Annotated in this window: 113 protein-coding genes (2 of these 113 running past the window's edge); 59 read left to right on the top strand and 54 right to left on the bottom strand. The window is 64.3% G+C overall.

From position 1 onward, the window contains the following. The 8 genes from V0U35_RS04820 to V0U35_RS04785 form a co-directional block, all read left to right on the top strand. A protein-coding gene (locus tag V0U35_RS04820) for a M16 family metallopeptidase (protein ID WP_330195524.1) crosses the window boundary here: on the top strand, window positions 1–333 show its end. The gene continues 1,101 nt to the left of window position 1, outside the view; the window shows 333 of its 1,434 coding nt (coding positions 1,102–1,434); its start codon lies beyond the left edge, outside the window; its stop codon occupies window positions 331–333. Then, window positions 333–1,736, top strand: coding sequence for a M16 family metallopeptidase (locus V0U35_RS04815; RefSeq protein ID WP_330195523.1), 1,404 nt, complete (start codon window positions 333–335; stop codon window positions 1,734–1,736). The genes V0U35_RS04820 and V0U35_RS04815 overlap by 1 nt, the downstream gene beginning before the upstream one ends. Before the next feature lie 379 nt (window positions 1,737–2,115). Further along, the gene (locus V0U35_RS04810; RefSeq protein ID WP_330195522.1) at window positions 2,116–2,556 is read left to right on the top strand and encodes a MarR family winged helix-turn-helix transcriptional regulator; all 441 of its coding nucleotides are present in this window, start codon (window positions 2,116–2,118) and stop codon (window positions 2,554–2,556) included. Beyond that, on the top strand, window positions 2,553–3,326 hold the full coding sequence (locus V0U35_RS04805) for an enoyl-CoA hydratase (protein ID WP_330195521.1): 774 nt from the start codon (window positions 2,553–2,555) through the stop codon (window positions 3,324–3,326). The genes V0U35_RS04810 and V0U35_RS04805 overlap by 4 nt, the downstream gene beginning before the upstream one ends. Window positions 3,327–3,338: 12 nt before the next feature. Next, complete coding sequence (locus tag V0U35_RS04800) at window positions 3,339–4,253, top strand: aminotransferase class IV (RefSeq protein WP_330195520.1); 915 nt, start codon at window positions 3,339–3,341, stop codon at window positions 4,251–4,253. After that, window positions 4,250–4,978, top strand: a complete 729-nt coding sequence (locus tag V0U35_RS04795) for a sulfotransferase-like domain-containing protein (RefSeq protein ID WP_330195519.1) — start codon at window positions 4,250–4,252, stop codon at window positions 4,976–4,978. The genes V0U35_RS04800 and V0U35_RS04795 overlap by 4 nt, the downstream gene beginning before the upstream one ends. Window positions 4,979–5,061: 83 nt before the next feature. Then, window positions 5,062–5,346: a GNAT family N-acetyltransferase gene (locus V0U35_RS04790; protein ID WP_330195518.1), complete on the top strand. Its 285-nt coding sequence runs from the start codon at window positions 5,062–5,064 to the stop codon at window positions 5,344–5,346. Window positions 5,347–5,628: 282 nt separating this feature from the next. Further along, on the top strand, window positions 5,629–6,996 hold the full coding sequence (locus tag V0U35_RS04785; RefSeq protein ID WP_330195517.1) for a serine hydrolase domain-containing protein: 1,368 nt from the start codon (window positions 5,629–5,631) through the stop codon (window positions 6,994–6,996). On the opposite strand, the gene V0U35_RS04780 is transcribed toward V0U35_RS04785, so the two are convergent. After that, on the bottom strand, window positions 6,993–7,256 hold the full coding sequence (locus V0U35_RS04780) for a hypothetical protein (protein ID WP_330195516.1): 264 nt from the start codon (window positions 7,254–7,256) through the stop codon (window positions 6,993–6,995). The two genes, V0U35_RS04785 and V0U35_RS04780, sit on opposite strands and share 4 nt — an antisense overlap. Window positions 7,257–7,397: 141 nt before the next feature. Between V0U35_RS04780 and V0U35_RS04775 the strand changes: the two genes are divergently transcribed. Next, entirely contained in the window at window positions 7,398–8,897 is a 1,500-nt protein-coding gene (locus V0U35_RS04775; protein WP_330195515.1) for a UbiD family decarboxylase, read from the top strand. Here the strand turns inward: V0U35_RS04775 and V0U35_RS04770 are convergent. After that, on the bottom strand, window positions 8,894–9,421 hold the full coding sequence (locus V0U35_RS04770; RefSeq protein ID WP_330195514.1) for a hypothetical protein: 528 nt from the start codon (window positions 9,419–9,421) through the stop codon (window positions 8,894–8,896). The two genes, V0U35_RS04775 and V0U35_RS04770, sit on opposite strands and share 4 nt — an antisense overlap. A gap of 38 nt (window positions 9,422–9,459) precedes the next feature. Here V0U35_RS04770 and V0U35_RS04765 point away from each other — a divergent pair, with 38 nt between their 5' ends. From V0U35_RS04765 to V0U35_RS04710, 12 genes are all read left to right on the top strand, one after another. Further along, complete coding sequence (locus V0U35_RS04765; protein ID WP_330195513.1) at window positions 9,460–9,963, top strand: hypothetical protein; 504 nt, start codon at window positions 9,460–9,462, stop codon at window positions 9,961–9,963. Between the two features lie 228 nt (window positions 9,964–10,191). Continuing rightward, window positions 10,192–10,485: a hypothetical protein gene (locus V0U35_RS04760; protein ID WP_330195512.1), complete on the top strand. Its 294-nt coding sequence runs from the start codon at window positions 10,192–10,194 to the stop codon at window positions 10,483–10,485. A 102-nt stretch (window positions 10,486–10,587) separates the two neighbouring features. Then, a complete protein-coding gene (locus tag V0U35_RS04755) occupies window positions 10,588–11,025 on the top strand; it encodes an FKBP-type peptidyl-prolyl cis-trans isomerase (protein ID WP_330195511.1) in 438 nt (145 codons plus the stop codon). 114 nt (window positions 11,026–11,139) lie between these two features. Next, on the top strand, window positions 11,140–11,358 hold the full coding sequence (locus V0U35_RS04750; protein WP_330195510.1) for a hypothetical protein: 219 nt from the start codon (window positions 11,140–11,142) through the stop codon (window positions 11,356–11,358). 73 nt (window positions 11,359–11,431) lie between these two features. Next, window positions 11,432–11,818, top strand: a complete 387-nt coding sequence (locus tag V0U35_RS04745; protein ID WP_330195509.1) for a hypothetical protein — start codon at window positions 11,432–11,434, stop codon at window positions 11,816–11,818. Further along, window positions 11,808–12,476, top strand: coding sequence for a DsbA family oxidoreductase (locus V0U35_RS04740; protein WP_330195508.1), 669 nt, complete (start codon window positions 11,808–11,810; stop codon window positions 12,474–12,476). Before V0U35_RS04745 ends, V0U35_RS04740 begins: the two co-directional genes overlap by 11 nt. Window positions 12,477–12,548: 72 nt before the next feature. Next, window positions 12,549–13,040, top strand: coding sequence for a hypothetical protein (locus V0U35_RS04735; protein WP_330195507.1), 492 nt, complete (start codon window positions 12,549–12,551; stop codon window positions 13,038–13,040). Between the two features lie 12 nt (window positions 13,041–13,052). Further along, complete coding sequence (locus tag V0U35_RS04730) at window positions 13,053–13,448, top strand: MAPEG family protein (RefSeq protein WP_330195506.1); 396 nt, start codon at window positions 13,053–13,055, stop codon at window positions 13,446–13,448. A 43-nt stretch (window positions 13,449–13,491) separates the two neighbouring features. After that, window positions 13,492–14,853, top strand: a complete 1,362-nt coding sequence (locus V0U35_RS04725) for a TldD/PmbA family protein (protein WP_330195505.1) — start codon at window positions 13,492–13,494, stop codon at window positions 14,851–14,853. Beyond that, complete coding sequence (locus tag V0U35_RS04720) at window positions 14,840–15,607, top strand: inositol monophosphatase family protein (protein ID WP_330195504.1); 768 nt, start codon at window positions 14,840–14,842, stop codon at window positions 15,605–15,607. Before V0U35_RS04725 ends, V0U35_RS04720 begins: the two co-directional genes overlap by 14 nt. Window positions 15,608–15,644: 37 nt before the next feature. Further along, window positions 15,645–15,902: a DUF4170 domain-containing protein gene (locus tag V0U35_RS04715; RefSeq protein WP_330195503.1), complete on the top strand. Its 258-nt coding sequence runs from the start codon at window positions 15,645–15,647 to the stop codon at window positions 15,900–15,902. A 27-nt stretch (window positions 15,903–15,929) separates the two neighbouring features. After that, window positions 15,930–17,675, top strand: a complete 1,746-nt coding sequence (locus V0U35_RS04710) for an ABC transporter ATP-binding protein (protein ID WP_330195502.1) — start codon at window positions 15,930–15,932, stop codon at window positions 17,673–17,675. Between the two features lie 3 nt (window positions 17,676–17,678). Here V0U35_RS04710 and V0U35_RS04705 read toward each other — a convergent pair whose 3' ends face one another. After that, window positions 17,679–18,344 (bottom strand): protein tyrosine phosphatase family protein, encoded by a 666-nt coding sequence (locus tag V0U35_RS04705; protein WP_330195501.1) that lies wholly within the window; start codon window positions 18,342–18,344, stop codon window positions 17,679–17,681. Window positions 18,345–18,448: 104 nt separating this feature from the next. Here V0U35_RS04705 and V0U35_RS04700 point away from each other — a divergent pair, with 104 nt between their 5' ends. From V0U35_RS04700 to V0U35_RS04685, 4 genes are read left to right on the top strand one after another with little or no spacing between them, the layout of a single operon-like run. Next, window positions 18,449–19,192 (top strand): lysophospholipid acyltransferase family protein, encoded by a 744-nt coding sequence (locus V0U35_RS04700; RefSeq protein ID WP_330195500.1) that lies wholly within the window; start codon window positions 18,449–18,451, stop codon window positions 19,190–19,192. After that, window positions 19,189–20,469 (top strand): 3-deoxy-D-manno-octulosonic acid transferase, encoded by a 1,281-nt coding sequence (locus V0U35_RS04695; protein WP_330195499.1) that lies wholly within the window; start codon window positions 19,189–19,191, stop codon window positions 20,467–20,469. Before V0U35_RS04700 ends, V0U35_RS04695 begins: the two co-directional genes overlap by 4 nt. Continuing rightward, window positions 20,466–21,494, top strand: a complete 1,029-nt coding sequence (gene lpxK / locus V0U35_RS04690) for a tetraacyldisaccharide 4'-kinase (protein ID WP_330195498.1) — start codon at window positions 20,466–20,468, stop codon at window positions 21,492–21,494. Before V0U35_RS04695 ends, lpxK begins: the two co-directional genes overlap by 4 nt. Next, on the top strand, window positions 21,491–22,432 hold the full coding sequence (locus V0U35_RS04685) for a lysophospholipid acyltransferase family protein (protein ID WP_330195497.1): 942 nt from the start codon (window positions 21,491–21,493) through the stop codon (window positions 22,430–22,432). Before lpxK ends, V0U35_RS04685 begins: the two co-directional genes overlap by 4 nt. On the opposite strand, the gene V0U35_RS04680 is transcribed toward V0U35_RS04685, so the two are convergent. The 3 genes from V0U35_RS04680 to xseA are packed head-to-tail and all read right to left on the bottom strand — an operon-like array spanning window position 22,381 to window position 24,953. Then, window positions 22,381–23,265, bottom strand: coding sequence for a M23 family metallopeptidase (locus tag V0U35_RS04680; RefSeq protein WP_330195496.1), 885 nt, complete (start codon window positions 23,263–23,265; stop codon window positions 22,381–22,383). The genes V0U35_RS04685 and V0U35_RS04680 overlap by 52 nt on opposite strands. Continuing rightward, window positions 23,262–23,489: a DUF2093 domain-containing protein gene (locus V0U35_RS04675; protein ID WP_330195495.1), complete on the bottom strand. Its 228-nt coding sequence runs from the start codon at window positions 23,487–23,489 to the stop codon at window positions 23,262–23,264. The genes V0U35_RS04680 and V0U35_RS04675 overlap by 4 nt, the downstream gene beginning before the upstream one ends. Before the next feature lie 39 nt (window positions 23,490–23,528). Next, the gene (gene xseA, locus V0U35_RS04670) at window positions 23,529–24,953 is read right to left on the bottom strand and encodes an exodeoxyribonuclease VII large subunit (protein WP_330195494.1); all 1,425 of its coding nucleotides are present in this window, start codon (window positions 24,951–24,953) and stop codon (window positions 23,529–23,531) included. A gap of 116 nt (window positions 24,954–25,069) precedes the next feature. Between xseA and purD the strand changes: the two genes are divergently transcribed. From purD to V0U35_RS04655, 3 genes are read left to right on the top strand one after another with little or no spacing between them, the layout of a single operon-like run. Next, complete coding sequence (purD, locus tag V0U35_RS04665; RefSeq protein ID WP_330195493.1) at window positions 25,070–26,341, top strand: phosphoribosylamine--glycine ligase; 1,272 nt, start codon at window positions 25,070–25,072, stop codon at window positions 26,339–26,341. Between the two features lie 47 nt (window positions 26,342–26,388). Continuing rightward, the gene (locus tag V0U35_RS04660; protein WP_330195492.1) at window positions 26,389–27,681 is read left to right on the top strand and encodes a metal-dependent hydrolase family protein; all 1,293 of its coding nucleotides are present in this window, start codon (window positions 26,389–26,391) and stop codon (window positions 27,679–27,681) included. Beyond that, a complete protein-coding gene (locus V0U35_RS04655; RefSeq protein WP_330195491.1) occupies window positions 27,678–28,742 on the top strand; it encodes a phosphotransferase in 1,065 nt (354 codons plus the stop codon). Before V0U35_RS04660 ends, V0U35_RS04655 begins: the two co-directional genes overlap by 4 nt. Here the strand turns inward: V0U35_RS04655 and V0U35_RS04650 are convergent. Both V0U35_RS04650 and V0U35_RS04645 read right to left on the bottom strand, forming a co-directional pair. Beyond that, window positions 28,739–29,146, bottom strand: coding sequence for a hypothetical protein (locus V0U35_RS04650; RefSeq protein WP_330195490.1), 408 nt, complete (start codon window positions 29,144–29,146; stop codon window positions 28,739–28,741). The two genes, V0U35_RS04655 and V0U35_RS04650, sit on opposite strands and share 4 nt — an antisense overlap. Window positions 29,147–29,171: 25 nt before the next feature. Beyond that, window positions 29,172–30,389, bottom strand: a complete 1,218-nt coding sequence (locus tag V0U35_RS04645) for an acyl-CoA dehydrogenase family protein (RefSeq protein WP_330195489.1) — start codon at window positions 30,387–30,389, stop codon at window positions 29,172–29,174. Window positions 30,390–30,455: 66 nt separating this feature from the next. Between V0U35_RS04645 and V0U35_RS04640 the strand changes: the two genes are divergently transcribed. Both V0U35_RS04640 and V0U35_RS04635 read left to right on the top strand, forming a co-directional pair. Further along, window positions 30,456–31,187, top strand: coding sequence for a TSUP family transporter (locus V0U35_RS04640; RefSeq protein ID WP_330195488.1), 732 nt, complete (start codon window positions 30,456–30,458; stop codon window positions 31,185–31,187). Window positions 31,188–31,204: 17 nt separating this feature from the next. After that, the gene (locus V0U35_RS04635; RefSeq protein WP_330195487.1) at window positions 31,205–31,804 is read left to right on the top strand and encodes a GNAT family N-acetyltransferase; all 600 of its coding nucleotides are present in this window, start codon (window positions 31,205–31,207) and stop codon (window positions 31,802–31,804) included. A 17-nt stretch (window positions 31,805–31,821) separates the two neighbouring features. Here V0U35_RS04635 and V0U35_RS04630 read toward each other — a convergent pair whose 3' ends face one another. Next, the gene (locus V0U35_RS04630) at window positions 31,822–32,277 is read right to left on the bottom strand and encodes a nucleoside deaminase (protein ID WP_330195486.1); all 456 of its coding nucleotides are present in this window, start codon (window positions 32,275–32,277) and stop codon (window positions 31,822–31,824) included. A gap of 65 nt (window positions 32,278–32,342) precedes the next feature. On the opposite strand from V0U35_RS04630, the gene V0U35_RS04625 reads away from it, so the two are divergent. Then, window positions 32,343–33,086 carry a pseudouridine synthase gene (locus tag V0U35_RS04625; protein ID WP_330195485.1) on the top strand — a complete coding sequence of 248 codons (744 nt, stop codon included), beginning with the start codon at window positions 32,343–32,345 and terminating at the stop codon, window positions 33,084–33,086. After that, entirely contained in the window at window positions 33,083–33,643 is a 561-nt protein-coding gene (gene rsmD / locus V0U35_RS04620) for a 16S rRNA (guanine(966)-N(2))-methyltransferase RsmD (protein WP_330195484.1), read from the top strand. The genes V0U35_RS04625 and rsmD overlap by 4 nt, the downstream gene beginning before the upstream one ends. Here the strand turns inward: rsmD and V0U35_RS04615 are convergent, their stop codons facing one another. From V0U35_RS04615 to V0U35_RS04565, 11 genes are all read right to left on the bottom strand, one after another. Next, window positions 33,644–34,492 carry a nitrate- and nitrite sensing domain-containing protein gene (locus tag V0U35_RS04615; RefSeq protein WP_330195483.1) on the bottom strand — a complete coding sequence of 283 codons (849 nt, stop codon included), beginning with the start codon at window positions 34,490–34,492 and terminating at the stop codon, window positions 33,644–33,646. Window positions 34,493–34,622: 130 nt separating this feature from the next. After that, window positions 34,623–36,461, bottom strand: a complete 1,839-nt coding sequence (gene mutL / locus V0U35_RS04610; RefSeq protein WP_373696371.1) for a DNA mismatch repair endonuclease MutL — start codon at window positions 36,459–36,461, stop codon at window positions 34,623–34,625. A 31-nt stretch (window positions 36,462–36,492) separates the two neighbouring features. After that, the gene (locus V0U35_RS04605) at window positions 36,493–36,780 is read right to left on the bottom strand and encodes a TMEM165/GDT1 family protein (protein WP_330195481.1); all 288 of its coding nucleotides are present in this window, start codon (window positions 36,778–36,780) and stop codon (window positions 36,493–36,495) included. An 89-nt stretch (window positions 36,781–36,869) separates the two neighbouring features. After that, complete coding sequence (locus tag V0U35_RS04600; protein WP_330195480.1) at window positions 36,870–37,427, bottom strand: DUF3035 domain-containing protein; 558 nt, start codon at window positions 37,425–37,427, stop codon at window positions 36,870–36,872. A 70-nt stretch (window positions 37,428–37,497) separates the two neighbouring features. After that, window positions 37,498–38,001 (bottom strand): signal peptidase II, encoded by a 504-nt coding sequence (gene lspA, locus V0U35_RS04595; RefSeq protein WP_330195479.1) that lies wholly within the window; start codon window positions 37,999–38,001, stop codon window positions 37,498–37,500. Window positions 38,002–38,005: 4 nt separating this feature from the next. Continuing rightward, window positions 38,006–40,966: an isoleucine--tRNA ligase gene (ileS, locus tag V0U35_RS04590; RefSeq protein WP_330195478.1), complete on the bottom strand. Its 2,961-nt coding sequence runs from the start codon at window positions 40,964–40,966 to the stop codon at window positions 38,006–38,008. Window positions 40,967–41,125: 159 nt separating this feature from the next. After that, window positions 41,126–42,070, bottom strand: coding sequence for a bifunctional riboflavin kinase/FAD synthetase (locus tag V0U35_RS04585; protein WP_330195477.1), 945 nt, complete (start codon window positions 42,068–42,070; stop codon window positions 41,126–41,128). Window positions 42,071–42,080: 10 nt separating this feature from the next. Beyond that, a complete protein-coding gene (locus V0U35_RS04580; RefSeq protein WP_330195476.1) occupies window positions 42,081–42,524 on the bottom strand; it encodes a MaoC family dehydratase in 444 nt (147 codons plus the stop codon). Window positions 42,525–42,588: 64 nt separating this feature from the next. Then, a complete protein-coding gene (locus V0U35_RS04575; RefSeq protein WP_330195475.1) occupies window positions 42,589–43,443 on the bottom strand; it encodes a TIGR01459 family HAD-type hydrolase in 855 nt (284 codons plus the stop codon). Between the two features lie 49 nt (window positions 43,444–43,492). Continuing rightward, window positions 43,493–44,701, bottom strand: a complete 1,209-nt coding sequence (locus V0U35_RS04570) for an EAL domain-containing protein (RefSeq protein WP_330195474.1) — start codon at window positions 44,699–44,701, stop codon at window positions 43,493–43,495. Window positions 44,702–44,857: 156 nt separating this feature from the next. Then, window positions 44,858–45,526 (bottom strand): YiaD family glycine zipper/OmpA-like lipoprotein, encoded by a 669-nt coding sequence (locus V0U35_RS04565; protein ID WP_330195473.1) that lies wholly within the window; start codon window positions 45,524–45,526, stop codon window positions 44,858–44,860. A 231-nt stretch (window positions 45,527–45,757) separates the two neighbouring features. Here V0U35_RS04565 and groES point away from each other — a divergent pair, with 231 nt between their 5' ends. After that, window positions 45,758–46,048 carry a co-chaperone GroES gene (gene groES, locus V0U35_RS04560; protein ID WP_330195472.1) on the top strand — a complete coding sequence of 97 codons (291 nt, stop codon included), beginning with the start codon at window positions 45,758–45,760 and terminating at the stop codon, window positions 46,046–46,048. A 62-nt stretch (window positions 46,049–46,110) separates the two neighbouring features. Then, on the top strand, window positions 46,111–47,760 hold the full coding sequence (groL, locus tag V0U35_RS04555; RefSeq protein WP_330195471.1) for a chaperonin GroEL: 1,650 nt from the start codon (window positions 46,111–46,113) through the stop codon (window positions 47,758–47,760). Between the two features lie 78 nt (window positions 47,761–47,838). Here the strand turns inward: groL and V0U35_RS04550 are convergent, their stop codons facing one another. Together V0U35_RS04550 and V0U35_RS04545 are read right to left on the bottom strand one after the other, a co-directional pair. After that, window positions 47,839–48,486 (bottom strand): hypothetical protein, encoded by a 648-nt coding sequence (locus V0U35_RS04550; RefSeq protein ID WP_330195470.1) that lies wholly within the window; start codon window positions 48,484–48,486, stop codon window positions 47,839–47,841. 123 nt (window positions 48,487–48,609) lie between these two features. Beyond that, window positions 48,610–49,704, bottom strand: a complete 1,095-nt coding sequence (locus tag V0U35_RS04545) for a glycoside hydrolase family 3 N-terminal domain-containing protein (protein WP_330195469.1) — start codon at window positions 49,702–49,704, stop codon at window positions 48,610–48,612. A 321-nt stretch (window positions 49,705–50,025) separates the two neighbouring features. Here V0U35_RS04545 and V0U35_RS04540 point away from each other — a divergent pair, with 321 nt between their 5' ends. Both V0U35_RS04540 and V0U35_RS04535 read left to right on the top strand, forming a co-directional pair. Then, complete coding sequence (locus tag V0U35_RS04540) at window positions 50,026–51,084, top strand: hypothetical protein (RefSeq protein ID WP_330195468.1); 1,059 nt, start codon at window positions 50,026–50,028, stop codon at window positions 51,082–51,084. Window positions 51,085–51,188: 104 nt separating this feature from the next. Then, window positions 51,189–51,335, top strand: coding sequence for a hypothetical protein (locus V0U35_RS04535; protein WP_330195467.1), 147 nt, complete (start codon window positions 51,189–51,191; stop codon window positions 51,333–51,335). A gap of 174 nt (window positions 51,336–51,509) precedes the next feature. On the opposite strand, the gene hisS is transcribed toward V0U35_RS04535, so the two are convergent. Together hisS and pgi are read right to left on the bottom strand one after the other, a co-directional pair. Then, a complete protein-coding gene (hisS, locus tag V0U35_RS04530; protein ID WP_330195466.1) occupies window positions 51,510–52,991 on the bottom strand; it encodes a histidine--tRNA ligase in 1,482 nt (493 codons plus the stop codon). Window positions 52,992–53,024: 33 nt separating this feature from the next. After that, window positions 53,025–54,635, bottom strand: coding sequence for a glucose-6-phosphate isomerase (pgi, locus tag V0U35_RS04525; RefSeq protein WP_330195465.1), 1,611 nt, complete (start codon window positions 54,633–54,635; stop codon window positions 53,025–53,027). Between the two features lie 121 nt (window positions 54,636–54,756). On the opposite strand from pgi, the gene V0U35_RS04520 reads away from it, so the two are divergent. Then, window positions 54,757–55,227 (top strand): hypothetical protein, encoded by a 471-nt coding sequence (locus V0U35_RS04520; RefSeq protein ID WP_330195464.1) that lies wholly within the window; start codon window positions 54,757–54,759, stop codon window positions 55,225–55,227. Here V0U35_RS04520 and V0U35_RS04515 read toward each other — a convergent pair. Both V0U35_RS04515 and V0U35_RS04510 read right to left on the bottom strand, forming a co-directional pair. After that, window positions 55,224–57,320 carry a protein-disulfide reductase DsbD family protein gene (locus V0U35_RS04515; RefSeq protein ID WP_330195463.1) on the bottom strand — a complete coding sequence of 699 codons (2,097 nt, stop codon included), beginning with the start codon at window positions 57,318–57,320 and terminating at the stop codon, window positions 55,224–55,226. The two genes, V0U35_RS04520 and V0U35_RS04515, sit on opposite strands and share 4 nt — an antisense overlap. Window positions 57,321–57,479: 159 nt before the next feature. Beyond that, complete coding sequence (locus V0U35_RS04510) at window positions 57,480–58,289, bottom strand: SapC family protein (RefSeq protein ID WP_330195462.1); 810 nt, start codon at window positions 58,287–58,289, stop codon at window positions 57,480–57,482. Between the two features lie 233 nt (window positions 58,290–58,522). On the opposite strand from V0U35_RS04510, the gene V0U35_RS04505 reads away from it, so the two are divergent. Further along, complete coding sequence (locus V0U35_RS04505) at window positions 58,523–58,954, top strand: transcriptional repressor (RefSeq protein WP_330195461.1); 432 nt, start codon at window positions 58,523–58,525, stop codon at window positions 58,952–58,954. A 58-nt stretch (window positions 58,955–59,012) separates the two neighbouring features. Then, complete coding sequence (locus tag V0U35_RS04500) at window positions 59,013–59,930, top strand: thioesterase family protein (RefSeq protein ID WP_330195460.1); 918 nt, start codon at window positions 59,013–59,015, stop codon at window positions 59,928–59,930. Here V0U35_RS04500 and V0U35_RS04495 read toward each other — a convergent pair. Further along, on the bottom strand, window positions 59,927–60,868 hold the full coding sequence (locus tag V0U35_RS04495) for a tetratricopeptide repeat protein (protein WP_330195459.1): 942 nt from the start codon (window positions 60,866–60,868) through the stop codon (window positions 59,927–59,929). The two genes, V0U35_RS04500 and V0U35_RS04495, sit on opposite strands and share 4 nt — an antisense overlap. Window positions 60,869–60,904: 36 nt before the next feature. Then, complete coding sequence (locus V0U35_RS04490) at window positions 60,905–61,750, bottom strand: hypothetical protein (protein WP_330195458.1); 846 nt, start codon at window positions 61,748–61,750, stop codon at window positions 60,905–60,907. Window positions 61,751–61,797: 47 nt separating this feature from the next. Between V0U35_RS04490 and V0U35_RS04485 the strand changes: the two genes are divergently transcribed. The 3 genes from V0U35_RS04485 (at window position 61,798) to V0U35_RS04475 (ending at window position 64,826) form a co-directional block, all read left to right on the top strand. Then, the gene (locus tag V0U35_RS04485; protein ID WP_330195457.1) at window positions 61,798–62,406 is read left to right on the top strand and encodes a hypothetical protein; all 609 of its coding nucleotides are present in this window, start codon (window positions 61,798–61,800) and stop codon (window positions 62,404–62,406) included. Between the two features lie 90 nt (window positions 62,407–62,496). Continuing rightward, window positions 62,497–63,645 (top strand): DNA cytosine methyltransferase, encoded by a 1,149-nt coding sequence (locus V0U35_RS04480; RefSeq protein WP_330195456.1) that lies wholly within the window; start codon window positions 62,497–62,499, stop codon window positions 63,643–63,645. Then, a complete protein-coding gene (locus V0U35_RS04475; RefSeq protein WP_330195455.1) occupies window positions 63,642–64,826 on the top strand; it encodes an FAD-dependent oxidoreductase in 1,185 nt (394 codons plus the stop codon). The genes V0U35_RS04480 and V0U35_RS04475 overlap by 4 nt, the downstream gene beginning before the upstream one ends. Before the next feature lie 8 nt (window positions 64,827–64,834). On the opposite strand, the gene V0U35_RS04470 is transcribed toward V0U35_RS04475, so the two are convergent. Continuing rightward, complete coding sequence (locus V0U35_RS04470) at window positions 64,835–65,725, bottom strand: LysR family transcriptional regulator (RefSeq protein WP_330195454.1); 891 nt, start codon at window positions 65,723–65,725, stop codon at window positions 64,835–64,837. Between the two features lie 27 nt (window positions 65,726–65,752). Between V0U35_RS04470 and V0U35_RS04465 the strand changes: the two genes are divergently transcribed. Then, window positions 65,753–66,625: a DODA-type extradiol aromatic ring-opening family dioxygenase gene (locus tag V0U35_RS04465; RefSeq protein ID WP_330195453.1), complete on the top strand. Its 873-nt coding sequence runs from the start codon at window positions 65,753–65,755 to the stop codon at window positions 66,623–66,625. On the opposite strand, the gene V0U35_RS04460 is transcribed toward V0U35_RS04465, so the two are convergent. The 5 genes from V0U35_RS04460 to V0U35_RS04440 form a co-directional block, all read right to left on the bottom strand. Beyond that, window positions 66,622–68,124, bottom strand: coding sequence for an amidohydrolase family protein (locus tag V0U35_RS04460; protein ID WP_330195452.1), 1,503 nt, complete (start codon window positions 68,122–68,124; stop codon window positions 66,622–66,624). The two genes, V0U35_RS04465 and V0U35_RS04460, sit on opposite strands and share 4 nt — an antisense overlap. Window positions 68,125–68,215: 91 nt before the next feature. Beyond that, the gene (locus tag V0U35_RS04455) at window positions 68,216–69,790 is read right to left on the bottom strand and encodes a hypothetical protein (protein WP_330195451.1); all 1,575 of its coding nucleotides are present in this window, start codon (window positions 69,788–69,790) and stop codon (window positions 68,216–68,218) included. 129 nt (window positions 69,791–69,919) lie between these two features. Further along, the gene (locus V0U35_RS04450; RefSeq protein WP_330195450.1) at window positions 69,920–70,963 is read right to left on the bottom strand and encodes an ankyrin repeat domain-containing protein; all 1,044 of its coding nucleotides are present in this window, start codon (window positions 70,961–70,963) and stop codon (window positions 69,920–69,922) included. Between the two features lie 78 nt (window positions 70,964–71,041). Further along, a complete protein-coding gene (locus V0U35_RS04445; protein WP_330195449.1) occupies window positions 71,042–71,494 on the bottom strand; it encodes a hypothetical protein in 453 nt (150 codons plus the stop codon). A gap of 579 nt (window positions 71,495–72,073) precedes the next feature. After that, entirely contained in the window at window positions 72,074–74,266 is a 2,193-nt protein-coding gene (locus V0U35_RS04440) for a 3-hydroxyacyl-CoA dehydrogenase NAD-binding domain-containing protein (RefSeq protein ID WP_330195448.1), read from the bottom strand. Between the two features lie 32 nt (window positions 74,267–74,298). Between V0U35_RS04440 and V0U35_RS04435 the strand changes: the two genes are divergently transcribed. After that, window positions 74,299–74,586: a hypothetical protein gene (locus V0U35_RS04435; RefSeq protein ID WP_330195447.1), complete on the top strand. Its 288-nt coding sequence runs from the start codon at window positions 74,299–74,301 to the stop codon at window positions 74,584–74,586. A 1-nt stretch (window position 74,587) separates the two neighbouring features. Here V0U35_RS04435 and V0U35_RS04430 read toward each other — a convergent pair whose 3' ends face one another. From V0U35_RS04430 to V0U35_RS04410, 5 genes are all read right to left on the bottom strand, one after another. Further along, window positions 74,588–74,830: a hypothetical protein gene (locus tag V0U35_RS04430; RefSeq protein WP_330195446.1), complete on the bottom strand. Its 243-nt coding sequence runs from the start codon at window positions 74,828–74,830 to the stop codon at window positions 74,588–74,590. A 126-nt stretch (window positions 74,831–74,956) separates the two neighbouring features. Beyond that, window positions 74,957–76,165 carry an acetyl-CoA C-acetyltransferase gene (locus V0U35_RS04425; RefSeq protein WP_330195445.1) on the bottom strand — a complete coding sequence of 403 codons (1,209 nt, stop codon included), beginning with the start codon at window positions 76,163–76,165 and terminating at the stop codon, window positions 74,957–74,959. 102 nt (window positions 76,166–76,267) lie between these two features. Then, the gene (locus V0U35_RS04420; protein ID WP_330195444.1) at window positions 76,268–77,434 is read right to left on the bottom strand and encodes an acyl-CoA dehydrogenase family protein; all 1,167 of its coding nucleotides are present in this window, start codon (window positions 77,432–77,434) and stop codon (window positions 76,268–76,270) included. Continuing rightward, window positions 77,434–79,209 (bottom strand): acyl-CoA dehydrogenase C-terminal domain-containing protein, encoded by a 1,776-nt coding sequence (locus V0U35_RS04415; RefSeq protein WP_330195443.1) that lies wholly within the window; start codon window positions 79,207–79,209, stop codon window positions 77,434–77,436. The genes V0U35_RS04420 and V0U35_RS04415 overlap by 1 nt, the downstream gene beginning before the upstream one ends. A gap of 33 nt (window positions 79,210–79,242) precedes the next feature. After that, entirely contained in the window at window positions 79,243–79,731 is a 489-nt protein-coding gene (locus V0U35_RS04410; protein ID WP_330195442.1) for a MerR family transcriptional regulator, read from the bottom strand. 180 nt (window positions 79,732–79,911) lie between these two features. On the opposite strand from V0U35_RS04410, the gene V0U35_RS04405 reads away from it, so the two are divergent. The 4 genes from V0U35_RS04405 to V0U35_RS04390 all read left to right on the top strand — a co-directional run bounded on the left by V0U35_RS04405 (window position 79,912) and on the right by V0U35_RS04390 (window position 86,917). After that, entirely contained in the window at window positions 79,912–81,768 is a 1,857-nt protein-coding gene (locus V0U35_RS04405) for a hypothetical protein (RefSeq protein WP_330195441.1), read from the top strand. Between the two features lie 221 nt (window positions 81,769–81,989). Next, window positions 81,990–85,187, top strand: coding sequence for a peptidoglycan-binding protein (locus V0U35_RS04400; protein WP_330195440.1), 3,198 nt, complete (start codon window positions 81,990–81,992; stop codon window positions 85,185–85,187). Window positions 85,188–85,199: 12 nt separating this feature from the next. After that, window positions 85,200–86,132, top strand: a complete 933-nt coding sequence (locus V0U35_RS04395; protein WP_330195439.1) for a sulfite exporter TauE/SafE family protein — start codon at window positions 85,200–85,202, stop codon at window positions 86,130–86,132. Then, on the top strand, window positions 86,129–86,917 hold the full coding sequence (locus V0U35_RS04390) for a TIGR02186 family protein (RefSeq protein ID WP_330195438.1): 789 nt from the start codon (window positions 86,129–86,131) through the stop codon (window positions 86,915–86,917). Before V0U35_RS04395 ends, V0U35_RS04390 begins: the two co-directional genes overlap by 4 nt. A gap of 6 nt (window positions 86,918–86,923) precedes the next feature. Here V0U35_RS04390 and V0U35_RS04385 read toward each other — a convergent pair whose 3' ends face one another. From V0U35_RS04385 to V0U35_RS04365, 5 genes are all read right to left on the bottom strand, one after another. Continuing rightward, the gene (locus tag V0U35_RS04385; protein WP_330195437.1) at window positions 86,924–87,361 is read right to left on the bottom strand and encodes a response regulator; all 438 of its coding nucleotides are present in this window, start codon (window positions 87,359–87,361) and stop codon (window positions 86,924–86,926) included. A gap of 109 nt (window positions 87,362–87,470) precedes the next feature. Further along, complete coding sequence (locus V0U35_RS04380) at window positions 87,471–89,765, bottom strand: PAS domain-containing protein (protein WP_330195436.1); 2,295 nt, start codon at window positions 89,763–89,765, stop codon at window positions 87,471–87,473. Continuing rightward, window positions 89,758–89,988: a response regulator gene (locus V0U35_RS04375; RefSeq protein WP_330195435.1), complete on the bottom strand. Its 231-nt coding sequence runs from the start codon at window positions 89,986–89,988 to the stop codon at window positions 89,758–89,760. The genes V0U35_RS04380 and V0U35_RS04375 overlap by 8 nt, the downstream gene beginning before the upstream one ends. 42 nt (window positions 89,989–90,030) lie before the next feature. Next, window positions 90,031–90,723: a ligase-associated DNA damage response endonuclease PdeM gene (gene pdeM / locus V0U35_RS04370; RefSeq protein ID WP_330195572.1), complete on the bottom strand. Its 693-nt coding sequence runs from the start codon at window positions 90,721–90,723 to the stop codon at window positions 90,031–90,033. Window positions 90,724–90,728: 5 nt separating this feature from the next. Then, window positions 90,729–93,188, bottom strand: coding sequence for a ligase-associated DNA damage response DEXH box helicase (locus V0U35_RS04365; RefSeq protein WP_330195571.1), 2,460 nt, complete (start codon window positions 93,186–93,188; stop codon window positions 90,729–90,731). A gap of 156 nt (window positions 93,189–93,344) precedes the next feature. Between V0U35_RS04365 and V0U35_RS04360 the strand changes: the two genes are divergently transcribed. The 7 genes from V0U35_RS04360 (at window position 93,345) to V0U35_RS04330 (ending at window position 98,347) form a co-directional block, all read left to right on the top strand. Beyond that, a complete protein-coding gene (locus V0U35_RS04360) occupies window positions 93,345–94,295 on the top strand; it encodes a hypothetical protein (RefSeq protein WP_330195434.1) in 951 nt (316 codons plus the stop codon). Between the two features lie 208 nt (window positions 94,296–94,503). Next, window positions 94,504–95,172, top strand: coding sequence for a hypothetical protein (locus V0U35_RS04355; protein WP_330195433.1), 669 nt, complete (start codon window positions 94,504–94,506; stop codon window positions 95,170–95,172). Window positions 95,173–95,255: 83 nt separating this feature from the next. Continuing rightward, complete coding sequence (locus V0U35_RS04350) at window positions 95,256–96,080, top strand: mechanosensitive ion channel family protein (protein WP_330195432.1); 825 nt, start codon at window positions 95,256–95,258, stop codon at window positions 96,078–96,080. Window positions 96,081–96,131: 51 nt separating this feature from the next. Next, a complete protein-coding gene (locus V0U35_RS04345) occupies window positions 96,132–96,467 on the top strand; it encodes a DUF6460 domain-containing protein (protein WP_330195431.1) in 336 nt (111 codons plus the stop codon). Window positions 96,468–96,552: 85 nt separating this feature from the next. Continuing rightward, window positions 96,553–97,368, top strand: a complete 816-nt coding sequence (locus V0U35_RS04340; protein ID WP_330195430.1) for a response regulator — start codon at window positions 96,553–96,555, stop codon at window positions 97,366–97,368. An 86-nt stretch (window positions 97,369–97,454) separates the two neighbouring features. Beyond that, the gene (locus V0U35_RS04335) at window positions 97,455–97,943 is read left to right on the top strand and encodes a PaaI family thioesterase (protein WP_330195429.1); all 489 of its coding nucleotides are present in this window, start codon (window positions 97,455–97,457) and stop codon (window positions 97,941–97,943) included. Then, window positions 97,940–98,347, top strand: coding sequence for a PaaI family thioesterase (locus tag V0U35_RS04330; protein ID WP_330195428.1), 408 nt, complete (start codon window positions 97,940–97,942; stop codon window positions 98,345–98,347). Before V0U35_RS04335 ends, V0U35_RS04330 begins: the two co-directional genes overlap by 4 nt. A 15-nt stretch (window positions 98,348–98,362) precedes the next feature. On the opposite strand, the gene V0U35_RS04325 is transcribed toward V0U35_RS04330, so the two are convergent. After that, window positions 98,363–99,715, bottom strand: a complete 1,353-nt coding sequence (locus V0U35_RS04325; RefSeq protein ID WP_330195427.1) for an MBL fold metallo-hydrolase — start codon at window positions 99,713–99,715, stop codon at window positions 98,363–98,365. Between the two features lie 104 nt (window positions 99,716–99,819). On the opposite strand from V0U35_RS04325, the gene V0U35_RS04320 reads away from it, so the two are divergent. Next, window positions 99,820–100,218, top strand: a complete 399-nt coding sequence (locus tag V0U35_RS04320; RefSeq protein WP_330195426.1) for a thiol-disulfide oxidoreductase DCC family protein — start codon at window positions 99,820–99,822, stop codon at window positions 100,216–100,218. Here the strand turns inward: V0U35_RS04320 and V0U35_RS04315 are convergent. Both V0U35_RS04315 and ahr read right to left on the bottom strand, forming a co-directional pair. Continuing rightward, window positions 100,211–101,122, bottom strand: coding sequence for a histone deacetylase family protein (locus tag V0U35_RS04315; RefSeq protein WP_330195425.1), 912 nt, complete (start codon window positions 101,120–101,122; stop codon window positions 100,211–100,213). The genes V0U35_RS04320 and V0U35_RS04315 overlap by 8 nt on opposite strands. Window positions 101,123–101,129: 7 nt before the next feature. Further along, the gene (ahr, locus tag V0U35_RS04310) at window positions 101,130–102,146 is read right to left on the bottom strand and encodes an NADPH-dependent aldehyde reductase Ahr (RefSeq protein ID WP_330195424.1); all 1,017 of its coding nucleotides are present in this window, start codon (window positions 102,144–102,146) and stop codon (window positions 101,130–101,132) included. 95 nt (window positions 102,147–102,241) lie between these two features. On the opposite strand from ahr, the gene V0U35_RS04305 reads away from it, so the two are divergent. After that, a complete protein-coding gene (locus tag V0U35_RS04305; protein WP_330195423.1) occupies window positions 102,242–103,567 on the top strand; it encodes an MATE family efflux transporter in 1,326 nt (441 codons plus the stop codon). A gap of 195 nt (window positions 103,568–103,762) precedes the next feature. On the opposite strand, the gene V0U35_RS04300 is transcribed toward V0U35_RS04305, so the two are convergent. Further along, entirely contained in the window at window positions 103,763–104,800 is a 1,038-nt protein-coding gene (locus tag V0U35_RS04300) for a quinone-dependent dihydroorotate dehydrogenase (protein WP_330195422.1), read from the bottom strand. Beyond that, complete coding sequence (locus V0U35_RS04295; RefSeq protein ID WP_330195421.1) at window positions 104,797–105,195, bottom strand: DUF952 domain-containing protein; 399 nt, start codon at window positions 105,193–105,195, stop codon at window positions 104,797–104,799. Before V0U35_RS04295 ends, V0U35_RS04300 begins: the two co-directional genes overlap by 4 nt. An 85-nt stretch (window positions 105,196–105,280) precedes the next feature. Here V0U35_RS04295 and V0U35_RS04290 point away from each other — a divergent pair, with 85 nt between their 5' ends. Continuing rightward, the gene (locus tag V0U35_RS04290; RefSeq protein WP_330195420.1) at window positions 105,281–105,907 is read left to right on the top strand and encodes a S24 family peptidase; all 627 of its coding nucleotides are present in this window, start codon (window positions 105,281–105,283) and stop codon (window positions 105,905–105,907) included. A 155-nt stretch (window positions 105,908–106,062) separates the two neighbouring features. Then, entirely contained in the window at window positions 106,063–106,419 is a 357-nt protein-coding gene (locus tag V0U35_RS04285) for a PRC-barrel domain-containing protein (protein WP_330195419.1), read from the top strand. 19 nt (window positions 106,420–106,438) lie between these two features. Here V0U35_RS04285 and V0U35_RS04280 read toward each other — a convergent pair whose 3' ends face one another. The 5 genes from V0U35_RS04280 to V0U35_RS04260 all read right to left on the bottom strand — a co-directional run. Continuing rightward, complete coding sequence (locus V0U35_RS04280) at window positions 106,439–106,654, bottom strand: helix-turn-helix transcriptional regulator (RefSeq protein WP_330195418.1); 216 nt, start codon at window positions 106,652–106,654, stop codon at window positions 106,439–106,441. Window positions 106,655–106,659: 5 nt separating this feature from the next. Then, on the bottom strand, window positions 106,660–107,094 hold the full coding sequence (locus tag V0U35_RS04275; protein WP_330195417.1) for a hypothetical protein: 435 nt from the start codon (window positions 107,092–107,094) through the stop codon (window positions 106,660–106,662). Between the two features lie 104 nt (window positions 107,095–107,198). Beyond that, a complete protein-coding gene (locus V0U35_RS04270) occupies window positions 107,199–108,788 on the bottom strand; it encodes a lysine--tRNA ligase (protein WP_330195416.1) in 1,590 nt (529 codons plus the stop codon). A gap of 97 nt (window positions 108,789–108,885) precedes the next feature. Beyond that, window positions 108,886–109,425: a YgjV family protein gene (locus tag V0U35_RS04265; RefSeq protein WP_330195415.1), complete on the bottom strand. Its 540-nt coding sequence runs from the start codon at window positions 109,423–109,425 to the stop codon at window positions 108,886–108,888. Next, window positions 109,425–110,450 carry the 3' portion of a hypothetical protein gene (locus V0U35_RS04260; RefSeq protein ID WP_330195414.1) on the bottom strand. 351 nt of this gene lie beyond the right edge of the window, so 1,026 of the gene's 1,377 nt are visible here — the last part of the coding sequence; its start codon lies beyond the right edge, outside the window; it ends in the stop codon at window positions 109,425–109,427. Before V0U35_RS04260 ends, V0U35_RS04265 begins: the two co-directional genes overlap by 1 nt.

Raw genomic sequence — 110,450 nt, 5'->3', positions numbered from 1 at the left:
GACACCATCATGGCCACGGTCGACGAGGTCATCGAACAACTGCGGACCGAAGAGATCACCCAGGAGCAGCTCGACCGGTCGATCACTAAGCTGCGCTCGCAATTCTACGGCATCGTCGATTCCGGCACGCGCTTTGGCCTGATCGACCTTCTGGCGTCCTTCGCCCTGTTCGACGACGACCCGAGCCGGATCAACCGGATCGAGGCGGGCTTTGACCAGGTCACGCCTGAACTGGTCCTGGCCACGGCCCAGGAATACCTGCGTCCGACCAATCGCTCGGTCCTGGTTGTGCGACCTGTTGAAGACGATGCGGACGAGACGGAGACGGAATGATGAAAACGCTATTTTTCACCATGGCCGCCTCGGCGGCCCTTCTCGCCTCACCCGCCGTGCTGGCGCAATCACCCCAGCCGGCCATCGGCGAGCCCGAACCCTTCGAACTGCCCGACACGCAGAGCTTCCGGCTCGATAACGGGATCGACGTGACCTTTATCCCCTTCGGCCTCGCGCCGAAGGCGAACATCCAGGTGCACGTTCGCGCCGGTAATCTCGACGATGGCGACATGACCTGGCTGGCCGATCTGACCGGGGCGATGATCGAGGAAGGCTCCGCGGGGCGCCCGTCCGACGAGATCGCGCTGGAAGCGGCCTCGATGGGCGGTGACCTCAATGTCGGTGTCGGTCTTCATACCACGACATTCTCGACCAACGTCCTGGCCGAATTCGGTCCGCAGGCCGTCGGACTTCTCGCCGACATGATCCGGCGTCCGGATTTCCCGGAATCCGAACTCGAACGCGTGCGCAGAAACCTGATTCGCAACGTCTCGGTCTCCCGGTCCCAGCCGGGGCCCGTCGCCAACGAGGCCTATGCGGAGCTGCTTTACGGAACTGACCACCCTTACGGCCACACCTTGCCGACCACGGAAGAGCTGGAAAGCTACACGCTGGATGACATCCGGCGTTTCTACGACGCCAATTACTCGGCTCAGCGAACCCGGATCTATGTCGCGGGCCGTTTCGACCAGGCCGCGATGGAATCCGCGATCCGTGACGCTTTCGGTGACTGGCCGGAAGGCGCAGCCGACGAAGCAGTCGCCGTTGCGCCCAACCCGGGGCCGGTGATGCAGCTCATCGACCGGCCCGGCGCACCGCAATCGACCCTGCGGGTCGGTTTCGACGCCGTGGGTCCCGACCACGCCGATTACCCGGCTCTTGTGGTGATGAATGCCATTCTGGGCGGATCCTTTACCTCGCGGCTGACGTCAAATCTGCGCGAAGAACACGGCTATACCTACTCGCCGGGCTCGGGCATCACGACCCGGCCGGGAGCCGGTGGCTACTGGACCTTCAACGCGGACGTTACGACCAGCGTTACCGGAGCGGCCCTGGCCGAAACCTTCGGCGAAATCGCCCGGCTGCAGATCGAGCCAATCGGCGCGGAAGAAGGCGACGGCATGCGGACATGGTTGTCGGGCCTGTTCATCCTGCAGAACGCTTCGACGGGCGGGCTCATCGGACAGGTCGCCTATCGCGACCTCTATGGCCTGCCGGATGACTATCTCGACACCTATGTGACCAACATTCTCAGCGTCACGAATGAGGATATCACCCGGGTCGCCAACACCTATCTCGATACCGACGAAGTCATTCTCGTCATCGTGGGCGATCTCGAACAGATCGAGGACCAGGTCACGGCCCTGCCTCAACTTGAGGACGTGCCAATGGCGGGCGAATAAGCATAGCGCGTTCAGTTTCCTCCCCCGTTCACGGGGGAGGAAAGTCCTTCAGCCGCACTTTCCGCGTCATTCCCCGGCATGTCCGGGGAATCCCAAATAGCCATGATGCCCCACCCCGGCCCTCCCCCACAGGGGGGAGGGAGTGCCGACGCTAACACCTCCCCGGGAGGGAGAGGATTCCTGTACTTTCCCCTCCCCTTGAGGGGAGGGTCAGGGTGGGGTGGGAAAACGGGCTCCATCAGAACAGGGATGCCCCGCATAAAGTGGGGCATGACGCAGAAGAAACAGGCGTTCGGCCATAGTCCTTCTGCAGAAGGAAAAGTGAATGTCGCCCGGCTTTTTCTTTCGGGCATGAAGGAAATGTCGTAGGGATTCGGCCATGGCCAAGGCACGCGCCGTCGACCGGCGGCTTTTCCTTCTGACCGAAATCGCCGCGCGGCGTCTGAACCGCGCCGCTGATCTGCGCCTGAAATCCGAGGCCGGCATCAGCGCGGCGCAGGCCGCCGTCCTGTTTCTGCTGTTGCGCCGCGGCGAGCGCCGGATGGGCGCGATCAGCGAGGTTCTTTCCTTGAATCCGCCCGCCGTGACCGGTCTCGTCGACCGCATGGTCAAGGCCGGTCTCGTCGGGAAGAAGACCGACCCCGGCGACCGGCGCGGCGCGGTCGTCGCGCTGACGGCGAAAGGCCGGAAAGCCGGTCTGGCCGCCGATACAATCCTGAAAGACATGAATGCAGCACTGGAGGAGAAACTCGGCGAGGACGCCGCCGATTCCCTCCATGATGCGCTGACCCTGATCGCCACAACGGATATCGAGACATGACCGAGCATGTGACCGTCGCTGACGAAGGCGGCATCCGCACCATCCGCTTCAACCGGCCGGACAAGAAGAATGCGCTGACGCGCGCCATGTACACCGCCGCGGCCGAGGCACTCGAGAGCGGTGACACGGACAACGCCGTCCGCATCTATATCCTCGGCGGTCAGGACGGCGTCTTTACCGCTGGCAACGACCTGATGGATTTCATGGAGGCCCCGCCGCATATCGGCGCGGCCGAGACTCCGCCGGTCGAACGCTTCATGCGGGCACTGCTGACGGCGAAAAAGCCCGTCATCGCGGAAGTCGATGGCGTCGCGGTCGGTATTGGCACGACCCTCCTGATGCATTGCGACCTCGCCTATGCGTCAGACCGCGCGATCTTCCAGACGCCATTTGTCGATCTGGCCCTGGCCCCGGAATATGCCTCCAGCCTGTTCTTCCCGGCCCGGCTGGGACGATCGCCCGCATCCGAACTCCTGCTGCTCGGCGACAGCTGGGGTGCCGCAAGGGCCAAGGAAACCGGCCTAATTTCCGATGTCTTCAGCGCCAACGACCTGCCGGGCGAAGTCCGCAAGCGCGCGGAAAGCCTGGCGGCGAAATCCCCCGGCGCGCTGCGCCAGGCCAAGGCCCTGATGACGGCCGAACCCGAAACGGTCAGTGACCGGATCGTGCGCGAGGGCGGCATTTTCGCAGACATGCTGCAATCGCCCGAATTTGCCGAGGCCGCGACCGCCTTCATGGAAAGGCGCAAGCCCGACTTCTCGAAATTCTAGGGACCGCCAAAAATGGGCAAGGGCGCACATTCCTACACTGACGATCCGCGCAATGCGGACGTGAAGGTCTGGATCAACGGGACGCTTAAACCCCGCGCCGAGGCGACGGTCTCTGTACTCGATTCCGGCTTTGTCCTCGGCGACGGCGTCTGGGAAGGCTTGCGCGTTCATGACGGCCATATCGCCTTTCTCGACCGGCATCTGGACCGGCTCTACGACGGCGCAAAGACGCTCGATTTCGATATCGGTCTGAGCAAAGCGGAACTGACTGAAGCGCTCCGCGATACGCTTGCGGCCAATGACATGCTCGCCGGTGAAGGCGTTCATATCCGCCTGATGGTCACGCGCGGGTTGAAGGCCACGCCCTACCAGGATCCGCGCGTGACGATTGGCCCGGCGACAATCGTCATCCTGCCAGAGTGGAAGACGCCTGACCCGGACGTCGCCAAACGGGGCGTGACCCTGTTCACCGCCCATGTCCGGCGCGGCTATTCCGATGTGCAGGACCCCAAGCTCAACTCCCATTCCAAACTCAATTGCATCATGGCCTGCATCCAGGCCACCAAGGCCGGGGCCGACGAGGCCCTGATGCTCGACCCGCACGGCTTCGTGGCGACCTGCAACTCCACCCATTTCTTCATCGTGCGGAAGGGCGAGGTGTGGACCTCGACCGGGGATTATTGCCTCGGCGGTGTCACGCGGGGCGTGGTGATCGAGCTGTGCGAAGCCAGCGGCATCCCGATCCGCCAGAAGAATTTTTCGCTCCACGATGTCTATGGCGCGGACGAGGCCTTCATCACCGGCACCTTCGCCGGACTCGTCCCCGTACGCAGCGTCGATGGCCGGACCATCCGTGACGACCGCGGGCCGATGGTGGAGCGTCTGCAGGGCCTCTATCGCGATCGGGTGAAGGCGAGTACGGCGTGACCATTCGCCTGTGCTTCTGGTCCGGACCCCGGAATATCTCCACGGCCATGATGCGGGCCTGGGAGAACCGGGCCGACTGCGCGGTCTGGGACGAGCCCTTCTACGGCCCCTATCTCGTCGAGACCGGGCTCGACCATCCGGGCCGCGAGACGATCGTGGACGCCGTACCCACGGATGCCGGGGAGATTGCCGCGCGTTGCGCCGGCGATGCGCCGGACGGCTCACCCCTCTTCTTCCAGAAGCATATGTGCCAGCACATGCTGCCCGGCGTGCCGCTCGACTGGATGGCGGAGTGCCGGCACGCCTTCCTGATCCGGGATCCGGCCCATGTCGCGGCGAGTTTTGCGGCCACGGCGGGCAATGCGACCGAGGCCGATCTTGGCACCGCGCGCCAGCTGGAGCTCTACGAAACGGCCCGCGCGCTGACCGGTCAGGACTGGCCGGTCGTGGACGGCCATGACGTTCTCGCCAATCCCGAGGGGATTTTGCGCGCGCTCTGCGCGGCGCTGGATGTGGCGTTCGACACAGGCATGCTGAGCTGGCCGGCCGGACGGCGCGAGAGCGACGGTGTCTGGGCTCCCTGGTGGTATGAACGGGTCGAAGCCTCGACCGGGTTTGCACCGCCGCGGGACAGTCCCCATTTCCTGCCCGAGACGCTCGAGCCGGTCGTCGCCGCCTGCCGTCCCGCCTATGAAGCCCTGAAGTCCCGGGCCCTGACCGCGTGACAGCAAATGCAGCGGGCCTTGCAACCCGATCAGGCGTCGCCCGTTTCCAACCTGACCGCTTTCCCAAAACCGGAGACCCCAGCATGGCCCATGATATTCACCGCCAGGACGACGGCACACGCGGCCGCTTCTTCATCATCCTGCCCGACCATGCCGAGGCGGCCCTAGTCTATTCGAAACGGGAGGGAGTCTGGAGCGCGGATTCCACGCGGGTCCCCGAAGCCTATGGCGGGCGGGGCATCGCCGGGGAACTGGTCGAGGCACTGGTCGCTGCGGCCCGCAAGGAAAAGGTGAAAATCCGCCCCGCCTGCTCCTATGTCGCGCACTGGTTCGAGAAGCATCCCGACCACGCTGATCTGCTGGCGTGACGTCCTGAGCACTGCATACTTTACAGGCTGACGGGCAGTATTTCACCAAGGCTAAGCCGACGCTTCCCACCCCACCCTGACCCTCCCCTCAAGGGGAGGGAATGAGGACGGCGCCTCTCCCTCCCCCACCGGGGGAGGGTCGGGGTGGGGGGCATTGCATGGTTATCGGGCCTCGCATCGCTCTGGTTCGGTCCTTGGATCAAGTCCAAGGACCGAATGTAGAATCCCCCCGCTTGACCTCTCCCCTCGCCGCGCGACACTGACCGCGAAGGGGAGACGAACATGCAACGCGCACTCATCTGGGTTGGCGGCGGGCTCGCCGCGCTGATCGTTGCCGGCGTAGCGGCGCTCAACCTGTCAGCCCTGGGACAGATCTACATTCCGGCCGGAACGGGCATCGTCGCCAAACAGACCTGTTCACTGACCTGGGTCTCGGGCCTCGATCCCGACCGGGCCCGCGCGATGTATCTCGACCCGCTGCTGGGCGATGCCGGCACGGTCATGTCGGCCGATATCGATGAGGAAGCCCGCACCGTCCGCGCCAGCGCGCTCGGCCTGTGGGGCGCGACCGCGGTGTGGCGCGACGGGCTGGGCTGTACGCTGGTTCATCGTCCTGCCCTCTTCGATGCGGACCTGACCGTCCCATGGGAAGACGAGCCGGACTATTTCGATCTCGATATGTCCCACCGCGACGCCAATTTCGACACGGAGACCCTCTCGGCGGCCGTTGACGCGGCCTTCGGGGGCGAGGACGACCCGCGCAACACGATGGCCGTGGCCGTTTTCCATCAGGGGCGTCTGGTCGCGGAACGCTATGGCAATGGCGCGGACCGCACCACGCGCCTGCATGGCTGGTCGATGACCAAGTCGGCGATGGCGACACTGGCCGGCGTTCTGACGCAGCAGGGCCGGCTGGATATCACCGAGGCCGGCCAGGTCGCCGGTCTGGCCGAGCGAACAGATGACGCGGATGCGCAGGCCACGACCATCGAGGACCTGTTGCGCATGACCGGCGGGCGGGCCGTGGCCGAGCTCAATAACGGCTTCGATCCCAATTCCGACATGCTGATGACCGAGCCCGACATGGTCGCGTTTTCCGCGACCCGCGAGCGCCTGCACCCGCCCGGCGCGCACTGGCAGTACATGTCCGGTGACACGATCCTGGCGACCGCGACCATGCAGCGCCTGATGGGCGATACGCTGGAAGAACAGACGCGGGCCATCCGCGATGAGCTGTTCGAGCCGCTCGGTATCCGTACGGCCATTCTGGAGCCGGACAATTCGGGCACGTTTCAGGGCTCGTCCTATCTCTACATGACCGCTCATGACTGGGCGCGCCTGCTGATGCCCTACACGACCGGCGGCATTGTGAACGGCGAACAATTCATCCCCGAGAACTGGGCGGAGATCGTTTCGACACCGACCGAAGGTTCGGGCGGCATCTATGGCATGGGCTTCTGGATTCCCAATGCCCGCACGCCGGAAGTCCGCCTGCCGGACGATGCCTTCAACGCGCAGGGCTTTCAGGGCCAGTACGGCTTCGTCATCCCGTCCGAGGACCTCGTCATCATCCGCATGGGCGCGACTAATGGCGTCCAGACCCGCGCGCAGGAACTGGCTGCCTCGGTTGTCGCGGCAAGGCGAGGCTAACCGCGCCGGGACGCGTCGGTCTCTTCCAGTATGCGGTCGAACGGGTGCGGGATTATCCGCTCGGCTTTCTTCAGCCAGCGGTCAAACCGGGCATGTTTTGACCGCCAGGTCCGGATCCATTCCCGCGCGGCATCGGAGTTTGCGATGATCAGGGACAGGCCCACCGCGATCATCACCAGCCCGACCGGGACCGGCGTCCAGAACAGCGGTATTCCGCCCAGAATCAGCAGGCCGCCCAGGATCTGATAGACAATCGACATTGCCTTTCTAACGGGTGAGGCGGCGTCCGGTTCGGCTCGGTCCACAGTTCAGGCCCATTCGTCACACCGGCACCGGCTGGACTTCCCCCCGCAAAGCCGCACATTGGCTCCCGACGCACACGCACGAACGGGCAGTACTTCATGGCCTATACCTCCTTGCGCGATTTCCTGGCCGAGCTCGAAGCTGACGGCGACCTGAAACGGATCACCGAGCCGGTCTCAACCGAGCTGGAGATGACCGAGATTCACCGCCGCGTTCTGGCCGCGGGCGGCCCGGCCCTGCTCTTCGAGAATGTCGTCAACGAGAAAGGCGAGCGCGCGGAAATGCCCGTGCTGGTCAATCTTTTCGGCACGGTGGAGCGTGTGGCGCGCGGGGTGACGCTCGGTGGCGCGGCGCGGCGCACGGCCAAGGAATTACGCGCGGTCGGCGACCTTCTCGCCTTCCTGCGCCAGCCCGAGCCGCCCAAGGGGTTGAAGGACGCCGTCGCCCTGCTGCCGGTGGCCAAACAGGTCCTCTCCATGCGCCCCGGCCATGTCAAGAAAGCGCCCTGTCAGGACGTGGTCCTGACCGGTGACGACATCGATCTCGACCGCCTGCCGATCCAGACCTGCTGGCCGGGCGAGCCGGCTCCGCTCATCACCTGGCCGCTCGTCGTCACGAAAGGCCCGGGCGGCGACAAGCGCGACGACTACAATCTCGGCATCTACCGGATGCAGAAACTCTCGAAGACGCGCACGCTGATGCGCTGGCTGAAGCATCGCGGCGGCGCCCAGCACTATCAGCGCTGGAAGGACAAGAAACCCGAGCCCCTGCCCGCCGCCGCCGTTCTGGGGGCCGATCCGGGCACCATCCTCGCCGCCGTCACCCCGGTCCCCGACACGCTGTCGGAATACCAGTTCGCGGGGCTGCTGCGGGGCAAGAAGGTCGACCTCGTCGACTGCAAGACGGTCCCCTTGCGCGTGCCGGCCGAGGCCGAAATCGTCATCGAGGGCCATGTCCTTCTCGACGAGGACGGGCCGGAAGGCCCCTATGGCGATCACACCGGCTATTACAATTCGGTCGAGCGCTTCCCCGTCTTCGAGATCAGCGCCATCACGATGCGCAAAGACCCGATTTATCTCTCGACCTATACCGGTCGCCCGCCCGATGAGCCGAGCGTGCTCGGCGAGGCCTTGAACGAGGTCTTCATCCCCCTCTTCCAGCAGCAATTTCCCGAAGTCGTCGATTTCTGGCTGCCGCCGGAAGGGTGCAGCTATCGCATCGCCGTCGTGTCGATGAAGAAGGCCTATGCCGGTCACGCCAAGCGCGTGATGATGGGCGTGTGGTCCTATCTGCGCCAGTTCACCTACACCAAGTGGGTGATCGTGGTGGACGACGATATCGACGCGCGCGACTGGAAAGACGTGATGTGGGCGGTCTCGACCCGCATGGATCCGGCGCGCGACATCACCGTGATCGAGAACACGCCCATCGACTATCTCGATTTCGCCTCGCCGGTTTCCGGCGTCGGCTCGAAAATCGGTCTCGACGCGACCAACAAACTGCCCGGCGAAACGGACCGCGAATGGGGCGACAAGCTCGACATGGACGACGCGACGAAGAAGCGGGTCGATGAGATGTGGGGACGGTTGGGGCTTTAGGTTTTAAATAGTATTTCTTCGCTTGTACCTATTTCACTCGTGTTAACGATCACCGACCAGCTTTCATAAGCGACCGACGGACCGGGCAAATCTCTTTGAAGAAGCCGACCAGAAAGTAAGAAATTACCTCGATCCCCAGTGATTTTGATAGGTAATGCCTTCAAAAACCCCCGATTGCCGGCCATGTATATTGCAGAATCAGAAATATTTTTTTGGGATTTGTTCACAAAAACTAATGAATTTATGTCCACGCGAATCTTCGCTTTCGGAAATACAATGACTTCTTCGGATCCCCAACCATCATCTAGCTCATTGGCATGAACCCAATAGGGACGCGGGTTCCTATCGCCATCACGGAATTTTCCGATGATGATTCCTATGGGAACATTGTTGTTCCCTCCGCTTGCGTTCGCTCTAAAAGCCAAACAGCGACCGCCAATGTGCGGATTCTCAAGTATTCCTATCTCCCCCACTTCCATTCGGAATAAGTTTGTAGGAAAACCAGCATTAATTACATCGACCAAAACTGAGCTCCGCTCCGACAGAAATGCTATATTTTATCATGTACTCCGCAATCAGAAAGAATGCCGAACGATACCTCACATCGGGCGATGATGATAAGGCTATGTCCGAGGATGCGCAATTTTGGTTTCGGCGCATTTTCACAAATTTGCTTATCGGAAATGCGGCGGCCCTTGTGTCGCTGGGAGCATTCCTAACTTCTTCCGATTCGCCGATGGCCGAAGTAGCAAGCCTTGTATTTCCTGCTTTTGTCGCTTTTTCAGTTGGTCTGGTCTTTTCCGGTTTGACCCCGTTCACCCTCTGGGGGCGGATATTATTTCAAAAGCCCCGAGAACGAACGGCATTAGATGTAAGCGATTTAAAGGAAATGAAGGATTCTGAAAAACTACCCCAATCACTAGGCTACAGCCATCCAATATTTTGGTCTGCCATCCATTTAATTGTTCGCTACATCGGTTTTGGGATGGCTGTTATATCAGCAATTTCTTTTTGCATCGGACTTTTTTTAGTCCTGTTCGGAATTTCCGGGTTGCAAACCAACTAGTAATTTCAATAGTTCAGAGATATTCAAATCGACCCCGCACTGCTTGCACAATACACAACCTGATCGAAAGGGTGTCGTACGGGCTGGAATTATCTCTGGTTTGAAATCGTCTCGGATACAGACCCTTATTTCGACCGGGAGTAGGTCCCGGCACGGTGGCCGGGACCGCAAGATTAGTTTGTGTTCCCTGGCCACAAAGCCGCCATGCCGGGCGGCAAGTGTGCGCCCATGCTGATCGTTCTTCTCGCCGTCCTCCTGCAGGACGCTCCGCCCAAGCCGGTGCCGCCGCTCTGTGCGCCAGACGCGGTGGAGCAGAGTGAATGCCTGCGTCCGCTGGACGATCCCGTGGAAACAACCAAGCCCGGCGCGCCCGGATACGGTTTCCAGAACTATCCGCGCGACGAGGCGATCAGGGATGCGGTGAACGCCCAGCGTGAGGCGGAGGAGCGAGAGGCTGGTGATCTGGACATTGGCCCCTCACCCCAATCCCCTCCCCCGAGGGGAGAGGGTGGACCCATTTGACTTTCGCCCGTCAGATTGCGACCCATGCGGCTCACAGGCGGATATCTCCGCCGCACCGCGCGAGCCCGCGCCCGATCTGTTCACTCCCATCAGGACTGTTTCATGCAAACCGCAAAGAAGGGCGACACCGTCCTTGTCAATTATATCGTCCGCACCTCTGACGGCACCATTGTCGGCAAGACCGAAGAGAATGCGCCCATTTCCCTCACCATTGGCAAGGCCGAGATTTTTCCCGAAGTGGAAGCCGCGCTCGACGGCATGGAAGTCGGCAACGAAACCCAGGCGCTGGTGAGCTCCGAGAATGCGTTCGGGCCCCGGCGCGACGAGATGATCATCGAGATTCCCCGCGCCAAGCTGCCCCCGGAAATGACGCCGCAGCCGGGCATGGCCCTGGGGGCCCAGCAACCGGACGGCTCGACCGTACAGCTGACCATCACCGCGGTCGGCGAAGACAGCGTCACGGCCGATGGCAATCACCCGCTGGCGGGGCAGGATCTGCAGTTCGCCCTCGAACTCGTCGAGATCAAATCTGCGGCCTGAGGCCGGTACCCGGCGTTTATCGGGGGAACGGGGCAGGATTGGTAATTCACGCCCCCTTAACCCCATCCCCGGCTTTCGCTCGCGCACAATGGGCCGGGCGGGCAAACTGACCTGATGAACGCGCTTTATCCCACGGCCCTTGCCGGCATGGTTGCGGCCCAGAACCGGGTCATCGGCGCGGCGCGCGCGGTCGCCAATCCCGGCGTTGATGCTGCCGACATGGCGCGGTCCGCCGTGGAGATGAAGTCGGCCAAGGCCGCGCACGCCGCCGCCGCGTCTGTCGCGCGGACCGCTGCAGACATGGAAGACCGCCTGCTCGACATTCTTGTCTGAGCCCGGTGATTGACCGGCACGGGCGCGAACCGGCAAGCTGGTGCCAGGACCAGACGCCCCGGGAGCGCCGCCAATGATTGCCAGTCTTCTTGCCCTTGCGGCCCTCCAGACATCCGCCCTGCCCACTGATACCGACACGTTGCGGGGCTTCATGGCCCATTCCTGCCGCATCCAGCAGGCGGCCAACCAGGGCGGCAATTCGGTCGAATACAGCGAGTTCTGCGCCTGTCTCGCTGGCGAGATCGAGGAAAATACCGGCGACGATCTGTTCCGGGCGATGGCTTTGGGCAGTCAGGGTGCCTTGCAGGACAATGCGCTCATCGAGGACTGGAACGCGGCCCGCGAGGAATCGGAAGCCATTTTCGGCACGCTCGAACCTGAAGAACAGGTGTCCGCCGGCGTCGTGATCCAGGCCGGTCTGGGTGTGTGCCTGCCGCTGATGCCCGCCCATGTCCAGTAAGGCGGGTCCGGTCCAGGTCGATTTCGTCTCGGACTTCGTCTGTCCGTGGTGCTGGCTGGGTCATCGCAACTGGCTGGCTGCCCAGAAACAAGTGCCGGAGATCAAGGCGGTTACTGTCTGGCGGCCCTATGAGCTCGACCCCGCCCTGCCGCGCGAGGGCAAGCCCTACAAGGCCTATATGAAAGCGAAATTCGACGGCTCGAACCGCGAGGTCTGGCAGAAAATGCGCGACCATCTCGAAGCCGCCGCACCGGGGGCCGGGATTGAATTCCGCTTTGACGAGATCGAACACCGGCCGTCCACGCTCGACGCCCATCGCCTGATGCGCTGGGCGCGGGGGCAGGATGCGGCCGTTGCCGACCGCGTGGCCGATGCCCTCTTTGAAGCCTATTTTTCGAAACTCGAGAATATCGGCGACCCGGGCGTACTGGCCCGGATCGGCACCGAAGCCGGGCTGGACGAAGCGGTGCTGACCGACCTCCTGCCCGGTGACCGGGATGCGGCCGCAGTTCGCGACGAGGCGAATTTCTTCCGCCGGCTGGGCGTGACGGGCGTGCCGACCTTCGTCTTCAACGGTCAGCTGGCCCTGCCCGGCGCAGCAGCCCCGGAGACACTGGCCGAAGCCCTCAAAGAGGCCGCCGCCCTTCCTGCCCGATAGATTGGGCGTTCCCTCCCTTCGCCGCACGCGCTAGTGTTTCCGGCTCAACACACGTGACCGGGGAGGAACACGATGAAACTGACACACCTGACGGCCCTGACGGCCGCGCTGGCACTGGCAGCCTGCAGCGGTGGCAACGACACCACTGATCCTGAAACGCCCGAAGCCATCAATGGCGAGGTCGAGTTCTCCGACGGCACGTCGGACGAAAGCGGCGGCGAAGGCGGGAATGGCGACGAAGCCATGACCAATGAGGACTATGCCGCCGCACGCGACCGGATTCTCGGCCGCGATACGATGGAAGAAGGCCGCGAGGACCCCGAATTCACCGCCGCCTGCCTGTCGGCCTCGAACATGAATGAAGACATGTGCCGCTGCATCAGCCGCCACTCCACGGCCAATCTGACCGACCGCAGCCGCGACTTCCTCCTGGCGACGCTGACCGAGAACACCCAGGAAGCCGCGCGCCTCCGCGGTGAAATGACGATGCAGGAAGCCTCTCAGGCAGGCATGTTCATGGTCAATTCGGCCACGACCTGCGCGGCCGAAGGCCACAATCAGTAGGATCGCCCCACAATGAGCGCGCTTGACGCTGCCGGTCTCTATACTGGCCTGAACCTGCTGATCCTGGTCATCCTCGGCTTTCACGTCAGCATGGGGCGGCGCAAGAATGCCGTCTCGATGGGGGATGGCGGCAATCCCGGTATGAATGCCCGGGTACGGGCTCACGGCAATGCGGCGGAATGGATCCCCGGCGCGCTTGTTGGCCTGGTCGTGCTGGCCCTGATGGGAGCGTCAGCCTTCCTTATCCACACTTTTGGCCTGCTCTTCACACTGGCGCGGGCCGCCCATGCCTATGCGATGTGCACGGGCGGGCGGCCCGGACCGGGCCGCTTCATGGGTTCGCTCATCACCTATGCCAGCTATCTGGTCATGGGTGTGGCGCTTATCTATTTCGCCGTCACCGTGTGAGGCAGCGTTGCGCAGGGCCAGGGCGGGCGTTACCAAACCCGCCATGAGCTCTGATACGCAAAGCCCCGATCCGACTGCCCTTGAAGCCCTCGCGCAGGACCTGATGTCCCGCGCCCTGAAGGCCGGGGCAGATGCCGCCGAAGCTGCGATCGTGGAATCGCGTTCGCTGGAATTATCCGTCCGCGACGGCAAGCTGGAAGACGTGGAACGGTCCGAAAGCCGGGACGCGGGCATTCGCGTCTTTGCCGGCAAGCGCCAGGCCGGCGTGACCTTCTCGGACCTGTCTCTGGACGGCAGCCAGGCCGCGATTGAACGCGCCGTCGCCATGGCGAAGGCCGCCCCTGAAGACCCCTATGCGGGCCTCGCCGATCCCGGGCAGCTGGCGACGGACTATCCTGCCCTCGACCTTTACGAAGCCAGCGACTGGACACCGGAGACGCTGGAAAAGCTGGCGTGTGACATCGAGACGGCGGCCCGCGGTGTGCCGGGCGTCACGATGACGGAATCAGCCTTTGCCTCGACCGGTGAAGGCGCGGTCGGGGCGGCGTCGTCGAACGGGTTTTCCGGGGCCTGGCGCAAGTCCAGCTGCGGCTATGGCATTAGCGTCATCGCGGCGAAGAACGGCGCGATGGAACGCGACTACGCGATGACCAGTGCACGCCGCCTTGCCGATCTGCGCGACATCACCGACGTCGGCACCGAAGCCGGAGAGCGCACGGTGGCGCGGCTGGGGCCGCAGCGCCTTAAATCCGGCCCCCGCCCGGTCATCTTTGACCGCCGCGTCTCGACCGCCTTCCTGTCGGCCCTCTGCGGCGCGATCAGCGGCCCGGCTGTGGCGCGCGGTGTCTCCTTCCTGCGCGACAAGATGGGCGAAAAAGTCTTCGCCGAGGGCATTCACGTTATCGACGACCCCCACCGGCCGTGGGGGTTCGGCTCCCAGCCTTTCGACGGTGAAGGCGTCGCGACCCGGAAGCGCGCCGTCATCGAGGATGGCCGGCTGACGACCTGGTTCCTCAACTGCGCTGCCGCCCGTCAGCTGGGGCTGGAAGCCAATGGCTACGCCTCGCGGAGCCTGGGCGGTCCGCCGGGTGCCGGTCCGAGCAATCTGCACATGGACGCCGGCAAGACGACGCGCGCGGACATGATCGCCGGGATCGACGAGGGCCTTCTGGTCACCGAGATGTTCGGCCCGTCGCTCAATCCCAATACCGGTTCCTGGTCGGTCGGCGTCTCCGGTTTCCGCATCGCGAAGGGCGAAATCGACCACCCGGTCAGCGAAATCACCGTCGCGGGCGATCTCAACGCCATCTTCGCCCGGCTGCAGCCCGCGGATGACCTGCTCTTCCGGGGCTCGGTCAATGCGCCGAGCATTTTCGTGGACGGCCTCTCCGTTGGCGGGTCCTGACGCCGACCGTGATCTGCTGGACAGCGCTGCTCGCGCGGCGGGGGACATTCTTGCGCGCTTCTATCACGAGGGTGCCGAGGTCTGGGAGAAATCCCGCAACAATCCGGTGACCGAAGCCGACATCGCGGCAGAGACCGCCTTGCGTGACACGCTGCTCGCCGCGCGACCCGGTTACGGGTGGCTGTCCGAGGAAACCGAGGACGACGGCTCGCGCCTGGAAAAGACCCGCGTATTCGTCGTAGACCCGATGGACGGTACCCGCGCCTTCATCCGCCGCCGCCCGCATTTCACCGTCTCGCTAGCGGTCGTGGAGGCGGGCCTGCCGATTGCCGCCGCCGTCTATAACCCGCTCACCGACGAGATGTTTTCCGCAGCGCGCGGATCGGGAGCGTGGAAGAATGGTAAGCAGACCCAGGTAACCGGGCATGCGAGGATTGCCGGTGCCCGCCTGCTGGGCGACACGGACTATTTCCGCAAATCCCTGGCGGACAGCGCGTCCATCGAACGAAGAAATTCCATCGCCTACCGGCTGGCGCTGGTCGCCAGTGGCGAATACGACGGCGCGGTCTCGCCACGCCCGAAGTCGGACTGGGATCTTGCCGCCGGTCAGCTGCTGGTCGAGGAAGCCGGTGGCATCCTGACCAACACGGACGGTGACAGCTATAGTTACGGACTTCAAAGTGTGCGCAAGAGTCCACCGCTTGCGGCTGGCCCGCACCTTCACGCCTTGCTAAGAGAGCGCCTCGCACACTAGCTAGGCACACCCAACAACAAGGCTGAGAAATACCGCCATGTCTGACACTGCGACCGGCAAACAACTCCTCCACATCGTCATCGGCGGCGAACTGGCAAATGTCGGCCCGAAGGCCCATGAATTCAAAGACTTGTCGAATATCGACTTCGTCGGTGCCTTCGGGTCCTACGAGGATGCCCGCAAGGCCTGGAAGTCGGCCGCGCAGTCGACCGTCGACAACGCCCACATGCGCTATTTCATTATCCATGCGCACCGCCTGCTCGACCCGGCGAATGACGACACCCACGAGCACTGACGCGCCGGGTCCGCGAAAGGAGAGGGTTTGAGCGAGACCGACACGCCTGCCTCGACGCTATTGGCCCGGCTGTGGCGGGAGTATCTCGCGCCGCGCTGGCGGCTGGTGACGGTCGCGGTCGTGCTCTCGGCTCTGACCGCGGCGGCGGCCTCGTCCTACGCCTTCATGGTGCAGTGGGCATTCAGCCTGATCGAACGCGAGGACGCCCGCGTGGTCTGGCTCGCGCCCATCGTCATCATCGCGATTTCCGCCATTCGTGGCCTGTCGCTTTATCTCCAGACCCTACAGACCAACCGCCTCGCCCTGAAAGTCATGCAGGACTTGCAGGAAGCGATGTATGTCCGCCTTGTCCGCGCCGATTTCGCCCGGCTGGTTCGCGAGCCCGTCGGCAACCTCGTTTCCCGCTTCACCAATGACATCACGCTGATGCGCGAGGCGCTGGTTCGCGCCGCGAACAACCTCCTGCGCGACACGCTGACCGTCGCCGGTACCATTGCGGCAATGTTCTATTTCGACTGGATGCTCGCGATCCTGGTCCTTGTCATCTACCCAATCGCCGCCCTGCCCGTCATCCGGATCGGCAAGATGCTGCGCCGGACCTCAACCGAGGCCCAGACCCAGATGGGCGAGGTGACAAGCTTCCTTGATGAGAGCTTTTCCGGTGCGCGCATGGTGAAAACCTACCGGCTGGAAGACTACGAGACAGAACGCTCCAGGCATGCCTTTCTCGACCGTTTCCGCCTGGCCTTGTCGCTTACCGCATCAAAAGCGCGGGTCGATCCGATCCTCGAAATCGTGGGCGGAGCGGCCCTTGCCGGTGTTCTGGCCGTCGGCGGCTGGCGGATATCGCAGGGAGCGACCAGCATCGCCGATATTTTGGGCTTTCTGACCGCCATTGCCATGATGGCCCCGGCGGTTCGCGCCATCGGCACGCTGAGCGCTGTCGCCCAGGAAGGCATGGCCGTCCTCAACCGCGCCTTTGCCTTGATCGATGAACCGGACACGGTATTGGAATCGCCGGACGCCAAACCGCTGAATATCCTGAAGGCCGAAGTCGTCCTCGAAGACGTCGAGTTCGCCTATGGTGACGGGGCCACAGCCCTCCACGATATCAATGTTACGGCGAAGTCGGGCGAGACCATCGCCTTCGTCGGCCCGTCAGGTTCGGGCAAGACGACCATCCTCAATCTTATTCCGCGGCTTTATGATCCGGTCGCCGGCTCGGTCCGGATCGACGGCCAGGACATCAGCAAGGCTACCGTCAAATCTGTGCGTGACGCGGTTGCTCTCGTCAGCCAGGACGTCACGCTGTTTGACGACTCGATCCGCGCCAACATCGCCTTCGGACGCCTGGACGCCAGCGACGCCGAGATCATCGACGCGGCCAAGGCTGCTGATGCGCACGACTTCATCACCGCCCTGCCCCAGGGCTATGACACGCCCGTCGGCCCGCGCGGCGGCAAACTGTCGGGCGGACAGCGCCAGCGCATCGCCATCGCCCGTGCCATTCTGAAAGATGCGCCCATCCTGTTGCTGGATGAAGCGACCAGTGCGCTCGACGCCGAGGCTGAAGCCCGCGTGCAGGAGGCGCTGAAAAGGCTGGCGAAGGGCCGCACGACTTTGGTCATCGCCCACCGGCTCGCCACCGTGCGCGATGCCGACCGGATCTGTGTGCTGGAGGATGGCCGTATCGTGGAGGACGGCCGGCATGACGATCTGATCGCCCGCGACGGCCTCTATGCCCGCCTCAGCAAGCTTCAGTTCGCGACCTGACCGCTATTCGCGGCGCAGCAGTTTCTCGGTGAGCAGATTGCCCCACCACGACCCCATGAAACCGTCATGAATGGCCTGGCGGTCATATTTCGTGCGTACCCAGTCCATGAAGTCGATGGGCTCGGCGGCATTCGCCTGACGGTACTGGTCGAAGAAGTAGTCGAGCATGCCCGTCTTGCCCTGCTTCACGTGAAGATACTTGCCCGACAGGTGCTCGATGGCCTGTTCGAACGGCCAGTTCAGCTGGGTGATGGCGTAGATCACCGCGACGATACCCGCCCGGTCCGCACCCGACTTGCAGTGCATCATCGCAGGATATTCGATCGTCTCGAACGTCTTCACGAGATTTTCGATCCGCTCCACATAGGGCGCTTCGCGCGACCCCCAGGGCAGGTCGATCATGGTGATGCCATGACGCTCGCAGGCATCGCGTTCCAGGTCGTAATAATGGCGGCCCGGCTGGGTTCCGCGAAGATTGAGAATGGTCTTGAAACCCTGCTCGGCCAGCCATTTTACCCGGTTCGGCGACGGCTGGTTGGCCCGCCACATGCCCTTGTCGCCAATCGGGTGCATGTTGTGGAAGCGCAGGCGCAACACGCCATGGTCCTTCCACAGATAGTCGCTCCACGCGCGGTGCCGGTCATCGGGATCGGAAAGGTCGTAACTCATCGTCTCGTCCAGGGCTTTCGCGCGGGTTTAGGCGGACGGGCGGCGGGGCGCAACCGCGCGCGCAGCTTGACCGGAGCGCCGGAAATGCGCCAGCAAGGCTCACCATGCTGAAAGCCCTTATCCGGTCTGCGCCCATCCAGATTGCCGCGGCCTGGTGCCTCGCCAACTACATGCGCCTGTGCGCCGGCACGAAACGCTGGGACCAGCGCGGCCGCGAACATCTCGATGCGGTCACGCAAGGTGGCACCGGAATCGTCGCCGCCTTCTGGCATTCGCGCATCGGGCTGTCCTTTGTCGGTTGGGACATGACCGCCCGGCAGACGCCCCACATGCTGATCTCGCGCTCGCGGGAGGGCGAGTTCATCGCCCGTTTCGCCCGCACGCTGAACATTGGCGTCGTGCGCGGTTCCTCCCGCAACGCCAAGAAAGACAAGGGCAAGGGCGGCATGACCGCTTTCCGGGCGATGAGCCGGACCGTCGAGGCGGGCGGCTGCATGGGCCTGACCATTGACGGGCCGCGCGGGCCGCGCATGCGCGCCAGCGCCGGGGCGCTGCGCCTGGCCAAGGCGACCGGCGCGCCGGTGATGATCTTTTCCTGGTCGGTGACCAACAAGATGGTCGCCAAGTCCTGGGACCGTTTCATCCTGCCCTACCCGTTCGGGCGCGGCGTCGTGGTCTGGAAGGAGGCCCTGCACGTGCCCGCCGACGCCAGCCCGGCGGAAATGGAATCGCTGCGCCTTGAACTCGAACGCCGCCTCAACGAGGCGACCCGCGAAGCCGACGAAGCCTGCGGCGGCCCGGTCATTGAACCGGCCGAACCGAAAAACCTGGCGGGAGCGGCGGGGTGAGCCTGCCCCTCATGCTCTACGCCTACCGGGCGCTGACCTGGGCGTTGGGCCCGGTGGCGGCCCTGATGCTGCGATCGCGCGCCGATCACGGCAAGGAAGATGCCGGACGGCTGGGCGAGCGTTTTGGCCGCTACTCGAAGGCACGGCCTGACGGCCCATTGGTCTGGATGCATGGGGCCAGCGTCGGGGAATCCCTCATCCTTCTCACCCTGATCGACGCCATCCGCGCCGAACGCGGCGCGGTCAATGTGCTGGTGACGACCGGGACGCTGACCTCGGCCGATCTGGTTGCGCGCCGCGCACCAGAGGGCGTCATCCACCAATTCCTGCCCATCGACCGCCCCGGCCCGGTGCGGCGCTTCCTCAAACACTGGCGGCCCGATGCGGCGGTTTTCGCCGAGTCTGAAATCTGGCCCAACCTGATCCTCGAAACACAGGCGCGCGGCATTCCCATGGTGCTGGTCAATGCCAGGATGAATGACGGTTCGCTGGCCCGCTGGCTGCGCTGGAAAACCAGCGGCCAGGCGCTTTTGTCGGCCTATTCGTGGATCGGGGCCGCCGACCGGCGTACCGCCGACGGCCTGACGAAAATCCTCGACACCGAGATTCCGCTCGCGGGAAATCTCAAGCTCGATGCGCCGGCCCTCCTCGCCGATCAGAGTGAACTGACAGCTCTGCGAACCGCGCTGGCGGGCCGGAACATCTGGCTCGCCGCCAGCACGCATGAGGGCGAGGAGACAGTCGTGCTCGCGGCCCACCAAACGCTTGCCGACCGCCATGACCGGCCTTTGCTGATCCTTGCGCCGCGCCATCCTGAACGTGGCGATGCGCTTGCGGCGCAAATCACAGCTGGTGGATTTACGATGGCCCGCCGGTCATCCGGCGAGGTGCCCGACGCGGACTCGACGGTCTGGCTGGCCGACACGCTCGGTGAAATGCCGCTCTGGTATGGGCTGGCCCCCGCCGCGCTGATCGGCGGCAGCCTGATCGACGGCATTGGCGGTCACAATCCCATTGAGGCCAGCAAGGCCGGTGCGAGCATCATCTCCGGCCCGTTCACCGCCAGCTTCGACGATGTTTATGCCGCCTATCGCCAACACGACGCCGCGATTTTCGCCAGCGATGCCGAGGCCATCGCCGATGCCGTTGATGCGATCTGGTCGGGCAAGGGGCCGCAGGCTGACGCCGTGACCAAGGCTCTCACCGTCGCGTCGGGCGGCGCGCTCAAAATAACGATGTCCGCGATTCGGCCGATCTTCGCCGGGAGCCTGTCGTGAAGCCGCCCCGCTTCTGGTCCGGCGGCAAGGCCGGTGCGCTGGGCAGCGTCGCCCAGGCCGCCTTTACCCCGCTGTCGCGAATCTATGAATGGGCCGGCGCGCGCAGGATCGCCCGAACTGTCCCGGTAGAGGTTCCACCCTTTGTCGTCTGTATTGGCAATCTGACGCTGGGCGGTACGGGAAAGACACCCATCGCCATCGCCGCGCTGGAAACCTTCAACGAACGGAAGATTACCGCCCATTCCGTGACACGGGGCTATGGCGGATCGCTGACCGGCCCAGTGCGGGTCGACCCCGACCGCCAGACCGCGGAAGATACCGGCGACGAGCCGCGGCTTCTGGCGCGTGTGGCACCGACCTGGATCAGCCGCGACCGGGTTTTCGGCGCGCGTCAGGCCGGTGTCGCCGGCGCGAAGGCGATCGTGCTCGATGACGGCTACCAGAATCCGCGCCTTGGAAAGGACTTCTCCATTCTCGTGGTCGATGGCGAAGCCGGTTGGGGAAATGGCCGCGTCTTTCCGGCCGGCCCCCTGCGCGAGCCCGTCGCCGCCGGTCTGGCCCGTGCCCAGGCCGTCATTGTCATGATGCCGGATGGAGAGACCGAACCGGACCTGCGCGCTCTTGATCTCGATGAGCTGGAAATTCCGGTCCTGACCGCTTGGCTGGAACCGGTTTCACCGCCGCCGCAAGAAAAGCTGGTCGCCTTTGCGGGGATTGGCCGCCCGCAGAAATTCTTCGATTCACTGACCGCCGCCGGGGGGCAGGTCGCCGAGACGCGCGGTTTTTCCGACCATCATCCCTACAGTCCGCGCGAGCTGGCCGAACTGCGTGACCTTGCCGATGGTCACGGCGCGTCACTGGTCACCACGGAAAAGGACTGGGTCCGCATTCCAGCCGAGTACCGCACCGCCATCACTGCCTGGCCGGTACGCGCCGCCTTTCGCGAGCCGGAACGATTCAAGGCTTTGTTGCTCGACGCCATGGACGCTGCCAAGGCCGAACAGCTAGAGGACAAGACGTCATGAGCGTGTCGATCTGGCAGAAAATCGGCTGGCGCGCCGAAGCGCTGATCTGGGACGCCTATAACGGCTTCTTCCGGCTGTTCCCGCTCGACCGGGCCAGCACCATGGGCGGGGCGATCCTGCGCTTCATCGGTCCGTTGACCTCGACCCACCATGTCGCGCGCGTGAACATGCAGCGCGCCTTCCCCGACGCGAAGAAGCCGGAGATCGACCGCCTGCTCTCGCGCATGTGGGACGGGTTCGGCCGCATGCTGGGCGAGACCCCGCACATGGCCGAATTCGCCGGCGAGAAAGTCCTCGAACGCGTCGAGATCGAGGGGCTCGAACATGTCGAGGGGATGCGCAATGGCGAAGCCGCGATCGTCATCAGCGGGCATTTTTCCAACTGGGAAGTGATGGGGGCCGCGCTCGCCTGGACCGGGCTCGATCTCAACATCACCTACCGCCACGCCAATAACCCACTGATCGACAAGCGTATTCTGGACTCGCGACACGAATACGGCATTCGCCTGCTGACCGCGAAGGGCAGCGACGGGGCCAAGGCGCTGATCGCGGCGCTGCGCAAGGGAACATCCGTTGCGCTGATGAACGATCAGAAGATGAATGATGGCGTTGCCGCGCCCTTCTTTGGCTTTGATGCCATGACGGCCCCGGGACCGACCAAGCTCGCCATGCGGGTCGGCGCGCCGATTATTCCGGTAATCACACGGCGCCTCGAAGGCGCGCGCTTCCGCATGACCTTCTATCCGCCGATCACGCCGAGCGAGAATCCGGACAAGGCCGCAGCCGTTGTCGAGACAGTGGCGAAGATCAACGCCTTCATCGAGGACCGGATTGTGGAGGCCCCGGAGCAGTGGTTCTGGGTCCACCGCCGCTGGGACAAGGCGATCTACCGCAAAGCCGACAAGTCGAGTTCAAGCGCCAGCGCCGGATCGATATAGCGGTTACGCCACTTGATGCGCCAGTCGACATGGGCCCCGGTCGCTCTTCCGCCTGCACCAATGGACCCGATCCGGTCGCCCTGACGAACGATCTGGCCGACTTCCACATCAACCTCGCTCAGATGCAGGAAGGCGCTGGTAAAGCCTTGCCCGTGGTCGATGAAGATGAGGCCACCCTCGTAATACATATCGTCATCAGCCAGCGTAACGATCCCGTCCGCAACCGCCACGACCGGTGTGCCGGCATCATTGGCGTAGTCGAGCCCGTAGTGCGGGCGGCGCGGCTCGCCATTGTAATAGCGCTGCGACCCGTAGACCCCCGTGATGATGCCGTCAGCCGGCGGGATGAACCCGCCCGCGAAACCATTCCCGTCCCAGCGCGATGTATAGGCGGCAGCTTTCTGGCGGGACTGTTCGCGGATACGGACCAGGGCTTCTTCCGGCGGTGTCACCGTGTTCTGGGGCACGCCCTCGATCCGCTGAATGTCGTATTCGCGTTGCTCGACGGCATGGGTCGTCTCGATCCGCGTGCCGCCCGCCAGATCGGCACGCATCACGACTTCCGGACCGGCATCGCGGTCGAGACCGAGAATGGCCCAGCCCTCCGCGTCCGCCGTTGCGCTCTGGTCACCCAGAGCAATCACTGTGCCCGGCGCGGCGCGGCAGATGATTGTCGCACCCTGGATGAAGGGGCCGACACACTCCATGCCCAGCGTGGATTCGCCCGGCTCGGTGGCTTCTGCCATGGTCGCGTCCGCCGTCAGCAGGTCGCCGATCGGATCGGCAGCGGCACTGCCCTGAATCGCCAATCCCAGCAGAAAAGCCGCGATCATTGGGCCGGATCCTTGTGCGTCTCGCGCCACTGCTGAACCGAGGCATAGGCGTCGCGATAGGCTTCCTGACGCACCGCGCTCCAGTAGCGCAGGTCATTCAGCGGAATCTTGTCGCCGGTCACCGCGCAAACCACATAGGCACCCGGCTTCAGGATCATGAAATCCGCGTCGCCGTATTCGAGCTGGGCTTCGCCGGAAAAATCGTCTTCAAAGGGCGTGTTCATGGCCTCCGTCTAGCACGCGTCATCCGGCCCGAAAACCGTTCAGAACAACTGTCCCTGCCCGCCACTGTCAGGTTTGCGGGGCTTCGGCTTGCGTTTCGGAGCGGGAGCTGAACCGGCCGCACCGTCAATCCGGGCAGACTTGCGCCCGTCGGCAAACTCGATCTCGACAGCTTGGCCTGACTGCAGTGATCCGGAAGTTCTGACGAGTGTTCCGGCATCGTCGCGTACGAGTGCAAATCCCCTCTTCAACACGGAAGCATGACTGAGCGCGGAGAGCCTTGCCCCCAGCGCCGCGAGGTCGCGTCCCTGACGGTCAATTGCTCGCCGTCCGGCTTGACCGAAACGCTCGCCGGCGAGTGCCACACGGCGCTGCTTCTCGGCGAGGTCGCGTTTGAGCGCAGCCGGACGCAATCCGCCCAGCACGGCGGTCAGCCGATCCCGGCGGCGCTGCAGGCCGGAGGTCAGGGTTGGCCCCAGCCGTTCACCGGCATGGTCGAGCCGCTGGCGCAGAGGGCCGAGCAGTCCTTCGGGACGCGGTAGGGCACGCGCAGCAGACCGGAAATCGGCACGCCGCCGGTCGATATGGCGCATCAGGGACCGCGTCAGGCGTTCGCTTTCGGCGCCCAGGGACGCCATCAGTTCGGCCCGGACCGGCACCGCCATTTCGGCCGCCCCGGTCGGGGTTGGCGCACGGCGGTCAGAGGCAAAGTCGATCAGCGTCGTGTCGGTCTCGTGTCCCACCGCCGAGACAAGCGGAATGTCTGACGCCGCCGCGGCGCGCACGACGATTTCCTCGTTGAAGGCCCAGAGGTCCTCGATCGACCCCCCACCGCGCGCCACGATCAGCACGTCCGGGCGGGGCACGCTCCCACCTTCGGGCAGGGCGTTGAAGCCCTCGATCGCTGCTGCGATCTGTTCGGCCGCCTTGTCGCCCTGCACCAGCACCGGCCAGAGCAGGACATGGCGGGGGAAGCGGTCCGAAATCCGGTGGAGAATGTCGCGAATCACGGCCCCGGTCGGCGAAGTAACGACGCCAATGACCTCGGGCAGAAAGGGAATGTCCCGCTTGCGTTCAGCGGCGAACAGGCCCTCGGCGGCGAGCGCCTTCTTCCGTGCTTCGAGTAGCGCCATCAGCGCCCCGGCCCCGGCGGGTTCCATCCGGTCGATGATGATCTGGTATTTTGATCGCCCCGGATAGGTCGAGAGCTTGCCTTCGGCGACGACTTCCAGCCCCTCTTCCGGGCGAAAACTCAGACGGGCGGCATTGCCCTTCCACATCACCCCGTCGATGACCGCGCGTTCGTCCTTGAGGTCGAGATAGACATGGCCGGACTTGGCCGTGATCACCCGGCCGAGCTCACCGCGTACGCGGACATGGCCATAGCTGTCCTCGACCGTGCGTTTGAGGGCATGGGCCAGTTCAGAGACGGAGTATTCCGGTGTGTTCGACGCATCGTTCGCCATGGTCCCTTGGTAGGCGCGGCGGAGGCCGTCTGCAATGCCGCCGTCACGGACTCGCGTTTCGCCCGGGCATGGTCTAGCCCTTGGCGCGACGCTGGAAGCCAAGGGAGTCGGGGGCGATGAAGGTTCTCGTGATCGGATCGGGCGGGCGTGAACACGCCCTGTGCTGGAAAATCGCCCAGAGCCCGCTCGTCGACGAAATTGTCTGCACGCCCGGCAATGCCGGGATCGCCAAGGTCGCCCGGCTGGAGTCGGTCAAGGCCGACGATATCGAGGGTCTGGTGTCCCTGGCGAAATCCGGACAGTTCGATCTCGTCGTGGTCGGCCCGGAAGACCCGCTGGCCAATGGTCTTGTCGACCGTCTGGCCGAAGCCGGTATCCCGGCCTTCGGCCCCGATGCGTCCGGTGCTCGCCTGGAGTCCTCGAAAGCCTTCACCAAGGCGGTCTGTGCCAAGGGCCGCATCCCGACCGCACGTTACGGAGCCTTCACCGATCCCAAGGCCGCGAAGGACTTCCTCGCCACCCTCGCCCCGCCCTATGTGCTGAAAGCCGATGGCCTGGCCGCCGGCAAGGGCGTCGTCATCACTGAGGATCGCGCAGAGGCTGACGCCGAGATCGACGACATGCTGTCAGGCAAGTTCGGCGAGGCATCGAAAACCCTCGTGATCGAGGAATTCCTGCACGGGGTGGAGGCCTCAGTCTTCGCGCTGTGCGACGGCAAGACCGCCGTCCCGCTGGTCGCCGCCCAGGACCACAAGCGCGCCCATGACGGCGATGAGGGACCCAATACCGGCGGCATGGGAGCCTATTCTCCGACACCCGCCGCGCCGCAGGACATGATCGACCGCACCATGCGCGAGATCGTCAATCCGGCGCTGGAAGTCATGGCCGAGGCCGGCGCACCCTATCGCGGTGTGCTCTATGCCGGGCTGATGATCGGGCCGGACGGGCCAAAACTGATCGAGTTCAATGTCCGTTTCGGCGACCCGGAATGCCAGATCATCATGGCGCGGATGCAGAGCGACATCGTGCCCTATCTGAAAGCCTGCGCCGCCGGAACGCTTGGGGCCCTGCCCCCGATCGACTGGGATGATCGCCCCGCCGTGACGGTCGTCATGGCCGCGAAGGGCTATCCCGGCAGTTACGAGAAAGGCAGCGAGATCGGCAATCTCGACGCCGCCGACGCCATTGACGGCGTCACCGTCTTCCATGCCGGGACCAAAGCCGGGCCGGACGGGGCCATCCTCGCCAATGGCGGACGGGTGCTGAACGTCACGGCCCTTGGCGAGGATATCGGCGACGCCATCACCCGCGCCTATGAGGGCGTGAACGCCATTGACTGGCCGGAAGGGTTCTGCCGCCGCGATATAGGGTGGCGCGCCCGCAGCTAGGCGCTAGCATATCCGAAACGACCACACCGCCTGGGGAGGCCTGTTCCATGATCCGTTCTCTTGTTGCCGCTGCGGCGGCCCTGCTGCTGACTGCCAGCACGGGCGCTCAGGATACCGATGAAGCCGTCATCGTCATTCATGCCGGCTGGTTGCTGGCCGTCCCGGGCGAAGCGCCCGAAGCCGAGCAAAGCATCGTCATCAGGGGCGAGCGGATCGACCGGATCGAGGACGGCTATGTCGAGATCGACGGTGCGACTGTCATTGATCTGTCCAGCCAGTACGTGCTTCCGGGCCTGATCGACAGTCACGTCCACCTGCTCTCCGAACTCAATCCGAACCGGCGGCTGCAGAATGTCACCTTCTCCAGCGCCGACTGGGCGCTCGACGGTGTGCGCAATGCTCGCTCGACGCTGATGGCCGGCTTTACCAGCGTGCAGGATGTCGGTGGCGAACTGGAAGCGATCGTCGCCCTGCGTGATGCGGTGCGTGACGGCGATGTGATTGGCCCGCGCATGCGCGTCTCCGGTCCGGCGGTCACGCCGACCGGCGGACACGGCGACGCCAACGGCTACAACCAGGACATTCTCCACCTGATCGGCAGCGAGAGCGCCTGCAACGGACCGGCCGACTGCCGCCGCGCGGTCCGCGAGTTGATCCGTGCCCGCGTCGACCTGATCAAGATCACGGCAACCGGTGGTGTGCTGTCGCAAACCGCGGCCGGAACCGAACAACAATTCTTCGATGACGAGCTGGAGTCCATCATGGAAGCGGCGCGCATGATGGGCCGCTATGTGACAGCCCATGCGCACGGGGTCGGCGGCATCAATTCAGCTATCCGCGCCGGTGTGCATTCGATCGAACATGGCTCCTATCTCGACGACGAATCCATCCGCCTGTTCCGCGATAATGGCGTGTATCTCGTGCCCACGCTTCTGGCTGGCGCGACCGTTGCGGAAATCGCGGAAACCGCAAACTGGATGACACCGGAAGTCCGGCAAAAGTCCATCGAGGTCGGCCCCCAGATGCTCGACATGGCGCGCCGCGCCCATACTGGAGGCGTGCAGATAGCCTTTGGCACCGATAGCGGCGTCTCGCGTCACGGCGACAATGCGCGCGAATTTCCGCTGCTGGTCGAAGCGGGGCTGACGCCGATGGAGGCCATCGTCAGCGCCACGGTGACCGCTTCGGAACACATCCAGATGGCCGACGCCATCGGTACGATCGAACCGGGCAAGTTCGCCGACATCATCGCGACGGATGAAAACCCGTGGGAAGATGTCAGCGCGCTGCTCGACGTAGACTTCGTGATGCAGGGCGGACAGGTCCACAAGAACCAATGAGCGATATCGACGAGAGCTTTTCCGGCACCAAGCCGGTCGCCGACGCGCTGAAATTCGACGAGGCCGCGCTGCGCGCCTGGATGGCGGATAATGTCGGGGGCGCAGACGGCGACCTCACCGTACGCCAGTTCAAGGGCGGCCAGTCCAATCCGACCTACCGGGTCGAGGCGGGCGGGCGGTCCTATGTGCTGCGCCGCAAGCCACCGGGAAAACTCCTGCCCTCTGCCCACGCGGTCGATCGCGAATACCGCGTGATGAAGGCACTCGGCGAAGCAGGCTTCCCCGTCCCCGTCATGCATGGCCTCTGCGAAGACCCGGACGTTCTGGGCACAGCGTTCTATGTCATGGATTTCGTCGAGGGCCGGATTTTCTGGGACCCGATGCTGCCCGATGTGGACCGTGAGGAACGCGCGGCCATTTATGACGCCATGAACGCGACGCTCGCCGCGCTGCATGCCTTTGATCCGGAGGTGCTGGGCCTGGGCGACTACGGCAAGCCGGACGCCTATATCCCGCGCCAGATCGCGCGCTGGTCGAAACAGTACAAGGCATCCGAAACGCGGGCCATTGCGTCCATGGACCGGCTGATCGACTGGCTGCCCGATGCCGCCCCGGCCCAAGACCGGTCCGCCATCGTTCATGGTGATTTCCGGCTCGACAACATGATCTTTGCCCCGAACGAGGCAAAAGTCGTCGCTGTTCTCGACTGGGAGCTGTCCACGCTCGGCGATCCGCTTGCTGATTTCACCTATCAGCTCATGCAATGGCGGACGCCCAAGGAAATCCGGAACGGATTCCTGGGTGTTGATCTCGATGCGCTGAACATCCCGTCAGAGGCCAGCTATGTCGCCGCCTATTGCCGCCGGACGGGACGCGAGAGCCTGCCAAAGCTCGACTTCTATTTCGCCTACAATCTCTTCCGCCTCGCCGCGATCGTGCAGGGCGTCTATCACCGCTCGACACTGGGCAATGCGTCCAACGCCAAAGCGCAGGAATACGGAGCCATGGTTGAACCCATGGCCGACTATGCCTGGACGTTTGCCGAGCGGGCCGGCGGCTAGTACGCCGTCGCCGTGACGAAACGGACCACGGGCAGAGCGAAGGCAATCGCGGCAATGATCTCGACCACCAGCGAGATGACATTGTGCTGCGTGCGCACGCGCTTCGCGCCATCCAGCAGCAGGGACAACAACCGTCCGCCTGCCGCCCCCGCCCAACCCGCACAAAGCACGCCGGACGCGCCGATCAGTCCGGCGTCAAGATAGAGCGCGGCGATAAAGGCGAGGTGCAACAGGAGAAACACCCCGCCGAACGTGGCGCGAAACTCGGCATAGCCGTCCGGCTGGGCCGGGTCGGCTTTCAGCCGGACGAAGCGCGACGCCCATTCCGGCGAAATCAGCGCGCCCGCTCCCAGCACGACACCGAGGACGGCGGCCGCAGCGGCGAAAATCGTGATGAAATCCATGTCTCTCCCCCAAGACCCGTGTTGATCAGCCTTCGTTCGACAGGCGCTTCATCTCCATCCGGGCAATGGCGCGCTCGTGCACCTCATCAGGCCCATCGGCCAGGCGCAAGGTGCGGATGCCCGCAAAGGAGTGGGCCAGCGGCGTATCGGCCGATACACCCGCCCCACCGAACACCTGTATCGCGTCGTCAATGACTTTCAGCGCCATCTGCGGCGCGGCCACCTTGATCATGGCGATTTCCTTCTGGGCGACCTTGTTGCCCACCGTGTCCATCATCCAGGCGGCTTTCAGCGTCAGAAGACGCGTCTTCTCGATATCGATGCGGGCCTGGGCGATGCGGTGATGCCAGACCGACTGGTCGGCAATGCGCTTGCCGAAGGCGACCCGGCTCATTGACCGGCGGACCATCAGCTCCAGCGCCCGCTCCGCCGCGCCAATCGTGCGCATGCAGTGATGGATACGGCCCGGCCCGAGCCGGCCTTGCGCGATCTCGAAGCCCCGGCCTTCACCCAGCAGCATGTTCGATGCCGGGACGCGGACATCCTTCAGCTCGACCTCCATATGGCCATGGGGCGCATCGTCATAGCCGAAGACCGGCAGGTGGCGTTTGACGGTCACGCCCGGCGTGTCGGCCGGCACGAGGATCATCGACTGCTGCCGGTGCTTCTCTGCATCCGGATCGGTCTTGCCCATCAGGATGTAGATCTTGCAGCGCGGATCGCCCGCACCGGACGACCACCATTTGCGGCCGTTGATCACATAGTCGTCGCCATCACGCCGGATCGCGCACTGGATATTGGTCGCATCCGACGAGGCCACATCCGGTTCGGTCATCAGGAAGGCAGAGCGGATCTCACCGGCGAGCAAGGGCTTCAGCCATTTGTCCTGCTGCTCCTTCGTGCCGTAGCGGGTCAGGACTTCCATATTCCCGGTATCGGGCGCGGAACAGTTGAACACTTCCGAAGACCACAGCGCCCGGCCCATCTCCTCGGCGAGCGGCGCATAGTCGAGATTGGAGAGGCCTGCGCCCTGGTCCGAATCCGGCAGGAAGAGATTCCACAGGCCCGCTTTCTTCGCCTGTTCCTTCAGCTCCTCGATGATCGGAATGACCTGCCAGCGGTTTGATCCGAATCCGGCCAGCTGCTCAGCATAGGTCGATTCATTCGGATAAACGCGTGCGTCCATGAAAGCGCGCAGCTTGTCGAGATATTCCTGGCACCGCGGCGAATAGGCAAAATCCATGAGTTGAGTCCCCTTCCCGTATCCGGCCCACTATAGCGGGGTTTGAGAAAAGGGGAGGCGATTCGCGTGATCTGGCCTGTGATTTTATTGGCGACGCTGATCACGTCCTTCATCTCCGGGATATTCGGCATGGCTGGCGGGCTGATGCTGATGGGGGTCCTGGTCCTCGTCCTGCCTGTCGCCGGGGCCATGGTCGTCCACGGCACGGTGCAGAGCGTCGCCAACGGCTGGCGCGCCGTCCTGCTTCGCCGATGGATCGACTGGCGCGTCATCGCCATCTATATCGCCGGGTCGGCCGCCGCCTTCGCCCTACTCTTCTCGCTGACCATCCAGCTGCCTGAAGCCTGGCTGTTCATCGTGCTGGGGCTGGTCCCCGCCCTGATCTGGATCCCGAAAAAGCGACTCGAACTGGATGCCCGCAAGCCGGTGCATGCGGTCGTGTGCGGATTTTCTGTGACCGGGCTCAACGTCGTTGCCGGCGTATCAGGCCCCCTGCTCGACATCTTCTTCGTCGCCGAGGGCGTCGACCGGCGCATGATCGTTTCGACCAAGGCCGCGACGCAGGTGATCAGTCATGGCGTAAAGATTGCCTATTACATCGCGCCCGCGCTCGCCGCCGGGGCCGTGCCGCAGCCACTCTGGCTGCTGGCTGCGGCACCACTGGCGACTTTCGGAACCACGCTTGGCGCACGGGTTCTCCACCTGATGAGCGACGTGCAGTTCAGAAATGCGACGAAATGGATCGTGACGGGGATTGGCGCGATCTATGTGATACGGGGGCTGGTCCTGCTCGCCTGATACCGGGTGCAACCGCCATGAATCTCACGCCCCAAGTCCTCGAAAACGACTTCGTCTGCCTCGAACCGATGGAGGAACGCCACCGGGAAATCCTGCGCCCCCTCGCGGCGGACGAGGACATCTGGTCGTTGATGACGTTGCGCGGTTATGGCCCGTATTTCGATGACTGGTTCTCCCTGATGCTGAAAACCCAAGCGGACGGCAGCCAGATCAGCCATGTCGTCTGGCGAAAGCGGACCGGCGAAGCGGTTGGCCACAGCGCCTATCTGGTCATTTCACCGACCAATGCCCGCGCCGAGATCGGCTGGACCTGGTACACGGCATCGGCCCGCGCCACCGAGGTCAATCCGGCCTGCAAGCATCTCCTCCTCGGGCGCCTCTTCGACTGCGGAGCCGAACGGGCCGAATTGAAGACCCATGGCCTCAACAAGCGCTCGCAGGGCGCAATGTTGAAAATGGGGGCGAAATACGAAGGCACGCTGCGCCGCCAGATGCGCACCTGGCGCGGTGATCTGCGTGACACGGTCTGGTTCTCGGTCCTGAAGGACGAATGGCCGGCGGTCCGCGACGGGCTGGACGACCGTCTTGCGGACTATTCGAATCCAGCAGCGACCTGAATAATGTAAAGCCGGGGCTAACGCCCCTCGCTTTTCCCCTTGCGGCGCGCCCGGAAGAAGTCCTTCAGCAGCGCCGAACTCTCCTCCCAAAGCAGGCCATGGATAACATCGGGACGCCAGTGGCAGGTCGGCTGGTCGAAAAATTTCGGACCGTGGATCACCGCCCCGCCCTTCGGATCGCTCGCCCCGAAAATCAGCCGCCCGATGCGGGCCTGGCTGATCGCGCCCGCGCACATCGCGCAGGGTTCGAGCGTGACATAGAGTTCCAGGCCGGTCAGCCGGTAATTGCCGAGCGTCTTCCCGGCTGCGCGGATGGCAGCGATCTCGGCATGGGCAGTCGGATCATGGGCGGCGATGGGTGTGTTGTGGGCGGCGACAACGACGGTATCGCTCGTCGGATCGACGATGATCGCCCCAACCGGTGTCTCGCCTGCGGCAGCTGCGGCTTGCGCCTGCCCCAGTGCCAACCGCATAAACGCCGTCTCGCGATCCGTGCCCATATCCGGGCGGTAGGACGCGCCAAGCCGGGGGTCAAGCCTTGACCGATCAGGACGACAATTCAGAACGCATCGCCAAACGCCTCGCCCGCTCCGGCGTGGCGAGCCGGCGCGAGGCCGAGCGCATGATCGAGGCCGGACGCGTCACCGTGAATGGCAAGCTTCTCAAGACACCGGCCTTCAAGGTGACTGACCGCGATACGATCACGGTCGATGGCAAGCCCGTCGGGGCCGCCGAGAAGACCAAGCTCTGGCGCTATCACAAGCCCTCCGGACTGGTGACCACCCACAAGGACCCGGAGGGGCGTGAGACCGTCTTTGACAAATTGCCCAAATCCCTCGGCCGGGTGATCTCGGTCGGTCGCCTCGACCTGACCTCGGAAGGCCTGTTGCTACTCACCAATGACGGCGAGCTGTCCCGCGCGCTGGAATTGCCGACAACGGCCTGGACACGGCGGTACCGGGCCCGCGCCTTCGGCAGTGTCGATGAAGCGGCGCTGGCGCGCCTGCGCGCCGGCGTGACGGTTGATGGCGTGTCCTACGGCCCCATCGAGGCCGAGGTCGAACGGGCCACCGGATCGAATGTCTGGCTGAATGTGGCGCTGAAGGAAGGCAAGAATCGCGAAGTCCGCAAGGCCCTCGACGCGGTCGGCCTGAAGGTGAACCGGCTTATCCGCATCGCCTATGGCCCGTTCCAACTGGGTCAGCTGGCCACGGGCGAGGTCAAGTCCGTGCCCGAGCGCGTGCTGCAGGACCAGTGCGGCCATTTGCTGAAATCCGCATGAGGATCGTTTCCGGACGCTTCAAGGGCCGCCCGCTGGCGACGCCCGAAGGGCGCGACACCCGCCCTACGTCGGACCGCGCGCGCGAAGCGGTGTTCAACGTGCTCGCCCACGCCGCGTGGGCTCCTGAACTTGAAGGCGCACGCGTCATCGACCTGTTTGCCGGATCGGGCGCGCTGGGCTTTGAGGCCATGAGCCGGGGTGCCGCCTTCTGCCTCTTCGTGGAAACGGCCTCGCCCGCGCGCGGCGCGATCCGGACGAATGCGGAAAAATTCCAGCTTTTCGGCAATACCCGCATCCACCGCCGTGACGCGACCGCGCTCGGCGAGAAGCCGGCCGGCGTTGGCCCGCCCTTCGACATCGCCTTCCTTGATCCGCCCTACGGGCAGGACCTGGGACCGAAATCGCTCAACATCCTCAAGGACGGCAACTGGATGAAGCCCGGCGCGCTGGCCGTGCTCGAGACCGGACGGGATGAAACGCCCGACACGCCCGGTTGGGAAACCCTCGATATCCGCGACTACGGCGCGGCGAAAGTGCTGTTCCTGAAAGCGGCCTGATCAGGCTGTTCCGGCCTCACCCCGCGCCAGAAGACGCGTATAGAGCAGCCGGACCGCATCGATATGGGCCGACATGTCGCTGAACCAGTTGTGCGCGGCCTCGGCTTCACTTTGCCCGGGATCTCGGGGTCTGGTGACCTGCGTTACGTCCACGAGGAAGGGAACGAGGAGTTCACCAAATTCGCTCTCGTCGTAAGCCGCTTCCAGTTCGGCCTGAATCTGGTCCAGCGCCGCGAGATTGGCCTGGCGTGCACGCACAAGATCGCCTTCGGGGATTGCCCCTGTCATCGCGGCGAGCCCGTAGCCGCGCTCCCGGGCGAGATGCTCGATCAGCACAAGCAACTGGGATTCCACGACTTTCTGGTGACGAGATATCGCCAACTCGCCATGTAGTGCGACGGTGGCACCCGTCAGTATGTCTGCGACATCCGAATAGGCCGCAAATGTCTCGAGACCCGGCTGATCGCCCGCTCGCGCCGTCTCACGGATGTCGATGAGCCGGTCAAGCGCCGGTTCAATCGTCGCCAGCGTATCCCTGTGTTGCCCCAGTATCGCTTCCGGGGCTGTCAGGCGTGCGATTTCCGGCAGCAGCAGGTCACGATAGTCATCCGTCGCGGACATTTCGCGATGAACGCCTTCGTCCTCGACGCCGGCATATCCGAACGCGGTCATGAAGGCGCGCTCACGCTGGATCTCGTTGTTGATCATGGAAAGCCGCATGGCGATTTCACGGGCTGCGGCGGCCCGCTCCTCGCTATGACCCTGGTTAAGGATAAAGGCGGCGACGGGCGCGGTAACAACCATCACGATGCCCAGAATCGCGGCCACCGGGAAGAATTTGTGAACCATGTACGGGCACTCCGGAAAACGAGGAAACGGGTCACGGGCGCAGTGCGCTTTACGTGAACGGTAAGGTTAAGGAATAAATCAAATCTGAATCGGGCTGCAGGCAGCCAACACACAACCTTTTGGTGTGCTTCTATCGCCTGCCGAACAGGCGTTCGATGTCTTTCAGCTTCAGCTCGACATAGGTCGGACGCCCGTGATTGCACTGGCCGGAATGGGGCGTCGCCTCCATCTCCCTCAGCAGCGCATTCATTTCCTCGCCCGTCAGTCGTCTCCCGGCCCGCACCGAGCCATGACAGGCCATGGTCCCGACCACGTCTTCGAATTTCTCTTTCAGGGACAGTGCGTCGTCATACTCGGCGAGATCATCGGCGAGATCGCGGATCAGCCCCTGCACGTCGAGCTTGCCCAGAAGCGCCGGGACTTCCCGAACGGCGACCGCGCCGGTCCCGAAGGCTTCGACGACCAGCCCCATTTCGGACAGCTCGCTCGCACGGTCGAGGATGCGGCGGGCTTCGGCCTCGTCGAGGTCAATGATCTCGGGTACCAGCAGGGTCTGCCGGGCAACCCCCTGCCCCGCCATCATGGCTTTCATGCGTTCGTAGACAAGCCGCTCATGGGCGGCATGCTGATCCACGATGACCATGCCGTCCGCCGTCTGGGCAACGACATAGGTCTCATGCAGTTGCGCCCGCGCCACGCCGAGTGGGCTGTCGATGGGAGGCGCAGACTGCGAGCCGGCGTCCGCAACACCTTCGGCCCGGTATTCGGGCTCAACACGCGCCGAGAGGCCAGGCCCAAATCCCTGCCCCGGCTCCGGCGGCCGCGATGACCCGCCCAGTGCCGGATTGCCCCAACCGGCCTGCATCGCGCTTTGCGTCCCCGCAGCCGCACCCTCCGCCCGTGCGCGTCCCAGCGCAAAGCCCGACACGGTCGTCGACGCCCGGTGCCCGGCACCGGCCAGCGCATGGCGCAGCGCCCCGACGATCAGGCCGCGCACCAGCCCCGCATCGCGGAAGCGGACTTCGGTCTTGGCGGGGTGAACATTGACGTCGACGAGGCCGGAGGGCGCATCGACGAACAGCGCCACGACCGGGTGACGGTCGCGCGCCAGGAAATCCTGGTAGGCCCCGCGCACAGCACCGCCCAGCAGCTTGTCGCGCACCGGGCGGCCATTGACGAAGAGATACTGGTGCATCGCCGAACCGCGATTGAAGGTCGGAAGGGAGGCGAAACCAGACACGGTGATGTCCTCGCGCTCGCTGTCGACCTCCAGCGCGTTGTCGCCGAAATCGCGCCCGAGAATGTCGGCCATCCGCGCCTTGCGGCCATCCGGTCCGTCCAGCATTTCCGCCGCGACATTCAGGCGGGACCGTCCATCAATGATCAGCTCAAACGCCACGTCGGGCCGCGACAGCGCCTGACGCCGGACATTGTCGGCGATGGCATTGGCCTCGGCCCGCTCGCTTTTCATGAATTTGAGCCGCGCTGGTGTCGCGTGAAAGAGATCCCGCACATCCACCCGCGTGCCCGGACGGCCCCGGCCGGCGGCGGGCTTTACCTCCCCCATTTGTCCGCCATCGACGGTCAGGCTCCAGGCCGTTTCATCGTCATGGGTCTGGGTCGTGATCGTCAGGCGCGCCACCGATCCGATCGAGGGCAGGGCCTCGCCGCGAAACCCCAGCGTGGCGATGTGCAGAAGATCATCCTCGCCATTATCGCTGACCGGCAGTTTCGAGGTCGCATGGCGTTCCACCGACAGCGCAAGACCTGCGGCGTCCATGCCGGAACCATCATCATCGATCAGGATGCGGTTCAGGCCCCCGCCCTCGACGCTGACGGAGATCGCCCGCGCACCCGCATCGAGCGCATTATCGACCAGCTCCTTCACGACGGAAGCCGGGCGTTCGACCACCTCGCCAGCGGCGATGCGGTTGATGGTTCCAGGTGACAGGCGGCGAATGGCGGTCATACCGGCAAGGTCGGGATGCAGGCCGAGTCGGTCAAGCGCCGGCCGCGCTTCGGAAGTGATCGACAATGGTCCAGCCGCCAACCAGCACGAAGCCGATCCCGGCGATCAGCTTTAGCGGGATCATGGTCAGATACCGCTCTGCCGCCGTTCCCAGCAAAACAGCAAGTGCCGTGGACGCCACCAGCGCGCCTGCTGCGGCCAGAAAAACCAGCGCCGGTGTGGTCTGCCGGTCGGCCGCGAAGAGCACTGTTGCCAACTGGGTCTTGTCGCCAAGTTCGGCGAGAAACACGGTGACGAAGATCGTTATGATCTGCGGCATGGCCGAAGCACTCCCGGTTATGGATGAATTGAAAAGAGCGGTGCAGGCATCCCTGCACCGCCCTGATCGGTGAAAGTCTGGAAAACCGCCTAGAGGCCGGGAAGCTTGCCGATTCCGCCGCGATCACGCTCGATTTCGACCTGACCGCCGCCCGTCAGGGCATCGGCACGGGCCGTGTCACGGGCCAGGCGTTCGGCTTCCGCGTCCGCATCGAGCGGCGTCTGGTCGCTGGCAATGCCCATGCTGCCTTCGCCACGCCAGAACAGGATCTGGTCGGAGAAGGTGCGCGTCTTGTGCACAACGCCGCCGGCCTCGCCGTCAATGATCGCCCGGATGAACGGATCAGCTTCGCCGCCACCCGCCTGAGCGATCAGCAGGGCTTCGCCGTCGCTGCCCTCGAAATTGCCGGTCGATCCCAGCAGTGCGGCGCGCGCAGCCTGATCGGGATAGATTTCTTCGGGGCGAGGCTCACCCGGACGCGGCGGACGCAGATTGTATTCCGGCGGAACGGTCAACGGCGCGATAGTGACCACGCGGAACTCGTCCGGCGTGACTTTCTCCGCACCCAGCGCCTGACGCACGCCAGAGCAAGCCGAGACGGCCATGGCGGCGGCACAGACGGTGAAAAGGATTGCGCGCTGACGCATGAGGAACGCTCCCATCGGGTGTTTGGACGCTTCTTTTAGACAAGGCCGATGCGCTAGGCCAGCCCGGCCTTCACTTTGCCTTGTCGCCATTGACGAAGAAGTCGAGCAGCAACATCACAACACCGACCGATATCGCCGCATCGGCGACATTGAAAACCCACGGAAAATAAAGCCCGGAGAAGTCGAGGAAATCCGCGACCGCTCCGTGCAGCACCCGGTCGAGCGCATTGCCGAGCGCACCGCCGATAATCATGCCGCAGGCGATGGCCTGAAGCCGGCGGGTCGAGCGCCACACCCAGGATCCGAGATAGGCCGACACCGCCACGGAGAAGGCGATAAAGACAATCCGCTGGATAAGGTTGGAGGCCGGGAACAGACCGAAGCTGATCCCGACATTCCACACCATGGTCAAATCGAAGAACGGCAGAACCTCGATCCGGCCGCCGGAGTCCGGACCATCGAGATCGACAATCCGCAAGACCCAGAATTTCGACAGCTGGTCGGCGATGAAGATCAGCAGGGCGGTGCCGAAACCGGCGAGCTGGATCCCCACAGAAGTACGGCGTCGAAACATGGCCTCAATTCCCCTTCCCGTGCTGTGCATCCCACCAGGCGACGGCATCGGCATCGCGGGCCGTCACGTCCGGGTAGCGGGCATCACTCCCCACATCGGGAGAGATTTTCCACGACCGCGCACATTTCCGGCCTTTGGCGCGGTTTACGACCACGCCGATATCAGCCACGTCCTCAAGACAATGAGCGCCGGAAGGAGCCTCGCCCTCAACAAGCTGTGCTGCGCTGGTGATGGCGATCTCGGCAAGGAAGTCATCGACCTCGCCCGGCGCTTCGGCCTCCATCGCAGCCCGGTACGCCGGGTCGGCGACATGGACGACCGGCGCGGCTTCCAGACTCGACCCGATCCGCTTCTCGCGGCGTTCAACCTCCAGCGCACCGGTCACGACGCGGCGCAGGCGGCGGATGACCGACCAGCGCGCCGCGCGGTCTGTATCCCGCCACTCCGCGGGCGTTTCCGGGAAATCGCGCAGGTGAACCGACCCGTCGTCTGACGGGAAGCGCGACAGCCAGGCCTCTTCCATGGTGAAAGGCAGGATCGGCGCGAGCCAGGCCGTCAGCCGGTCGAAGATGGCATCCATCACCGTGCGGCAGGCGCGGCGGCGCACCGAATCCGGCCGGTCGCAATAGAGGCTGTCCTTGCGCACATCGAGATAGAAGGCCGAGAGATCGACGATGCAGAAATTGAACAGTGCGCCATAGACTTTCTTGAAGTCGTAGGCGGCATAGCCTTCCCGCACGGTCGCATCGAGCTCGGACAGCCGGTGCAGCACCCAGCGCTCCAGCGACGGCATCTCGGCAACCGGCAGGCGTTCCGCATCCTCGAACCCGTCGAGCGCGCCCAGGAGATAACGCACCGTGTTGCGCAGCTTGCGATAGGCATCGACACTGGTGCCGATGATCGCATCACCGATACGCAGATCGGCCGTGAAATCCTGCGACGAGGCCCACAGGCGCAGGATTTCCGCGCCATACTGGTTGGCGACCTGGTCGGGTGCGATCACATTGCCCAGCGATTTTGACATTTTCCGGCCGTCCTCGGCCATGACGAAGCCGTGGGTGACGACCGCCTCGTAGGGCGCGCGACCACGCGTGCCGCAGGATTCCAGCAGTGAAGACTGGAACCAGCCGCGGTGCTGGTCCGAGCCTTCAAGATAGACATCCGCCGGCCATTTGTGCGCCGGGTTGTTCTCGATGGCGAAGGCATGCGTGCAGCCTGAATCAAACCAGACATCAAGGATGTCGGTGACCTTTTCCCATTCGTCGGGACTATAGCCGTCGCCGAGGAATTCGGACGCCGGCCGGTCGAACCAGGCATCCGCCCCTTCTTCGGCCACGGCGGCGCGAACGCGCTCATTGACTGCTGCGTCATTGAGAATGTCGCCGGTATCGCTGTTCACGAAAATGGTCAGCGGCACACCCCAGGCGCGCTGGCGGCTGATCAGCCAGTCGGGACGCCCTTCGACCATCGCCCGGATCCGGTTGAGCGCCGTTTTCGGTGTCCAGTCGGTCGCGTCGATGGACGCGAGCGCACGTTCGCGCAGCGTCTTGCCGTCGCCGAACGGCTTGTCCATTGCCACGAACCATTGCGGCGTATTGCGGAAGATGACCGGGGCTTTCGACCGCCAGGAGTGCGGATAGCTGTGCTCCATCCGCCCGCGCGCGAGCAGAAGCCCGGCTTCGATCAGCGCCTCGATCACGGCACCGTTGGCCGGACCGTCCTGCCCGGTCTTCTTGCCGGAGGTCCGCACGATTTCCAGCCCGGCAAAGCGCGGGATGTGGGGCAGGAACGCCCCGTCCTCGCCCACCGTGTGGGGGATGGCCTCACCGCGATGCCATTCCTTCGCGCCCATCCAGGCGATGTAGTCCTCTGCGCCATGGCCCGGCGCGGTGTGGACGAAGCCGGTGCCGTCCTCGTCGGTGACATGGTCTCCGGCGAGCAGCGGGACCGGATAGTCCCAATAAGTGTCGAGCCGCGAGAAGGGATGGGAACAGACGAACCCGTCCGGATCGACGTCGCACACGCGCTCGAACTTTACGATATTGCCCGCCGCCGCGGTCTGCTCCCACAGGGCATCGGCGACGATCAGGAGATCGCCGGGGCGCGCCCAGGGGGTGAAGCCTTCTGCATCGGCGGCCAGCACCTTGTAGGCCCCGTAGGAGATGGTCGGCGAGAAGCAGATCGCCTTGTTGCCGGGAATGGTCCAGGGCGTGGTCGTCCAGATGACCACGTGTGCGCCGGTCAGCGCGCCGGGGATCGCCGAGCCGTCTTTCTTCACCCCGCGCAAGGGGAAGCGGACATGGATCGTGGTGGAAACCTTGTCGTGGTATTCGACCTCGGCTTCGGCCAGGGCTGTCTGTTCGACCGGCGACCACATCACCGGCATGGAGCCGCGATAGACGAGGCCATTGTCCACGAATTTCAGGAATTCGCTGACGATGGCCGCCTCGCTGGCATAGGCCATCGTGGTGTAAGGACTGTCCCACTCACCCTGCACGCCAAGGCGCTGGAATTCAGTGCGCTGTACATCCAGCCACTCACCGGCATAGGCGCGGCACTCGGCGCGGAATTCGCGTTTCGGCACATCGTCCTTGGACCTGCCCTTGGCGCGGTAATTCTGTTCGACTTTCCACTCGATGGGCAGGCCGTGGCAGTCCCAGCCGGGCATATAGGGCGCATCATGGCCCAGCATCTGGCGCGAACGGACGACAAAATCCTTCAGGATCTTGTTCATCGCCGTACCGATATGGATATGACCGTTGGCGTAAGGCGGGCCGTCATGCAGCTCGAAGCGCGGGCGGCCTTCGGCCTTCGCGCGCAGACGGCCATAAATGTCGAGCTTCGCCCAGCGTTCCAGCCAGAGCGGTTCCTGTTTGGGAAGGCCGGCGCGCATCGGAAATTCGGTCTGCGGCAGGAAAAGCGTTTCGCGATAGTCGCGTCCGGTCTCGGCGCTTGAGTCCGTCATCAGTTCGGGTCCTTGAAAAATAGTCGCGTCAAAGGGTCAGGGCGGAACATCCCGGCCCCGCGTCGGTCACTAGACCGCACGGGCCGGGCCGCTAATTCGGCGCGTGAATCGTATGGACAAGGCAGTGTGGACCATGGGTTGAGGCTCTAACAGAGCCGGTCAGGCGGGTCCAGACTCTCGCGCGGCCAGCACGGCCCGGGCCGCTTCGCAGTCGCGCGCAATCTGGTTTTTGAGGGCATCGAGCCCGTCGAATTTCTTTTCGCCCCGCAAGTGATCATGAAAGGACACGGCGAGTGTCTGGCCGTAGAGGTCACCCGCAAAATCGAAGAGGTGAACCTCCAGCCGCTCCTGCTTGCCATCGACCGTGGGCCGGACACCAACATTGGCGACCCCCGCCATGTCCTGCGTGTCGCCCGGACGCCTGACACTCACCGCGTAGACGCCATGAGCCGGACGCACGAAGTCGCCCAGCGCGACATTGGCCGTAGGAAAACCAATCGTCCGCCCGCGCCGGTCGCCCTCTTCGACCACACCATCAAGAATGAAGGGCCGCCCCAGCCACGCTTCGGTAGCGTTCATGTCCCCACCGGCCACCGCATTGCGAATAGCGCTGGAGGAAATCTTCTCCCCGCCCGCTTCGACGAGACCGGCGGCATGAGCGGTCATCCCCCGCGCTCTGGCCAGTTCAGCCAGCGCGGCGAAATCCCCGGCCCGGCCCTTACCGAACCGGAAGTCAGCACCGACGACGACTTCGCGGGCGGCAATGCGATCATTGAGGATGTCGGCGACAAAAGCCTTCGGCGTGCGCGCCGCCATGTCCGCATCGAACGTCAGGACATGCAGGCGGTCAAACCCCATCTCCGCGAAGATGGCGTTGCGCCGGTCATCACTCATCAGGCGGAACGGCGGTGCGTCCGGCTGGAAGAAACGGCGCGGGTGCGGCTCGAAGACCGCGACAGCCGTAGCGAGCCCGGATGTTCGAGCGCGATCAAGCGCCTCATCCAGCAAGGCACGGTGCCCGCGGTGGACACCGTCAAAATTCCCCAGGGCCAGGACACTGGGCCGTAAATCTCCGGGTCGGGTGTCGCCGCGCAGGACGTCCATCGGGCTGCGATCAGCCTGCAGTCTTGCGGCGGCGCGTCCGGACCATCACGGTCGCCACCGCCGTCATCGCGATGTCGTCCCCGACCGTGCATGCGCAGTCCATGGTGACGATGCGCGTCTTCATGTCGATGGCCTTGACCGTGGCCTTCGCAACCAGCGTGTCGCCGATCCGTACCGGACGCTGAAAGCCGATATCCATGCGCACGAAGATCGCGCCCGGCCCCGGCAGCTGGTTGCCCAGAACACCGGACAGGAAGGAGGCGATCAGCGCACCATGTGCGATGCGTCCCCGGAAGGGGGTCCGCCGCGCATAATCCTCGTCGAGATGGAGCGGATTGAAATCGCCTGACACTTCGGCAAAGGCGCGCACCGTCGCGTCATCGACATGCCGCGTCATCTCGGCGGACTGACCGATCTGGATATCCTCGAGCGGAATGGGCTCCTGGTGGGACATGGGGTGTGGCGCTCCTCGCAGTGTCTGCTGCCGGTTTAAGCGGAGTTGGCCCCGTATTGTCCAGTCACGACCAGCGCAGCGACTGCGCCGCCCATCGGGACAGCACGCCGTATTCGTCCAGCGCGGCCTCTAGTCCGGCCTCGGACAGGCCCGCGTCGTCCAGCGATTCACCGAGAATACCGCCCGCGATGAACAGGGCATCGATGCCCCGCCCCGCGGCACCGGCAAGATCGGTCTCCGGCCCGTCGCCAATAGCGAGGATGCGATCCCGCCCGCCATCAAACCCCATTTCGGCAAGCGCCGCTTCGGCGAGGTCATAAATCGGCGCATGCGGCTTGCCCGAGACAATCGTCCGGCCGCCCATTTTCTCGTACATCCGGGCCAACGCCCCGGCACACCAGACCAGGCGATCACCCCACTGCACGACAATATCCGGATTGGCGCAGACCAATTCCAGGTCACGCGCCTTCATGGTTTCAAGCAGACCGATATAGTCACCCGGATCCTCGTTGAGATCATCCACCAGCCCGGTGCAGGCCACGAAACTCGCCGCCTCGAGCGCTACGAAATCGAGCTCCAGCCCTTCAAACAGGGCTTCGTCGCGCTCGTCCGGTCCCAGCCGGAAAACCGGGCCGGGCGCGCGCTCCTTCAGCGCCGCCCGTGTCGTGTCGCCGGACGTGACAATCCCGTCCCAGCTATCCGTGCCGGCTCCCATCGCGGCGAGCTGGCGGGCGAGATCGTCCGCCGGGCGCGGCGCATTGGAGACCAGTACGACCGTGCCGCCGTCTGCGCGAAAGCGGGCCAGCGCGTCCATCGCCTCGGGCAACAGGCGGTGACCGTCGCGGATGACGCCCCACACATCGCACAGGATGGCATCGTAGCGGTCAGAGATTTCGGAGAAGCCGTCGATGATTTGCATGGGCCGCCTTGTGCGGCGGCGGCGCGGACGATGCAAGCCGTGACGCGAGTCAGCTGGCGAGGCGGACCGAGTCGGCAGTGGTTTCGAGGATTTCCTCTTTCACCGGGCGCGGCTCGCCGAAGAGGTGACCCTGCGCATAGGCCACATCGATATCGAGGATTTCCACCACGGTGGATTCGCTCTCGATCTTCTCGGCGATCAGGTCGACGCCATAACGCGCGAACAGGCCGGCAATGTCTTCGGGCCGGATGGCCCCGGCCTCGATCTGGGCGATCTGCTCGCCAGTGCGAACCGCCTCGATCAGGCGCTGGCCTTCCACCTTGGCGAAGCGGATACCGGCGCGTTGCATCTCGGCGAGGTCAATATCGAGATTGCGGACCTGGTCGATGGAGAAGCGGAAGCCGTAATCGGCCAGGCGCGCCATGTTGCGCGCTGCCGCCGGCGAGCGCTCGTCAAAGGCGTTCTGCGAAATCTCGAAGATCAGCGATCCGGCGAGATCGGAATTGCGCCGCATGAAGTCGAGGAAGGCCGGGAAGAACGTCTCGTCGGTCAGCGAGCGAAGCGAGAGATTGCAGAAAATGCCGATCCGCCGGTCCGACTTGGTCAGGCGGCGTACGATCTGGATGCAACGGAAGAGCAGAAGATTATCCACCTCGCCGACGAGGCCCGCCTCCTCCGCAGCGCGGATGAACACCGCCGGCGCGATAATCGCGCCCTTGGCGTCGCGCAGGCGCGTATAGCTCTCGTAAAAGTAAGTCTTGCGCTGGGGCAGCGATACCACCGGCTGGAGATAGAGATCGACCCGGTTCTGCTCGAGCGCGTCGCGTACGACCTCGATGTCGATGTCACCGGTGGCGTCGGGCGCAATCGTGGCACCACGCTGTGAGGGCGGCACCGCCCCCATGCGCCGCACGAGGTCTTCGAGCACCTTGACCTCGTTGGTCAGGGCGGCTTCGCGTTCCACCGCTTCGGCGCGGATCGCTCCGGCGATGGTCTCGATGCGCGCCTGGGCCGCTTCCATCTCTTCGATGATCGAAAGATTGGCGGCCTGCAATTCGTGAATTTCCTGCTCGAACGTCTTGCGCTCGATCGACCGTGCCGCGGCACTATGGGCCTGCCCGGCGATGAGGAAGACGAACGCCCCCATCAGCCAGGCAAAGCTGGTCGACATCAGGCCGAACCGGTCAAAGGCCAGCGCGGCCACGACCGCGATCATGGCGTAGGTCAGCACGATCAGAATGTCTGTTGCGCGCGGCATCCCGCCCCCGTCTGTCGCGAATCAGTCCTGACCCGCCTGATAGCAGACTCGCGGAGGGGGTGTTTTCAGATCGTTAACGATTCCGGTCCGGATACGAAGACGGCGCACCCCGCGATCGGGATGCGCCGCCAGCGATTGGCAGTCGTGTGGGTCGTCCTAGGACGTGGTGTGCGGCCGGATCACGATTTCGACCCGGCGGTTCTGGGCCCGCCCGGCCGGCGTGTCGTTCGAGGCGATGGGAGAGGTTTCACCCATCCCGCCGACATAGAATCGGTCACGCATCACGCGTTGGGCAATCAGATAGCCGGCCACGGACTGGGCACGCTGTTCTGACAGGCGCTGGTTATAGTCCGCCGCGCCGGTCGAGTCGGCGTGACCGATGACGTCGACATAGGTCGCCGGATACTGGTTCAGCACGTCGCTGACGTCATTCAGGACCTCATAGAAGCGCGGCTGGATTTCCGACGAATTGGTGTCGAAGGTCACGTCGCCCGGCATGATCAGCTTCAGATCATTGCCTTCGCGGCGCACGCCGACGCCTGAATCACGCAGCGCTTCGCGCATTTCGCGTTCCTGGCGGTCCATGTAGTTGCCGATGGCACCCCCGGCGAGCGCGCCGACACCTGCGCCGATCAGCGCGTTGGTACGGCCTTCCTCGGAATCACTGGTATTGGTCAGATAGCCCAGCGCCGCACCGGCCAGAGCGCCGGCAATGACACCGCGCCCGGTATTGTTGGCATAGGTCTCGCCCGTCACCGGGTCAGTCGTGGTGCAAGCGGTCGCCAGCATGGCACCGGCGGCGATAATCAGCATTTGGCGTTTCATGGCCAGAAATCTCCTTCGGGTCTCTTCCCCCGCGCGAGGGATTGTAGGGCCTAACGCGCAAGTGCAACAATTAGTTTCTCCCAAAGCCCGAATTCTTTGGCAGCGCACCCTTGACGGCCCTCTCCCCCGGCCCTATCTGCGCGGCTGTTAGCAGTCGGGCCTGGTGAGTGCCAACGCGATCCGGACCGCTCTGCACGGGATCAATCACAACCATCAAATGGGTGAAACACCATGAAATTTCGTCCTCTCCATGACCGCGTGCTCGTGAAGCGCGTCGAGGAAGAAGCCAAGACCAAGGGCGGAATCATCATTCCCGATACCGCCAAGGAAAAGCCTCAGGAAGGCGAAGTCGTCGCCGTGGGCGGCGGAGCCATCAAGGACGACGGTTCGGTTCGCGCGCTCGACGTGAAGACCGGCGACCGCATCCTGTTCGGCAAATGGTCGGGAACCGAAGTCACGGTCGATGGCGACGAGCTGCTGATCATGAAGGAATCCGACATCCTCGGCATTCTCGAAGGCTGATCGCGGTCACACCGCTCCCTTCACTTCCCTAGAACAACACATCCGGAACGGAACGAAACACTATGGCTGCCAAAGACGTAAAATTCGGCTCTGACGCCCGTGAGCGCATGCTCAAGGGTGTCGACACCCTCGCCAACGCGGTGAAGGTCACGCTCGGCCCGAAAGGCCGCAATGTCGTGATCGAGAAATCCTTCGGCGCGCCGCGCACCACCAAGGACGGTGTCTCCGTCGCCAAGGAAATCGAACTCACCGACAAGTTCGAGAACATGGGTGCCCAGCTCATCCGTGAAGTCGCCTCGCGCACCAATGACGAAGCCGGTGACGGCACCACCACGGCCACGGTCCTGGCCCAGGCCATCGTGCGCGAAGGCATGAAGTCGGTTGCCGCCGGCATGAACCCGATGGACCTGAAGCGCGGCATCGACAAGGCCGTCTCCAACGTCGTTGAATCGATCAAGGCCTCCTCGACCCCGATCAAGGGCTCGGGCGAGATTGCCCAGGTCGGCACGATTTCCGCCAATGGCGAAAAGGAAATCGGCGACATGATCGCGAAAGCGATGGAAAAGGTCGGCAATGAAGGCGTGATCACGGTCGAGGAAGCCAAATCCCTCGAAACCGAGCTCGACGTCGTCGAGGGCATGCAGTTCGACCGCGGCTACCTGTCGCCTTACTTCATCACCGATGCCGACAAGATGATGGCGTCGCTGGAAGACCCCTACATCCTGCTGTTCGAGAAGAAGCTCTCCTCGCTGCAAGCGATGCTGCCGATCCTGGAATCGGTGGTTCAGTCCTCGCGTCCGCTGCTGATCATCGCCGAAGACGTCGAAGGCGAAGCGCTGGCCACCCTCGTGGTAAACAAGCTGCGCGGTGGCCTGAAGATCGCTGCGGTGAAGGCTCCGGGCTTCGGCGACCGCCGCAAGGCCATGCTGGAAGACATCGCCACGCTGACCGGCGGTCAGGTCATCTCCGAAGACCTCGGCATCAAGCTGGAAAATGTCACGCTCGACATGCTCGGCACGGCCAAGAAGGTCACCATCACCAAGGACGACACCACGATCGTCGACGGTGCCGGTGAGAAGGACGCCATCGAGGGCCGCGTCTCCCAGATTCGCAAGCAGATCGAGGACACGACCTCGGACTACGACCGCGAGAAGCTGCAGGAACGTCTGGCCAAGCTGGCCGGCGGTGTTGCGGTCATCAAGGTCGGCGGTGCCACCGAGACCGAAGTGAAAGAGAAGAAGGACCGCGTCGACGACGCCCTCAACGCCACCCGCGCCGCGGTGGAAGAAGGCATTGTCGCGGGCGGCGGTGTCGCGCTCCTGAAAGCCATCAAGGGCCTCGACGGCCTGAAAGGTGAAAACGAGGACCAGACCCAGGGCATCGGCATCATCATGCGCGCCCTGCAAGCCCCGATCCGCCAGATCGCCGAGAATGCCGGCGTGGAAGGCTCGATCGTGGTCGGCAAGATCCTCGAGAACGACAGCGCGACCTTCGGCTACAACGCCCAGACCGAAGAGTATGGCGACATGCTCGAGTTTGGCGTCATCGACCCGGCCAAGGTCGTCCGTCACGCGCTTCAGGATGCGGCCTCCATCGCCGGCCTCCTGATCACGACCGAAGCGGCCGTCGCCGAGAAGCCCAAGAAGGAAAGCGCCGGTGGCGGCGCCCCGGACATGGGTGGAATGGGCGGCATGGGCGGCATGGACTTCTAGGTCCACACCCAACCCGCTTACACGAATGAGGAAGGGCGGCCCACACGGGCCGCCCTTTTTCATGTCATGTGGTCCGGCTCAGGACTGCGGCAGAACGGAGAAGATCACCGTAATCGACCGGCCCTCACCCAGTTGTTCTTCAAACCGCGTTTCACCGGAGGTCGCGGTGACGATCCCGCGGTCGGTCTCTGTCCAGCCAGCCCCGGCGAGATTATCCCAGAGACTGATCACGACATGGGCCGCGCCCGCAGGGCAGGACGGCCCGGCGTCAGAACCACAGGGCTGTGCCGTGATGCTGTAGCGAACGGTTTCGCCCAGCGTGTCAGCGACAGGTTCGGACACGCCGTTGCCGCTGCTGACGCTGGTAACGCCTTCCGAAACGATGCGTCCGATACCGTCGTCGAGATTGACCTGGTAGGCCATGCGGATATCCGCCGAGGCACTCGGGACGAGGAAGACGCCGGTGGCAAGCATGGCGGCGGCGCTGATCGAGGCGAACGCCGTGCGCAGGGGTCGAAATAGCAGGAATGTCATGGTCGTTGAGATCCATTGTCTGATGGAGTGGAGCGAAACGAACACACCCATCAGACCGCGCAGCACCTGACTGACCGGTCTGTTGGCGGCACGGCAAGCCTGGGTAAAGGCGCGCTTTTCTTCCTCACTGACCCGGGCTTCTATCGAAACGGTCTTCTTCGGATCACGTCGGGTGGGGCGTTGGTTTCGCATGGCTCAGAACACATGGGGTCTCTTGCCGCCAAGAGTGACAGAATTCGTGTCGGGCAAAAGCAAAATCGTGTCGGGACACGCTGACTCACAACTGCAGGGCGGCCAACAGCGCCTGTTGTGGGCTCACTCCACCACCGCCCGCAGGCAGTCGAGACGGGCTATAGACCGGTCGATCCGGCCCTCGCTGAGACGGCCCTCGTCGACGGCTTCCCCGATCCACCGCGCAAATTTCTGCGGCAGTTCCGGGTCCGGCGCGGCGGAGTTGGACATCATCACCATGTCATTGCCAGCGATGACCGAGCGGATCACCGCCTCGCGCTGATCGAAATTCTCGCGGATCGCGCCCATGTCGAGATCATCGGTGATGAGCGCGCCCTCATAGCCCATGTCGCGGCGCAGGAGATCGTGCAGGATCGGCCGGGAGACCGTCACCGGGTCGCCGGACGGATCAAGCCCGCGATGGATCAAATGCCCGCCCATGATCAGATGCGCGCGTCCGTTATCGATCAGCTGGCGGAACGGGTCGAGCTCGCTCTCCTGCCAGGTATGGGTCATGTCGACAAAGCCTTCATGGCTGTCGCCGTTCGAGCGGCCATGTCCGGGGAAATGCTTGATCGAGCAGGCCACGCCAGCGTTCTCGAATGCGTCGATGAAGGCCCCCGCATAGGCCGCGATCGTGTCCCCGTCCGTGCCATAGCCGCGTCCCCAGCGCCCGATGACGCTGTTGGCGTCGTACTGCACGTCGGCAATGGGGGCGAGGTTCATCGTGAAGCCCGCCGCGCGGAACTCAGCCGCAGCCGCGGCATAGAGCGCGCGGGCCTCCTCGACACTGTGGCTTTGCGCAATGTTCTGCGCGCGCGGGATCGGCGTGTACCCCAGATCACCCGAGAGCCGCTGGACCGCGCCGCCCTCCTGGTCGAGCGCCAGCCAGGCATCGGGACGGATCGCGCGAAAACGCGCGGCCAGCGCTTCCACACCCTCACGCGAACGCACATTGTGCCTGAGGAACAGAACCCCGCCGATCCGCCCGGCCGCGAGATGGCCGGCAACGATGTCCGCGCCTTCGGTATCGGGATTATCGCCGATGAAGCCAAGAAGCAGCATCCGCCCCGCCCGCTCGGCCAGCGGAGGCGACTGAAAAGCCCCGCATGCGGTCGCCGGCAGCGCAGCCAGCAGTCCGCTCGCGGTCACGCCGCCCAGGAGATCACGTCTGTTCATGGTCCGGTCCCGCCTTGCACATCCCTCGCGCCCATCATGGCAAGTGGCCACGGGCTTGCCAAACCGTCATCTGCTCTCGACGTCACGGTAATCCTCAAGGGCCTTAGCTGATCGTGGTGTCTGGCTCACGATCAGGCCCCTTCCCCCGCGGCGCGCGGCCGGCATCGTCTATCCGATCATGCCCTAACCCCAACAAAGGGCCGCGCGCCGCCCCTTTCCCCGGACAGGCGAACGCATGACAAAAGATTCAGGACGCCGAACGAAGACGGTAAGCCGCCTGCTGCAAGGATCAGCGTCGAGAATGGAAAAGAGGGACTTCCAATGAAAGCACTGCTTCTGGCCTCCGTCACCGGCATGGCCTTTGCCAGCACCGCCTGTGCGGTCAGCACCGCGGCCGATTCAACCGTCCATGTCATGGGCGACGAAGGGCACGCCTCCATCCACGTCGAATCTGATGACGGAGAAAGCGTCATCATCGTCAATGGCCAGCGGATCGAGATCCGCGACGGGGCCGTCTTCATCGACGGTGACCGGCATGAACTCGATGGCAATCACACCATCACGATTGATGGCGACGATGTGCAGATCCGCTCCGGCGGGGAACGTCATTTCATCTGGCGCATGGGCGCAGATGACTTGGCCCGCGCTGAGGCGGACATTGAGCGGGCCATGGAAATGGCCAATCACGAAACGGTCCGCGAAGCGCATGAGACAGCGCGCCGGGCCATGGAAGAAGCCCTGGCCGAACTGGAAATCGAACATGCCGACGGCGGTCACTGGATCATCGAGAACGGTGAGCGCCGCGAGTTGACCGAGGCCGAACGCGAGGAAGTGCGTGAGGCCATGCGTGAAGCCCGCGAGGAAGTTCGCGAAGCCATGCGCGAAGTGCGCTGGGAAATGCGCGAAGCCCGTGACGAAATGCGCAATCGCCGGATCGAGATGCGGCGCGTGGAACGCGACGCGGCCCGTGATATGGCGCGCGCCGAGCGTGAGGCCGCGCGTGCGGGCCGCCATGCAGAACGCGCGCGCATGCTGGAAGAACGCCTGCGGGAAGCCGGTGCGAACAATATCCGGATCGAGCGCGAGAATGGTGAAAGCCGTGTCTGGCTCGACGACCGGGAACTGGAAGGCGACGAGCGGACCGAATGGCTGAACCGCATGCAGCTTGAAGAGCTGGAAGGCGGCGAAGACGATGGCCACGCCTACTTCTTCCGCGACGATGACGGAGACGATGAGCGCCGCGTCATGGTCTTCCGCGATGTCGATGGCGGCGAAACGGAAATGGAAGTCCGCTCGCGCCGCAATGTCGTCATCGAAGTCGATGACGGCGACGGCGACGTCCAGGTCTGGGAATTCAGCTCTGACGACGAAGACGACTGAGCTGTGGAAGGGTCAGCCGGGAGCCGCAGGGGCGCGGCACCCGGCAGGCAAGACTGCATATATTCGTTGGGGGGCTTCAACGCGTACCAGAAGGGGAGCTCTCCATGCGCATCAAAGCTCTTTTCACCGCCCTTGCCATCCTGGTCATGGGAGCCGCCGCAACGGCCTGTGCGACCACATCCGGTGACGGCGACAACACGCCGCGTGCCGAACGGTCGAACGACCAGCCGGTCCGGGGCGGTTACTACTAGGACCGGCTTGCCGGTTCGGTGAAAAAAAAGCGGGCCGGCGAAAGCCGGCCCGTTAAATTTGGTTGGTCGATTGAGGTGCTCCTCCCCGAAGCACCAGGGACATGCCGGTCAGGTCCTGTCCAGAACTTCACCTTGGCGACTCGGCAGGGGGACGTCAAGTGCCACAATCCCGCCTTACACGTTATTGTTAACCCGCTTCAGGATCGCGTCGGCCAGGCCTGCGCGCGGCACGGTGAACTGGGCTTCCTGTTTCTGGGCCTCGAGATAACGCCCATGATCCGCGATCCCGGCAGCGACATCCGCGCCGCGCTTGAGATCCTTGATGGTGACTGTACCGGCCTCGCGCTCGTCCCCGCCCACGATGACGGCAAAGTCGGCCTCACGGCGGTCAGCGTATTTCAGCTGCTTGCCCATGTTTCCACCACCGAGGAAGGCTTCGGCGCGCAGACCTGCAGCGCGCAATTCGGCGGCCATGCCGAGATAGGTGGCGATCTGGTCCTTCTCGACATTCAGGACGATCACAAACGGACGGGCATCATCGCCATCGATCCGCCCGAGCGCTGCCAGCGCCGTGGCAAACCGGGTCACGCCAAAGGAATACCCGGTTGCTGGCACTGCCTGACCGGTAAAGCGCGAGACGAGGTCATCATAGCGCCCGCCGCCACCGACCGACCCGAACTGAATCGGTTGACCGTCGTCATAAGTCGCCGTGGCCAGAAGCTCGGCTTCGAACACCGGTCCGGTGTAATAACCCAGGCCGCGCACGATGGAAGGATCGAAAACCGCCCGGTCCTCGCCGACGCCGAGCGCTGCCAGCGCATCGTGAATATCGCTCAGCGCAGCCAGTCCGGCGGCACCGGATTGCGTGCCGCCGACAATCCCGTCCAGGCGGTTAATGACCTCGGCGCGCGATCCGCCGGTGGCATCAAGAAAGGCGAGCACCGCATCCGTTCCGGCGGTATCGAGCCCTGCCCCTTCGGTGAAGTCGCCGGACTCGTCCTTGCGGCCCTTGCCGAGAAGATCGGCCACACCGTCGCGTCCCAACCGGTCGAGCTTATCGGCAGCGCGAAGTATCCGGCCTCGCGTTTCGGGACTGTCCGCCCCGATCCGGTCGAGCACGCCGTCCAGCAAGCGCCGGTCATTGACCCGGATCACGTACTCGCCATCGGCAAGGCCGACGCCCCGCATCACTTCAGCGGCCAGCGCGATCATTTCCGCATCGGCGGCAGGGCTGGCGGCACCGACCGTGTCGGCATCGCACTGGATGAATTGCCGGAACCGGCCCGGCCCGGGCTTTTCGTTACGCCAGACATCGCCGAACTGGTAGCGGCGGAAGGGCTTGACGAGGTCCTGGAAATTTTCCGCCGCATAGCGCGCCAGCGGGGCGGTCAGGTCATAGCGCAGCGCCATCCACTGGTTGTCGTCGTCCTCCAGCGCGAAGACGCCTTCATTGGGGCGTTCCTCGTCAGGCAGGAATTTTCCCAACGCGTCGGCATATTCGAAGGCCGGGGTCTGGAGCGGATCAAACCCCCAAGCCTCATAGACCTTCACCGCCGCCTCGATCAGGCGGCGTTCAGCGCGCAGGACAGACGCCGGCTTGTCTTCAAAGCCGCGCGGGCGTCTCGCCTTGGGGCGGAAAGCCTTCTTGCCGCTCATCATCTCACTCCATTCCTGCGGATCGGCCAGAGCCTACCGGGATTGTTTCCTGAGCCGGTCGAGCCAGGCTTGCGTGGAGGGGTCATGCGCGCCGGTGGCCCCGGTTTCAAGTTCGGTTTCCAGCGCGCTCGCCAGTGTCTTGCCGAGTTCGACGCCATACTGGTCGAAAGCGTTCACGCGATAGAGCACGCTCTGGACGAAAACAGCGTGTTCGTAGAGCGCCAGAAGCGCGCCGACACAGTGCGCATCGAGCCGGTCGAGCGCAATGAAGCTGGTCGGCCGCCCGCCCGGCATCTCCAGGTGGGGCGCGAGCCGGTCCGCCTCGTCCTCGCCAGTCCCCTTGGCCAGCAACTCGTCCCTGGCCTCGGCGGCGGTCCGGCCTTTGAGAAGGGCTTCGGCCTGGGCCAGCGCGTTGGCCAGCATCATGCGATTGTGGGCTTCCGGACCATCGCGGCCGATAACCGCGATCAGGTCCGCCGGAATGATCGACGTCCCCTGGTGAAGCAACTGGAAGAAGGCGTGCTGACCATTGGGGCCTTCCGCGCCCCAGATCACCGCGCCGGTTTCGCCGGGAACGGGGGCTCCTGACGGCGTGACCCGTTTGCCCAGCGATTCCATCGACAATTGCTGCAGCCAGGCCGGCAAAAGGGCCAACGGCGCGGCATAGGGCACCACGGCCTGACTGGCGCGATTGAGACAAGCGCGGTTCCAGTAGGCCACCAGCCCCATCAGGACCGGGAGATTCCGGTCCCAGGACGCCTCCAGAAAATGCCGGTCTAGTTCTGCCGCCCCGGCCAGCAACTCTCTAAACCGGTCCGGTCCCAGCGCGCAGATCACCGAAAACGAGACCGAGGACCACAGCGAATAACGCCCGCCGACCCAGTCCCACATGTCGAAAACCGCTTCGCGGGGCACACCGAATTCGGCCGCCGCGCCCGGCGACGCGGATGCGGCCGCCAGATGCGGAGCCGGATCGCGTCCGCCAAGGCCCGCTTCAAGCCAGGCCTTTGCCGCGAGCGCATTGGCGCGGGTTTCCGCCGTCCCGAAGGATTTAGATACGATGAAGACCAGTGTTTCTTCGGGGTCGAGCTCGCGCGTGACACGGGAGAGTGTGCCAGGGTCGGGACTGGCCAGAAAGCGTATTTGCGGGCCATCACGCCCGGTCATAAGCGCCTTGTAGACGAGCCGAGGCCCCAGGTCGGACCCGCCGATACCGATATGCAGGATGGTACGGATCGGCTTGCCGGTCGCGCCTGTATGCGCGCCCGACCGGATCGCGGCCGCAAAATCGAACACGCGGGACAGTTCCGCCTCGGCGGCGCGGATCCCTGCAACGTCACCGCCTGTGCCGCGCAGCGCCATGTGCGAGGCGGCCCGTTTTTCTGTGACATTGATCGGCTGACCGCCGGCAAGTGCCGTCATCGCGTCAGCCAGTCCGCTGGCGCGGGCAGCATCGACAAGACGATCACGGGCGGTCGATGAGACGGCCTGTTTGGAGAAATCCGCTGTCAGCCCGGCGGCCCGAACCGTGAAGGCGGCTACGCGATCGGTCTCTTCGCTGAAGAAGGCGCGCGCATCGCGTGAACCTTCGTCCGCCGCGAGGCGTTGCAAAGCGTCAAAGGCTTGTTCACGAGATGAGTCCATGATGGGGCGGCCTTGATGAGTTCCCGCACCGCGCTTAGCGCGCGCCGGAACGGCGATCAAGCACGGCCCGGTTCTTGCGTCGCCGCAAGGAGAGGGACGCGCGGCTTGAGGATGGAGTGTCATGCGGAATCTATTGGTGGCCCTGACGGCTGTCTCGATGACGGCCCCCGCCTTTGCCGGACCGGGCAGCGAGCTGGCCGAAACCGCCGGACGCCTGCGGTCTGAAGCCGAAAGCCGTGCCGAGACCTACACCGCCATGCCGGGCGCGAGCATCCCCCCGATCGGCCAGGACGATCCGTTCCTGACCGATGTCAGCGAGTTTGCCACCGCCTCGGCCATGCTCTCGCACCGGATAGAAGCGTCGGGCGGGCCACAGGATTTGCGCTGTATCTTCCGGGGCATGTCCGGCGATGCGCAGGACCGCATTGCTGATCTGGAAACCAGCCATAGCGGCGCGGAACTGGCCCGCATCTATCGCGACTATGTCTATCTCTTTGCGCAGGCCGAGGAGATCGCGCCCCTCGCTGACGATCCGGATGTCGAGGAAGCAGACGGTGTTCCGCCCTCCTGCCCGGTCGAATCCCTCGACTAGTTCACCGCGGCCCCGATGGCGTCGACAATGATGGATGTCGACAGGATCGGCGGCAGGATGACGGGCTCTCCACCATCGGCCGGATACATCACATAGAGCGGTACGCCGGCGGCACCGTGACCCCGGATCGCGTCCGCGATCGTGTCGTCGCGATTGGTCCAGTCGGCGACCAGAACCGCGACACCGTTTGCGTCAAAGGCTTCGCGTACCGTGCGGCTGTTGAGCGTCGTCTGCTTGTTGAACTGGCAGGACACACACCAGGCCGCCGTGAATTCCACGAAGACCGGCCGGCCTTCGGCCCGCAATTCGGCGACCCGGGCCGGTGACCAGGATTCCGCCGTCAGCTCCTGGTCCGCGCGTGCCTGTCCGGCCATGACGACCGCCGCGATCATGACCAGCAACCCGAGTACGGCCGAGACCCGCCGTGCCATCCCGTTCAGCCCCAGCGACCAGACCACGAAGCCGAGCGCGAGAATGGCCCCCAGCAGCCAGAGCAGCCCGGTCGGCCCGGTCTGTACGGACGCGACCCAGACCAGCCAGATCGCCGCGCCGAACATCGGGAAGGCCAGGACCTGTTTGAACCGCACCATCCACATGCCGGGCTTCGGCAGGCGGCGCAGCAGGCCCGGCTGGAAGCTGAGGAGGACATAGGGGGCGGCGAGGCCGAGTCCCATCGCTGCCGACACCGCGATCATCACCGGCGCAGGCTGAACGAGGGCGAGGCTGAGCGCGCCAGCGGCGAAAGGACCGATGCAGGGCGCAGCCACGACGACAGCGAGCAGCCCGGTCATGAACGCTCCGGCATCGCCGTCCATATTGGCCCATCGCGACCCCGCCGACTGAAGGCGGGTGCCAACTTCGAACAGGCCGAGCAGATTGAACCCGATAGCCGAAAAAAGAAGCGCCAGCAGTCCGACGATAAGCGGCGACTGCAACTGGAAGCCCCAGCCAATGGGCTGACCCAACGACTTCAGAACCACCAGGGTCACGGCAAGACCGACAAAGGCCGCGAGCACACCACCGAGGAAGATCAGGCCATGGCGGCGCAACTCACTGCGATCAGCATGGGCGCGCTCGACAAAGCCCAGCGCCTTGATCGACAGCACCGGGAAAACGCACGGCATCAAATTCAGGACCAGGCCACCCAGGAAAGCGAGGACGATCGAAACCGCGAAAGTACCGGCATTGAACGGAACCGGTGCGGTCCGGGCGAAAGCATCGCCAGAGGGGCGAAACAGGCGGGCACCGGCCTCGGGCTGCACTTCGATCGCCCGGCGCTGCCAGCGTCCGTCAAGCCTGGTCTCGAAGGTCAGAACGCCCGCACCGTCGCCCGTATCGACCGTCCCGTCACGGGCCTGAAGATCGACCGCGAGTCCCTCCGCCTCCAGCGCCCAGGCCTGTTCAGCGGAATGGTCGATCAGCCGGCCCGAATAGGGGAAGTAACGCAAATTGCGGATTTCGCCCGTTATCACGCCATCGTCGGGCGTCGCGACCGTCAGAAGCAGGCGCTCACCCGTCCGGCGCAGCCCGGCGACGGGACCATCCTCGCCGCCGGGAGCTTGTGAGAGGGCGCGTTCGATCAGCGCCGTGCCCCGGCGGTTGACCTCGGGCGCATCTCCGACCGTTACGTATGCTTCAATCGCAGCGCCCTCTGGAATGCAGATTTCCTCACAGACCAGCCATGTCGCTGACCCTGTCAGCGTGTGAAAACCGGGCGTTACATCCGGGCTGACAGTGATTTCAACCGGCAGGACGACTTCATAGGCATAGCCGTAATTGGTCAGGGGCCCGAAAGGAAAAACCTCCGGTGCCGGCCACACGATCTCGCCCGCCTGGAAACCGTCGGGCAGCTGCCATTCAATCCGCGTGGGTTCACCGGAATCGCCCGGATTGCGCCAGTAGGTGTGCCAACCATCGGTGATTTCCAGCCGCAGACCAACATGAAAACGGTCGCCGGGCTGGACGGTATCGCGGGACGTGACGAGCGAAGCCTCGACCATGCGCTCGTCTGACAGAAAGGCCGACTGGGCTCCGGCCTGTACCGGGAACGCAATCAGGACGGTCAGGAGTGTCAGTAGGCGCGCGAAGAGCATGCAGTCATCCCGGGGCCGTGCGGCGTCGCCGCTGTTTGATCGGGAATATAGGCGCGTGGCGGGAATGTCGAACACACTCGCGCAGTCGTGACAGCAAAACGCCGGCGCGGAATATCCACGCCGGCGTCCTGCAATGGGATGGCCTTCCGGAGAGGAAGGTTATTTCTTGGCCTTCGCCTTGGTTTTGGGCGGGGCAATCGGATCGTCATTGGTCATGCCAAGGCCGAGCTGGATGATGCGATCCCAGCGCGCCAGCGACACGAGGTGGGCGTAGATTGCGCCCAGATGACCCGCATCGCGCAGTTCCATCACCGTTTCGGATGGCAGCGCGAGGAGCTTCTTCTCGTCGATGCCGAAATATTCGGCGATCTTTTGTTGCTTGGTCGGATCGGCCTTGTCGGCGACCGAGATTTCCTTGCGCTCGAACAGGTCGAGATCCATCAGGCGCTGAACGAAGAGTTCCGTCGTCCGGGCGTCCTGTTCGAAGGCGCTGACGAATTCGATGGCCTGGTTGATGACCTGGGTCGGCTCACCGTTTTCATCGAAGAACGGAATTTCAGGATTCTTGTCGGTCACCGAGTCCGCGTCGATATCGACACAGAAGGTGGCCGGCTTGTCGGCACCATTGGACGCGCTGACGAAGGGATAGCGGCGGATAAAGGCCGGCAGCATGAAGTTCGGATCGAACTGGCCGTCTTCCGTCACGAACAAATTTTCTCCCTGACGCAGGCCCATCACCACGACCGGCACGCGCTTCTCACCAACAAAGATGACCGGGAAGCTGCCCGCAGCGATACCGAATTCACCCACAATGGCGGGCACGAAATGCGCTTCGCGCAGGAATTCGTACGGCTTTTTCGGAGCCTTGAGTCCATAGGACTTGTGGGTCTCGCGGTTCAGCGGCTGCGGATTTCTGTAGAGCGGAACCTGTCCGCTGAGACGCGGTTGTTCCGGAGCGGCGTCGGCCATGTCAGGCACCCCTTCGATTTCAAGACGGGCGCTTGATACCCCATGACCAAGCGCCTCACAATGTGTGCGCGCACCTTGTGCAAAAGCCGCGCCGGAACAGGTCAGGCCGCTGCGATTCCGCCCGTCTCGTCTGCTGACTGAAAGCTGGTGCCGGGCAGGCTCCCGTCCCATATGATCGGGACACAGCAGGCAAAGGTCGATTTTTTGTCGCCGTCCGGAGTAGACTGACCGCCATGACGCACGCCGATTCCATGGAAAAGAAACTCAGCGACGCTGCGGCGCATTGCGCGCGGCGGGGCGAACAGCTGACGCCGCTGCGCCGGCGCGTCCTGGGGCTCCTGCTGAAGGCCAAGGGACCGATCAAGGCCTATGACCTTCTCGCCCAGCTCGACGAGCCGGGCAACAAGGCGAAGCCGCCGACGATTTACCGGGCGCTCGATTTTCTCATGAATGCAGGGCTGGCGCACAAGGTGGAAGCGCTCAACGCCTTCGTCGCCTGCGGCCACAGCCACGATGACGGCAATGCCGAGCTCTATATCTGCGGCGATTGCGGCAATGTGGAAGAACGCCACGGCGCGCCCACACCGGCAGACGCCCCGGAAGGCTTCATGATTGATCACTCCGTGGTCGAGCATTACGGCCGCTGCGAGCGCTGCGCGCATTAATCGCCGGGAAACCGAAACAGGCATTGTTCGGCTCGGGTCCTGACTGCAGGAGACGGTGATGCGCGATCTGTGGCGCGGCAATGCCAACGCGTGGGAATGCGATGAGCTCGGCCACCTCAATGTAAAATTCTACCTCGCCAAGGCGATGGAGGCCGTGGCCCACCTCGCCCAGGGCGCAGGCATGACCGCCCCGTTCCGCGGCGGGGCGACGGCGACACTCCTGCTCCGCGAAGTCCATATCAATTTTCTCGCTGAGGCGCGGCCGGGCGCCCCCCTGGTGATCCGTGGCGGCTTTACGTCCCTCGACGAGAACAGCTGCCAGGCCGCCCTGGTCATGGAACACGGCGACGGACGGCCTGCAGCCGGGCTGACGCTCCGGCTCGACCACGCCGTGCCTACGTCAGGTCAGGTGTTTCCATGGCCATCCCGGTTTGCCGACATGGCCCGGCAGGTACTGATCAGCCCGCCCGAGCCCTGTTCCCCGCGCGGCCTTCCGCCTCACCCGGGACGGCCGAATGTGTCCCTCAAAGCTGCAGATCAAATCGGGTTGACCGAAATCGGACGTGGAGCCTTCTCGCCCGCCGACTGCGATGTCTTCGGTTTCCTGCGCCCTGAAGGCCTGTTGGCGAAGGTCTCGGACTCCGTCATTCATTTCCGCGAAGCCTTTCCCGAGGAATGGGACAGCCAATCCGGAAATGGTGAATCCCTCGGTGGGGCACTACTGGAAGGACGAATCCGGGCACGAGGACGGCCGCGAGCCGGCGATTTGTTCGTCATCCGGTCGGGACTGGTCGAGGCCAATCCGAATGTCCGGCGGCTGGTCCACTGGGTCCTCGACCCCGTCTCTGGCCAGCCCTGGTGGACCACGGAAGGCGTCGCGGCCATGCTCGACCTGAAAGCACGGCGCATCCGCAAGATGGAGGACGAGCGGTTGTCGGCTCTCAGGGCCGTCTGCCGCAAAGATCTCGCCGGTTAGTTATCGGTCTGCGCCGCCAGCGCCCGGGCGCGGGCCCGTGCCGCCGCGGCCTGGCCATCGGTACGGGCGGCTTCCGCGGCCTGTTCGAAGAGAGCCTGCGCGGCTGAGCGTTCTCCGCTGTCTTCGGTGATTTCCGCCAGCATGAGCGCGGCATCGAACCGGGACGGTTCAAACGCCAGAACGCGTTCGAGAAGGGGCCGTGCCTCCTCGCCCCGGCCCTCGTCTGCGAGGCAGGCGCTGTGGGCCGTCAACGCGTCCAGATCCCATCCGTCTGCTTCCACCGCAGCCGCTGTCAGCGCACACCCTGCCGGTGCCAGGGTTGAGATCGGCGACGGAGTACCGCCCACCACCGGCCCGGTCTCGACGCGGCTTTCCGGATTGGTGTCCGTGACGTTGAGCGGCGGGTCCACAGGCCCGGCTTCGGCCGGCGCTTCGGGCATCACAGCATCCGCCGAGACTTCGTCGTGCGCATTTTGTGTTTCGGTGTTTTCAGACGCCGCGTTCCCCTCCGGCGTCGGTGCCATCTCGGCAACTGTCCGGATCCGGCTTTCGGGCAGCGAGGGCGTGCTGCCCGTCCCGCGCAGCGTGATCCGAACAATGGCTCCATCGCCGGACGCGCGCGCGACAACATCGCTCCAGGCTGCGCCGGCAGCATCGAGGCGCAGGACGACGCCGTGCTCGAGTCGGGTCAGCGCGACCTGTGCCAGAAGCGGATTGGCGACCGGGTCAAGCGTGAAACCGTCGGCCTGCACGCCTTCAAAGAGAATGGCCGCGCCCCGTGCATCCGGCGTCACGGTCACCGACCGCGGTGCTTGTGAAAAGCTGATCGCGACGAGCCCGCCCTCCCCGGATTCCTGAAACCGGATATCGCGGACATCGGCGTCAACAGGGGTTGCGGCGAGTAGGCTGACGATGAGAGTGGCGAGGGCGGTGCGCATGTCACCGCCCTTGGGCTGCGCCGCGTAAAAACCCGGTTAACCCATCGGACCAGTCGGGGCGCTGCAGGCGTCAAAACCGAACGCACCGATCAGTTCACCGTCCGCTGTACGAACCGACTCGTAGACATAGCAGCCTTCACCGGCCATCGGCATTTCGCCACGGACGAAAATCGGGTCATTCTCGCCTTCCATAACATCACCGGCTTCAAGCGTACGCATGGCATTCACGGCCTGGTTGCCCTGCCGCGTCACGCATTCCCAGCGCTGGCCCAGGCGGTTGCCCAGCCTTACGCCGGTCGAACTGGCCACGGGATAGGCCAGCGTGACGTGTTCGGCCTGGTTGCGCATTTCATAGAGGCAGGTGTCAATCGCCGGCAGATAGCTGGCGATATAATTGGTCCAGCGGTCCGTTGCGGCCTCCTCGCGCGCGCATCCGTCGTACCGTTCGCTGCCCACAGAAACGGTGGCAAAATGGGTCTGGTGACGCGCACTGCCCGGGTCGAGACACGGGCCGGCCTGCAGGACGACTTCGACCGGGTCACCGGACTCGGTTTGCCCGGTAAAGCGGCGGACGCCGTTTTCGAGATAGGGCATGGCAATGTCCAGCGCGGCGGCGGTGCGTTCACCGCCGCGATCCATCACCAGGTCGACGGCCAGTCCGCCCCCCTCGCTTTCGAACCGCATTTCGCCATTCCAGCCATTCGTCATCCCTGACAGGCTGTAGCCAAAGCGGGCCATGTCCTCGGTCTCGGGGCGCACGGGCGCATAGTCGAATGCCGTGCTACCCAGCCTACCGGCTGCCGGCAGGCCCGCGGTTGTCGTGGTCGCCGCGCAGGCGGTCAGGCTCACCCCGCCAATGACGAGCGCAATTATATGTTTCATGATGCCCCCCGAATTCGTCCTAGCATCCCCGCTTGGGAGATTATGCCATGAAGCCATTTCCAAATCACCTGCTTGGCGCGCTGTTTCTGGTCGTGGCCTGTGCGCCCGCCGAGCGCGGACAAGACGGAGAGGCCCGTGCATCCGACCCGGCCGGTGCCGGGACAAGTACACTGTGGACAGTATCGGAGGACGCCATTGGCCCGTTTCGCGGCGATACCCCGTTCGACGCGTCCACGATCGCCAGCCTGGCCCCCGGATACGAAATTGATACGGCGACCCGCAGTAGTGAGGGTCTTGATTATACCGTCTTTCTCCTCCGCACTGCGAACGGCTCGGCACCGGTCGCCGAGGTCGCGGAAGCCTTTCCACCGGGCACGATCGGCGAGGTCACTCTTCACGCAGCCGGACTGGTCGACAATCCGCGCATCGATATCGGCGGCCGCTTTGCCGATAGCGGCTTTTCGGCGGACGACTGCTTGCCCGGCATGGAAGCCCTCTCGGGTCTGGTCGTCTGCACGGACCCTGCCAATCCGCAATTGGGTTACTGGTTTGACCCGTCGCCCTATGCCGGCCCGGATGGCGAATTGCCGCCGGCCGCGGTGCTGGAGGACGCGACCGTCACTTTCCTGCGATGGTGGAAGCCTGTTCCGGGCTAGCGCCTATCCACGCCCTGTTCACGGTGTTTTCCACAGCCGCCGCGGCCGCGTCAGAACGGATCAGCGCACAAGTGTGGAAAACCGGCTAGCATGCCCGTCATGACTCGCGATTGCCGCCCGGTCCTGTACGAATTCTTTGCTGGCGGCGGCATGGCACGCCTGGGCCTCGGGACGGGCTGGGACTGCCGTTTCGCCAATGATTTCGATGACGGCAAAGCCGACGCCTACCATGCCGCGTTTGGCCACCGGCCCGACACACGCAACATCGCGGACCTGCGCATCGGCGATCTACCCGGCCTGGCCGATCTCGTCTGGGCCTCGCCGCCCTGTCAGGACCTGTCGCTGGCAGGCCGGCGCGAAGGCCTCGCGGCGTCCCGCTCCGGCGCGTTCTTTGCCTTCTGGCGTCTGATGGAAGGCCTGTGTGCGGATGGCCGGCCACCCCCCCTGGTCGTGATCGAGAATGTCACCGGTCTGCTGACCTCCAACGATGGCCGGGATTTCGCGACGCTGTGTGACGCCCTGGGCACCGCCGGTTACCGGTTCGGTGCGGTGGTTCTCGATGCCGCGGATTTCCTGCCCCAGTCGCGGCCCCGCCTCTTTGTGATCGCGGTCCGGGCAGATCGGGCGATACCTGGCCCGCTGACCGGACCAACCGGGGCGGAGAACCGGCGCGTGAATGCGGCACGGGACGCGCTGCCCGAACGGGTTCGGGGCAACTGGATCGACTGGTCCCTGCCTGTACCACCCGGGCGGACGGTCGAACTCGCCGACCTTCTCGAACCGGATACGCCCGCGACCCCCTGGCTGGCACCCGGGAAAACCGACCGGCTTGTCGCGCAGATGGACTCCGTCAACCGCGCCCGCCTCGACGCCGCCCTTGCTTCGGGCCAGCGCACTATCGGAACGATCTACCGGCGAACCCGGACGCGGGACGGTCAACGTCTCCAGCGGGCCGAAATCCGGTTCGACGGCGTGGCCGGTTGCCTGCGCACACCTGGTGGCGGATCAAGCCGGCAAATCCTCGCCGTTATCGAGAACGGACGGCTACGCGCCCGGCTGCTATCACCGCGCGAAACGGCGCGCCTTATGGGCCTTCCCGACAGCTATCCCCTGCCCGGAATTCCGACACAGGCCTACCGGCTGACCGGCGACGGCGTGGCCGTGCCGGTTGTCGCGTGGCTGAACAAGCACCTGCTTCTGCCCCTCCACGATGCGGCCTGCACCGCTAAAGCCGCATGAGGATCGCCGTCGCCGGATGCGGGATCGGCGGCATGGCGAGCGCCATCGCATTGGCGAGACAGGGGCATTCCGTCGAGATTTTTGAACGGTTTGAGCAGCCGCAGCCGCTCGGTGCCGGCCTCCTCCTTCAACCCTCCGGGCTCGAAGCGCTCGACCGGCTGGGGCTGCAGGAGCCCATCGCGGCTGCCGGAGCCCGCATCGATCGTCTGCATGGCGTCTCGCCAGACGGACGAACGATCCTCGACCTTCGCTATGCCTATGGCCGGAAGGCCGACCACGGTATCGGAATCCATCGCGCCAGCCTGTTTGATACCCTGTTGGAAGCTGCTCAGGACTCTGGCATCCGCTTCCGGACCGGTGCCAGCGTCGCCGGCATTTCGGACTGGGAGCGGCCCTGCCTGACATTGGAGACGGGCGAACACTGCGGACCCTTTGATCTGGTCGTGGTCAGTGACGGCGCGCAATCGGTATTGCGCTCGCTCGTCTCGCCTGCGGCACGTGCCCCCATCTACCCGTGGGGCGCGGTCTGGGCCGTCCGTCCCGACCGGGACGGTCGCTGGACGCAGGCGCGCAATCTGGCCCAGGTCTATGACGACTGCCGGGTGATGATTGGCGTCCTGCCGGTTGGCCGAGACCCGGCACGGGCGGACGGCACCCCGTCCGTCAGCTTTTTCTGGTCCCTGCGCGGGGATGGGTTCCAGCGGTGGCGCGACGCAGGCCTGACCGCGTTTCGCGCCCAGGTCGCCGGTTTCTGGCCGGAGGCTGCAGAATTGTTCGACGGCGTGGAGAGCCTCGACACCTTCACCCCGGCGACCTATCGCGATGTCCGCTGCCCGAACTGGCGGCGCGGCCGCGTTGTCCTGATCGGCGATGCGGCCCACGGCACCAGCCCCCAGCTGGGTCAGGGAGCCAATCTGGCGCTGGGCGATGCCGTTGCGCTGGCAGACAGCATCGAGCCGGAACGGCCGGCCGCTGTGTCACTGGCCGCGTTTGAGAGCGAGCGAAAGAAAACGGCGCGCTTCTATGTCTGGATGTCATGGGCGTTAACGCCGGTCTTCCAGGGCTCGTCGCAACTGGTCGCCCGGCTGCGCAACATCCTGTTCGGACCGCTTTGCCGGGTTCCGCTGGTGCGGAATTTCATGGCCTGGACATTGGTCGGGCGCGGACGGTGGTTCTGGTAGGAACAGGGTCAGACCTGATCACTGAATGACGCGGCCAGGTGATCGACAAACAGGCGCACGCGCTGGGCCAGATAGCGATTGGACGGATAAACCGCCCAGAGATCGCGATGGTCCGGCTCCCAGAAGGGCAACACCTTGACCACGCGGCCCTCGTCCAGCGCCTCCCGCGCGGCCCAGTAAGGCGGACAGGCAATCCCCATCCCGGCGGCCGCCGCCTCGACCGCCGCAGTGGCACCATTCAGAGTCAGCCGCCCGTTGATCCGGGCCTCTTCGCTTTCACCATCGCGGGTGAACTTCCAGGACAGCGGCGTCGGCTTGTTCCGGTCGATAATGCAGTCATGGTTGGCAAGGTCCGCAGGACCGGTCAAAGGCGGCGCGTTTTCCAGATACTCCGGTGACGCAATGGCAACGAGACAGGCCCGGGCCAGCCGTTTCGCGATCAGGGTTGAATCGGGCAGGTTGCCCATCCGCACAGCCAGATCGAAACCTTCGTCCACGAGGTCGATCATGCGGTCGGACAATGACAAGCGAACCTCGACCTCCGGCCATTTTTTCATGAACTCCGAAACCGGGCCGATCAGGCGCCGCGCGCCGAAATCGACCGGGGCGGAGATACGCAACAGGCCCGCCGGTGCGGCATTGTCATCCGCCAGCCCGTTCTCCAGCGACTCGTATTCCGACAGCCAGGGCTTCAGCCGGTCGAGCAGGGCTTCACCGGCATCGGTCAGCCGGACAGACCGTGTCGTCCGTTCCAGCAACCGGGCCTGCAAACGGCTTTCCAGCGCCGTAATCTGCTTCGACGCCGCGCCGGGCGTAATCCCCTCGCGCTCGGCGGCCTTGGTGAAGCTGCCAAGCTCGGCGACGGTGGCAAACAGGCGAAGCGCGTCGATACGGTCCATATCATTCCGTTTCGGAAATTGTCATACGTGATCGAAGGTATTAATTCCGATTTCGCCTTCTGTCATGGTGCGATTTTCCCGCCCGGTGCAAGCCCCACTGAAAGCAGCATCATGACTGTCCGCAATCCCCTCTTTCTATCCCATGGCGCACCCAGCCTGCTTACGGGGCGCTCGCAGGCGCGGGCTTTCCTCACGAAATTCGGTTCGCGCATGGCCGAACCAGCATCGTGGATCGTGGTGTCCGCCCACTGGGAAAGCGGTCCGGTGAAGGTGACGGCCTCGTCTCGGCCCTCAACGATACATGACTTCGCCGGTTTCGGTGAGGTTCTGGCACGTTACCAGTATACGGCGAACGGCAGTCCCGAGCTTGCGGTCCACATCGCCGCACGCTTGAAAGCAGTGGGGATCAGCGCAGAAACGGATGCGAACCGCGGTCTTGATCACGGCGTCTGGGTCCCGCTCGCCCTGCTTCGCCCGCAGCCCCAAGCACCCGTCATCCAGGTTTCGCTGCCACCACGGCAGTCACAGGATCACGCCTCGGCTGAGCTTGGCGCTGCACTCGCGCCGTTGGCGCGTGAGGGGCACCAACTCGTCTTCTCGGGCTCGCTCACCCATTCGCTTCGTGATGCGCTCGGCGCACCTGAAGATGCGCCTCCCCTGGCCGAAGCGGAATCCTTCGCAGAGTGGGCGCGGCCAAAGCTTGTGGCAGGAGACCTTTCGGCCATCCTGGACTGGCGAAGCGCGCCGCATGCCGCGCGCAATCATCCGACGCCGGAACATTTCCGCCCGCTGATTGCGGCGCTCGCGGCGTCCGGCGGTGGCGGTGAAGCGCTCCATGCCGGCTGGACGCATGGCGCGCTCGCCATGGATGTCTGGCGCTTTCCGGCGCTTGCGGCCTAGTCCGGCTGGATGAAGCCGTAATAGGCGTTCGACGGGTCGCGGCCCTCGGCGAGATATTGCGCCTTGTGCTGCGAGAGCCGGTCGCCGGCATAGTGGGCGACGGTACGCTCGGCGGCAGAGAAGCCATAGAGATCGGCCGAATTCGTCCCGAATATCCTCGTCTTCAGCGGCCCGTCCGACGGCCCGAGCGCAGGCAGGCCGAAGCGTTCCTGCAAATCCTCATCGACCTCGATCCGGCGGAAAGCCTCGATCTGCCATTGCGGTGAACCCCACCACACGGCGTCAGAGCCCCACAAAACCCGGTCTTCGCCCATGCCTTTCACCAGAAGCGACATCAGTGCGGCGGCGAGACGCGGCTGGGTAATCGCCCCCTGCCCGAAACTCGTGCCGACATCGGCATAGACATTGGTCACGCCGAAACGCTCGGGAATGTCGGCGAGATCGCTCGCCCATTCCATGCGGCCGGTCTCCTCAAACGCGGCGACGAAACCGGGGTCGAACAATACCACAGGGCGCAGGGCGGCGTGGTAGATGATGAAATTGAGCTGCGGCCAGTCCTGCGCCGCCTTGCCGACATCGTCGACCGTCGCATAAGGCCAGAGGTCCGGCATGCGCGTGGCATAATCAGCCGGCATCAGCCCCTTGTGAATGCAGACATTGGTGATCCCTGCCGCGACCATGCGCTCATAGGCCGGATAGACCAGTTCCTCGTCATCCAGCCGCCAGGGCGCTTGCGACATCGGGCTGAGCGGATCGCCCACCGTATAGCCTTTCCAGCTAGCCGGACGGTGAACCTCGATCGCCTCGTCGAGATCGTCGAGCCAGCCCGGCTTTCCCGGATGGAAGGACGCATGCCCCAGGAGGCGGCGCGAGCCGGCCGCGGAATTGAGGCGCGCGACATCCCGGGAAATATGAGCATTCGTTAGGAATTCACGGGCCGGATCGTCCGACGTCGCGGTGGAGATGATCCCCACCGTGGTGTCGGAGTCGAAATAGACCTCTTTGGCGAAATTCTCGAACTTCACGTCCTCGAAGGTCGGGTCGCGCTGCGGAATGCCGTCAGCCTGCATGAAGCGGGCAGCATTGCGAAAGCCCAGTATCCCCGGCCAAGCATAGTCATCATGGACGAAGTGGAGGTGGCCGTCGAAGATGAACTGGCTGGCGTGCCGGGCGGCCCATTCCGCCGCCGCGCCGTCGTCGATCATCTCGTCCTGGGCCACGGCATAGCTGGTGCCGAACACCGAATTCAGCGCCCCGAAGGCCGCGGCCATGCCGAAAGAGGACTTCAGAAAGCCCCGCCGGTCGAGTCCCCGCTTAGGCGCGAAACGGTCGGCGAGGTCACAGAGCGCGGCTTCGACCTTCCGCTGGGCGTCGCTCTGCGGCGGCGGCGTGTATTCGCCGTTCGAGACAATCCGCGTCGGGATGGGAAGTTCGCCGCCCTCGTCGAGCCGGCTCAGGCGTGCGTTTGTTTCCCGGTCGCTCTTTATCCAGTCGCCCATCTTTCTCCCCGAAGTCAGTCAAAACCTGACGGTGAGGCTAGCGCGGAGCCGATAAATTCAACGCATGAAATCGCGTTAAGGGCGGCCTGCGTCACTCGGGCAGGTCGGTGGAGAACAGGTAGATGTGATGGGTGCTGCGGGCGCTTTCCAGACGCAGATAGGCCGCAACGATTTTGCTGGAATCCCGGGAATCCTCGATCGGGTAGAGGAAGGCCCGATGCGTTCCGGGATTGTTGCACTGGGTCAGTTCCACTGTCCCGGACAAGCTACCGGATATACCGCAACTGACGCCGAAGTCCTCATAAAGTCGGCGATCCTCGACAAACCGGCCCGTCACCGTGCCATCCGGAGACAGGGTCAATGTAGGCAGCGCCGGATCACCGCCCGTCCCCGAATTCTGGCGAATGGAAGAGGCCCGAAACTCACCGGAAACGGTAGCAGGAAAATCGCTGTCGGTGAGCGCTGCACGATATACGTTGACGGCGGTGCCGACCGTAAAGCGCATCAGCCCGTCGGCGCGCACCGTGGCGTCCAGGCCCGGCGTGGCGACACCGAAAGCAGCGTCTGCAGTACCGGTAATTCGAAAGCCGCTGCCTTCGGATACAACCCGATATGTTCCGGTCTGAACCAACGAGGTCGAAATCGAGCCGGCATCGGTAGCAATTCCAAAAACCGCGTATCGGTTATCCGACAACAGGATGAGGCTCCGGTCCGAGATCCGGTTCCCGCTTCGCCATTGCCCGGTGAGCTGTGACGCGGAAAGCGCCGGACCGCTATCGACCAACGCGGCGGAGGTTGCGGCAAACGCCCCCCGGTCGACCTCCGTGACTTCCTGGAAGTTTATGTTCAAACGGGCGACGTCAGGCGCAAAGGGAATACGGCTACCAGCCCGGTCATCCACGACGATGCTGAAGTATGCGGTTTCATCGCGATCGAGATGGAAAATGAGAACGTCGCTGCGCGGTTCCAGACAGAGTCCGCTTGCGTCTGAGCGGCAAGCCCGGATGCCAACTTCTCCGATGGAATCGGCCGTAAGCTCGAAATCCGCCGGCGCACCGATATTGACGGCCGCGACCGACGCCACCCCGCGACCCGTGGCCGGGTCAATGCGAATGACCCCATCACCTGACGGGGTGGCCATGATCGAGATCAGGTCTGGCGGCTCCCGATCGGCAAATCCCAGATAAGTCATGCGTGACGCAGCGTTACGCGTTGTTTCGACAATCGAGGATGAGGCGGCATCGGTACAGACGATGCGAACCCGGTCGTTATAGCTGACGACATCGCTGGTCTGAAAGAACGGATTGTCGGCATCGCCCCGGCTTCCCTGCAGGCTGACAAGGAAATGGCGCGTTTGGCCGACATCGAGGGTAAAGGGCTGGAACCGTGTCCCGTCGATCAGCGCGCCACTGGCGTCTCGCTCGATGACGTCGAGAAAGGCGGGCGTTGGAATTGTGCTGGCGAATCGCTCCGGCGCGATCGAACAGCCCGAGAGCGCACTGTCGCCGGAATTGGCCACGGCCAGAAAAAAAGTCACGGGAGAATCGATCCCGGTCGACCGCGCGGACGGCAGGAAGGAATGGACATGCGCCGCCTGCCCCCAGGCAGATGACAGCGAGGCTGCCGCAGCCGAGAGCATGGTTGCCACCAATACACGCAAATTCATGTAATGCCTCCGTTCGCAACCTGGAGGAATTTATCAGAATCTGCGAGCTTGTTCCATCGAAAACAGGCCCCCTGAACTTGGCAACAGGCTTGGGACACGAACGTGGGGGCGAATGAGTGGATACCCAGCCTAGTCGATCTCTGCCGCGTCGATCGCGGCTACGACATCATCCCACTCCCGCGCTTCAGCGACGGCTCGCGCCGTATCGCCGAAATTGCCGGCGATGGACGTATCCGCGCCGGCTTCGACGAGAGCCAGTGCTGCCTCCCGCGCCCCCTCGAAGGTTGCCCACAGAAGCGGCGTCGCGCCCATTGTCCCGGTCACATCAGGGTCGGCACCAGCGTCCAGAAGAAGGCGAAGTGCGTCCACCTGGTTGGCGGTCGCCGCCATGTGAAGCGGTGTCAGTGACAGCCCGCTGGGTTCGCTGCGCGCATTGGGATCGGCTCCGGCCGCCAGCAGAGCGGCCACCGCCCCGGTTCGTCCTTCGCGCGCGGCTTCATGCAGGGCGGTAAACCCGATCCGGTCCCGGGCGTCCGGATCGGCACCCGCCTCGATCAGTGCCCTGACAGCCTCGCCTTGTCCGGCCCGCGCCGCCGATTGCAGGACCGGACGGCCAGCCCAGTCGCGAGCCGACGCGACGTCCACGTAGTTCGCGAGCGCGGTGATCGTGCCGGTATCGCCTGCCATCACGGCGGCTTCGAGTGCGGCTTCCGCCGCATGCCGGTCAGGGCGTTCATTGCGGTGATCAATCAGGATCGCCAGCGCGGCCTGATGTCCGCGCCGCATCACGATCTCCACCGGCGTCCCGTGTCCGGTCAGGTCGGTATCGGCCCCGGCATCAAGCAGGGCGGAGATAGCCGGGAGTCGGCCATAATAGGCCGCCCAGTTGATGGCCGGATCCCCCATCGCGTCGCGGGTATCGATCTCGGCACCCGCCGCGATCAGGGTGTCCACAAATACGGGATTGTCGACTCCGGTCGCCCACATCAATGGCGTGGCTTCGAGCCCGGTGTCCTGGCGGACATTGATGGCGGCTCCGGCGTCGAGCGCGGCGGTAAAGCCCTCGACATCCCCCGCGCCGATCAGCGCGAACAGGTCTGGCCTGTCCTCCTGGGCATGGCCTTGGGCACAGGCCAGACCAAGTGCCGCCGCCAACGTCACGAAAAATCGCATGATGGGTCCCTCCTGAACGCCGTTCTAGCATCAGGAGGGGGCATTAGTGCTCACATTCGTGTCAGGTGACCGAACCGGTCAGGACGATTTTTTCTTGTCCTTGTCCTTGATGTTGGACGGGGTCGCCGTGCCGGGCGAATACGAAGCAGGGTCAGACGCCGGGAAGGTTTCCTTCAGCGCCTCTTCGACATCTTCATTGTCGTGATCCTCGGGCGCGGGATCGTCATATTTCGATTTTTCCCGCTTCTTGCCGATCGTCTCTTTCATCGCCGCCTCCGTTTCCGTATCCGAATTCTCACCGGCCATTTCCGCACCTTCACCAGCCGCTGTCTGGCGGTCACGGGCCGCAGTCTCGACAGCCTCGCCGAACAGTTCGCCCTGGTGAATCGCCTCGTCGACCGGCACGAAGCCGAGGCCGCGATCAGGACGCGACTGGTCACGGCGCGACGCGTATTTTTCCGGGTCGTAAGCCTCGGACTCGTCAGTCTCCGGCGGCGCGTCGGGAATGTGGTGCTTCTGTTGGCGGTCCATGGCGGGTCCTCCTGTGCAGGGCAACGGCCCTATTGGGAGGAGAACGCGTCAGGGTGTGCGGATGTTCCCGTAGGTATGCGCCCCCCTCTCCTCTCCCTTGATGGGAGAGGTGTCCGCGAAGCGGACGGAGAGGGTGGGAAGCGCATACGCGTGGAGTGACCCACCCCTTCTGTCTGACGCGTTCGCGTCAGCCAGCTTCCCCCTCCAGGGGAAGGAGGGCAGTTCGCACTTCAATTCAGTTTTCCCGGCGGACGCCGGGATCCAGAAACAAGCTGGACCCCGACTTTCGTCGGGGAAACTCGCTCTTCTGATTTGATAAACTTCTGTCCCGGCCACCGTGCCGGGACCAACTGCGGCTTCAGGAAGAATAGCTACGGTGCCGCGGTCATAGAGCGTCACCGCGAGTTCCAGGTCCTGCACAAACCGGCAGGCCCCGGCACGGTGGCCGGGGCAGAGATCCGTTTCTGAAGTTTCCCACGACGCTCCCCGGTTTGGCGACGCCAAGACCGGGGTCCAGACAGAGAATCTTGTGTCTCGGACATCGGTCTTTGACCGATTCCGGGAAGCGTCAGAGATGGGCTATGCCGCCTTGGTTTCTCCGCCGAAACGGCCATAGAAGGTCTCGCCTTTCGACGCCATGTCACGCAGGAGCGCGGGCACTTCGAACGGCTTGCCAAAGTCGGCGGCAAGCTGGTCGGCGCGAGCGACGAATTTCTTCGCCCCGATCGTGTCGATGTAGGAAAGCACCCCACCGGTATAGGGCGCAAAACCCCAGGCGAGGATCGAGCCGACATCGGCTTCGCGCGGGTCCTTCACGACGCCCTCTTCCATCGTGCGGGCCGCCTCGATGGCCTGGGCGAAGAGGATACGCTCCTTGATCAGCTGCACGCTCGGCTGGTCTTCCAGAACGCCGTCGAGTGCGAACTGGTCGAGCTCCGGCCACAGGGATTTCTCCCGGCCTTCGCCGTAATCGTAGAAGCCCTTCTTGGTCTTCTGGCCATAGCGGCCGAGCTCGTACATCGTGTCGATGATCGGGTCGGATTTCGACGGCACATAGGCGTCGCCGAGATCCTTCTTGGTCTGTTGCTGGATTTTCCACCCCAGATCGATGGCGGTCATGTCCATCAGCTCCATCGGGCCCATCGGCATGCCGGCCATGCGCGCGCCATTCTCGATGAGGGCGGGGGCATAGCCCTCCGACAGCATCGCCATGCCCTGCTCGGCAAAGCGCATCACGCAGCGATTGCAATAGAAGCCGCGCGTGTCCGACACGATGATCGGCGTCTTCTTGATCTTGGTGACAAAATCGACGGCGCGCGACAGGGCGCGGTCACCTGTCTTCTCACCGTGGATGATTTCGACCAGCATCATCTTCTCGACCGGCGAGAAGAAGTGGATGCCGACAAACTGTTCCGGCCGCGAGGAGGCTTCGGCCAGCGAGGTGATCGGAATGGTTGAGGTGTTCGACCCGAAGATGGCGTCCTCGGGCATGTGCTCTTCGGCCATCTTCGTGATCTTGTGCTTGAGTTCGGAATTCTCGAACACGGCCTCAACGACCAGATCGACGTCTTTCAGGAGGCTGTAATCGGCTGTCGGCGTGATCAGGTCAGCCAGCTTGGTGGCTTTCTCTTCACTCAGCTTTCCGCGCTTCACCCCCTTGGCGAAATAGTCGACCGCGTGCTGCTTGCCCTTGTCGGCTCCGGCCTGGTCGACATCGATCAGCACGACCTCGATCCCGGCCTGCGCCGAGACGGTCGCAATGCCCGCGCCCATGAAGCCGGCACCGATGACGGCGATGCGTTTGACGTCCTCGCCCTTTTGGCCGGCAGGGCGACCCTGACCCTTGTCGAGCGCCTGTTTCGACAGGAAGATCGAGCGGATCATGTTTCGGCTTTCGGGCCGCATCAGCAGCTTGGTGAAATACCGGCTCTCGATCCTGAGGCCCGCGTCGATCGGCACCTGCAGACCCTCATAGACGCAGGACAGGATGTAGCGCTGGGCCGGGTAATTCCCGTAGGTTTCCTTCCTGAGCATCGGGCTCGCGGCACCAAAGACCTGCATACCGCCGGGCGAATAGACCGCACCGCCGGGGATGCGGAACTTGTCCTGGTCCCAGGGCTGTTTCGCGCCCATTGGATCGGCTTTCACCAGCTCTTTCGCCTTGGTGACGATCTGGTCGAGCGGAGCAACCTCGTGGATCGCGCCCTGCATCTTGGCGGTTGCGCCATCGAGCTGCTTGCCCTGCAGCATGACCGGCGCGGCATTCATCACGCCAATGAGGCGCGGCAGGCGCTGCGTCCCTCCGCCGCCCGGCAGCACGCCGACCATGGCTTCCGGCAGGCCCAGCTTGGCTTTCGGATGGTCGGCCATGACGCGGTAGTGACAGGCGAGCGTGACCTCGAACCCGCCACCCAGCGCGATACCATTGATCGCCGCCGCGACGGGCTTGCCGCAGGTTTCCAGCGCCCGCAGCGTCGCGTTGAGGCGGAAGGCGATGTCGAACAGTTTCTGCTTGGCTTCGTCTTCGGGAAGGCTGGCGAGATCGGCCATGCCGCCGCCCAGTTCTGAAAGGTCCGCCCCGGCGCAGAAACTGCCCTGCTTGCCCGAGGTGATGACCGCGCCCTTGATGGCGTCGTCGGATGAAATCTTCGTCGTGATTTCGGACAGCTCGTCCATCACCTCGCCGGAGAGGACATTCATCGACCGGCCCGGGCTGTCGAAGGTGACCAGCGCAATGCCGTCGGAATCGGTTTCAAGCGTGAAGTGTTTCATGGTCATATGTCCTGTTTCAGGAGGAAATCGGGATGACGAAATTCGAGTGCCCGGTCATTTCCGGAGCCGCGTATAGCACCCGGCGTGTAGGGTCCGCGCCTGATGCCGTCCGCTTCCGGATCGAGGTTCGTGATTGGGATGGCAGCGATGCTGCGGCATGTGGTGTGTGGATCGAAGATGACGGTGACGTGCTTGTTGACCGCGACATATTTGGCGAAGATCCACTACAGGCGCTCGAGCTTGCGATGGTGCTGTTGCGCCGGCTGGCGGCCATGTTCGAGCCGGATGAGGAATATGTGGCGTACATAAAGGGCATGTGACTCAGGATCCGCCTTCCCCTGTATCCGTATCTCTATCACCTCGATTGTTCTTCTGAGCATTCATGGCGAGGCCAAAGGCCGGCGCAAGCGCGACGCCAATCGCGATGCCCATACCAATACCAAGGGCGAGATTGTCGAGCGCCACACCGACGCCGACACCGATGGCAATCCCGGTGCCGATTCCGATGGGGAGGCCGGCCGCCATATTCATTTGCGGGGCAGGTTTCTGTTCGTCGTCGCTCATATCTGCCTTCCTTTATCCTTCGAGGCTCTCCCGGACTTGTGTCCGGGCTCGCACCTCAGGATGAGGGGTGTTTTTGCGTCCTCACCCTGAGGTGCCGCAAAGCGGCCCCGAAGGGCGAGGACAAGATCACACCCGCTCGATGATTGTGGCCGTCCCCATACCGCCGCCGACGCAGAGCGTGGCGAGACCGGTACTCTTGCCGGTGCGTTCGAGTTCATCCAGCAGCGTGCCGAGGATGATCGCGCCGGTTGCGCCGAGCGGATGGCCCATGGCGATGGCTCCGCCATTGACGTTGGTCTTGTCGTGCGGGACGCCGAGATCATCCATGAAGCGCAGCACCACGGCGGCGAAGGCCTCGTTCATCTCGTAGAGGTCGATATCGCCCGCGGACATGCCGGCTTTTTCCAGCGCCTTGCGCGCGCTCGGGGCCGGGCCGGTCAGCATGATGGTCGGTTCCGACCCAATCGAGGCCATCGACCGGATGCGGGCGCGGGGTTTGAGGCCCAGCTTCTCGCCCATCTCCTTGGAACCGATCAGCACCGCCGAGGCTCCGTCGACGATACCGGAGGAATTGCCAGCATGGTGGACGAAATTGATCTTCTCCACTTCAGGGTATTTCTGGATCGCCACCGCGTCGAAACCAACAAAGGCCGAGAGGTCCTTGAAGGCCGGGTTCAGCGAAGCCAGCGACTGCATGTCGGTGTCCGGCCGCATCAGCTCGTCATGGGTGAGCTGGTCGAGACCGAGCTGGTTCTTGACCGCCACGACCGACTTCTTGAATCGACCCTCCTCCCAGGCTTTCGCCGCGCGCTTCTGGCTTTCCACCGCATAGGCGTCCACATCGTCGCGCGAATAGCCGTACTTGGTCGCGATCAGATCCGCGCCCACGCCCTGCGGCACAAAGTAGTGGTCAAAGCCCATTTCCGGGTCGGCGACCATCGCCCCGCCATCGGAGCCCATCGGCACCCGGCTCATCGATTCCACGCCGCCGCCGATCGCCATGCCGGCCTCACCGGTCATCACCTTGGCCGCCGCGATATTGCACGCTTCCAGGCCCGACGCGCAGAAGCGGTTGACCTGGAAGCCGGCTGTGCTTTCCGCGTAGTTGGCGTTGATCACCGCCGCGCGGGCGATATCGGCCCCCTGCTCGCCCACCGGCGACACGCAGCCCAGCACCACATCGTCGATATGGGCGGTGTCGATGCCGTTCCGGTCGCGGATGGCCTCAAGCTGCTGGGTGGCAAGCTGAAGCGCGGTGATCTCGTGCAGAGAGCCGTTCTTCTTGCCCTTCCCGCGCGGGGTGCGCACGGCATCATAGATATAGGCGTCGGTCATGTGGAGGTGCTCCCGTTCAATACGGTTTTCCTCCCCCGTTCACGGGGGAGGTGTCCCGGACCCCGCGCAGCGGCGGTTTCGGGACGGAGGGGGGACAAAACATCAAAGCGTCCGGGCGATGAGCAGTTTCATGATCTCGTTCGTGCCGCCATAGATGCGCTGGACGCGGCTGTCGCGCCACATGCGGGCGATGGGATACTCGTTCATGAAGCCATAGCCGCCATGCAGCTGGACGCATTCATCGACCAGCATGCACTGGATATCCGAGACCCAGTATTTCGCCATCGAGGCCGTGCCCGCGTCGAGCTCGCCCTTGATGAGCAGGTCGGAACAGTGCTGGACGAACACTTCTGCGATGGTGGCCTGGGTCTTCAGCTCCGCCAGTTTGAACTGGGTATTCTGGAATCCGATGATCGGCTTGCCGAAGGCGTGGCGCTCTTTCACGTAGGCGATGGTTTCGGCGAGCGCGCGTTTCATCATGCCGACACCCTGCACGGCGATCTGCAGGCGTTCCTGAGGCAATTGCTGCATCAGCTGGATAAAGCCCTGGCCCTCTTCGGGACCCAGCAGCGCATCAGCCGGGACGAACATGTCGTCGAAGAAAAGCTCGGCCGTGTCCTGGCCTTTCAGGCCCACCTTGTCGAGCAGCTTGCCGCGCCGGAAGCCTTCCAGCCCGTCAGTCTCGATACAGAAGAGCGACACGCCCTTGTGGCCGGCGTCGGGGTCGGTCTTGGCCACGACAATGATGAAATTCGCCGTGCCGCCATTGGTGATGAAGGTCTTCGACCCGTTGATGCGGTAGCCATTGCCGTCGCGCTTTGCGGTGGTCTTGGTGCCCTGCAGGTCTGAGCCGGCGGCAGGCTCGGACATGGCAATTGCCCCGACATACTCGCCCGACACCATTTTCGGCAGCCATTTCTTCTTCTGCTCTTCCGAGCCATAGTGCCAGATATAGGGCGCGACGATGGAGTTGTGCAGCGACGCACCCCAGCCATCAACGCCCATTTCCGCGACCGCCATGTGGAAGGCGTAATCGTGACGCCAGTCACCACCCGCACCGCCATATTCCTCCGGGCAGGCCGGGACGAGAATTCCGGCATCACCGGCCTTGTTCCAGACCTCGCGGTCGACCATGCCGGACTTTTCCCAGCGGTCACCGTGCGGCTTGCATTCCTTTTCGATGAAGCCACGCACCGCGTGGTCGAACATGTTCACGTCTTCCTGGTCGAGCCAAGCCGGTTTGGGAACATTGAGAGGATCAACCTGCATCACATCGCCTCCGCGTCGAGCGCCATCATGGAATCGGCACCGGCCTTCATCTTGGCCAGGTGCATCGGGCCTTCCGGTACCCAGCGGTCGAGGAAGTAGCGGCCGGTGGCCAGCTTGTTGTCGTAGAACGCTTCGCCCGCTTTCGGTGCGGCGGTCTTGGCCATCAGCGTCCACATCAGAGTGAGGCAGGTCAGTCCGAAAAGCTGGAGATAGTCATGGCTCGCCGCGCCGGCATGATCGAAATTCTTCAGCCCGTTCTCGACCAGCCAGTCGGTGCCTTCCTTCAGCTGTGCCTTGGTCGCGGCCAGCGCCTCGAGATAGGGCTTCACCGCATCGGGCCCGCCTTCGGCGACCAGCGCGTCGATCTCGGCAAAGAAGGTGGAGATCGGGCGCATCCCGTTCATCGCCAGCTTGCGGCCGACGAGGTCGAGCGCCTGAATACCGTTTGTGCCTTCGTAGATGAGGGTAATGCGGGCATCGCGCAGGAACTGGCTCATCCCCCATTCCTCGACATAGCCCGACCCGCCGAACACCTGCAGCCCGTTGGAGACCGAGAGGAAACCCTTGTCGGTCAGATAGGCTTTCACGATGGGGGTCAGCAGCGCCATGTAGTCGCCGGCCCGTTCGCGCGTCGCGGCATCGTCTGATTTGTGTTCGAGATCGCCCTGCAGCGCGGTCCAGGAGACGAAGCAGCGCGCCGCTTCGATGAAGCTCTTCTGGTCCATCAGCATGCGGCGCACGTCCGGATGGACGATGATCGGGTCGGCCGGACCATTGGGGTTTTTCGGTCCCGTCAGGGCGCGGCCCTGCAGCCGGTCTTTCGCGAACGCCAGCGAGTTCTGATAGGCGACTTCAGCCACGGCCAGGCCCTGCAGGCCGACACCGAGCCGGGCCTCGTTCATCATCACGAACATGACCTTGAGGCCCTTGTTCTCCTCGCCGACGAGCCAGCCCTTCGCGCCGTCATAATTCATGACGCAGGTGGCATTGCCGTGAATGCCCATCTTCTCTTCCAGCCCGCCGCACTGGAGCGTGTTGCGCTCGCCCGGATTGCCATCGTCATCGAGAATGTATTTTGGCACCACGAAGAGCGAGATGCCCTTCACGCCGTCCGGCGCGCCCTCGATCCGGGCCAGCACCAGGTGAATGATATTGCCAGAGAGGTCGTGCTCGCCGGACGAGATCCAGATCTTCTGACCGGTAATGGCGTAGGAACCGTCGCCATTCGGGACCGCCTTGGTACGCAAAAGACCGAGGTCCGTGCCGCAATGCGGCTCGGTCAAATTCATCGTCCCGGTCCACTCGCCGGTGATCATTTTCGGCAGATAGGTGTTCTTCTGTTCTTCCGATCCGCCTGCAAGCAGGGCCTGCGTCGCGCCGCCGGTCAGGCCCGGATACATGGCGAACGCCATGTTGGCCGCTGACGTCATCTCGCCAACGGCGAGACCGAGCGTATGCGGCAGGCCCTGACCCCCATATTCGGGATCGTGGGAGAGGCCCATCCAGCCGCCTTCGGCGAATTGCTGGTAGGCGTCCTTGAACCCGTCCGGCGTCTTGACCGAGCCATCATCGCTGCGCGTGCAGCCCTGCTCGTCGCCAATGCGATTGAGCGGAGCCAGCACGTTTTCCGCGATCTTCGCACCCTCTTCCAGGATGGCGTCGACCACGTCCGGGCTCGCTTCGGAAAAACCCGGCAGGCTTTCGTACTGCGACAGGTTCAGCACTTCGTGAAGCAGGAATTTGTAGTCGCGGGTCGGGGCGGAATAGCTCGGCATGGCGGGGCTCCGTTCTCGGGAAAGGCGTTCAGGTCAGGCGGTTTCCGGGGCAGCCCCGGTCCAGGGATTCATGCGGGCGGCCGCCAGTGCCTCAAAGGCGCGGGCGCGATGCTTGATGTCGTCGCTCGGTTCGCGGTCGGCGAGATGCTCTTCCATCCACTGGCACCCGCCTTCGAGCTCGGCGATGGCCGCCTCGATGTCTTCACGCTGGAGCTGCAACGCCTCGATCCGCTTGCGGAAGCGGGCGAGCGTCTGTTCGAGCGCGTGCGTGTCGCGGCTGGTAATGGCTTCCAGCTCGAGCATCTCGCGAATCTCATCGAGCGAAAATCCGACCCGCTTGCCGCGCAAAATCACCAGCAGGCGTGCCCGGTCGGCCGCGGAATAGATGCGGGCCGCGCCACGCCGCTTCGGCGCGAGGAGGCCTTTCTGCTCGTAGAAGCGCAGCGTGCGCGCCGTAACATCGAACTCGGCGGCGAGGTCGCGGATGGTGAATTCAGCGTCGGGCGGAACCGGCTTGATCATGCTCCCAGCGTGAATAATCTTTACGCGAACGTCAACGTAAATTTTATGACGCGGCGCTGATTTTCTCGCCATTCCTGTGGAAAACAGGAGTTGACGCCGGGCCATCAGCCGCCCTTCCTTCGCCTCAATCGGCTGTTCAATGGCCGCCCGAACCCGATCACTCAGCCAGCGAGCCCTCCCATGCGTCTATTGACCGGACTGATCGCCGCCCTCGCTCTGGCCGCCCAGGCCGGAGCCATACCGGGCGTCACCATCCCCTTCCCCGATGAGGCTGAGGATGTGGCGGACGATAGCGGCGAAGATGCCACCGAAAGCGGCGAAACTGACGAGAGCGGGGAAGGCGCCTCGGCCGACGGTGACGGACAAGAGACCGCCGACGTTGCTGTTGAGCAGACGCGGATTGCCACGCCCGAGATTCTTGCCGGTCCGCACCTGACGGCTGCGGAATACCCGGCGCGCGAGATCGAGGACGGCCAGGTCGCCCGCCTCATTTGGTCAGTCCGCCGCGAGGAAATGGACGGCACGGATATCGACGGCGAGTCCGAGCGCGTCGTGACGCTGGGGCCGGACTTCGCGTTTGATCCCGGTGGCGACGCGCCGATCCTCTACGACTTCGCACATAACCGCCGCATCGCGCTCGACCTCGAAGCCCGCACGATGCGCAATGAATCCTTCTACGGCGAGATCCGCCAGCGGCTCGACACCTATTTCGGCCTGTCGCAGGGCGGCACGCTTGACGACATTCCCTTTGGCCCTGAGCAGAGTTTCGACCGCTTCTGGCTGGAAGCGGCCATGGGGCTGCGCCGCACACCGGTGACGCTTTCCCGCGAAACGTCGAATGGCATGGAACGGGTGAGCCGCGACGGCGTGGTGGTCTTCGCCTTCGTGACGCCGGACGCCGCCGAGGCGGCCGAAGACGCCGCCAGCGAGGTCGTCCTCGAACTGGAGCCTGCTGGCGACGCCGAATCCGGGACGGATGGCGATGACACTCCGGAAGCGGAGGACGATCCCTTGCTCGACTTGCTGCGCGGTGATGACAGCGAGGAAGACACAGACGCGGACACGGAAACAACCGAGACCGCCGCGGTCGACGACACCGATATGCCCGGCCCCGTTTCGGCCACGACCGACACCCCCGAAGCGGCGGCGCTGGAGGCCCACATGCCGGTCTTCCGCCGCTGGATGCGTCATGCCCTGCCGCTGCATCCCGACGCCTTGAGCGCCATGGACGGGCTGGACACCATCCCGGCCCGGTTCGAGCTGGTCGTCGTCAGCCCGGCCAGCCCGGACGGCCGCCGGGAAATCTGGACCCTCGAACGGATCGAGGACGCACCGGCCACCTTCCCGCTCCCTGAGGATCTTTCTGCCGAATTCGGCGGCCGGGCGGTCATCACCGCGCGCGTCGTGCCTGCCTTCGAACAGGCCCTCGCCAGCGCCGATACCGATCACACCGCGGCCATCGTCGCCGAGGCCGAAGCCTATCTTGATGCTGGCAACTACCCGGCCGCCTATCTCGCCGCTTATCAGGAAAGCGCGCATTCCACGGCCTGTTCGCCCCAGACGACCGAACGCCCCAGCTGCGCCATCGCCAGCCGGATCGTCTCGGCAGGCCTGGGCAATGCGGAGTTCGAAGGCTTTTTCGACGGCATCGCCGCCATCGCGACCAGCCGTCATGCGGCCGCCTATGAAGGTGTCGCGCCCTATCTCGACATGGGCGGCTATGCGGGTGCAGCCGCCAACATCATCGCGGCAAACGAAGTCATCGCCTGGACCGCCAGCGGCGGCGAACCGCCCGAGGACGCGGACCCCTTCGCCATGCTGGCCACCGCCCTGGAGAATGATCCGGCGGCCCCGGCGGCCTACTGGCACCTGGGCCAACTCCTGCTGACGACAGGGGACCGCCGGGCGGCCTGGTCACTCTTCGACCTGGGGCGCGTGATCGACGAAGACCCGTTCCAGCCGCTGCTGGCCCAGACCTACATTCTGGAAGACCGGCTGAGAGGGTTGGCTCCGGATTTTTTCCTGCCGCTCGACTAGGGACTAATCCCCGGTAGAAAACGGCTTTTTCCGGCGTGTGGCGCACATGCTTTACCACACGTTAACCGGAGCAGCCGTCATTAACCGATGTGACAGACGCGGCAGCCGCATCCTTTCGGCGCGCAATCCTGTGGAAACACAAGATATAGCGTCCGGGCGGCTGGTTTACACTAAATTAACCGCTCGATACGGTCTGTCCAAAGGCGGGGAGTGTGATTCGTATGTCGTCGGGGGCACCGTGGAGCGTGAAGGGAATTGATCCCCGCGCCCGCTCGCGCGCCAAATCGGCGGCACGGCGCGAGGGGATGACGCTTGGCGAGTGGCTGAACCGCGTCATTCTTGACGATGGCAGCCCCGAAGCCGACCCCGACAATCCCCGCTGGGAACGCAATCTGGAAGGCTTCCCGGGCTTTGGACATACCGCGCAAGACCCCGGCGAAGATGCCTTGCGCGGCATGGTCGAACGTTTGACCGAACGCATCGAGTCCTCTGAAGAGAAATCCACGTCCACGCTCATGAATGTCGGCCAGTCCGTCGCCGCCCTCGCCCGGCGGCTGGAGTCGACCTCCGGACGGTTCTCTAACGAAACCCAGGAAACCCGCGCCGCGATCGAGCGCGCGCAGAAGTCCGCCGAGACGCTGGCCCAGCGCGTCAAATCCCTCGAAGAAGCCGAGGGTGCGATGTCGCCCGAAACGGTAAAGGCCTTCGAGACCGCTTTTGGAAAGCTTGCGTCCCGACTCTACCAGACCGAGACCGAGACCGGCCTGCGGCTCGACGAAACCGAAGGGCTGGCCCGCAAGGCCGCCGAAGCCGCCGAAAGCGCGACGAAGACGCTGACACAGCGTCTGGCCGAGATCGAACACCGCACGGCATCGGTGGGGCAGGATGCCCAGCGAACCGCTGACCGTGACCGCAAGACCGGCGAAGCGCTTTATGGCCTGCATGGCGCGCTGGAACGGCTGCGCCGCCGCGTCGATGCTGCTGAAAACCTGACCAACGATGCCGCCGGCGCGCTCGACGAAGCCATGGCGCGGCTCGACACGCGCCTGCGCCAGCTCGAGGCCCGCGCCCTGACCAATAGCGGCGGGGATTTCGACCGCCGCTTCGACGAGCTTTCAAATGATTTGGCGCGCATCGTCGCCGACACCCGCGCCCAGTTCGCCCGGGAGCTGGAATCCGTCGCCTCAGAATCCCGCGTCGAACGGCTGGAAAAAGCGCTGCAATCTGCCGAGCGCCGCCTCGCCGGTGCAGAAACCGGCCATTCGGAATCGCTGTCCCGGATCGGCATGGAAATCACGCGCCTCGCCCGCGTGATGGATGACCGTTTCGCCGAGCTGGAACGCAAGACCGGCGAATCCGCCCGGGATGCCCGAGCCGAACGGGACATGGACCGCCGGCTCGATCAGGTCCGTGAAGAGAACCGCTCGTCGGTCAAGCGCATCGGCGAGGAAGTCGCCCGCCTCGGCCAGTCGCTCGCTGATCGCGTCAGCCAGGCCGAGAACAGAAGCGCGGAGGCTGTCGAAGCCGCCAGCCAGCGCATGGCCGCGGCCGTGGAACAACTCAAGGCCCAGCCCGCGCGCGAGGACGACCTCGCTGAACGCCTGCGCCAGTCCGAGGAACGCACCGCGCAACGCATCGAAGCCGCCCTTTCCGGTGTCCAGGAGCGGCTCAGCGCGGCGCGCGCCGAAACCGAGGAAGCGCTGTCCCCCGTCCAGCGCGCGATGAACGCGCTCGCCGACCGGCTCGAAGCGATCGAAACCCGGAACGCGCCCGAAGCCGCTTCGCCGAAGGCGGCCGAGACCCCGGCCCCGGCACCCGTCGAAGACCTGCCGGACTTCGACACCCCGCTGCAACCACCGCCGGAAGCCGAAACGCCGGTCGGGTTTGATATCGAGGACGAGGACGACGATCCCTTCATCGTGTCCGAGAGCGCGGCACCGGCGAGTGAGCATCCCCGGGCCGAATTGTCCCAGCCGCGTCAGCCGCAGCCCCGCCAGCCACAGGCGCGCGCTCAAGCCGTTCGCGATGAACAGATCCAGCCGGTCGCTGAAGCCCGCGCCCAGTATCGCCGCCCGCAGGCCGAACAACAGCGCCCCTCCGCCCGCATTGGCGCAACGGCGGACGCGGACTTCCTCGCCGAAGCGCGCCGCCGGGCAGGGTACGAGACCGGGCATCCAGCCTACGGCCAGCCAGCCGCCAGCGGCGGCAGGGGCCGCAATCTCGTCATCGCCATGAGCGTGCTCGGCTTCATTGCCATCGCTATGGCCGCCGGCGTCCTGATTTTTGACGGCATGTCGCGCAGTGGAGAACCGGCCGAAGCGATAGATGTCTCGGCCCTTGATCCGCTCTCCGGGCAGACCGCGCAAACCGGAGAGCCGGACACAACCCCGCCCGCAACGACCGGCACATCGTCACCAGACGCCGCCACAGATCCGGCATTGGCGGCCCCGGAAGAGATCAACGCCGGCGGGGCGGCCGACACCGCGCCGGCTCAGAGCGCCGACGCAAGTCCGGTGATCGAGACGCCACCGGCCGCCACGGCCGAGGATGCTCCGTCCAACCAGAGCGCCTCGCTGGACGTGCCGCCAGCACGCAGTGTGACAATGCAGGACGCGGCCGCAGCCGGTGATCCGGTCGCGCGCTACCTCCTGGGCATGGAGCGGCTCGCGTCGGGCGACGCGGAAGGCGCTGCCGTCCTGATCCGCCGCGCCGCCGAGCAAGGTGTCCCTGCCGCCCAATACCGCTATTCGAAACTCCTGGAACGCGGTGAAGGCGTTCCGGCCGATCTGGAAGCCGCGCGCCGTTTCACCCAGCAAGCCGCCGATGCCGGACACCGCCGCGCCATGCACAACCTGGGGATCATGTACGCGACCGGTTCGGGCGCGCCCCAGGACTATACCCAGGCCGCGCACTGGTTCGAGGAAGCCGCGCTGATGGGGCTCGGCGATTCCCAGTTCAATCTCGCGCTTCTGTTCGAACAGGGGCTGGGCGTCGAGCAAAGCCCGGGTGATGCCTATGCCTGGTATTCGATCGCGGCCGCAGGCGGCGATGACGGGTCACGGACACGTGCCCAGACCCTCGCGCCGACACTCGATCCGGCCACGCGGTCCCAGGCCGATGCCGTGGTGGCGAGCTTCACCCCGCGCCCGATGGATGCCGAGATCAACGGCGACTATGCTCCGCGCAACTGGACCGAAACCGCGGCCGCTGCGCCAGCCGGACCGCCCGTCAATCTCGTCCGCCGCGCCCAGAGCCTGCTGACCTCGCTCGGATACGACCCCGGACCGGTTGACGGCCAGCCGGGTCCTGCCACCCGCGAAGCCATTGTCGCCTTCCAGGAGTCCGAAGGCCTGTCCCCGAACGGACGGATCGACTCCGCACTGATCGACCGCCTCGAGCGTTCGACCCCCCGCCGCTGATCGGCGCGGGCGATGCAGATATATCTGCCCATCGCCGAAGTCTCCGTGAACCTCATCCTCCTCCTGGGGCTGGGGACATTCATCGGATTCCTCTCGGGCATGTTTGGTGTGGGCGGCGGCTTTCTGATGACGCCGCTCCTTATCTTCATCGGGATTCCGCCAGCGGTCGCCGTGCCAACGGTTGCCAACCAGGTGGTCGCGTCGTCTGCATCGGGGGCTATCGCGCACTGGCGGCGCAAGACCATCGACCTGAAAATGGGCTGGCTGCTGCTGGCCGGTGGTGCCGCCGGCTCTGTCGCCGGGGTCCAGCTGTTCGGTCTGTTGCGCAGCCTGGGACAGATCGATCTCATCATTTCGCTCTGCTATGTCGGTTTCCTGGGTGTCATCGGCGGGCTGATGTTCGTCGAAAGCGTCACGGCCATCCTGCGCAAGCGCCGCGGCGGGACGATCGCGAGACGGACCGCACACCGGAAACGCAACTGGATTGACGCCCTGCCCTTCAAGACACGTTTCCCCGCGTCGGGGCTCTACCTGTCGGTCATTCCGCCCATCGTCATCGGCTTCTTTGTCGGGACGCTGTCGGCCATCATGGGCGTGGGCGGTGGCTTCGTCATGGTGCCGGCAATGATCTATCTGCTGCGCATGCCAACCAGCGTGGTCGTCGGCACGTCCCTGTTCCAGATTCTCTTCGTGACCGCCCTGACCACTTTCCTGCAGGCAGCGCAAAACCAGACGGTCGACATCGTGCTCGCACTGTCTCTCATCGTCGGCGGCGTTGTCGGTGCCCAGCTCGGCGCGCGGGCGGGCCGCCGGATCAGCGCGGAAAACCTGCGCGCCATCCTGGCCGTGATGGTCGTCAGCGTCTGCCTGAAACTGGGTTGGGACCTGATCGCCACGCCCAGCGAGATGTTCGCCATCATGCCAAGCGGCGGGGCCGGGTCATGACCGGCCTGATCCCCTTTCTCGCCCTGATGCTGCAGGCGACGCCCGCCGCCGCGCAGGAGCCGGAGATCATGGCCGCCCTGACCCAGGAAACGGTTGAAATCCGTTCCGATTTCTCCGGTGCTGAACTCATCCTGTTCGGGGCCGCGCGCGGCGTCGAAGAGGGCGACGACATTGTCGTCGTGGTGCGGGGGCCGGCGAGCGATCTGCGCGTCATGCGCAAGGCACGCACCTTCGGGATCTGGATCAACCGCGCGCCCGTCCGCTTCGAGGACGTGCCGGGCTATTATGCCGTCGCCTCGACCCGCCCGCTGAGCGAACTCGGATCCTTTTCTGCGCTGAGGCGCAGCGGCATCGGGCTTGATCATCTGCGTCTGTCAGCGCCGGATACCGAGACGCGGGAAACCCGGTTCGGCGTGGAGGTCACCGTCAGCGCAATTGGCGAGGAAGTTGCCGAATACCGCGCCGCCATTGCCCGGACGCGGCGCACCGAAGGCCTGTTTGCCGAGACGGCGCAGGGCGTGGAAATCCTCGATGGCGGCCTGTTCCGGGCGGTGGTGAAACTGCCGCCGCGTACCCCTATCGGCGACTATGTTGCCGACGTTTATCTGTTCCGCGACGGGGTGGCAGTCGCCTCGCGCTCGGCGACTCTGGAAGTCCGCAAGGCCGGGATCGAGCGTCTGATCTATGACTTCGCCTACGAGAATTCGGTCCTCTACGGCCTCACCGCCGTCGCCCTCGCCCTCCTTTTCGGATGGGGCGCGGCGGCGGTGTTCAATAGGCGCTAGAACCTATCAGGCCGCGGTTGCACAGGCAGCGCGGACGAGCCGGCCAATCACCGCGAGCAAATCCTTGTAGTCTTCCTGACAGGACGGTTTTTCAACCGCGCACACGACGAAAGGAAAGTCGCGGGTCGCCGCGATCTGGTCGGCAGCGCCGCTCATCACCACGACCGGGATAGACCGGCCGCGCCGTTCGGCAAGCCGCTGCAGAACCCAGACGCCGTCGCCATTGGCCATGGCCAGATCGAGAATGATGCAGCGCGGCTCCGGCCGCTCGGCAAACGCCCCTTCGCCGCGGACATACTGGATCGCGTCCTGTCCGCCGGTCACGCGCGCGAGGAAAATCTCGTCATCGAATTTCTCGAAAGCCCGCGCGGCGAGGAAGGCATCGCCGTCATCGTCCTCGACCAGAAGAACCGTTTTCCAGTCCGATTTTTTCACTGTACCCATCCCATGTCTGCCGGGCAGACCCGGCCTCGCTTGTCCGTATCCAGATGGGACCCTTCTAGGCACAACGGGTTTCCCATTCGTTGACCGGGACAGGCCGGGTGCAGCTGAGCTATGCTGCGGAACCAGTCCGGGCGGCATTGAGCCGGGGAAGTGACAGGATGAAGCGCGAGCCCTTGCCGGGTACGCTTTCGGCCCGGATCGTGCCGTCGTGCATGTCGGCGATCCGCTTGCAGATCGCGAGCCCCAGCCCGGTTCCGGCATGGGTTTCCTTGCGGTGAAGCCGGCGGAATATTTCGAAAATCGCTTCCGCCTGTTCCGGGTCAAATCCCATGCCATTGTCTGACACGGCCAGCTCACTGGTGAGTCCATCCTGCTGAACGGAAACCCTGATCTCCGGAACGGCTTCGCTGCGGTACTTGATGGCGTTGGAAATGAGATTGAGAAGGACCCGCCGCAACAATTCCCTGTCAGCCTCGATTTCTGCACCGGCAGAGACCGTGACACGGGCACCGGACTCCCGGATGGATTCCGACAGGTCCGCGCGCAGGTCAGCGACCATCTCGGCCACATTTACGGTTTCGATCGACAGGGCCGTTTCGCCCATGCGGGCGTAGGTCAACAGGTCATTGACCAGCCGGCTCATCCGATTCGCACCATCGATCAGGAAATGGAGATAGGTTTCGCCATTGCCCGACAGCACATCGGCGTATTCCCGTTCCAGCAGCGTCGAGAATTGCGCCACCTTGCGCAACGGCTCCTGCAGGTCATGCGAAGCGACCGATGCAAACTGTTCAAGATCGCGATTGGCGGTAACCAGGCGCTGTTCGGCGACTTTGCGGGCGTGAATATCCTGGATGGACCCGACCATCCGGACCGGATTGCCGTCCTCGTCAAAGGCCGCCTGGCCCGATCCGAGGAACCATCGGTAGCCCTTGGTCTTGTGGCGCAGCCGGTATTCGAGATGGAAGGGTTTGCCATCCTTGAAGTGGGCATCAACGGCCGCGAAGGTCTTTTCCGTATCATCGGGATGCAAGAGCTCGCCAAACCCCTCGAGTGAGGGTTCGATTTCGCCCGGTTCAAGGCCCAGCAGCCGGTAGAAGAGAGGCGACCAGTATTCCGGGTCGCTCCCGATTTCGATCCAGTCCCAGATTCCAACCGACGCCCCTTCGGCAGCCAGCTTGAATCGTTCCTCGCTGGCTCGCAGCGCTTCTTCGTGTGCGACCCGCACGGACACATCCTCAAGGGAGCCGGCCATGCGGATCGGCCGGCCGGCTTCATCCCATTCGGCCTGACCGCGTATCAGGGCATGAACAAATTCACCGGTCGCCGTATGGCGATAGCGATACTGCTGCTCGAACACCGTGCCTGAAGTCAGGTGATCGTCAATCGCCTGCCGGACGCGGTCGCGGTCTTCCGGATGGATATTCGACAGGAAGGTATCGATCTTCCAGACATACCGGTCCGCGTCTTCACTCTTGAGGACGGGTGTTCCCACCAGTTCCTTCAACCGGTCGGACACGAACATGCGACCGCTGGGCAGTTCGATTTCCCAGATGCCGACCGATGCGCCGCGCACCGCGAGGTCAAAGCGGCTGTTGGCTTCCTTTAACGCCTCGGTCGCTTCGCGGATCGGTGTGATATCCTCGACCGATCCGGCGACCCTGACAGCCTTGCCGTCGGAATCCCGCTCGGCGCGGCCAAGCGAACGCAGCCAGATTACGCTGCCATCCTGGCGGTAGGCGCGGTGTTCAATGCGGTAGTCGGCCTTGCCCGCGATATGGTCGAAGAGGTGGGCGCGAAGTCTTTCGCGTTCATCGTCCGGCACACCTTTCAGGAATTCGGACAGCGGCAATCGGCGCGGTTCTGTGTGAGCCATGCCCAGAATGCGGCCAAGCTCGACCGAGACAAGAACGGAATCACTCGCCACCTCGTATTCCCAGATCCCGAGCCCGGCCTGCACGACCAGCTCCATGCGCGCCTGCGCATCGCGCAGGGCCCGGTCCCGCGCAACCTGTTCGGAGACATCCTGGAATATGCCGTAAATCTCGGTGGTGTTGCCGTCTTCATCGGTCCGGCACTGGCCCTTGGAATAGACGTAGCGTTCCGTGCCGTCCGGACGGACGATACGCGCGCCGTGGAATTCAAACGGCTTGCCCGATTTCGATGCCTCGTCGACGGCCTGCTGAACCATCCCGACATCATCGGGATGATAGAAGCTGATGGCGTCGGAAAGCGGCGGTTCGCCTTCGGACGGGTCTACACCATGGATCTCGAAGACCTGGTCAGACCAGAAAACGCTCTGATTGGTGATATCAACCCGCCAGAATCCGATCTGGCCGAATTGTTCGGTTAGAAGAAGGACCTGTTCCGGATCGGGTGCAGATGTTCGCGTGACCTCAGGCATTCACACGGCTTCCCGGCAGGCTGGCCGTCTTGGCCCAAAACGCCTTGATCGTCGAGACGATGCCATCGAGACCAAACAGGGCCACCGGGTTGACCACGCCGACATTTGCCCGGCCGTTACAGGCCCGATCAACGTCGTGATTGATTGAGGACGTTGCCAGAATCAGAACCGGCGCCCGCGCGTGCACACGAGAGGCGCGGCGATTGCCGAACAGCTTCAACATGGACGTCTCCAGACAACCGGTCCCGACCCGGTCTCGGTCAATTCAGTTGGCAATTCGTTTTGATTGGACTGCATATATACTGGTTCGCCCGATAATCCACCCATCCGGGCACGATCCGAAGACGCGGGTGAATGCTGCGTCGCGGACACTGAGACCCCCGGTAAAAGCGCCGAAAGACGGCAATACCATTCGCCGTCCATCCGTTGCGAAACAGCGCGCCCGCACCGACCGGCCATTCCCGCTGACCCGGGCACACGGATGCAGGTGACCGGCAATCTCGCCCGGTGCGTTGCCCTCGGTCGGTTCATGGCGCAGGGTCAGAGTGCCGAGTTCGAGAACAGGCCGGACCTCTCCGCCGAAGCGGGCGGGCGGCTCGGGGTCGTGATTGCCCTCGATCCAGACCCAGCGGCTTACATCACGCACCAGCCGGGCCAGCATGTCCGCATCGCTATCATCCATACGCCCGTCCGCGCGCAGATCGTGGAAACTGTCGCCCAGTGCAACGACCGTTTCCGGGCGGTGCCGCGCAATGGCGGCAGATAGCTTCAACAGCGTCGCGCGCGTGTCGTAGGGCGGCAGCATTTGGCCGCGTTCCGCGTAGGACGAGCCTTTCTCGAAATGCAGGTCGGCGACAATCAGCGTGCGATGGACGGGCAGGAACAGCGCACCGGTCAAGTCAGGCGTGACCGCCTCGCCATGGAGAGCCCAGACCGGTTCATTCTTGCGGGCTGTCATCGCGCTCACGGTGTCATCGCCTCGCTGATCAGGTCGTCCGACGCGTCGGCCAGAATCGACTCATGCCCCTCGCCATAAACCGGCTCGCGCCCGATCTCCAGCATGACCGGCACGGCCAGCGGCGAGACTCGGGCGAGGTGTTCGGTCACGATCCGCCCCTTCACGCGGGCGAGCGCCTGACCCAGCCGGCGTACATCCATCAATCCGGTAGCGGCATCGGCCCAGGCCGCCTGCAGCAGGACGTGATCTGCGTCATGCTGGCGCAGGACGTCATAGATGAGGTCAGCAGAGAAGCTGACCTGCCGTGCCGTCTTCTCCTGCCCCGGAAAGCGGCGTTCGATAAGCCCGGCGATGATCGCGCAGGTCTTGAAGGTTCGCTTCATCAGCGGACTTTCAGCGAGCCAGGCATCGAGGTCATCGCCGAGCATGTCCTCGTCGAAGAGCGCATCCATATCGACGCCGGAGAGATCGCGCAGCCCCCAAACGGCGAGCGCATATTCATTGGCGACAAAGCCCATAGGCCGCATGCGCAGGCGTTCGAGGCGGCGCGTCAGCAGCATGCCCAGCGTCTGGTGCGCCAACCGCCCCTCGAACGGGTAACAGACGAGATAGAATTTCGCTGCGCGCGGGAAAGTCTCCACCAGAAGCTCATCCGAGCCGGGCAGGCGCGACTTCAGGGATTGAAGGTCGAGCCAGTCGCGCACCTGACCGGGCAGCGCCCCCCATTTCGACCGGTCCTGCGCCAGGTCGCGAACCCGCGCGGCGAGATAGGTCGAGAGCGGGAATTTGCCGCCCTGATAGGACGGGATTTTCGGCGAGTCCGCACTGGCCCGCGAGACGATCGCGTCGGTTTCCGACAGGCCTTCGAACCGGAGGATCTGCCCCGCGAAAAGAAAGGTGTCGCCCGGCGTCAGCTGGCCAATGAACCAGTCCTCAATCTGTCCGAGACGGCGGCCGGCGCGTCCGCTGCCCAGCCGGACATGGATCATGTCGGACTCCACAATCGTGCCGACATTCAAGCGGTGGCGCTGGGCCGTGCGGGCATCACGGGCGCGCCACAGCCCGTCCTTGCCTCTCACCATGCGCCGGAAACGATCATAGCTCGCCAGCGCATAGCCGCCCGTCGCGGCGAGATCGAGTACGCGGTCAAAGTCGGAACGGACCAGGTCGGCATAGGGGGCCGCACTGGTGACTTCCTCAAAGAGCGCATCGGACTCGAACGGATCACCACAGGCCCGGCCCATGACGTGCTGGGCAAGGACATCGAGCGCCCCGGCCTTCAAGGGCTCGCCATCAAGCGCGTTCTCGGCCACGGCCTCGGCGGCGGCGGTGCACTCAAGATGTTCGAAACGATTGGTCGGCGCGAGCAGGGCCTTGGACGGTTCGTCGAGCCTGTGGTTGGACCGGCCAAGCCGCTGGATCAGACGCGCCGAGCCCTTGGGAGCCCCCATCTGGATGACGAGATCGACATCGCCCCAGTCGATCCCGAGGTCGAGCGTGGAGGTACAGACCACGCCTTTCAGCTTGCCCGCCGCCATCGCCGCCTCGACCTTTCGGCGTTGTTCGGGTGCGAGCGAGCCATGGTGCAGCGCGATGGGCAGGCCCTCGTCATTCATCCGCCAGAGTTCCTGGAAGGTGAATTCGGCCTGGGCCCGCGTGTTGACGAAGACGAGGGCCGTGCGCGCCCCCTTGATTCGTTCATAGACTTCGGCGAGCGCGTGGCGGCCCGAATGCCCGGCCCAGGGAATGCGTTCCGCACTGTCGAGGATTTCGACCTGCGGGCGGGGTCCCGGCCCGCCGCGAACCAGCCGCGCGAATTTGGCATGAGGCCCGGCTTGCGGCGCGAGCCAGCGTGCCAACCCGCCCTCGTCAGCGACGGTGGCCGATAGGCCCGCCCGGCGCGCCTGCGGAGCCCATTGCGCCAGAGTGGCAAGACCCAGACTCAACAGATCGCCGCGCTTCTGCGGGGCCAGCGCGTGGATCTCGTCGATGACGACGCGCTTGAGATCGGCAAAGAAGGTCGAGGCATTGGGCGAGGCGACGAACAGGGCAAGCTGTTCGGGCGTTGTCAGCAATATGTCCGGCGGGCGTTCGCGCTGGCGCTTCTTCTTCGATGGAGGCGTGTCCCCTGTCCGCGTCTCGATCCTGAGGCCCAGCCCCATCTCCTCGACCGGGACCATCAGGTTGCGCGCCACGTCCACCGACAGCGCTTTCAGCGGCGACAGGTAGAGCGTGTGCAGGGCGTGAGGACGACGCGGGTCCTCCGGGTCGATCATTTCGGCGAGATCCACCAGGCTTGGCAGAAATCCGCCCAGTGTCTTGCCGCCCCCGGTCGGCGCGATCAGCAATGCGTGTTCACCTGCCCGCGCCGCATCCAGCATTTCGAGCTGGTGGTCACGGGCGCGCCAGCCACGTGCGGCAAACCAGCGTTCGAAACGGTCGGGAAGACGTGCGGGCGGGGCCATCACGACTAGACTAGTGCGCCTTCCGGCCGCTCGACAGGGGCGAGTGCGGTTCGGCGAGGGGGGAACGCAGCGCGAAAGCGTCCCCCTGACGAATTTCCCGCGCCGGCGCATAATGGACGTCATGCTTGGGGGCATGAGACGCGAGGGAGTCCCATCATGGCGCATGCCGTGATTGAACGGTTCCAGGCCCTGGAATCGGTATTTATTGAAGCTGTGAAACGATCCGAGCGTTTGTCGGCGCGCTTTGCCGCTGCCGCCGCGCTGGATGCGGACAGCGATGTGGCCACCACGGTGCGCAGGGCCCTGCGTGAACGCGATGCGCTGGATGCCTGTGTGTCCCGCTGGTCGCACCCGTCAAAACCGATGCGGATCGTCTATGGGGCCGCCCTTGCTGCGGTCAATCGGGACGCCGGTGCCTATGCCGAAACCCATGCCGCACTGAAGGAGACCCGCAAGGCGCGGGGCGGCCGGCGTCTGTCACTGGATGGATCCTGTACAGCCCTGACATTGACCGCTGCCGGCGGCAGTCCCGCCCAAACAGGGATGTTCTTCGACATACTCGAAGCTATCGCCGCCCCCTGGTGGCGCCGCGATGCCGCAGCCGAGGAAGCCTATGCAGCCATCATGGCGGCCGATGGCGAGACGCCTGAGACCGCCGAGGCACGTCTCGGCAAGGCGCGCGACGCCATGCTGGGGGCCGGCGTCCCCAAAGGGCAGGTCAACAAGGCCGTTTACGAGGTTGCCCTGGCCGATCCGTCGCCCATGCGTTTCGCCAAGACCTGGACGGCCCTGAGCATCGCTGCCCGGTCCGAAAAGGGACTTGTCCGCCACACCGGGCTGTCAGGCCTCGCCATTCTGGCCGCGCAGGTTGATGATGGATCGGCCGCAGGCGACGCCCTTGTCGAAGCCAATACCGCGATCCGTGCGCTGAAACCGAAACCGCAGGGCATGGCGGCTGGCCGCCTCGTTCTGCGTCTCGCTGTGGCGATGACCGGCCGGAAGACGCCCGGCGCGGCCGCTCGCGACTTGTCCGCCATTTTCGCGGCCCAGCAGGCGGCTGTTGTCGCGGCTACCGCCGGCGTTGTCGCGGTCACGGCCGCCGGCTAGCGCGGCGGGTATCGCCTCGCGTGTTGTGCCGGTAAGCCAAGCAAATACCGTCCGAATTGGCGCGCACTTTTCGCTCGTGGAAATGTGCCGTAAAATCCGGGCACAGGGACGGGGCAGAACATGGCTTGCCTCAGGGTTTTTCAGCCGGAACGACACCGTCTTCCGGCATCTGGTCTGACAATGTCGGCCTGAGAGGGCGAAGGGTGAAATGACGATTTCACGACTTTTGGCGGCCGGGTTCGTCCTGGCTTCCTGTGCTCCCGAACAAAGCGACGATGCGGCCCTCGGGCACATCGCGGAAGCCGCCGCCGATACCGCTCTGCAGCGCGACGCGAATTCTGTTGATCCCGCCCATCGCATCACACTGGACGGTCTCGGCCCGTACCGCGCTGGCATGACGATTGGCGAATTCCGTAGCGCGGCCGGCGATACAGGGCTGGAGTTCGACCCCGACTTCATGGTCGACCTGTCGGCGCTATGCACCACCGGAGAAGAGACGCCGTCCGTCTGCGCCGTCGTGTACATGACCGAGAGCCTGACCGATGATCATGGGATTGCCTATCTGACGACCGCTGACCCGCGTTTCCGGACGCCGGACGGGATCGGCCCCGGTGTCAGCCTGGCCGACGCCGAGGCGGTTCTGGGTCCGGCCACATTGTCCTTCAGCTATGCGAATGAATCCCGCGAATTCATCCGCTTCGCCCACGCACCGGAGAACTGGCTGTTCACCCCGTCACGCGATGAAGTGGAACAGTTCGCCGGCTTCTATGACCTGTCGACAGGCGCTGAACACTTCGAGACCGCTCAATATCGGCCCGGAACACTGATTGACAGCGTCGACATATATCCGCTCCCGGATGGCCAGGCCCGTCCCTAGTCCGGTTTGACTCAGGGCCCGGGAATGCTAGCTAGCGGACCAGAGCTGACTATCACTTCTGCCGTTCGGGACCGCCGATGAACATGGAATCCATCTTCAACGAAGAGCTGATCACGCAACTGGTCCAGACCGGGACCCGCGGCGCGGTCAATGTCGCGCTGGCCCTGCTGATCCTGATCGTGGGCTATCTTGTTGCTGGCCTGATCAAGCGCAACGTCAAACGCTTGATGCTCAAGAGCGACCGGATCGACGAAACGATTGCCGCCTTTTTCTCCGACCTCGTGCGCTATGGCATCCTGGTCATCGTCTTCATCGCCGTACTGAACCGGTTTGGCGTCGAGACCACGTCCCTGGTCGCCGCCATCGGTGCTGCCGCCCTGGCCATTGGCCTCGCCTTGCAGGGAACGCTGTCGAATGTCGCCGCCGGCGTGATGATCGTCTTCTTCCGTCCCTACAAGTTCGGCGACTTCGTCGACATCGCCGGAACGTCCGGAACGGTGAAGGACATCAATCTCTTCACCACCGAGCTGGCCATGGTCGATGGCGTGAAGGTGATCGTCCCCAACGCCCAGTCCTGGGGTCAGGTGATCATGAACTACACGGCCAACCCGACCCGGCGCATCGACTGGACGTTCTCGATCTCCTACGACGACGACATCGACAAGGCGATCAGCGTCATCCGCGACGTGATAACGGCCGATGAACGCGTGCATGCCGACCCGGAACCTGTTGTTGTGGTGGTCGGTCACGGCGCATCCTCGATCGACATCAGCGCCCGTGTCTGGGCCGCGACGGCCGATCACTGGGTGATCAAGTGGGAAATGTGGAAGCAGGTCAAACAGGCCTTTGACCGCAACGACATTGAAATCCCCTACCCCCACCAGGTGGAAATCCACAAGGACGCCTAAAGCGGCGGATTGGCCCTTTTTGCGCCATGATAGGGAAAGACGATCGGCCCCATGACAGAACCGCGCAACGATACGTCCAGCGAAATGCCCACCCAGCGCCCGCGTTCCTTCATCGAGCGTCTCGTTAGGGTTACGCCCGGCGACCTGATCCGGCTTGTGCTCTTAAGCATAATCGCCGGTTTGGTGCTCGCCGCTTTCCGGGTCGACCCTCGCCGCCTGTGGGTCGATTTTTTCGGAACGATCTATGAAGCCTGGGGCGAGTTCATTGACCTGTCTGCGGATCTGGTCCGCTGGTCAATCGATTACCTGATCCTGGGCGCAATACTGGTGGTTCCGATCTGGATCGTCTGGCGGATCATCAGCGCCTTCAACAAGCGGTCGCGTTAGGAAAACGTTTAGCCTAAATCCGCTTTCTGCATGAAATTGCTTGCCATTTACCGTATTACCCGTTCCCACGCAAAGGAGGGGCGATATGGGTTCGTCGGCGGCATTGCACATTCTGGAGCGCGATAGCGTCGATAGCTGGCGTGATCGTCCCGCCATCGTGCTGGAACAGGGTTCGCTTATGCGCCGCCTCCTGACTGGCGTGCTACGCGACCATACCGCCGCGCCCGTTATCTCCACCGCGGACCCGAAGGAGGCCCTCGCCGCTGCTGTCTCGGAGCGCCCCGGACTGATCTTCGCAGACTGGTCGCCGTTCGACGAAGACCGGCGCGAGCTCGAATTTATTCGCCAGGTCCGCGAGCAGGAAGACCACGAGGTCCGTGCCGCCCACTTGATCGTGCTGACAAATCGCCAGCGCCGCCGCGACATTCAGCTGGCACGCGATGCGGGCGCGACCGACTATCTCCTGAAGCCGATCCCGGCCACGACAATTGTCCAGCGCGCCGATTCCAGCTCGAAAGAGCCGCGCGCCTTTGTCCAGTCGACACGGTTCAACGGTCCTGACCGCCGCCGGCGGAAGCGGGACGCCAACCTGCCCTTCAAGCGCGGGGCAGATGTTCGGGCCGGTCGCGTCGATCCTCTCTCGGCCGCCCGCAACGCGGTCGTTGCTCTGGCCGAGGAAGTTGCCCCGGAAGGCTGCCCGCTGACGCGCCGGGTCGTCGTCTCGCTCAACCGCTATCTTGGGGCGCTGGAGGTGTTTACCCCGTCCGATGACGAGGTGATCGAGATGCACCGCGCGGCCATCATCCAGCTGATCCGGGCCAAATATCGCGGTGACGCGACCGGTGAAGCGGTCGTCCGCGGTCTTGAAACCGTGGTGCAGCGCCGCCTGAAAAACCTCTGACGGAAACCGGCTGTCCGCGCGCACTGGCACACCGCACGCAGCGGGGCTAGGTAGGGTATATCGCCCGCCGACAGGACATCCCGCCCATGGCCGAAAGCCTCCAGGAATTGTTGAACCGCCTCGCACCGCTGCTCGTGGACGGTTCGCCGCACGCCATGGCGCTTGGCTTCACGCTCGAAGGCCTTGGGCCGGGCAATGCCCAGATGCGTGCACCTTACCGCACAGACCTCGTCGGCGACCCCGAGACCGGCGTCCTGCACGGCGGCGTGGTGACAGCTCTGCTCGACCATGCTTGCGGTATTGCCGCCTTTTCCGGACTGGGTGCCAATGACACGCCCGCCACGCTGGATCTGCGGATCGACTACATGCGTCCCGCCGAACCGGGCAAGGACGTCGTCGCCGAGGCCGAATGCGTCCGCGCCCACGGGCTGATCGCCTTTGTCCGGGCCATTGCCCATGACGGGGACGAGTCTGATCCCGTCGCCAGTGCCCAGGCCGCCTTCATGGTGACACGTCCGTCCAGCGAAGCGGCCGCCAAGGCCCGCAAGGCCATCGAAACGGGGCAGATGTCATGAGCGAAGCCCTGATCGAGACACTCCTGGCTGCACCTTATGTTGCCAAGTTCGGCATCCGCTTCGAACGCAAGGGTGACGAGCTGACCGGCGTCCTGCCGTACGCGGAACATCTCGTCGGCAATCCGCTTGTTCCCGCACTGCATGGCGGTGCAGTCGGGGCCTTTCTCGAAGTCATCGCCTCGGCGACCCTGCTGGCCTCCCAGCCGCTCGCTCGCCTGCCCAAACCCATCGACGTGGCCGTGGACTATCTCCGTCCCGCACGGCCCGAGGACGTCTACGCCCGCGCCTTCATCGGCCGGGCCGGTGCCCGCGTCGCGAATATCCGCGCCGAGGCCTGGCAGGGCCGCCGTGACGCGCCGGTCGCCAGCCTGCACGGCCACTTCCTGATCAAGCCGGCGGGTTGAACGTTTCGGCATTCGCTAGTCTTGAGCGGCCGTCCAGGCTCCCATCGAACCGAGATAGATATCGACAGAGCCAAAGCCTTTCGAGGCCAGCCAACTGGCTGCAATCGTAGCTCGTTTTCCGCTCGCACACATCACGGTATAGGCCCGGCCGGGATCGAGATCGGTCCACGCCTCGTTGAGCTCGCCAGCATAGATGTGGGCCGCCCCCTCGATCCGGTTCTCCTTCACCTCGTCCGCTGCACGGACGTCGAGAAGTGTCCACGTGTCCCGGTTGTCCTCAAGCCGCTCGCGGACCTGTTCGGTGCCAATGGTTGGCAATGACCGGAAGTCATGACCCGCCGCGATGGCGTTAATGACGCTACTATAGCCGCCAACCACGTCGTCCAGCCCCATCCGGACCAGATGGGCCATCGCCACCCGCAAGTCCGTCTCGGTATTGGCGATCAGGGCAACACGCTGGCCTTCCTTGATGAACCAACCGGCAAAAGCCGGAATCATGTCCTTGGGCAGGCACACGCATCCGGGAAGATGACCGGCCGCGAAACTCTCGGGATCTCGGACGTCCACACGCACATCGCAATCGACAGCGTCCAGCCTGTCGAGAGTCAGCGGCCGCGGAGCCAGGACACGCGGAGCGGCCGGCCAACCCTCGACATTTGCCCGCTCCATCAGCCGGAAATAGGGCGGCTGGTAATGCACTTCGCCAAGCTTCTCCCGAACGAATGCGTCCCGTTCGGCGATCTGCAGTTTCGGATTGTTCTGCCGCTCGTGACCGACGGTGGAAAACTCCCGTTCCGCCATGGCCGAACCACAGACCGATCCGGCCCCGTGGGCCGGGTAGATGATGGCCTGGTCCCCCAATGCGAGAATTTTCCGCAGGCTATCGAATAACAGGCCGGCTACCTCCTCCGCTCGGTCAGGATAGAAGTCGGTGCGGCCCACATCACCGACGAACAGGGCATCGCCCGTAAATACCCCCACCGCGCCATCATCGTGGGCGGTATCGTGAATGACGATGGCGATATGGTCATCGGTGTGACCGGGCGTCTCGAGGATCTCGAGGCGCAATTGCCCGATTGAAAACCGGTCCCCTTCGCGGGCAGTGTCGGCATAGGCGACCGGGGCTTTGGGGTCGTAGCCGTGCAGGATTTTCGCGTCACACTGGGCGGCCAGCGCGGGAGCCCCGGAGATCAGGTCTTCGTTCCGGTGGGTTTCAAAAATGTGGGTGATTTCCAGTCCCCGGGCACGGGCACGCTCCAGATAGATGTCACAGTCCCGCCGGGGATCGATCACGGCCGCCTGCCCGTCTGAACCGAGAATGTAGGACAAGTGGGACAGGCCATCGGTTTTGATTTTTTCGAGATACATCACAGGCCCCTTTCACGAACGGAAACAGGCTGACCCGGGATCGGGTTCCGGATTGCGATGGGCAGACGCCCCATCCGTAATGTATTGCTGTGCAAGATTGCCGCATGGCCGATACCGCCGGCCGCCCTATTCTCCTTCCCATGAAAACCGATCCGGTCATTGCCTATTATGACGGTGCGTGTCCCTTGTGCGTTCACGAGATGAAACTCTATGAGCGCCGCGGACAGGGGCGGGTCATCCTTGAAGACGTGAATGGCGACATTCCCGGCGACGTTGACCGGCAGGCCGCGCTGGATGCGCTGCATTTGCGCCTCCAGGACGGGACGCTCTTGACCGGTTGGGACGCCTTCATCGCTATCTGGGAACGCTGCCCCGGCATGGGCTGGCTCGCCGCGATCACACGGCCCTGGCCGATCCGAAAGCCGCTTGACGCGATCTACCGTTTCCTCGCCCCCTACCGGCCGCGCCGCAAATGCGCGAACGGAGCGTGCAGTCTCACATAAGCGCGGCAAATTCCCGGAACATCACGGCGTGGCGGGCGGCGACCTCCATCGGGTCCTCGCCATAGCCTCCGCCGATCACGCCGCAGAGCGGCACACCAGCCGCGAGCGCGGTCTGGGCGACATAGGCTTCGCGCCGCGCCAGTCCTTCATCGCTCAGTGAAAGCAGGCCGAGCCGGTCATTCGCATGGGGATCGACCCCGGCATTGTAGAACACGAGGTCCGGCTTCACCGTGTTCAGAAGCGCGGGAAACGTGTCGGCGAGCACCGCAAGATAGGCCTCGTCGCCCGTGCCTTTCTCCAGACCAATGTCGAGATCACTCACCGCCTTGCGGCGCGGCCAGTTCTGCTCGCAATGGATCGAGCAGGTAAAGACGCGCGGTTCGTTCTCGAAAATCCGCGCCGTGCCGTCGCCTTGGTGGACATCGAGATCAAGGACAAGAATGGACGAGACCACCCCTTCGGCCAGCAGGATCGAAGCGGTGATACCCACATCGTTGAAGACGCAGAAGCCCGCCCCCTCGCCCGGCCGGGCATGGTGGCTGCCGCCCGCCGTGTTGGCCGCGAGACCATGTTCCAGCGCAAGCCGCGCGGCCAGCAGCGTGCCAGAGACCGACATGCGCGAGCGCAGGGCAATGGACTCAGTCACCTTGAAACCGATCTTGCGCTGCTCGGCGTCGGTGAGCGTGCCATCAAGAACAGCCGCGACATAGCGGGCGTCATGACCCATCTCCAGCCAGCTTGCCGGAGCGGCGATGGGTTCGTGATAGCCCTCCATCCCGGCAACCAGTCCTTCCTGGACCAGAAGCGCGGCCAGCCCTTCGTACTTGCTCATCGGAAAGCGGTGGCGCGGCGGCAGAGCCGTCGCGGTATAGGCCGGGTGATGGACGATCGGCAGGCGGCTCATCGTTTGGCTAGAAGTCGTTCTCCAGCACGATGCGGTAGCGCGCCTTGCCGGCCTCGAGATGAGCGATGGCCTCGTTCACCAGCGACATCTTCATGTGCTCGGTCTGGGCGGTAATGCCGTGGCGGGCACAGAAGTCGAGCATGGTCGCGATGGTCGACGGTGCGCCGACTGACGTGCCGGACACATCCTTCTGCTTGCCGATCAGCGAAAAGGCGGAAATCTCCATCGGGTCGAGCACCGCGCCGACCATGTGAAGCCGGCCGCGCGGGGCGAGGGCCGCCATATAGCTCGACCATTCCAGCGGCACGTTGACGGTCGAGAGGACCAGGTCATAGCGCCCGGCTTCAGCCTTCAGCGCCGCCTTGTCACGGCTGTTGACCACCCGGTGCGCGCCAAAGCCGCGCGCCTCATCCGCCTTGCTGTCAGACGACGTAAACGCCGTCACCTCGCAGCCCCAGGCTTTCAGGAATTTCAGCGCCAGATGGCCCAGCCCGCCAATCCCGATTACCCCGACGCGGTCCGTGGGTCGAATGCCGTACTGGACCAGCGGATTGAAGACGGTGATCCCGCCGCAGAAGAGCGGCCCGGCCTTCTCGGCGTCCACGCCTTCAGGCAACGGCACCGCCCAGGCCGCCTGTGACCGGACCCGGTCAGCGAAACCGCCCGTGCGCCCGTTCCAGGACGCCGCGACACCGCTCGCCTGCCCGCACATATTGTGATCGCCGCTCATGCAGTGCTGACAGGTCAGGCAGGAATGGGCGAACCAGCCCACACCCACGCGCTGACCTTTGGAGAGGTGCGTGACACCCGCCCCGGTTTCGACAACGCGGCCGATGATCTCGTGACCCGGAACCAGCGGATATTCGCTCATCCCCCAATCGTCATTGATGAGGGAGAGGTCCGAGTGGCAGAGGCCACAGGTTTCCACTGCGATCTCCACCTCGGCGGCAGGCAGCGGACCGGGATCGAATTCGTGGGGTTTGAGCGTTCCCTTGGGTTCGAATGCGGCATAGCTGCGGATCATGGGCGGGCCTTTTTTTCTCGCGATCTTGCTTCGGCCCATCATATAGGACGGATTCGCCTTGCGTCGCCTCCGGGCGCGGGATACGCGCTCGTGCCATGGATCCCGTCGCCCTCACCCGCAAGGACGTGCTGTTGCGCGCCTGGCCGCTGGTCTTCGCCAATGCGGCGGTGCCGCTGGCCGGCGTAGTCGACACCTTCGTCCTCGGGCTCTCGGGCGATGCCGGCGATCTCGGCGGGGTGGCGCTCGGCGCAGCACTGTTCAACATCCTCTATTGGAGCTTCTACTTCCTGCGCATGGGCACGACCGGCCTGACCGCGCAAGCCGACGGTGCGGGCAATGAAACCGAAGTTCAGCGCTCGCTCGTCCGTGCGCTCGTGCTCGCCGGACTGATCGGCCTTGCTGTCCTGCTCCTGCGCGGCCCGGTCGCATCGCTCGGCTTTGCCATCCTGCAGGGAGAGCCGGGCGTGGAAGCGAAAGGCGCGGCCTATTTCTTCGCCCGCTCGTGGGGTGCCCCCGGCGCATTTGGCGTTTTCGCCCTGACCGGTTTCCTCATCGGTCTCGGACGCTCGACCGAGACCCTGATCATCCACGCCGTCATCAGCGCCGTGAATATCGTCCTTGATATCTGGTTCGTGCTGGGCCTCGGCTATGGGCCGGGCGGCGTGGGTGCTGCGACCGCAATCGCGGAATGGACCGGCCTCGCCGTTGGTCTCGTCTTCATCCTGCGCATTGTCGCGGCACGCGGCGGCTGGCGGGACGCGGTCTTCACCCGCGCCGCGCTGCTCGACCGCGAGGCGCTGAAACAGCTCGTCGACGTCAACCTGAACCTGATGCTGCGCACCTGGACGATGATCATCGGCTTCACCTGGTTCGCCAATGCCGGGGCGCGACAGGGCACGGCCGCGCTCGCCGGCAACCACGTCCTGTTGCAGGTCATCACCGTCTGGGCCTTCGTGCTTGATGCCTTCGCCTTCGTTGCGGAAACCGAAGCCGGTCGCGCCTTCGGGCGCAAGTCCGTCGCCGCCCTGCGGCGCGCGCTGCGCTTTGCGTCCGAACAGGCGCTGGCCATGGGGGCGGTCTTTGCGGTTCTGACCTGGGCCTGGGGCGACGAGGCGCTGACGCTCGTCATCGCCGATGAGACCGCCCGGACGGCGGCGATCACCTTCCTGCCCTACTGCGCAGCAGTGCCCTTCCTGGGCGCAATGGCGTGGATCTTCGACGGTATCTTCATTGGCGCGACGCGCGGCGCGATGTTGCGCAACGCTGCCATCGCAGCCGTGCTGGTCTATCTCGCCGCGGATTTCGTGCTCGCCCCGCTTTACGCCAATCACGGCGTCTGGATGGCGTTCCTGATCTATTATCTCGCGCGGGCCAGCGCGCTGGCCGTGCAGTATCCGGCGCTGGAGAAACGGTTGTCGTAAGGGTGCGATTTGGCGGCGTCATACCCCGCTTTATGCGGGGTATCCAAATACGGGAAACGCCAGTTTTCACCCCACCCTTGCCCTCCCCTGAAAGGGGAGGGATTAGCGCCAAGACTCCCTCCCCCTCGGGGGAGGGTTGGGGTGGGGGAGTCGGCCGGTTCCGGATCGCTTCGCGTCCGGGATGACACGGTCGTGCTAGAGACCCGCGCCGACAGCCTGGGACACCGACGTGAACCCGTCCGCCTTCAGACGCTCGGCCAGGCCGCGCTTGATCTGCGGGACCAGTCCCGGCCCCTTGTAGACCAGCGCGGAGTAGAGCTGGATCGCGCTCGCGCCAGCCCGGATCTTCGCATACGCCGTCGCCGCATCCTCGACCCCGCCCACACCAATCAGAGGCAAGCCGGGTGCGGCTTTCGCGAAATCGCGCAGCAGCGCCGTTGAGCGCTCGAACAGGGGCCGCCCGGACAGGCCGCCCGCCTGGCCGCGGTCCGCACTGCGCAGGGTTTCAGGCCGGTCAATTGTCGTGTTGGACACGATCAGCGCATCGATCTTCCACTCGGTGGCCGAAACCACGATGTCGGCGAGATCGGCATCGGTGAGGTCGGGCGCGACTTTCAGGAAGACCGGTGCAGTCGCTTTCGCCGCACGGACCCGCTTGAGCAGAGCGTCGAGAGCCGCCTTCGATTGCAGGGCGCGCAGGCCCGGCGTGTTGGGCGAGGAGATATTGACCGTGAAGAAGCTGACCGACCCGGAGAGCGCCCGGATGGACTCGACATAGTCGGCGGCCCTGTCCTCGCTCGCTTTGTTGGCCCCGAGATTGATCCCGACGACACCGGGTTTTCCGGTACGGGCCCGCAGCCGTGTGGCGATCTGCGCCAGCCCGTCATTATTGAACCCCATCCGGTTGATCACCGCCTGATCCGGCGTCAGGCGGAACAGGCGCGGTTTGGGATTGCCCGGTTGCGGGCGCGGAGTGACAGCGCCGCATTCCACAAAGCCGAAGCCCATCGCCAGAAGCGCATCCGGCACCTGCGCATTCTTGTCATAGCCGGCCGCCAGCCCCACCGGGTTCGGCAGGTCTATGCCGGCAAGGCGCGTTTGCAGGATCGGATCACGGACATCGCGGTCGCGCGGTCCCAGACCTGCGCGCAGCGCCAGAAGGCTGGCCGTATGCGCGGCTTCAGGCGGAAGCGCGCGCAGAACTTTCATTCCCAGATCGTCCAGCTGGCTCATTCGAAAATCTCGCTCGGCAGCGTCCATTCACCATCCTCGCCACGCCGGATCAGGCGAACTGTCGCCACGGCCAGCATTGGCAGATCGCCATAGAGATGGGGGAACAGATCGCCCCCGCGCGAGGTTTCCCATTTCAGAGCGTCGCCCAATTCGCTGACCGGGACTTCCACAAGCGCGAGGCGGTCATGGCCCGAATAGTGCTTTTCCAACGTGCCGGGCAATTGATCGGCCGTCGAGAAATGGATGAATCCGTCGCGCGCATCATCAGCTTCGCCCGTGAACTTGCCAGCCTGCATTGCTTCGGCCCAGCGGGATGGCACGGCAAGGCGGTAGACAAGCGGGGGCGGGTCAGAGCGCATATCAATCTGGGTAGCCCCGCCGCTGTCACGGCGCAAGCCGCACGCACTGGCAACGGGACCTTGGCAGAGAGGAATTATTTCCTTTATGGTAGCAGTATGCACTAATTAGCGGAGGGGTTGCATGCTGACCCACGCCCAGGTCTGGACCGGTGTTGATCGCCTGGCGGCGCGCGCCGGATTGACGCCGTCAGGTCTCGCACGCTGCGCCGGACTGGACCCGACGACGTTCAATCCGTCAAAGCGAGTCATCGACCGGGGATCCCGCCTGCGCTGGCCGTCGACCGAGAGCCTCGCCAAGGCACTGGCGGCCGTGCGTGTCACCTTTGAGGATTTTGCCGCGCTGGCAACCGGTGCCGCCATCGGGCGCAGCGTACCCCTGATCGGCTTTGCCCAGGCAGGGGCTGACGGATTCTTCGACGATGCCGGCTTCCCAGTCGGCCAGGGTTGGCAGGAGGTGACCTTCCCAGGCGTCGAGGACACCCACGCCTATGCGCTGGAAATTTCGGGCGAGTCCATGCTGCCGGTGTTCCGCCCGGGCGACAGGATCGTGGTGGCCCCCAATGAAAGCCCGCGTCGTGGCGATCGGGTTGTCGTCAAGACGCTCGCCGGGGAGGTCATGGTCAAGGAATTATCCGTGCTGCGCCCCGACCACATCATCTTGCGGTCTTTCAATCCGGACTATGAAGACCGGCGGATCAGGGTGAGTGAACTGGCCTGGATGGCCCGTGTGGTCTGGGCCAGTCAGTAGAGCAGTCCTCAACTCGACTGCATGGCAGGCAAACAATCATAATCCGGACATGATTGGGTCACGGAACCATCATGGAATCAGCGGCGTTCTACCCTCGGGCAGGTCAGTTGCCCCGACAAAGAACCGGTCATGCGACTCCAGAAAGGACCGCCGCCATGTCCATCCTCCCCCGAACCTTCACCGCCACCTCCCTGCATGGAATCGACATCGTCAGCCCGTCCGGCCGCAAGCTGGGCGTTCTCGAAGATGTCGCTGTCGGAGCCGCGTCCGGCAAGGTGCTCTACGTCCTCATCGCGCTGGACCGCCCCAGCGAGATCGGCGAGCGCCTCTATGCCGTGCCGTGGGAAACGCTGAGCTTTGATCCGGCCACGGACCGCTGTGTCCTTAACGTGCCTGTCGAGACGTTGCGCGAAGCCCCGGCGCTTCCCAGCCCGGAAGCCTTTGCCGAACCCGACCCGCGCCTGCGCTATGCGCTGAGCACACATTTCGGACGTTATCCCGACGCGGCCTGATACCGCGCCGGGAGGCCCGTCAGTCCGGGTATTGAAAGACCGCATCCAGCGGCACGCCGAACGCCCGGGCGATCAGGAACGCCACTTCGAGCGAGGGCGAATACCGCCCTTGCTCGATGGCGATGATGGTCTGGCGCGTCACGCCGGTCTTCTCGGCCAGTTCGGCCTGGGTCATCTCACCGGCTTCGAAGCGAAGCCGGCGGATGTCGTTGGTGATTTTTGTCGGTTTGGCCATCGCCCTTACACCCCCCGGCGGTAGTCGATCAGCTTCGACACCGCCTTGACGAGTTCGCCGGCAACCAGTCCGGCCAGGATCGCATTGGCAACCAGCCAGACCGGCTGACCCAGCATGGCCAGCGCCAGTGCGCCGAGCGAGACCACGCTCTGGATCACGCCGCCGCGCTGGTCGCCACGCATCTCGATCAGCTTGTCGCGCTCATCGCGGCTGTCGTCGGCTTCTGATGGCTTCATGATGGCGATCAGGATGTGCGCGACGATAGCGAGACCGACGACCGCGACGACCGTGATGATCATCGTGGCGTTGGTCGCAGCCAGCGCTTCCTCGGGCGGCACGTCCGCCGTGAGGATGCCCAGCACCGCACCGCCGAAATAAACACCGTACACGCCCAGCATGATGAGGAGCATGGCGATATTGCTCTTCTCGTGGAAACTCATGTCAATCTCTCCTGACCTCATGTTCAATATGTTTGACACATCCGGATATAGGAGGGCGCAATCATCGTGTCCAGTATTTTTTACATGGAGTGTAAAATTTCGGACTAGGAGGCCAGCTCACCGGCCAGCGCGCTGTCGATCAGCGTAATGGTTTCCGGGATGCCGTAAATCGCCACGAAGCCGCCAAAGCGCGGCCCCTGGCTCTGCCCCAGCAGCACTTCATAGAGACCAGTGAACCAGTCGCGCAGATTGTCGAAGGACTGGGCCTTGCCCGCCGCATAGACCTCGTTCTGGATGGTTTCTGCGTCCTTCTCGGCCGGATCAAGTGCGGCGAGCCGGGCCTTGAGATCTTCCATCGCGGCGCGTTCGAGATCATTGGCCGGGCGGTAGGATTTCTCCGGCTCGATAAAGTCCTCGTAGTAGGCGACCGCGCGTTCCGCGAGCCCGTCGAGGACCGGATGGCTTTCCGGCGTCGCGCCCTTCGCGTACTTCGAGATGAAGCCCCAGAGCGTGGCCTTGTCCTTCGCACTCGCCACCGAGGCGATGTTCAACAGGATCGCAAAGCTGATCGGCGGCACGTCGGCCGGCGGATGGCCGTCATGGATGTGCCAGACCGGGTTTTCCAGCTGCTTGGCCGCGTCCTGTCCGGAAAAGGCGGCGAGGTGCTGGTAATACTCGTCGACCGCCTTGGGGATGACGTCGAAATGCAGCCGCTTGGCGACGCGCGGCTTGGCGAAATTATAAAGCGACAGGCTTTCCGGCGTGCCATAGCGCAGCCATTCCTCGACCGAGAGGCCATTGCCTTTTGACTTGGAAATCTTCTCACCGACCGCGTCGAGGAAGAGCTCATAAACGTATTGCACGGGCGGCTCGACGCCGAGGATCTTGCAGATGCGCGAATAGATCGGCGCATTGGTCTGGTGGTCCTTGCCGAACATCTCGAAATCGACGCCAAGCGCAGCCCAGCGCATGCCGAAATCGGGCTTCCACTGCAGCTTGGTATGCCCGCCGGTCACCGGCATCGTCACGTCACTGCCGTCCTCGTCCTCGAACGTGATCGTCCCGGCCTTGGCATCGGTCGCCTTCATCGGCACGTAAAGCACGCGGCCCGTCGTCGGCGAGATCGGCAGGAAGGGCGAGTAGGTCTTGCGCCTCTCCTCGCCCAGCGTCGGCAGCATAACGCCCATGATGTCGTCGAATTTTTCCAGCGCCCGCAGCAGCACGTCATCAAACCGGCCCGAGCGATAACACTCCGTCGCGGACAGGAATTCGTAGTCAAAGCCGAACCCGTCGAGAAATGCACGCAGACGCGCATTATTGTGCTGGGCAAAGCCGTCATGGGTCCCGAACGGGTCGGGCACATCGGTCAGCGGCTTACCCATATGCTGGTGCAGCATCTCCTGTTCCGGCACATTGGTCGGCACCTTGCGCATGCCGTCCATGTCGTCGGAAAAGCAAATCAGCTTGGTCGGATAGGCATCATCGGTCAGCACGCGGAAGGCGTGGCGCACCATCGAGGTGCGGGCGACCTCGCCGAACGTGCCCATATGCGGCAGGCCGGACGGGCCGTAGCCTGTCTCGAAGATCACCGCCCCGCCCTGCATGCCGGACTTTTCCAACCGTTTGAGGACCGCGCGCGCGAGTTCGAAGGGCCAGGCCTTGGCGTCTGCGGCGAGCGATGCGGCGGTGGTCATGGGAGAAGTCCGTCTCGTGTAGCGGTTTAAGGGTCCGGGCAAGGCACTCTGCCATGCCCCCGGGACCAGCGCGAGTTAGGCCGGGCTGAGTGTTGCGTCAATGGGAGGGGGCGTTCCCCCGCCGCCGCAGCCGGTACACCACCCGCCCGACACGCCAGAGCGCCAGAACGCCATAGGCGGTGGAAAAGGCGATCTGCGGCCAGGAGCCGGCGAAGACGCCATAGAGCCCCCAGAAGGTCGTGCTGGCCGCCACGAAGAGGAGCGTGCGGGTCAGTCCGCGCGCGAACCGGCCCAGCACAGCCAGAGCGGACCCGGCGGCGGCAAGCGCGGCGAGCGGGGCCAGACCCGACACGATCCAGCCGCCGGCAATGAAGACCAGCGCCCCGATCGGCAGAAACCGCGCCCGGGTCCCCCGCAGGTAAAGCGCCGCGACATCCATGACACCATAAAGGAGCGAATAGGCCGCCCCGGCGATCTGGCCCAGCGCCAGATAGTGCGCCGCGACGAGCGCCACCCCACCCGCATCCAGTACCAGGAAGGTGCGCTTGGTCCGCGCCCGCGTCGAGGCAAGGATCAGCGCGAAGCCGGCAAGGCCGAGCCCCTGAACGCCCAGCGCAGTGACCGTACCGGCCGCCATCACATGTTTTTCGACCGCGTGAGATAGACGATCATCACGCCCAGTCCGGTGGCCGCGAGCGCGGAACCGGCCCAGATCCAGCGCCAGGGTTCATTGTCGACAAGGGTTTCCCCGACATCGCCCCGGAAGAACCAGGCGAGGTCCCCGATCACCGAGATCAGGGTCAGCGAGGTGAGCACGCCAAACACCACATTGGTGATCATCGCCAGGCGCTCCTGCGCACGCTGGGCGGCCTGGTCATAGATTTCGTTGAGGAAGTCGCGCTTGTGCTCGAGATCGGTCGCCAGCGCTTCGAACCGCCAGCTCGACATGAGCTGACTCCACAACTGGCGTTCAAACGGCTTGATAACGCCGAGCTCGTCATGATGGCGGTGCAGGAAAAAGGTCGTCATGTCGCGGAAGATGTTCAGACGCTCGCGCATCTGCCGGGCCTTTGCGCCCTTTAACGTCCCGCCGTTGGAATTCGTGGTCTTGCTCAGGAAACGCTCCGAAGCGAAAAACAGCCGTTCATCGAGCAGCAGCATGGTCGCATAGGCATAGCCGTAATAGGCGATCAGCGGCACGGGTGAATAGCGTTCGCGCGCCTCGCCGGACGCGACCAGGACCGAATTCATATAGCCCGCATAGGCCAGCGCGCCGGGGCCAACCTCGACCGGCTGGAAACCGTCCGCGGTGGACACCTCGACGAGCGGGCGCAGCGCCGCAAACCCGCCTTCGGGGGTTTCCTGCGGGTCGAAATTCCACACCCGGTGGACCGAGACCGGCTTGAAGTCCCATTCGGTCGCATCGTCGAGATGCTCGATCTGGTCGCGCACCCGCTTGTCGGTCATGGCCGGCAGGGCCTTGTTCACCCGCTCGGTGATGTCGCGGGCCTCCTCCGAGACCTTGTCTGGCAGAGCCACGTCGGCGAGCCAGTCGGCAAAGCTGCGCAGCGCCCTGGTGCTGGCACCCTCAGGGGCGTCGATATCAAACGTCCAGCAAAACACCAGCGCGCCGAAATCGTGGATATTGTACCAGCGCCCGAC

This window comes from Hyphobacterium marinum (genome assembly GCF_036330325.1).
GTDB classification, from domain to species: Bacteria; Pseudomonadota; Alphaproteobacteria; order Caulobacterales; family Maricaulaceae; genus Hyphobacterium; species Hyphobacterium marinum.
This window is presented reverse-complemented; position numbering and strand designations above follow the sequence as displayed.

What these genes read in the sequence shown, in the direction of transcription:
- V0U35_RS04485 (WP_330195457.1), top strand. Translation starts at nt 61,798, where the DNA reads ATGAAGCCATTTCCAAATCACCTGCTTGGCGCGCTGTTTCTGGTCGTG.
- V0U35_RS04685 (WP_330195497.1), top strand. Translation starts at nt 21,491, where the DNA reads ATGAGCGTGTCGATCTGGCAGAAAATCGGCTGGCGCGCCGAAGCGCTG.
- V0U35_RS04630 (WP_330195486.1), bottom strand. Translation starts at nt 32,277, where the DNA reads ATGCGGTTGGCACTGGGGCAGGCGCAAGCCGCAGCTGCCGCAGGCGAG.
- V0U35_RS04550 (WP_330195470.1), bottom strand. Translation starts at nt 48,486, where the DNA reads ATGCGAAACCAACGCCCCACCCGACGTGATCCGAAGAAGACCGTTTCG.
- V0U35_RS04430 (WP_330195446.1), bottom strand. Translation starts at nt 74,830, where the DNA reads ATGAGCGACGACGAACAGAAACCTGCCCCGCAAATGAATATGGCGGCC.
- V0U35_RS04495 (WP_330195459.1), bottom strand. Translation starts at nt 60,868, where the DNA reads ATGCGCACCGCCCTCGCCACTCTCATCGTCAGCCTACTCGCCGCAACC.
- V0U35_RS04725 (WP_330195505.1), top strand. Translation starts at nt 13,492, where the DNA reads ATGAGCTCTGATACGCAAAGCCCCGATCCGACTGCCCTTGAAGCCCTC.
- V0U35_RS04385 (WP_330195437.1), bottom strand. Translation starts at nt 87,361, where the DNA reads ATGGGTACAGTGAAAAAATCGGACTGGAAAACGGTTCTTCTGGTCGAG.
- V0U35_RS04480 (WP_330195456.1), top strand. Translation starts at nt 62,497, where the DNA reads ATGCCCGTCATGACTCGCGATTGCCGCCCGGTCCTGTACGAATTCTTT.
- mutL (WP_373696371.1), bottom strand. Translation starts at nt 36,461, where the DNA reads ATGACCGCCATTCGCCGCCTGTCACCTGGAACCATCAACCGCATCGCC.
- V0U35_RS04285 (WP_330195419.1), top strand. Translation starts at nt 106,063, where the DNA reads ATGTCCATCCTCCCCCGAACCTTCACCGCCACCTCCCTGCATGGAATC.
- V0U35_RS04645 (WP_330195489.1), bottom strand. Translation starts at nt 30,389, where the DNA reads ATGGATTTTGCCTATTCGCCGCGGTGCCAGGAATATCTCGACAAGCTG.
- V0U35_RS04380 (WP_330195436.1), bottom strand. Translation starts at nt 89,765, where the DNA reads ATGCCTGAGGTCACGCGAACATCTGCACCCGATCCGGAACAGGTCCTT.
- V0U35_RS04615 (WP_330195483.1), bottom strand. Translation starts at nt 34,492, where the DNA reads ATGGTTCACAAATTCTTCCCGGTGGCCGCGATTCTGGGCATCGTGATG.
- V0U35_RS04535 (WP_330195467.1), top strand. Translation starts at nt 51,189, where the DNA reads ATGCGCATCAAAGCTCTTTTCACCGCCCTTGCCATCCTGGTCATGGGA.
- V0U35_RS04455 (WP_330195451.1), bottom strand. Translation starts at nt 69,790, where the DNA reads ATGAATTTGCGTGTATTGGTGGCAACCATGCTCTCGGCTGCGGCAGCC.
- V0U35_RS04355 (WP_330195433.1), top strand. Translation starts at nt 94,504, where the DNA reads ATGACGATTTCACGACTTTTGGCGGCCGGGTTCGTCCTGGCTTCCTGT.
- V0U35_RS04775 (WP_330195515.1), top strand. Translation starts at nt 7,398, where the DNA reads ATGGCCTATACCTCCTTGCGCGATTTCCTGGCCGAGCTCGAAGCTGAC.
- V0U35_RS04810 (WP_330195522.1), top strand. Translation starts at nt 2,116, where the DNA reads ATGGCCAAGGCACGCGCCGTCGACCGGCGGCTTTTCCTTCTGACCGAA.
- V0U35_RS04265 (WP_330195415.1), bottom strand. Translation starts at nt 109,425, where the DNA reads ATGGCGGCCGGTACGGTCACTGCGCTGGGCGTTCAGGGGCTCGGCCTT.
- V0U35_RS04470 (WP_330195454.1), bottom strand. Translation starts at nt 65,725, where the DNA reads ATGGACCGTATCGACGCGCTTCGCCTGTTTGCCACCGTCGCCGAGCTT.
- V0U35_RS04745 (WP_330195509.1), top strand. Translation starts at nt 11,432, where the DNA reads ATGATTGCCAGTCTTCTTGCCCTTGCGGCCCTCCAGACATCCGCCCTG.
- xseA (WP_330195494.1), bottom strand. Translation starts at nt 24,953, where the DNA reads ATGGCGAACGATGCGTCGAACACACCGGAATACTCCGTCTCTGAACTG.
- V0U35_RS04330 (WP_330195428.1), top strand. Translation starts at nt 97,940, where the DNA reads ATGAGCGAAGCCCTGATCGAGACACTCCTGGCTGCACCTTATGTTGCC.
- V0U35_RS04800 (WP_330195520.1), top strand. Translation starts at nt 3,339, where the DNA reads ATGGGCAAGGGCGCACATTCCTACACTGACGATCCGCGCAATGCGGAC.
- ileS (WP_330195478.1), bottom strand. Translation starts at nt 40,966, where the DNA reads ATGACGGACTCAAGCGCCGAGACCGGACGCGACTATCGCGAAACGCTT.
- V0U35_RS04450 (WP_330195450.1), bottom strand. Translation starts at nt 70,963, where the DNA reads ATGCGATTTTTCGTGACGTTGGCGGCGGCACTTGGTCTGGCCTGTGCC.
- V0U35_RS04320 (WP_330195426.1), top strand. Translation starts at nt 99,820, where the DNA reads ATGGCCGATACCGCCGGCCGCCCTATTCTCCTTCCCATGAAAACCGAT.
- V0U35_RS04305 (WP_330195423.1), top strand. Translation starts at nt 102,242, where the DNA reads ATGGATCCCGTCGCCCTCACCCGCAAGGACGTGCTGTTGCGCGCCTGG.
- V0U35_RS04270 (WP_330195416.1), bottom strand. Translation starts at nt 108,788, where the DNA reads ATGACCACCGCCGCATCGCTCGCCGCAGACGCCAAGGCCTGGCCCTTC.
- V0U35_RS04740 (WP_330195508.1), top strand. Translation starts at nt 11,808, where the DNA reads ATGTCCAGTAAGGCGGGTCCGGTCCAGGTCGATTTCGTCTCGGACTTC.
- V0U35_RS04300 (WP_330195422.1), bottom strand. Translation starts at nt 104,800, where the DNA reads ATGAGCCAGCTGGACGATCTGGGAATGAAAGTTCTGCGCGCGCTTCCG.
- V0U35_RS04815 (WP_330195523.1), top strand. Translation starts at nt 333, where the DNA reads ATGAAAACGCTATTTTTCACCATGGCCGCCTCGGCGGCCCTTCTCGCC.
- V0U35_RS04475 (WP_330195455.1), top strand. Translation starts at nt 63,642, where the DNA reads ATGAGGATCGCCGTCGCCGGATGCGGGATCGGCGGCATGGCGAGCGCC.
- V0U35_RS04505 (WP_330195461.1), top strand. Translation starts at nt 58,523, where the DNA reads ATGACGCACGCCGATTCCATGGAAAAGAAACTCAGCGACGCTGCGGCG.
- pgi (WP_330195465.1), bottom strand. Translation starts at nt 54,635, where the DNA reads ATGGACTCATCTCGTGAACAAGCCTTTGACGCTTTGCAACGCCTCGCG.
- groES (WP_330195472.1), top strand. Translation starts at nt 45,758, where the DNA reads ATGAAATTTCGTCCTCTCCATGACCGCGTGCTCGTGAAGCGCGTCGAG.
- V0U35_RS04315 (WP_330195425.1), bottom strand. Translation starts at nt 101,122, where the DNA reads ATGAGCCGCCTGCCGATCGTCCATCACCCGGCCTATACCGCGACGGCT.
- lspA (WP_330195479.1), bottom strand. Translation starts at nt 38,001, where the DNA reads ATGTTTCGACGCCGTACTTCTGTGGGGATCCAGCTCGCCGGTTTCGGC.
- V0U35_RS04350 (WP_330195432.1), top strand. Translation starts at nt 95,256, where the DNA reads ATGGAATCCATCTTCAACGAAGAGCTGATCACGCAACTGGTCCAGACC.
- V0U35_RS04705 (WP_330195501.1), bottom strand. Translation starts at nt 18,344, where the DNA reads ATGAGTTACGACCTTTCCGATCCCGATGACCGGCACCGCGCGTGGAGC.
- V0U35_RS04635 (WP_330195487.1), top strand. Translation starts at nt 31,205, where the DNA reads ATGAATCTCACGCCCCAAGTCCTCGAAAACGACTTCGTCTGCCTCGAA.
- V0U35_RS04660 (WP_330195492.1), top strand. Translation starts at nt 26,389, where the DNA reads ATGATCCGTTCTCTTGTTGCCGCTGCGGCGGCCCTGCTGCTGACTGCC.
- V0U35_RS04425 (WP_330195445.1), bottom strand. Translation starts at nt 76,165, where the DNA reads ATGACCGACGCCTATATCTATGATGCCGTGCGCACCCCGCGCGGGAAG.
- V0U35_RS04700 (WP_330195500.1), top strand. Translation starts at nt 18,449, where the DNA reads ATGCTGAAAGCCCTTATCCGGTCTGCGCCCATCCAGATTGCCGCGGCC.
- V0U35_RS04445 (WP_330195449.1), bottom strand. Translation starts at nt 71,494, where the DNA reads ATGGACCGCCAACAGAAGCACCACATTCCCGACGCGCCGCCGGAGACT.
- V0U35_RS04545 (WP_330195469.1), bottom strand. Translation starts at nt 49,704, where the DNA reads ATGAACAGACGTGATCTCCTGGGCGGCGTGACCGCGAGCGGACTGCTG.
- V0U35_RS04805 (WP_330195521.1), top strand. Translation starts at nt 2,553, where the DNA reads ATGACCGAGCATGTGACCGTCGCTGACGAAGGCGGCATCCGCACCATC.
- pdeM (WP_330195572.1), bottom strand. Translation starts at nt 90,723, where the DNA reads ATGACAGCCCGCAAGAATGAACCGGTCTGGGCTCTCCATGGCGAGGCG.
- V0U35_RS04580 (WP_330195476.1), bottom strand. Translation starts at nt 42,524, where the DNA reads ATGTCCCACCAGGAGCCCATTCCGCTCGAGGATATCCAGATCGGTCAG.
- V0U35_RS04395 (WP_330195439.1), top strand. Translation starts at nt 85,200, where the DNA reads ATGCAGATATATCTGCCCATCGCCGAAGTCTCCGTGAACCTCATCCTC.
- V0U35_RS04570 (WP_330195474.1), bottom strand. Translation starts at nt 44,701, where the DNA reads ATGCCGCGCGCAACAGACATTCTGATCGTGCTGACCTACGCCATGATC.
- V0U35_RS04360 (WP_330195434.1), top strand. Translation starts at nt 93,345, where the DNA reads ATGGCGCATGCCGTGATTGAACGGTTCCAGGCCCTGGAATCGGTATTT.
- V0U35_RS04730 (WP_330195506.1), top strand. Translation starts at nt 13,053, where the DNA reads ATGAGCGCGCTTGACGCTGCCGGTCTCTATACTGGCCTGAACCTGCTG.
- V0U35_RS04340 (WP_330195430.1), top strand. Translation starts at nt 96,553, where the DNA reads ATGGGTTCGTCGGCGGCATTGCACATTCTGGAGCGCGATAGCGTCGAT.
- V0U35_RS04440 (WP_330195448.1), bottom strand. Translation starts at nt 74,266, where the DNA reads ATGAAACACTTCACGCTTGAAACCGATTCCGACGGCATTGCGCTGGTC.
- V0U35_RS04790 (WP_330195518.1), top strand. Translation starts at nt 5,062, where the DNA reads ATGGCCCATGATATTCACCGCCAGGACGACGGCACACGCGGCCGCTTC.
- V0U35_RS04600 (WP_330195480.1), bottom strand. Translation starts at nt 37,427, where the DNA reads ATGCGTCAGCGCGCAATCCTTTTCACCGTCTGTGCCGCCGCCATGGCC.
- hisS (WP_330195466.1), bottom strand. Translation starts at nt 52,991, where the DNA reads ATGAGCGGCAAGAAGGCTTTCCGCCCCAAGGCGAGACGCCCGCGCGGC.
- V0U35_RS04655 (WP_330195491.1), top strand. Translation starts at nt 27,678, where the DNA reads ATGAGCGATATCGACGAGAGCTTTTCCGGCACCAAGCCGGTCGCCGAC.
- V0U35_RS04565 (WP_330195473.1), bottom strand. Translation starts at nt 45,526, where the DNA reads ATGAAACGCCAAATGCTGATTATCGCCGCCGGTGCCATGCTGGCGACC.
- V0U35_RS04735 (WP_330195507.1), top strand. Translation starts at nt 12,549, where the DNA reads ATGAAACTGACACACCTGACGGCCCTGACGGCCGCGCTGGCACTGGCA.
- V0U35_RS04375 (WP_330195435.1), bottom strand. Translation starts at nt 89,988, where the DNA reads ATGTTGAAGCTGTTCGGCAATCGCCGCGCCTCTCGTGTGCACGCGCGG.
- V0U35_RS04515 (WP_330195463.1), bottom strand. Translation starts at nt 57,320, where the DNA reads ATGCTCTTCGCGCGCCTACTGACACTCCTGACCGTCCTGATTGCGTTC.
- V0U35_RS04540 (WP_330195468.1), top strand. Translation starts at nt 50,026, where the DNA reads ATGAAAGCACTGCTTCTGGCCTCCGTCACCGGCATGGCCTTTGCCAGC.
- V0U35_RS04675 (WP_330195495.1), bottom strand. Translation starts at nt 23,489, where the DNA reads ATGAACACGCCCTTTGAAGACGATTTTTCCGGCGAAGCCCAGCTCGAA.
- V0U35_RS04520 (WP_330195464.1), top strand. Translation starts at nt 54,757, where the DNA reads ATGCGGAATCTATTGGTGGCCCTGACGGCTGTCTCGATGACGGCCCCC.
- V0U35_RS04490 (WP_330195458.1), bottom strand. Translation starts at nt 61,750, where the DNA reads ATGAAACATATAATTGCGCTCGTCATTGGCGGGGTGAGCCTGACCGCC.
- V0U35_RS04460 (WP_330195452.1), bottom strand. Translation starts at nt 68,124, where the DNA reads ATGGGCGACTGGATAAAGAGCGACCGGGAAACAAACGCACGCCTGAGC.
- rsmD (WP_330195484.1), top strand. Translation starts at nt 33,083, where the DNA reads ATGAGGATCGTTTCCGGACGCTTCAAGGGCCGCCCGCTGGCGACGCCC.
- V0U35_RS04275 (WP_330195417.1), bottom strand. Translation starts at nt 107,094, where the DNA reads ATGAGTTTCCACGAGAAGAGCAATATCGCCATGCTCCTCATCATGCTG.
- V0U35_RS04680 (WP_330195496.1), bottom strand. Translation starts at nt 23,265, where the DNA reads ATGATCGCGGCTTTTCTGCTGGGATTGGCGATTCAGGGCAGTGCCGCT.
- V0U35_RS04760 (WP_330195512.1), top strand. Translation starts at nt 10,192, where the DNA reads ATGCTGATCGTTCTTCTCGCCGTCCTCCTGCAGGACGCTCCGCCCAAG.
- V0U35_RS04755 (WP_330195511.1), top strand. Translation starts at nt 10,588, where the DNA reads ATGCAAACCGCAAAGAAGGGCGACACCGTCCTTGTCAATTATATCGTC.
- groL (WP_330195471.1), top strand. Translation starts at nt 46,111, where the DNA reads ATGGCTGCCAAAGACGTAAAATTCGGCTCTGACGCCCGTGAGCGCATG.
- V0U35_RS04415 (WP_330195443.1), bottom strand. Translation starts at nt 79,209, where the DNA reads ATGCCGAGCTATTCCGCCCCGACCCGCGACTACAAATTCCTGCTTCAC.
- ahr (WP_330195424.1), bottom strand. Translation starts at nt 102,146, where the DNA reads ATGATCCGCAGCTATGCCGCATTCGAACCCAAGGGAACGCTCAAACCC.
- V0U35_RS04500 (WP_330195460.1), top strand. Translation starts at nt 59,013, where the DNA reads ATGCGCGATCTGTGGCGCGGCAATGCCAACGCGTGGGAATGCGATGAG.
- V0U35_RS04325 (WP_330195427.1), bottom strand. Translation starts at nt 99,715, where the DNA reads ATGTATCTCGAAAAAATCAAAACCGATGGCCTGTCCCACTTGTCCTAC.
- V0U35_RS04510 (WP_330195462.1), bottom strand. Translation starts at nt 58,289, where the DNA reads ATGGCCGACGCCGCTCCGGAACAACCGCGTCTCAGCGGACAGGTTCCG.
- V0U35_RS04435 (WP_330195447.1), top strand. Translation starts at nt 74,299, where the DNA reads ATGACGAAATTCGAGTGCCCGGTCATTTCCGGAGCCGCGTATAGCACC.
- V0U35_RS04715 (WP_330195503.1), top strand. Translation starts at nt 15,645, where the DNA reads ATGTCTGACACTGCGACCGGCAAACAACTCCTCCACATCGTCATCGGC.
- V0U35_RS04365 (WP_330195571.1), bottom strand. Translation starts at nt 93,188, where the DNA reads ATGGCCCCGCCCGCACGTCTTCCCGACCGTTTCGAACGCTGGTTTGCC.
- V0U35_RS04585 (WP_330195477.1), bottom strand. Translation starts at nt 42,070, where the DNA reads ATGGACGTCCTGCGCGGCGACACCCGACCCGGAGATTTACGGCCCAGT.
- V0U35_RS04280 (WP_330195418.1), bottom strand. Translation starts at nt 106,654, where the DNA reads ATGGCCAAACCGACAAAAATCACCAACGACATCCGCCGGCTTCGCTTC.
- V0U35_RS04750 (WP_330195510.1), top strand. Translation starts at nt 11,140, where the DNA reads ATGAACGCGCTTTATCCCACGGCCCTTGCCGGCATGGTTGCGGCCCAG.
- V0U35_RS04785 (WP_330195517.1), top strand. Translation starts at nt 5,629, where the DNA reads ATGCAACGCGCACTCATCTGGGTTGGCGGCGGGCTCGCCGCGCTGATC.
- V0U35_RS04345 (WP_330195431.1), top strand. Translation starts at nt 96,132, where the DNA reads ATGACAGAACCGCGCAACGATACGTCCAGCGAAATGCCCACCCAGCGC.
- V0U35_RS04400 (WP_330195440.1), top strand. Translation starts at nt 81,990, where the DNA reads ATGTCGTCGGGGGCACCGTGGAGCGTGAAGGGAATTGATCCCCGCGCC.
- V0U35_RS04605 (WP_330195481.1), bottom strand. Translation starts at nt 36,780, where the DNA reads ATGCCGCAGATCATAACGATCTTCGTCACCGTGTTTCTCGCCGAACTT.
- purD (WP_330195493.1), top strand. Translation starts at nt 25,070, where the DNA reads ATGAAGGTTCTCGTGATCGGATCGGGCGGGCGTGAACACGCCCTGTGC.
- V0U35_RS04575 (WP_330195475.1), bottom strand. Translation starts at nt 43,443, where the DNA reads ATGCAAATCATCGACGGCTTCTCCGAAATCTCTGACCGCTACGATGCC.
- V0U35_RS04420 (WP_330195444.1), bottom strand. Translation starts at nt 77,434, where the DNA reads ATGCAGGTTGATCCTCTCAATGTTCCCAAACCGGCTTGGCTCGACCAG.
- V0U35_RS04290 (WP_330195420.1), top strand. Translation starts at nt 105,281, where the DNA reads ATGCTGACCCACGCCCAGGTCTGGACCGGTGTTGATCGCCTGGCGGCG.
- V0U35_RS04780 (WP_330195516.1), bottom strand. Translation starts at nt 7,256, where the DNA reads ATGTCGATTGTCTATCAGATCCTGGGCGGCCTGCTGATTCTGGGCGGA.
- V0U35_RS04410 (WP_330195442.1), bottom strand. Translation starts at nt 79,731, where the DNA reads ATGATCAAGCCGGTTCCGCCCGACGCTGAATTCACCATCCGCGACCTC.
- V0U35_RS04650 (WP_330195490.1), bottom strand. Translation starts at nt 29,146, where the DNA reads ATGGATTTCATCACGATTTTCGCCGCTGCGGCCGCCGTCCTCGGTGTC.
- V0U35_RS04335 (WP_330195429.1), top strand. Translation starts at nt 97,455, where the DNA reads ATGGCCGAAAGCCTCCAGGAATTGTTGAACCGCCTCGCACCGCTGCTC.
- V0U35_RS04405 (WP_330195441.1), top strand. Translation starts at nt 79,912, where the DNA reads ATGCGTCTATTGACCGGACTGATCGCCGCCCTCGCTCTGGCCGCCCAG.
- V0U35_RS04765 (WP_330195513.1), top strand. Translation starts at nt 9,460, where the DNA reads ATGTACTCCGCAATCAGAAAGAATGCCGAACGATACCTCACATCGGGC.
- V0U35_RS04390 (WP_330195438.1), top strand. Translation starts at nt 86,129, where the DNA reads ATGACCGGCCTGATCCCCTTTCTCGCCCTGATGCTGCAGGCGACGCCC.